This is a genomic window from Vibrio sp. HB236076, assembly GCF_040957575.1.
Taxonomy (GTDB): domain Bacteria; phylum Pseudomonadota; class Gammaproteobacteria; order Enterobacterales; family Vibrionaceae; genus Vibrio.
The window spans coordinates 634,089-749,431 of sequence record NZ_CP162602.1 but is presented as its reverse complement, the minus strand read 5'-3'; the positions used below and the strand labels follow the sequence as shown (position 1 = coordinate 749,431).

The window sequence follows — 115,343 nt, the reverse complement described above, 5'->3', positions numbered from 1 at the left end:
CCAGGCACGCTCGGCGCAGAATTGATGACCTACTTCACCGAAAACACGCACTTTGTTGGCCGTTTCGACAGTCAGTTCTCTGGTGATTGGGATCTCGCTGCCGGTATGGGTTTTCAGGGGCCGGTAGGTCAATTTGCCGATATTTACGGAGAATTTCTAGTTCACAATATCAAAACCGACTGGGAAGAAGTGGCCGGGGAAGATTTTGCCAGCGAATTTAATATCGGCACACGTTTGTGGATCACGCAAGTATTTGATGCCAATTTACGCTTGGGTAAGATATTTTATGACTCAGATGATGAGCGATCTATTTTTGCCCTAGATGGCCGTTTTCATTCCAGCGATCAACTAATTGTAGGCGCGGGATTTAGAGACTACGGCGTCTATGACAATCAATTCGTCATGTTTGTCAATTTCACCTTCTAATCCATAATTAGAACAGACCTGATTGATGGCTAATTTGACTCGATAAAAAGGACCGCGTGGGTCCTTTTTTGTTGTTTGAATTGGCAGGTCTTGTGAGCTCAATGCGGCATTAATTTTTCGCAAGTGACTCGACCCTAGGTTCGCCCTGGATGTAGGTTTTTGCAACATCAACCACCGCGACATCTTTAAAGAAACTGCGACCGAGTAGCAATGGGTAAGACAAATGATTGCGATCGGTAAGGGTAAACTGCGTCAACTGCGTCGTATCACCGATGGTAATTTCCATTTCGACAATAGGACGTCGGTCTGGCTTATCACTGCTTGCTTGACGAATTTTAACCCAGCGCTTCACTGGCATCTCAATCACTTTCGATGAAACATCGTCGTGATCAATTTGGAATTTCACCCAATCTTTACCATCTCGCTCAAAGTCTTGAATATTCACCGCACTGATTGACGACGTGGTCGCGCCAGTATCAACACGAGAATCGAGGGTTTGATCTATCTTAGTCACCCACACTTTTTCTTTTGAGCCTAGGATGAGCTTACCTGAAGAGGTTTTCTTTTCTTCTAAGGTGACTTCTTGACGGTCTTTTTCCGCGCTGGCTTGACTGGCCGGCTTAGCGGTATCTGAGCCCGGAGTAGCACAAGCAGCCAGTGCTGAAGTCATTAAAACAGTCAAAAACCATTTACCTTGAATCATCTATATCACCTAACAGTTGTTGAACATAATGCGTTATCTACTGCTTAATTTTGACAACTCCTGATGATAAATCAAATTTTTACGCCAGCTTTAACCAAGCTATTACACAAATAAGGGGTTTTTACGCCTGGCTGTCATTTTTTCTCCTCATTCACGCCACAGAATTGGCCAATCAGGCGGTAAGCATTGTTTTACAAACATTTTGTAACAGTTAGCGACCATTTTAAGCGCATTCAGCGCCGATATGATTTGGCCTTGTGGCCACCTCGGCACGCGCTGAATCTATGGATCACTTGATTGCTTGACCCTCGCCACTTCAGGTCAGGGTCGTAAAGGGCTTGCTCAAACTTGCCATCGATAAGCACATCCAAGTACTCAATGACCGCCTTTTGTTGCTCTGAAAGCGCATCAAGGACATACCCGGTCCACACCCAAATGTCTTTACCTGGGCACTCGGCCTTCACCCGCTTTACCAAGGCGAGTATCGTGTCGATATTACTCGGGTGAAGTGGATCGCCGCCAGACAGAGAAAGCCCTTTTCTTTTTACTCGTGTATCGTTTAAATCGGCAATGATCTGCTCTTCCAATGCAATTGTGTAGGGATAACCCGAGTCAAGGCGCCAAGTGGACTGGTTGTAACAGCCCTTACATCGGTGCTCGCACCCCGACACAAACAAGGTACAACGGGTCCCTTCACCGTTAACAACGTCGATGGAGTGGTAAGAGTGGTAATTCATAATTGTTAGGCGCTCCTTAATGCGTTACAGATGCTTCACTCGGCGGCTCACTTCTTCTTGTTTACCGGCGTTAAACGGCCTTGCATCCGGACTGCCAAGATAGCCGCAAACTCTTCGCGTCACCGACACCTTCTCGGTGTCGTGATTGCCACAGCAAGGACAAACAAAGCCTTTAGAAGTGCAATTGAACTCGCCTTCAAATCCACATTCATAGCACTCATCAATCGGGGTATTGGTACCATAATAATGCACTCTATGGTAGGCGTAATCCCACACGTCTTCTAGCGCTTCAAGGTTGTTCTTCATATTCGGGAATTCAGCGTACACAATCGCACCGCCGGAAGATATCTGAGCCATCTTCATCTCAAAATCGATTTTGTCGTATGGCGTCACTTTCTTTTGTACATCGAGATGAAAACTATTGGTGTAATACCCTTTGTCGGTGACCGACTCGATAACACCAAACTTCGCCAGGTCAAGTTGACAAAAACGATGACACAAGTTTTCACTAGGGGTTGCGTATAGGCTAAAACCCCAACCGGTTTCCTCTTTCCAACGCTCAACCGCCTGTCTCAGGTAATGAAGTATCGCGGCTTGCTTTTCACGCAGTTCAACGCTATCGAACACATGCACTTTTGTGCCATACAAAATACACATCGCCTCAAAAAGCCCAATATACCCGAGGCTAATGGAGGCTCTACCGTTTGCGAAAATCGATAACACTTCATCGTCTGCGTTAAGTCTAACCCCGCATGCGCCTTCCATATAGAGAATCGGCGCCACTCTCGCTTTAACCCCACGTAAGCGATCAATGCGTGTTTCTAACGCCCTACGCGCCAGACGCAAACGCCGCTCAAGCATGTTGTAGAACTTAGCTTCATTGCCCTTTGCCTCAATGGCAATTCGCGGGAGATTAAGAGACACGACCCCAAGGTTGTTTCGGCCATCGTGTATTAGCTCACCATTTTCCTCGTAAGGGGCTAAAAAGCTGCGACACCCCATGGGCGTTTTAAAGGAGCCGGTCACCTTAACAACCTGATCGTAATTGAGGATGTCGGGATACATACGTTTAGCTGCGCACTCTAGCGCTAACTGCTTGATGTCATAGTTAACATCACCCTGTTTGTGGTTGACCCCATCGCGGATCGCGAAGACCAGTTTCGGAAAGACGGCCGTTTTTTTATTCTTCCCTAAACCTGCCATGCGATTTTTTAAGATCGATTGCTGAATCAACCGGCTCTCCCACGACGTGCCAAGACCAAAACCGAAAGTCACAAAGGGAGTCTGTCCGTTGGCGGTGTGCAGGGTATTGACTTCGTACTCGAGCGACTGGAAGGCATCGTAACAGTCCTTTTCCGTCCGCTTTTTAGCAAAGGTTTCGCCGTTGGGGATTTGCCACTCTTTGGCAAGTTGTAAATTCTTGTTAAAACTCGCACGCACGTACGGCGCCAACACCTCGTCAATTCGATTAATGGTGGTCCCGCCATAGATATGTGAGGCAACCTGAGCAATAATTTGTGCGGTCACAGCGGTGGCAGTTTGAATCGACTTTGGCGTGTCAATTTCTGCGTTGCCCATCCTAAAGCCTTGGGTCAACATATTTTTCAAGTCAACCAGCATGCAATTGAACATGGGGAAAAAAGGCGCATAGTCGAGATCGTGGTAATGCAATTCTCCCGACTCATGGGCGTGTACAATGTCTTTGGGAAGCATATAAGAGCGCGCATAGTGCTTGGCGACAATACCAGCCAGTAAATCCCTCTGCGTCGGAATGACCTTACCATCTTTATTGGCGTTCTCATTGAGCAAATCGGCGTTACTCTGTTCGACTAAGCCGCGAATTTCGCTATTGAGGCGGCTTTTCTTTTCACGAGCAATATCGCGGTCATGACGGTATTCAATATACGCTTTCGCGACCTGACTGTTGCACTCCATCAAAGCCTGTTCAATGAATTCTTGGATAGTTGCAATGGAGACTTGCGTGTATTGATACAAATCCTGACATACGTGGCAAGTCACGTGTTCGGCAAGGCCTAGCTCTGGGTCACCGACTGCTTCTGAGGCTGCCAAGATCGCCTGAAAGATCCGCTCGCGTTTAAAAGAAGTGAGGGTGCCATCGCGCTTGATCACTTCAATGTGATGCATGGGCGGATGACGTGGGGAGGATTGAGAACTTAGCGAGCATACACGTTGTGACATAATTTTCTCTTGATCGACGTTGGCAGTAAAAAGCTGAACCTTAAATTCTAGATATAGTGTTAAACGACAAAAAAAACACTATATGAAGTATTTCACAGCCAAGAAGCAACGCCTTTGATCTTTATCAAGTCCGCAGATTAGCGCGGTTTATTTTTCACAAATAAAATCACCAAAATACGTTCAAGAACACGACGAAGACGTCAACAGCGATTCGACTTTACTGCTAAGGCCCATACCAAACGCCATCGACACGATAAAGACGACTATCGATGGCTCTAAACTTAGTGCCAAGGTTAATGCTGGGCCCGGACAAAGACCAATAAGCCCCCAACCGATGCCAAACACAGCAGATCCGAGCCATAATTTCCACTCTAGGCGACCTTGGGTATGGCAAGTCAAGGGTTCACCCAATACACTATGGCTTTGCGACTTAATCACCCCATGGTAGATCGGAATAAAAACCGCTAAAGCCCCGATAATGACCAAAGCTAAACGGGGATTCCAATCCCCTGTTATGTCTAAAAACCCCAATATTTTTAGAGGATTGATCATATCTGACACCACCAGCCCAGCTGCAAATAAAGCGCCACACATTGCCGCTATCAGTAAAAAGATGACTCGATTCATTGAGGCTTCCTTATTGCTCATGAGTTAGATGTTAGATTGATGATGTGTTCGTTGGCTAAAGTCTGATGTGTGACTGTATCCACACGGTGAGCGCCGCCGTGGTAATAAAAACCACCGTGGCGATGATTGAGCGCTTAGATAAACGCCCGACGCCACAAACCGCATGACCACTGGTGCATCCGTTGGCGAGCTTTGTCCCCATACCGACAAACAGTCCCGCCAGTGCCCAAAGCCAGATCGGTTTGCTTGGCAGGAATGGGTCCGATGAAGATTGGTCAAACAGAGGAACTTGCCACTGCCCCTCACTCATGGTCATTAATATTGCCCCTGTTATCATCATAGCGGCAACAAAAACCAAGCACCAGGTTTTCTCCTTACCCGTGTGGCTTGAACTCAGTACCCCCCGATAAAAAATGCCACTGATACCGGCTATTTTGCCATTAAACAGCAAAAGCACCGCCGCACTTAAGCCAATCAAGCCGCCCCCAATAAGTTCATCGATACCATACATGACGCTTTTCCCCTCTTCGCCAACCACTAAGCCCTAGCACTAAAAGCACGAACATCAACACCAACTAAATTAGAAGTTACTAATATAATGAGACCTATTGGTAAAAGCAAAAATTTTTATACGATATTGTATAAAAGAACAGCAATCAGTCTGTTAAGCCATTGACCTAAGTTAGAAAAAAAAGTAAATTACTTGCCATCGGACTGTAGCGCAGCTTGGTAGCGCACCGTCATGGGGTGTCGGGGGTCGGAGGTTCAAATCCTCTCAGTCCGACCATTACACCTAAAAAAACCAGCCTTCGGGCTGGTTTTTTGCTTTTTACGTCTCGATATTTCTTCAATCGGCACTTATACCAATCTAACTAATATCTGGTCACCCTAACGGGTTAAAAACTCGATAACACCGTTAAGCATCTAACCTGTAGAATGACGAATAAGATTGCGTTCTTGATAAGAAAAGGCTTACCTTGTTCTCAAGCTTGTTCCTTCGCCATCATTGCTCACAGACTTAACCAGATTGAGATTAATCCCCGTATTCACTGTTCACATACTGCTCTAGCTCGCCTTTAACCCTAAAATATTCCACTTCTGACAAGGTGGCTTGGAAGTCCCCTTCAAACGTTTGGTCTTCTCCCTTATAGAGCGTCAAGTAATGAAACTCGGGATGATTGAGATCTAAGCGCAAACTCTGTTCAAAAAACGTAATTCGGCTAATACTCTGTAAGCTAAGGTAAGTATTATTGTCCAATCTTAAAAATCGTTTCACGTTATCACTCCTGTTTACACTCTGTACGGCCTTTGTTGCAACGACTTGAGTATGGCAGATTGACACTGACAGACATTGATCCCAGTCTCAAACTCAGCAGCACAAAAAAGCCGAATGCACAACGCATTCGGCTTAGTGGGATTTCAATCAATTAAAATAGGTGTCTTAGGCGCTCAACGACGCCATATCGATGACAAATCGGTGCGCGTGATCGCCTGATTTTAATTGCTCAAACGCTTGGTTGATCTCATCCATCTTAATGATTTGACACTCTGGGTACACATCGTGCTCGGCACAAAACTCCAATAACTCTTGGGTTTCTTTAATACCACCGATCAAAGAGCCGGCCACACGGCGACGACCAAGAACCATAGGAACTGTCATCGGCTCTTCAAGAGGACCAATCTGACCGACAATGACCAAAGTACCGTCAACATCAAGCAGCGGCAAATAAGGGTTGATGTCGTGTTTGGTGGGTACGGTATCCAAAATCAAATCAAAGCCATTGTGAGCGGTGGCCAACGCCTCTTCGTCCGTACTGGCCAAAATGCCTTTCGCGCCCAGGGCCAGGGCTTGCTTCTCTTTTGACTTAGTACGACTGATCACTGTGACTTCAGCGCCCATTGCCACGGCAATTTTTACCGCCATATGCCCCAAACCACCAAGGCCAATGACGCCCACTCGAGAGCCTTTGGTGATATTCCATTGGCGCAGTGGTGAATAGGTCGTGATCCCCGCACACAAAATAGGGGCAGCGCGGCTCATGTCCATTGCGTCAGGAATGCGAACAACAAATTCCTCACGTACGACAATGTGCTTAGAATAGCCCCCTTGAGTGATGGTGCCATCTTGGCGATCCGGTGCACCGTAAGTCATGGTTGGACCTTGACGACAGTATTGCTCTTCGCCGTGATCACATTGATCACACTGCTGACAACTGTCCACCATACACCCAACGGCCACTTTATCGCCCACGCGATAGGTACTGACTTCAGAGCCGACAGCGGTCACCAAACCCACGATTTCATGACCTGGGATTAACGGGTAAGACTGGGGCCCCCAATCGCCATTAACCGTATGCAAATCACTGTGACAAACCCCACTGTAAGTAATTTCAATCGCCACATCATTGCTGCGCAATTCACGACGTTCGAAATGATAAGGGGCTAAAGCCTCGTTTTCACTGTGTGCTGCATAACCAACTGTTTTCATGAGTGTAATCCTCTTTTATGAAAGTACGTTACCAGTATACACACAATAACGAGATATAGATCACATAAAAATGTCATGTTTTAAAAAATACCGGTAATCACGCAATAGGACAGTCTATAACACCGCTTTCCAAGCCGATTCAGGCAATAAATAGGTGCCCGCAGGTGATTGCGCTCCCTCAGTGAAAATAAAGCCTAATCCCGCCACCATCACGGCGAGGGTGACATCAAAAGCATTCAAACTGTCGCCATATCCCGCGGTTAAATTGACCATAGACCCATCGGCAAGTAAGAAAATGCTTTTCTCGCCAAGCTGATAACAATCCACATAAGGCAGCGGCTGACTGTGCTTAGCCAAACGTTTTAAGAAGCTCACCTCAATCTCTTTGGCCACATGACCGACATTGAGGATAAACACCCCAGATTGAACCGCTTCAAGATGGCGAGCCTGAATCACACCTTCTGCGCCGGTCGCAGTGGCAATCACATCGACGTTACCCATCACCTCGTCTAATTCAACCACAGGCCAACCATCGTATTGCGCTTGTAATACTCGACCCGGGTCTTTTTCGGCAATCATCACTTGACCGCCATACGCCCTGGCCGACGCTGCCACGCCTTGCCCCACCAAGCCATAGCCGATAACCAAAACCTTTTTTTCGTGTAAGGTTAGATGCGTGGTTTGAAAAAAGGTATGCCAAGCGGTTAAGCCGACCATATGACGATTGTGCAGGCCTTCTTTCACCGGTAAATCATCCCAATTAAAGATGGGATAAGCCGGCACTTGCCCAGCCAAACGTGTCACCCCAGAACCGGTCGCTTCGAGCCCAGCGCGAATGTGATGTTGCCCCTTGGTTTGGTTTAAACGGGTGGTCAAATCGGCGCCCATCTCACACAAGTGGGTGGGTTGCCAGGCTAACGCGCGATCAAATGACTCTTGCCACTCTTGCTCAGACATATTTCGCCACGCGTGAGCCTTCGCGCCATGGGCCACCAAATACGCAACCACCTCATCTTGTACTGTGGTCGGATTACAGGTGGTTAAAAAAACCTCGGCGCCCTTGTCCATGATCCCTTTGACCAAGGGAGCCATTTTTAAATCAAGGTGCATATTACAAGCAAGTCGCACACCAGAGAGATCAGGCAAACTTGCCAATGCCGCTTGCATTTTAACCATGTGAAGCTTAGCCCACTCTAATTCGGCGTTGAACGCGTGACTCATTATTATTTCCTTATTTGTGACTGTCTTGTTTTCTCGGTCTTGTTTTCTCGCGCTTTTTGCGAGGGCCTTCCCTGTTAAGTGACCCTGTCACCAAAGCTAAGTAGTTTGTTTTTCTAGAGAATAAACTCACTCTACGTACAATAAAGGTTTTTTCGTTAAAAAAGAACCACCGCCAGGTAAAACGACAGCTCGCTTGAGAAGTGCGAAGCAACGAACGGGTGAAGCGAAATAATAAATGGTAAACCGAACTAATAAAAAAGCCGTGGAGAGTCTCTCTCACACGGCTTACTGAGGTCATTGGGGTTGAAACGGTGGCCATGTCGCTGGCTTTGATGACAGTCTCAGCGAGACTTGCGGTTAATTTCCCCTGGCCAGAACCTCAAAACCCTTATTGCGCTCTGAGTTTTTGCCAATACATTTCATAGATTGCCAAGGCATCAGGACCGACATCGTTGAGGAACTCACCGCGTTTCATGTCCTGCTGCGAAGGGTAGATCGTGGGGTTATTTTTCAACTCATCACTGAGTAACGCACGACCGCCTTTTGTGGCTGACGCATAACCTAAACTGGTGACGATCTCCGCTTGTTGCTTGGGCTCATACATAAAGTTGATAAATTGATGCGCCAACGCTTTGTGCTTACTGCCTGAAGGAATGGTAAAATTATCCATCCACAAACCAGCGCCTTCCATCGGCATCACAAAAGCGAGCTCTGGCATTTCTTGTTGACCTTGGTAGGCATTGCCATTCCACTGCATGCCAATCGTCACATCACCGGCCAAGTAAGGCATTTGCGGCGCATCGGAATTATACACCAACACATTGTCTTTTAGCGCCACGAGCGATTGATAGGCCTGCTCAATTTCTTTGCTATCACGAGAGTTCACACTGTGGCCGTTGAGCTTGAGCGCCATACCAAAGACATCGCGAATGTCATCAATCAACATCACTTGCTGCGCGTATTCTGGCTTCCACAATTCAGACCAATGGGTGACCGGCGTCTCTATGATACTGGCGTTATAGCTGATCCCGGTCGCGCCCCAAATATAAGGTAGCGAGTAATCGTTTTTGGGATCATGCGCTTGGCCAAGCAAACCGTCCATTGTGTCTTGCATATTGGGAATTTGGCTATGGTCTAACGTCGACAACAACCCTTCACGAGCCATTTTCTCAATAAAGTAAGCAGAGGCAAATACCACGTCATAGCCTGAGCCTTTGAGCAATTTTAGCTTGGTATACATGGACTCATTACTTTCGAATGTCGAGTAGTTAATGGTGACCCCATTTTGTTTTTCGAACGCTTTTAGAGAAGCCTCCGGCAAATACCCGCCCCAAGCATAAACGTTCAACACTTCATTTTTCGCCTGTGAGCCCGCTGAAAACACTAAGGAACTCGCCAATAAGCCTGTTACCCACACATTCATTAATTTATTGTCCATATAAGCCAGCACCGCGCTGGGTTCGAATGCATATTAGGGTAAACGTCAACTTTGAAAAGCAAAAAAAATTTGTCTTGACGATACGAAACGCTAATCAAAAAAGCCTTATTTTGTTACCGATAACGGCGCGTATTGGCTGAGAAACTGACCGACTTTGTCGATGTACTCATCGCTAACAAACGCCGGGTCGTGATGACCAGCCCCTTCGATATAGATGCTGCGATGAACAACGCCGTTTTTCGATAACAAGGCACTAAACAACTGGCTTTGGCTGACCGGCACCACTTGATCCTTGTCACCGTGTAAAATCATCATCGGCGGTGTGTGCCAATCGAGGTAATGCGTCACCGAAGCCTGCTTCGCTAATTCAGGATTGAGACGTGGCGATACCCCGAGTAATTGCGCCTGCTCTGAATTGGGCGCATCAAAGTCCACTTTTTCACTGCGACCTTTCAGCGACGGCAAATCCATCACCCCATAATAATCCACGGCCGCCACCACTTGATAACGCGGCGCTTTGCCTGCCAAAAAGAAACTCGCGTCCGGATCGTTATTGGCGGTGGTCAGCAAGGACGCCAAATACGCACCACTGCCAGCCCCCATCAAGACCACCTTTTCGCGGTCAATACCCAGAGTTTTCGCCTGCTTGAGCACATGGTTAATAGCATCATTGACATCGACAACAGGAATGGGAAATAAAGCATCATAACCATAGCGATAATCGACTTTGGCTATCGGATAACCTTGCTGAGTTAACGCGTCGAACAAAGGGGAAAAATCGAGCGCTTCACCGGTGGACTGCAAGTATTGAGACTCGTTGTTCACCCACACGACCAAAGGGCCTTGAGTCTGATGATTGACCGCAGGCAACAACTCAACTTCAAGGGCTTGGCCATCGGAGGTGGTTTTATATTCGATACTTTGTGGCTGTGACGACGAGCCTGTCAATGCACTACACCCGGCCAGCGCCGTGGCAAAGGTAACAAAGAAAGCGGTCAAAATAGGGTTTGGCATCATGGCATCCTGTTGGTAAAAATAGCTAGGGTAATTAACTCCGAAACACAAGTACAATTGAGTTTCACCGTCATCTAGAGTATTAAACCACAATCTAGTCAAACAGTTCCCTTCAAAGCCATTATCCGGTGACAATATGGAAACAGACTTGCCAATTACACACTGCTCAATACAATAGAAGCAAAGTAAATCAACTGATTGAGAAATTCATGAGCCAATTTATTAGCCGTTGCCCCCACTGCAAAGCCAACAACCGTTTACCGTTAGACAAAGTCTCTGAAAGCGCTAAGTGCGGAAAGTGCCAAGGCGCTTTACTCGATGGCGCTCCTATTGAGGGCACCGAGCAAAACCTCACCGCCTTGCTGGCATCGGATCGGCCGGTTGTGATCGATTTTTGGGCTCCTTGGTGTAACCCATGCGTCGGTTTTGCCCCTGTGTTTAGTGATGTGGCGAGTGAACGTGCCGGCCAGGTGCGATGTGTCAAAGTCGATACCGAGGCCCAGCAAGCGATTGCCGCCCAATATCGAATTCGCAGTATCCCGACAGTCATGGTTTTTAAAGCAGGGAAGATGGTCGACCAAATCAATGGCGCTCTGCCTAAGTCGCAATTTGACCAATGGTTAAATCAAGCGTTAAGCAAGTAACGTTTGTCGCCAGTACCGTTTAAGGCCAGTACCCATTTTAAAGCCACTGGCACGCCGGTACTGGCACACTGCCCTCTAGCCAATCTCGACCCTCTCGCTGATCACGACAACATCGCACACCTTGACCACAACCCGCTTTGTTAATGATCATGGTAAACGTATGCGTTACCGCGTCACTAAAATGACCAACAGACACAAGAACGATCAAAAAACGGGCGACGCCATCGGTCATTTGAATGACTGAACGGATGATTGGGCAGTTTATGGCGTCGAACGCTGTCGAGGGCAATCGGCACACAAGGGGTGATCGCCACACTGGTAAACCAAACAGCAACTGGTGCGGGTGTAATTGGCTTGCTCATCGATGACCGACAGTTGCGACAAAACCTGAGTGGGTAAATCGCAAGCCGTTAGCCACTGCGTTAACCAATGGCGCAATGGTTGTTGGGCGCGGTGAGGCTGTGCAGACCAAAGCTGTACACTGTATTGAACTAAGGTGTCGGCGAGCAGGTAGCGACAAAAGCCAGGACGGATCCTCAGATATGGGCTGAGCGCTTGCTGATAACGCACTGATAATTGTGCCAACTGCTGACCGGTTTGCGCTATCGCCTGTGACACCGTGTCAGTATCGACAACATCAATATCGCTAAAACCGGCAATGTAATCGCGCTGTACCCGCTGCCCAAAGCGCGCAAAATTTAGCCCTTTTCCACAACCGTGAACACTGAGCAAAGCCAAATAAACGGGTTGCCAACACAAAAGCCCCCACGTGCGCGTCAACCAATACGCCGCGCCGGCCTCGGGCTGTGAATCTTTGACCCGCTGATACAACAACGCGGCGGTTTCTCCATCCTCAGCACTGAGCCAGTCGCCATCGTCTTCCACGTTCGATGTGTCACGATCGAGTCGCTTGAGGTAAGGCGTGACACTGTCACACAAGGCATCCAGGTTTGCCAAGTGATCTTGATTGACCGTCATAGCACTAGCCTTGGTATTGCGCTTGCTGCTGAGCAGAGGTTAAAAACTTAATCCATTGCTCTGCTTGTTTCGACGCTTTGATGTCCATCGCTTGCTTGGCATGTAACAGCGCCTTGTCGAGATCGTTGAGTTTGTAATAGATCCCGGCTTTGAGCATCGCCTTATCAAACGCTTTGTCTTGACTGGTCACTTTGTCTAACGCGGCCAAAGCGCGCGTAAATTGCTGCTGCTGATTGAGTATACTTGCCAGGTTCCAATAGTAACGACCATCTTGCTGAGCGGCTAACGCCCAATAGTCACTGGCCTTGTCCCACTCTTTGGCTTGTTGCCAATAAGACGCTTGCTGTTTGAGTAAAGTCAACTCGGTTTGCGAACCCGAGACTTTAGCTAGGGTCAGTGCCGCTTTTTCGTAGATCCCTTGCGTGGCGTATAAATAGGCGAGGTTTTTGTATTCATTATCGCTAAAAGCAATGCCTTGCAGCTGCGCTAACGACAACACGTCTAGGGCTTGCTTGTTGTTGTCGATTTGCATCAAGGCATACACGCGTTGCATCCACCAAGACTTCTTATTTGGCTCAAGCGCGGTCAAACGCTTAGCCGTCCCCGCCATCGCAGACCAACGTTTCAGTTGATACTCGGCGGCCAATTGCAACGTCAGTACCGGCACCGAGGCTTTGCGGCTATAGCGATGACGCTGGGTTAACGCGCTTAAGGTCGAACGATATTGTTGATCTTGATAGTACGCCTGGGCCAAGTAATACCACACTTGGGCGCCGTCTTGTCCTTTGGGGATCGCTTGAGTCAGCGGTTTCAAATAACCTATCGCGGCCTTGGCTTGTTCCTCGCTCAATAGCATCGACGCCAAATTCCACTTCATCAACCAATCGTCATCCCCTTCAAACACCTTGGTATTGATGGCTTTGGTTAAACGGTCAATGGCTGAGCGACTCTGACCAATCGACCAGTAATAGATACTCAAGCGCCGCTCAATGGTGGCAACATCCTCTGGGCGTTTCACACTCAGTGAGTTGAGTAACTCAATCGCCTTACGGTATTGATCCTTGTCGGCCAGCGCTTGGGCGTTGTTGATTTGAGTAATGATATTAGGACTGACTTGCACCGACTTTGCCAGCGCCGATGGCACCCATAACACACTCAGTAGCACAAGAAAAAAACATCGCAGTGTGATCAAAATTACTTCTCCAACTTAAACTCAATTTTGGTCTGCAAACCGTGTTGTACCACGGTTTTACCGGCGATTTTTTTCGGTTGGTATTTCCAACGACTCAAAGCACGGCGCGCTTCACGCTCAAACACACGGGGCGGTTGGGCTTCTAGAACTTCGATATTCTCCGGACGGCCATCGGTATCAATGTCGTACTTGAGCAACACATACCCTTCAATACCACGACGCAGGGCACGAGTCGGGTATTTGGGGTTGACCCGTCGCGTTGGCATCACATCGTTATTGCCTTGGCCAACTTGAGCGGGGGCACTCGGCTGAACAGGCTCTGCTGGCGCAGCGATTTGCAAGGGTTGCATTGGGCTTATCGCCAAGCCATCGACCGATACATCAAGGCTGATCTCTGGTGTCGAGATACTTGGCGCGGCAGGGGATGGCGTCGGGGTCACGTTGGCAATCGACATGGTCGGCGCTTGTTGTGGCTCCGGTGGCGGCTCAGGCATGTCGCGTTGACGACGCGTGATCGCTTCATCTTCTGGCTCTTCCATCAAATTTAACGTCAGCGGCGTCGTCAAAAGCGGTTTGTCTAATTGAGGTTGGGTTACCATCCAAGCCATGATCTGAAAAAGTGACAGGGTCACCAAAATCGATAATGGCACGATCACCAGCCAGCGTTTCATCACTGTGTCTCCGTCGCCAAAGAAATGCGTTGGATACCCGCCCCTTTGGCCGCATCGATCACCTTAACAATGGTGCCATTTTGTGCCAATTCATCACCTTGGATCACCACCGCCGCGGTTTCTTTATCGGTGATCAATTGCTCAATCGACGCCTGTAAACGCTCGGGGTCAACTTCGCGCTTGTTGACATATATTTCATCATTGGCGGTCACCGCCACCATGATACTCGCCCCTTTTTGACTGGTGGCGTGCGACGCACTCGGACGGTTCACTTCAACTCCAGATTCATTGACAAACGAACTGGTGACGATAAAAAAGATCAACATGATAAAGACGATATCCAACATAGGTGTTAGATCAATGGTCGCCTCGTCGCTGGTGGAAGACTGTCTGCCCAACCTCATGATGAACGGCTCCTTAACAATTTTTCTAGATGATGGGTGCGTTTAACACACACCTTGTGCAATCTTGCATGAATAAACATACCGACTAATGCGGCCACCATACCGGCCATGGTTGGCAATGTCGCCAATGAAATCCCAGATGCCATTAATTTCGGATCGCTGCTGCCTTGCTCTGCCATCACATCAAACACCGAAATCATGCCCGTCACGGTACCGAGCAAGCCAAGCATAGGACAGATCGCGACCAAAACTTTAATAAAATCGAGGTATTTGAACAAGGATAAACGCGCTTGTGACAACCAGCGATCGCGAATGGCCAGCGCTGCCCATGAATGGTGATCGCGGCGCTGCTGCCAACACTCCACCCAATGCGCTTGTTGATTGGGGTAAGTGAGCCATAGATACGCGATCCGCTCGATCAGCAATAGCCAATAAACGATCACCACTAAGGCAAGCCACCAAAGTATGGGGCCGCCTTGCTGCATAAATTGCTGCAAGGCGCTCAGACTTTGAAAAGGCTGGGCTAACCTAGGCAGCATATCGCTGAACCACTCCATCATGCCGTTTTCATTCCCGCCATTTTGCTGTCGTTCGCTTCGGCTTGTTCGGCCACTAGACCAATCCCCTGTTTTTCTAATATGTGGCGCAACGCCTGTGCTTGTGAGCTAAGCAGGTTATGGGCCAAGAGCAAAGGAATCGCCGAAATCAAACCAAGTACTGTAGTGATCAGCGCCATCGAGATCCCGCCGGCCATGACTTTCGGATCGCCATTGCCAAATTGAGTGATCACTTGGAAGGTTTCAATCATACCGGTCACGGTGCCAAGTAAGCCCAGCATTGGCGCTAAGGCCGCGAGCAATTTGAGCATCGACAAGCCTTTTTCCAATTCTGCCTGTTCATCGACAATGGTTTCCAACATGCGAAGCTCCAAGGCTTCCACACTGCGTTGTTGCTCGGCTTGATAGACCGACAGCACGCGCCCTAACGGGTTATCTTGTGGGCTTTGCGGGTTTTTTAGCTGTTTGACAATCGACTGACGCGTCTTGAGTAACACAAAACCGCGATACAGGGCAATCACTAACCCCACCACCAAGAGCGCGAGAATGACTTTACCTACCCCGCCAGCGGCCACCAGGCGATCGGTCAGCGTCGGTTTGTTTTTTAGCTGTGCAAACAACTCGCCCTTGGTTGGGTCTAACAATGCCACTACCGGCGACTGACTGGGCTCGGTGAGCGTCTCTAACGTCAAACTGCGAGCGGGTAATTGCTCGTAAAGACGCGCTTGTTGGGTTTTCGCTTGCCACTCGGCCACCCCTTGAGGCGTGACCAGAGCAAAATTACCCACGGTCGCAGCGTTGACGGGCGCAATGTTTCCCTTGCCATCGACGAAATTAACCTCGGCAAAATGCACTTGACCGCTGCGCGTGATTTGCTCGCTGAGCACCTGCCAAAAGTCGGTCAGTTGCGTCATGGTCGGTAAGGTTTCTGCCGCAACAATGCGATCGATAACCTCGGTGCTGTGCTCAGTGTCAATGGTGGTCACCGCATCGGTGAGCGCGTTTTTCACTTCTTTGCCGTGTTGGCGTACCACCCCAAATAATTCCCCTAAACTGCCGCTGGCAAGATTGAGTTCTTGTTGCAATTGCGCCAGTTGTTTTTCATTGTCACCTAAGGTGTCACTCAGGGTATCAATGTTGCGCTGCAACTGGTCGCGTTGTTGTTGCAATTGCTTTTTTTGCGCCAGAAGGGCTTTTTCTGTCGCGGCAAAATTCTGTTCGCGTTCGCGGTTATGCGCTTGGGTTTGTTGCTGATTTTCCGTCGCTTTCGACACTAAATCTGCACTGCTGTTGGCACTGAGTAACAAAGCGCTCAACGCCAACATAGTCAACGATGCTTTTTTCATTATTTTTCTTCCTCGTTGAGTGACAATGAGAGTGGTAAGTCGAGCAAGGTCGGCGTGGTGTTTTTATCGGCCACGTCAAAGGCGCGATCGATCGCCTCAAAACCAGACTCCAGGGTTTGCCATTGTTGCTGACTTTGATCCCAGTACCAGTATGTTTGACGATCGAGAGCTCGCGCCAACAAAGACACCTTGCCAAGATACATCACGCTGACTTCGATTTGCTTGCCATCGTTAAGGGTAATTTGATCGTCATAGTGGCCCATTTTACTGCCATAGCTCAGCTCAATTTGATAGGCCTCGAGCAAGCGACGAAACTTTTCGGCGTCGCTAACATCAGCACGGGTCATAGTCGTGCGCAGTTTTTCTACCCGTTGTAGGCGACTCGCGCGCTGGATCGGCAGGCCTTGCTGAACTTGGTTTTCGAGCTCGTCGAGCATCTTGTACATCAAAGGCACAATCCCTTGACGAGTGGCTTGAATTTGGTCGATCTGCTCTTGAAGGCTGCTTTTCTCTTTGTCTTGGCTCTGCACCATTTTGTCCAAGTGAGATTGATACACCTTCAAATTGGTGATTTCTGCCTGCAACTGTTCGATATCTGCGCGGGTCTGGGCGCTGATTTCTGCACTGTTATCGATTCGTTTCTGGCTGGTCTGTGAGTCGGTATTGGTCTGGCTCTGCACTGATTCCGCTTTATCGTAACTAGCAGCATGGCCAATAGAGATGAAGCCGTAACACATCAGGACAACGCCTGCTTTAGCAAGTTTTTTCATTATTGTCAGTCGTTATACTCGGTGAATGTAATTGATAACGGATATCATTATCAGTTTGCACATTCTATAGAAAACATTTCGCAATACCAAGTCCTAAATCAACCGGCTTGTCATTATGCAATCAATTTAGTTTGTATGGGTGTTGTCCTGTGGCGAGTGAGTGCACTTTGTGCCTTTGGCTCAAGCTAGGCAGGCCAAGTAAAAAAGCTTGGGCAAACAGGGAGATAATGACGGGAATTTTTTATCGTCACCAATAAAATTTTTCGTTGTTCTTTTTTTGTAAAACACGGCATAGTCGCGCGGATTCCCTTCGATTTAAAGATTCGCATGCAACGTTTAACCATCCCTTTGATTACTTGGCCTTTAATGGCGCTTGGCATTTACGCTTTTGCCGCTGGGTACATCATGAGTGTGATCCCGCTTATCAGTGAGCGCTATGGCATTGAGCAAGATCTCATTCACTGGCTGACCAGTGCCTTTTACCTCGGTTTGTTACTCGGCTCGACCAAAGCAGAATGGATGATCAAACCTTGTGGTAATAAGCACAGCTTTATGATCAGCTTGCTTATTCTGGCCTTGTCGACCTTGTTCATGCCTTTTGTCACTCATCCGATGGCCTGGCTGGTGTTGCGTTTTTTGGCCGGTATCAGTGTGGCCGTTTTATTTGTTGCGGTTGAGTCTTGGCTCATGCAAAGCGATCCTCAGCAAAGAGCGAAGCGCTTGGGCTTTTACATGATCACCTTGTACGGCGGCGGCATGTGTGGGCAGCTGTTAATCGGTCAGATCCCATTGCACGCTCACCTGCCCTTTTATTTTTCTGCGCTGCTGATGGTGCTCGCGACCGCCGTTCTGCTCAAAGCCAAAGAGCCCCGCCTGGATGTCGAACTCGAGTCCAATGCGCTCTCGGTTACTGGCACCATGGGCAAATTAAATCACAGTGCCGTGATCGGCTCGGTGGTCTCTGGGTTGCTCCTGGCCACCATTTACGGCCTGATGCCGTTAGAATTGTCACTGCGTAGCATTGATTCTGAACGCATCGGTGCCTTAATGGCGTGTTTGATGTTGGGTGGTTTTTTGGTGCAGTTGTCCATTCCATGGCTCAGTCAGTTTGTGTCCAAAACTCTGTTAATGGCTGGCTTTAGCTTAATCGGGGCGATGGCGGGGGCGAGCATGGTGCTCAGTGATTCTATCATCACACTGGCGCTGGTCTTTTTCTGGCTGGGCGTGGCGGTGTTTGCGCTTTACCCCATTGCGATAAACTTGGCTTGTCAACACGCTCACTCATCACACATCGTTCACGTAACCCAATGGATGCTGTTGATGTACAGTGTGGGTTCCGTAATGGGGCCGATTCTGGCGGGTTGGTTGGCGCAGTGGCATTGGAGCCTGGAGTATTATTTGCTGCTCACCTTGCTCTCAACCTGTCTTTATATGTTGGTCGTGAGTTTAAAAACCAAGCCCGCTTATATGGCAAACGAATAATCGGGGTTGCTCTAGCAGGGTCGTTATCAGTGCGAGCTTATTGAACCTCTAGGGTGACGCGCTTTTAGCCCGTTTTGCAAGCCATCTAACGAGTCACCCATTCGCGATTCAAACGCCGTTATGACGACGGCGTTTCATTTGGCAATAGCGCTTCGAATCGTGGATTGCCGTGTAATGACTCAAAATCGAGCTCTTCAGTGATCAAGTCACGCACCGATGGACTGGCGTCGATGGCTTTTTCGAGATCTTCAATCGCTTGCTCTTCTGCGCCTAAACGAGAATAAGCACACGCCCGTTGATACAAAGCTGGGCCATTTGACTCATCAAGGTCGAGCACTCGGTTCGACAAGCTCAATGCCCAGTGATATTCCTTCATTTCCATCACAGCATCGGCTTTGTAGGTTAAGGCCTCAAGATCGCCAGGACGAAGTTTGAGAATTTCATCATACACTTCAACACGTTGCTCTGGGGTTTGCATACTTTGGGCACGCAACCACAAGTTGTGCAATTCGTTAATGATTTCGATTTCTTTGTTGTTGTCACTGATGGTGCGGGTTTTGCGTTTTAAATCGCGCTCAAGGGCAACGAACTTTTTCTCGTATTCTTTAGCAATCCGGTCCAGTCGTTGTTCGGCCATTTCACGCGTTCGCACTTTAATTTCTTTTAACGATTGCCATCCGATCAAAGCAATGAGCGAGGCAACCCCAGCGATGATGTAAAAGAAATACGTGACCGTGACATTAGCGTAATTGAGGGATTTATCGGCCACCTCTAATTCTCGATTGGTAAATTGCACAGTTAAGCGGCGCTCCAAATCTTGCTGATCGGTGCGCAAACTTTTTAACTCATCAATAATGTATCGCTCCATCAAAGGCTTATCGAGCATATCTTGAGATTTATACGGCGTGCTCTCCTGCGCTGATAACGACGCAGAAAAAGACAATAACAAGGTTATCGCCAAGAGAAATGGTTTCATGGTGGCCTCAATTCAATTGAATACTGAGCTAGAGTAGCAAAGAGTCAGACAAAAAATCAAAATTCAATTGCGTATTCATGGTGAAAAATAAAACAATTCAATGATTTGACACTCTCGTCACACAAGTGTGGTAGTTTATAGATTCGAGTCGAGTCCCGTGCGATGACGTGTGCGCTCAAGGCCCTGTCATTGTTTCATTAACGCCCCGTTGTCAAGGTTGCCCAGCAACGCACCATGCCCTCTGGATTCACGAGCCCGACTCTCGCGAGAAAATTTTGCACAAAGGATCACGATCACTATGGATACACTTTCACCCCGTTTGACACTCCGTCCAATTGAAGCGACGGATTATCCACAACTCGAAGCCCTAATGGATTTGGTTTTCCCCGATGTCGGCGGTGCTTGGCCGCGTATGACCATCATGGACTTAATTCACCAATTTCCTCAAGGCCAAATTTGTATCGAAGATGGCGGTAAGATTGTCGGCGCTGCTTTGACCATTAAAGTGGATTACAATCGTTTTTCACTGCCGCACGTCTACACCGACATCATCACCGAAAACAATGTGATTCAAAACCAATCCTCTGGCGATGCCATGTACGGACTCGATGTGTTTGTACACCCCGACTATCGCGGTTTACGCCTTGGCCGTCGTTTGTATGACGCACGCAAAGAATTGTGTATGAGTGAGAACTTTAAAGCGATTCTCGCCGGCGGCCGCATTCCCAATTACCACCTTCACGCCGAAGAATTGACCGTGATGGAATACATCAACAAAGTCAAACGCCACGAAATTCACGATCCGATTTTGTCTTTCCAGCTTTCTAATGATTTTGACGTCAAACGTTTGATGCGCAATTACTTGCCCGAAGACAGCAAGTCTCATGGTTACGCTACCTTACTAGAATGGGATAACTATTTTTACGAAGAAGAAAGTGATTATTCTCCCGGTGGTGATAAGAGCCTCGTTCGTATCGGGGTGGTGCAATGGCAAATGCGCGCGATTGAAAGTGTTGACGATCTGATTGATCAGGCAGAATTTTTCATCTCATCGCTGTCAAATTACAAAGCCGACTTTGCGTTGCTGCCAGAGTTTTTTAATGCGCCGCTGATGGGGCTGCACAATTCGGAGCGCTCGGTCGAAGCGATTCGCTCCCTCGCCCAATACAGCGAAGAAATCAAAAACCGCCTCTCGCAACTGGCTATTTCTTACAACATCAATATCATTGCCGGCAGTATGCCGGTGATTGACGATGAAAAACTCTACAACGTCGCTTACTTGTTGCAGCGCGATGGCGATATTCAGTCGCAAAGTAAAATCCACATTACCCCCCATGAGCAGAAAGACTGGGTGATCGATGGGGGTAATCAAGTCAAGGTGTTTGATACCGATGCGGGTAAGATTGGCATTTTGATTTGTTACGACAGTGAATTTCCCGAGCTTGGCCGCATGATGGCAGAGCAAGGCGTACAAATTATCTTTGTGCCGTTTTGGACCGACACCAAAAACGCCTATCAAAGGGTGCGTTTGTGCTCTCAAGCGCGAGCGATTGAAAACGAATGTTATGTGGCGATTGGCGGCAGTGTGGGCAACTTGCCAAGAGTGGATAACGTCGATATTCAATATGCCCAGTCGGCGGTCTTTTCCCCTTCGGACATTTTCTTCCCTCACGATTCGATCATTACCGAAGCCAGTGCTAATACCGAGATGATTATTTTCGCCGATGTCGATTTAACCAAGCTCAAACAGCTCAATACTGAAGGCTCGGTGACCAATTTAAGACACCGCCGCCCCGATGTGTATCGAATGGATGAGTGATTGATAAAAATTCTATAGCGTGACAAACAAAAGGCCCAAACCAGGGCCTTTTTCGTCTTTATTGAATCACAAATCACAGAATTAAGGGCTATGATCCGCCGACTGCTAACATGTTAACTTTGCTGATACTCACCTTACTGACGCTTACCTTGTTGACGTCGGCGCCAACCCAATAGCGCTAAGCCGCCGAACAAGGCGAATAGGTTAATACTGCCGCCGTCTGAGGAAGAAAACAGCGTGGTGGAGTTATCAGGGTCGGCAGAGAGGCGAGGATTAAACTCTGAGTCGGTCTCTTCAGTGAAATCGTAATCTTCACGGTCTTGGTCAGTCACTGACAGCTGAGGGGTTTCGTTGCCGTCGAGCACATCTTCAATCCAATCGGTATAATCGCTCACTTCGGTAAACACAGAGGTGACATCCAAATTGGGATTGCCGCACGTGGTGGGGCCAAAACTGGTTACCCCGACTTGCGTTTGGCTTGAGCCATCAATCCAATACACAGGGCCACCAGAATCACCGGAGCAGACGGCATTTTTTAATCCGGTCGCGCTGTTTAACTCACCATCAAAACAGATCTGCGCATCGGTTAATTCATCACCAAAGACATTTTCGCAGATACTGTTGGATACGTAAATCAGGTCGGTTTCTTGCAACACTGTCGTCTCGTCAGCGTTGGTCGAGGTGTAGCCATGGCCCACCGCGATAAAGGTGTTGTCTTCATCGCGATAACTTTCATCGTCGGTGTAGGCGACGTAATCGCTGCTACTGACGTTCATCGATTCTTCCAATTCGAGGATCGCGATGTCGTTGGGATACAAAAGATTGGCAGATTGCACGTAGTCATCGGGGTAGTAAAAGTTTTTCACTCGATAATACGTGCTATTGAGATAATCCTCTTCGTCTTCGAGTTGCGGCACCACAACGGCAAAATAATTGTCTCCGTCGGAGAGCGACACCACACAGTGCGCCGCGGTCATCACGTGGGTATCATCTAAGATGGTGGCGCCACAATACGGACCGGTCGAACGATCCTCAGGATTTCCCGTATATTCGCTCGCATCGTAATACAAACTCGCCATCGAGGGGTATTCGGTAACGGTCGTATCATTGCCGTTAACGATATATTGCGAGGTTTCCTCAGTCGCCATCCCTTGCCCGGCCAATGCCGATAAGATGAGACCAGACAAAATTGTACGTTTTTTCATCCGCTTTCCGTTCCGTATACTCATGATCTAAGTGTATGCCATACCGGCTTTTCGTAAACCGTTCATCATCATTCTGTGATATTAAGCCTGATTGGTGGACGTTATCTGCGCGGCCGAGCAATGCGCTCCATGCCTCGAGAAACCACTCAGAAACCTTGTCTTGGCTGCCATCGATGCAATGATGATAGGTTGCTCGCGGTCGTTTCCTTAGCCAATAACCCAATAACCCAATAACCCAATAAACAATGGCATTTAACGGAACCCAAGTCGCACCATCAGCCAATGAGCGTTCCGTTTTTATTCTACTCAGCATAAAGGGATTACCGATAAAAAGAAATATTCAACCAAGTGGTCATAACTCACAGATTGGAGGTTTATTATTCGCACAGCCCACTAAGCCTGTCTACACTCAGGAAAAATCACGGCTAATGAGTTGAATGTCAAAGAGACAATCGCGTTTGGCCATTACCAACATCTGGGCAAAACCGTTGCCGCACGTATTAGGGGAAGAGAGTATGGAGAGTCAATTGCGTTTTAGTGACAGTCATGAGTGGGTTCGCGATAACGGTGATGGCACCGCGACGTTGGGTATTTCTGAGCATGCGCAAAGTATGCTCGGTGATGTGGTTTTTATCGATTTACCTGAGATAGGCAACGAAGTGGAAGCGGGAGAAAATTTTTCTTTGGTTGAATCGGTGAAAGCGGCTTCGGATATTTACGCGCCGATCAGCGGCGAAATCATTGAGGTCAATGAAGATTTAGAATCCACCCCCGAACTTATCAATGACGATCCTTATGAAGCTGGCTGGATTGCGATTATTCGTATTGCTGACCCCGCTGAGCTTGACGATCTCAAAGACATTGAAAGCTATCAAGCCGCAGTGGAAGATGAGGAGTAGTTCGGCGATGACCCATTGAGCGCCGTTCGACCATGGATAAAACAAGCCCCTCATACCAGAGGGGCTTTTGCGTTGTGCTCTTTTTACAAAGCGGATTAGCCTCGGAACTCCTTAGCCTCGGAAGTAATTCGCTGGCACAAAAGGCATTTTACTGACTGTCATGGCAAGCTTTTTTCCTCTCACTTCGGCAAATACCACTTCGCCGAGCTTGGCGTATTGCGCGTCGATATAGCCCATGGAAATCGGCTTGCCGACCGTCGGGCCGCTGGTACCGCTGGTCACGTGACCAATCTGTTGGTCGTTTTGATCAAACAACAAACACCCTTCCCGCACGGGCGCTTTGGCTTCTCCAATCAAGCCGACTCTTTTTTGTTTTAAGGTATTTTGTTGGCTTTGCGCTAAGATCACATCAGCGCCGATAAAGCCACCGCTTTTACTGCCCCCAGTGCGTCTTGACGGGCTGATCGCCCAAGATAACGCCGCTTCAATCGGTGTGGTGTTAGCATTGATGTCGTGGCCGTATAAACACAACCCCGCCTCAAGACGCAGTGAATCGCGCGCCCCTAACCCAATCCATTGACACGCGTCAAAGCTGAGCAGTTGTTTGGCAAAGTCTGTCGCTTGAGTGGCGGGCAGTAAGATTTCATAGCCATCTTCACCGGTGTAACCGCTGCGGCTGATGACAAAAGATTCACCGCTATACTCTTGGGTAACCACGTCCATAAAACGCATGCTGGCAACCGCCGGAAAAATCGATGACAACACGTCAACCGCTTGCGGCCCTTGTAATGCCAGCAGCGCGCGATCGTCTAATGCCGTCACACTGATTTGGGAAAACGAGGCGCTGTGGGCAAGCAGGTGTTGGTAGTCAGCGGCTTTGGTTGCGGCGTTAACCACCAGTAAAAACTCGCTTTCGCCTAATCTTGCTACCATGAGATCATCGAGTATGCCGCCAGTGTCAGCGGTAAACAGGCCGTATTTTTGTTTGCCGACCGCAAGCGCTTCGACATCGATGGGGATCAAGGTCTCAAGCAGTGACACAGCGTCATCCCCTGACACCAAAATTTGGCCCATGTGTGAAACATCAAACAGGCCAGCGTGCTCTCGAGTGTGCAGGTGCTCTTTTTTTACTCCCAGTGGATACTGTACTGGCATGGCGTAACCCGCAAAGGGCACCATTTTCGCCCCCGCTTCTAGGTGCAGTGAGTGAAGTGGCGTTTGTAGTAACACATCGTCGGTCATGGGTGATCTCCCTATCAAAGCATAAGTTTCCTATAGGAAACAAATAAACCATGTTCTCTGCCGCTCGTCAAGCGAGCATGGTTAAAAAGCCGTCGCTTTAAACGCGACCTCACTCAATGAAGGCAAGCACGATCACGCTTGGTGCATGCCATATCGGTGTGACTTTAACCGTTTGAGGTTACCCAAAGAATCAAGGCGTCTTCTTGACTGGTGGAAATCAGCATGTGCCCCATGTTGGCGTCGTAGTAAACCGAATCGCCTTCGCACAGTGACAAGGGTTCATAAAACTCGGTAAACAGTGTTACCTCGCCTTCTAAAATGAGCAGAAATTCTTCACCATCATGGCGCACCCAATCGGGGAAATCATCAAAGTGTCTGGCTCGAATTCGGCTCTTAAATGGCATCATCTTTTTATTCGATAAATCCGTTGCCAACAATTCGTGTTCATAGGTTTGCGTCGGGTGTGGCTTACCTTCATTTACACGCGTGATGTCACGGCGGCCCATCGCTTGTCGCTTTTTCGGCGGCGCAAATAACTGCGGCATGCCAATCGATAACCCTTGCGCTAATTTCTGCATCGCTTGAAAGGTTGGAGAAATTTGCTCGTTCTCTATTTTACTCAGGGTTGAGCGCGCCAAACCGGTGCGTTGACTCACGTCTTCTAAGGTGTAATTGAGGGTTTGACGAATGTCTTTGATGCGCTCACCAAGTTTTAACGGCTCGACTGCGCTGTCTGATTGCTTTTCTAATTTTAATGACGGGTATTCATCTTGGATGTCATTCTCCATGGCGATTCTCATGTTTATTTGTCTTTTTCTTATCATACCGCATATTGCCATAAACGGTAGTTGGTTGGCTTTAAATTCACTAATGTTTCCTATAAGAAACTTTTTATTGAATTCATTGTGATTAATCGGTATGTTTATTGCTCGATCATTACTGCTATTGGCGTAATAATTGATTAAAAAATGGAGTGATCTCACAGGTCGTTTTCGGTTTGTCCGCAAGGATTCACTCGGTAAACCTATGTGATCCACTCATCCCACAATTCACACCACAATGACGGTGATACAAGGAGCATGTTGCAATGGAGACGACACTGAAATTTTCACAAAGCCACGAATGGGTGAGAGACAATGGCGATGGCACGGTCACGGTCGGCATTTCTGAACACGCACAATCCATGCTCGGTGATGTGGTGTTTGTTGAATTACCAGAGTTAGAGCAAGAGGTTGAGGCGGGCGATAATTTTTCGTTGGTCGAATCGGTAAAAGCCGCGTCCGATATTTATGCGCCAGTCTCTGGGGTGATCATTGAGGTGAACGAAGATTTAGAAGACAGCCCAGAGCTTATCAATGATTCGCCTTATGAAGACGGTTGGATTGCCAAAATTAAGCTTGCCGATCACAGTGAGTTAGACAATTTGCAAGCCGCAGATGTCTATTTAGCGACCATCGAAGAAGAATAACCCTCCCCTACGTTGACATTAATGGAATTAAGGCTGTCCCATGAGTGATTTACTGCAAACTTTGCACACTGACAATGAATTTATATCCCGCCATAACGGCCCTGACGCGTCACAGCAACAGCGGATGTTAGCGGCACTGCAACTCGAGTCTTTATCGGATTTGATCGCGCAAACGATACCGTCGAGTATTCGCGTCAGTGATCACCTCAATTTAGGGGCAGGGTTAAGCGAGCGCGGAGCCATCGAGGCGTTACAATCTTACGCTGATCTTAACACCCTAAATCGCAGTTTCATTGGCCAAGGGTATTACGACACCGTGACCCCCAATGTTATTTTGCGCAACGTGCTGGAAAACCCAGGTTGGTACACCGCTTACACGCCCTATCAACCCGAGATCTCTCAAGGCCGTTTAGAAGCCTTACTCAACTTTCAGCAAATGGTGATGGATCTCACCGCCATGGACATCGCCAATGCGTCTTTACTCGATGAAGCCACCGCCGCGGCCGAGGCAATGACGCTGTGTTTTCGTGCCAGTAAGAGTAAGAGCAAGTGCTTTTTTGTCGATGACCAAACGCACCCTCAGACCATTGAGGTATTAAAAACCCGCGCGTATTACCTCGATATTGAATTGGTGATTGGTGATGTGCAGCAACTCGAGAGCACTGAGTGTTACGGCGCGTTTTTACAATACCCAGGTACGTTAGGCGAGGTTCGCGATTTAACCGATGTGATTGCACAGTGTCATCAACACAAAGCCTTGGTGACTGTGTCTTGCGATCTGCTGGCTTGCACTTTATTGACCCCGCCTGGTGAGATGGGCGCCGATGTGGTCGTCGGCTCGAGTCAGCGTTTTGGTGTGCCTATGGGTTATGGCGGCCCTCATGCTGCCTTTATGTCGACCCGAGATAAATTTAAGCGCAGTATGCCTGGGCGTATCATTGGTGTGTCCGTGGATCGCCATGGTGAACCTGCCCTTCGCATGGCCATGCAAACCCGTGAGCAGCACATTCGCCGTGAAAAAGCGATGTCGAACATTTGTACCGCGCAAGCCTTGTTAGCCAATATGGCAGCATTTTACGCCGTCTACCACGGACCACAAGGGCTGAAGAAGATTGCTCGTCGTACCCATCATATGGCCGCTATCCTTGCTAAGGCATTAACAGAAAATGGGTTTTCTTTGGCGAATGCCCATTTCTTTGACACCATTACGGTCAATACTGGCGCGCAAACCGAGGCCATTTATCAGGCGGCGTTAGCCAAAGGGTTAAACTTGCGCACCTTGCCAAACCAGCTTGGCATCAGTTGTGATGAGACTACCTCAATTGACGATATCGAGCAGTTGCTTGCCGCCTTTGGTGTTGAGGCAGACGTGAACCTATTATCGGCTCACATTGGCCAAGATGAGTTTGCTGCCATCCCGAGCTCTTGTCGCCGCGACAGTGACTATTTGACTCATCCGGTCTTTAATCGTTATCACAACGAAACCGCGATGATGCGCTATTTGAAAAAATTGGAGAATAAGGATTTCTCTCTCACTCACGGTATGATCCCGCTCGGCAGTTGTACCATGAAGCTCAATGCGGCAACGGAAATGTTGGCCGTTACTTGGCCTGAGTTTGCCAATTTGCACCCGTTTGCCCCTAAAGACCAAGCCAAAGGTTATCATGCGTTAACCCAAGATTTGGTCGATAAGCTGTGTCAGATCACCGGCTACGACAGTTTTTCCTTACAACCGAACTCCGGCGCCAGTGGTGAATATGCTGGGCTGATTGCCATTCAGCGCTATCACGCCAGCCGTGGTGAGGCCCATCGCAATGTGTGTTTGATCCCAAGCTCAGCGCACGGCACCAACCCGGCTACCGCCTCGATGTTGTCGATGAAAGTGGTGGTGGTCAAGTGCGATCAAGATGGCAATATTGACCTTGATGATCTCAACGCCAAAATTGAGCAGCATCACGAGAATCTCGCCGCGATTATGATCACTTACCCGTCAACCCACGGCGTGTTTGAAGATCGCGTTGCCGAAGTGTGTGAGCGCGTTCACCAAGCCGGTGGTCAGGTGTATCTCGACGGCGCAAACATGAATGCCCAAGTAGGGCTCACGTCTCCAGGCTTTATTGGCTCGGATGTGTCGCACCTTAATTTGCACAAGACGTTTTGTATCCCGCATGGCGGCGGCGGCCCAGGTATGGGGCCAATTGGGGTAAAATCTCATCTTGCGCCTTTTTTACCAGGCCACATTGAAGGCGGTGAAAACGGTCAAGCGTTTGCGGTGGCGGCGGCCGATTTTGGCTCAGCGTCGATTTTGCCTATTTCGTGGGCCTACATTGCCATGATGGGTGATAAAGGGTTAACTCAAGCGACCGAATTGGCCATTTTAAGTGCCAACTACATTGCCGAGCGTTTAGCCCCCCACTACCCGATTTTGTATCGCGGTCAGCAAGGCCGAGTGGCTCATGAGTGTATTATTGATATTCGTCCGCTCAAGGCGCAATCCGGTGTCTCTGAAGAAGACATTGCCAAGCGTTTGATGGACTATGGTTTTCATGCCCCGACCATGTCGTTCCCGGTCGCTGGCACCTTGATGATTGAGCCGACCGAATCCGAGGATTTGTTCGAGTTGGATCGTTTTTGTGATGCCATGATTGCCATTCGCCAAGAGATTGAGCACGTTGAGCAAGGCGTGTGGCCAGCCGATAACAATCCGCTCTGTAATGCGCCCCACACCCAAGCTGATTTGGTGCTGGCGCAGTGGCCGTATCCGTATTCGCAAGCCATTGCGTGTTTTCCTGCCGACGGTTTGAAGGGCAATAAGTATTGGCCAACGGTGAACCGTGTCGATAATGTCTATGGCGATCGCAATTTGGTGTGTTCTTGCCCGAGTATTGAAGAGTATCAATGATGGGGTTGGTGTGCTGAGGATAACTAATTAAGTTGGTTAACGATTTAATGAAGATGGTTATCTTAATGGAGTTGGTTAATTCCTAATAATTCAAAAGCGAACCCTTACAAGGTTCGCTTTTTTCTTTGTGGACTAAGCTAACTAGCGTTAATCAAATTAGAGGCTCATTTGTAGTAACTTGTCTGGTATAAAAAAAGTGATGTTTCGCTATGCACTCCGTCATTTGATGAACTGGAATGTGAATAAGATTCGAACAAACGGAATTTAAATAAAATCTGTCTTAAATGGACAATAGCGTGCGCTTTAATTACCGCGATTTAGTTCAAGTCCAGCATTAGAGGTTCAAAATATGTCATTCAATAAGTATAGATGTAGTACATCGAGCCTCAATTCTGAGTTTTGAACAAACTGATTTCATAGTTTAGCATGCCTATGACAATTTGAACTTCCACGAATGTATCAGTAAATCTTGACTGACTGTAGTTGCGACTGGAATACCATTATTGAAGCCAGTCCTTTAATGAACCCCACCTAAATGTTTGCTTTTTTTAGGAATCGTAGAGATAACCTTTTCGCTAGCATTTAATTTTTCTACAATGCCACACTCTTCCAGCGAACGCCTAGAATCACATTCATTTCTCAGTTTTTTCAACTCGCCCTCTAAAAGTTTCAATTCTTTGATTCGATCTTGTACATGCTCAAGATGCTGACTAATAACCGTATCAATGGGAGAGCAGGATACACTATCAGAGTTCATCGCTTCCAACAGTGCTCGTATTTCATCATGGGCCATATCCAAAGCTCTGCAACGGCGGATAAACAAGAGCCTTTCTAAGTGGGTGGCATCATAACGACGGTAATTATTCTCCATTTCTCTTTGAGGTTTAGGCAGTAACCCTTGCTTTTCATAGTATCGAACGGTCTCTACTGGACAGTCTGCCTGTCTAGCGAGTTCTCCAATTTTCATTTATGCCCCTTTTAGTTCTTGACTCTGTAGTTGGATCAGGCTTTTTAATGATAATAATAGTACATGATAGAGATGATGAAAATGAGTGATTGTACGGATAAACATCTTAGTGAGAACACAAGTACATGCTGTAGTTCAACACATAACCATTCGCATATAACAAAAGAGAACAAGGATGATCATCAACATACTGAAACTGTTCTCCAGCATGATCAAAATGGCTGTGGTTCATGTTCTACGCCTACTCCGAGCGAACTTAAGAGCTTATCTGGTTCTAAAAAGGTAGGAAATGATGTCCGTACTGAAATTCGTATTATGCAAATGGACTGTCCCGTTGAGGAGCAGTTAATTCAAAAGAAGCTTGGCGGGATGAATCAGGTAAAGAGCCTTGAATTCAATTTGATGCAAAGGGTACTAACAGTCACTCATACAACAGATTCCTTGGATATAATATTAGTTGCTATCCGTTCACTTGGGTTTGAGCCAGATGTATCTGATAAAAGTCAGGTTCACAAAGTTCCTCATGAAAAGGAGAAACCATTGTGGCCATTGGCTTTGGCTGGTATCTCAGCGATAGGGTCGGAAGTAGTACATTGGATGGGGATGTCGGAGTGGATTCAAGCCACATTAGCATTAATTGCTGTACTTTCTTGTGGGTTAACAACTTATAAAAAAGGCTGGATATCTATACGCAATACTAATCTCAACATGAATGCATTGATGAGTATTGCGGTTACTGGTGCATTTATTATTGGTCAATGGCCAGAAGCGGCCATGGTAATGGTATTGTTTACTATTGCTGAACTAATTGAAGCAAAATCACTCGACCGAGCTAGAAACGCTATCGGCTCATTAATGAGTTTAACACCGGATACGGTGATAGTTCAGCAATCAGACAACTCTTGGAAAGAAGTTGATGCTCAAACCGTGCAACTTGGTGCCACTGTCAGAGTCAAACCTGGGGAACGTATTGGTCTCGATGGCAATATCATTAAAGGGCAGACCACCATTAACCAAGCCCCTATTACTGGTGAAAGTATGCCAGTCGATAAGATTGAAGGTGACTCAATTTTTGCAGGAACGATCAATCAAGCTGGATCTTTTGAGTATAGAGTGACCGCAACAGCTCACAATACGACTTTGGCACGCATTATTCATGCAGTGGAAGAAGCTCAAGGTGCTAAAGCTCCGACTCAACGTTTTGTTGATCGTTTTTCTCAAATCTACACACCCGCTGTCATTGCGATTGCATTCGCAGTTGCTGTGCTACCACCCATTTTGGGGTATGGCGAATGGTTAGATTGGATTTACAAAGCGCTTGTTATGTTAGTGATTGCTTGTCCTTGTGCACTTGTTATCTCTACGCCTGTCACTATTGTTAGCGGCCTGACAGCGGCAGCACGTAAAGGCATCTTGATTAAAGGAGGTGTGTATCTTGAGCAGGGGAGAAAACTAGAAGCACTAGCTTTAGATAAAACTGGGACGATTACCTACGGGAAACCAAAGTTGATTGACGTTATAACTTTCAACGAATGGACAGAAGATTCTGTTTGCTCATTAGGGTTTAATCTTACAAATCTATCTGACCACCCAGTCTCTACCGCTATTGCCACAGCGCTATCTACTCAAAAAAGCATTGATGTAGGCGATTTTAAAGCCATTGCAGGCGAAGGCGTATCTGGAACAATCGCCAAACAAAAATATTATTTGGGCAATCAGAACCTTGTAGAGAGACACTTTACTGTACCTGCGGACATTAAAAACCAAATTTCTAAGTTAGAAAAACAAGGTAAGACCGTGTCATTGCTTCATAACGGTATCCAAGTTCTGGGACTATTTTCAGTGGCAGATGCTGTAAAAGAAAGTAGTCGTGTCGCAGTTCAACAGCTCCATGATTTGGGCATTAAAACGATCATGCTGTCTGGAGACAACTCTCATACCGCATCAGCAGTTGCGTCTCAAGTCGGTATTGACGAAGCTCATGGCAATCAGCTTCCTAAAGATAAGTATCGTACTATTGAAACTTACTCAAGTAACGGTGTTATAGGTATGGTGGGAGATGGCATTAATGATGCGCCTGCGCTGGCGGCTGCAAATATTGGATTCTCTATGGGTGCTATGGGAACTGATACCGCCATTGAAACATCTGATGTCGCATTGATGGATGATGATCTACGAAAAATCCCGACATTTGTCAGCTTGTCTAAACGTACCTACCAAATACTGATACAGAATATTAGCTTTGCTCTTGCTATAAAAGCCCTGTTTCTAGTCCTAACTTTTGCTGGCGTGGGTACTATGTGGATGGCAGTTTTTGCTGATGTTGGCGCAAGCTTACTTGTTGTAGCCAATGGGTTGAGGCTGCTGAAGAAGTAATGGCCTAAACTACTCATTGTGGTAAATATCATCATAGGTTTGGCTTAACCATAATAGAGACTGATATACATTTTTATTGATATGGAGTTACTTTGAAAACATTAACTACCTCGACACTTGTTGGGATATTCTGTATCCGCCCCATCAACCCACGGGGCTATATAGCTAATGTTTGAAGTTCAAAGGTAGGAGTGCATCGATATCTAGCTCAGCTTTCGCCAGCTCTTTCATGCACTTGACCATGTAATCGTAGAGGATGAGGCCGTTGGCTTTAGCCGTCTTGTAACCTTCCCTGTTTTAGTGACACTGCAAATGAAAGTTATTCCTGCTTTCATGCCTTGCTAAATACTCTCAGGGAGTTAAATCATCGAGTGACTCATGAGCGCGTTCTATCGTGGTCGATAAAGACAAACTACATAAATTCATTATTCTCAACATTTAGGTTTGCCTTGATAAAGGCGATAAATGATGAGATCCGCAAAGAAGTTGCCGAGTTTTTATAGTAAATAGCATGAATGGGTTGCTCTATTTTGAGCGAGGACTCTTGGAACAGTTCCACCAAGCGGCCATTTTGCCTGTCACTGAATGTCATAAAATCAGATAAGCATGCGATACCTGCCCCACTTAGTGCTAAATGTCGGAGCACCTCACCGTTATCGGCTTGCAAGTCACTCATTGCTCTAAAAATCTTATCGTTTTCATCTTTGAGCGGCCAGTTTTTCAGAATCTCAGGCCGACTAAACCCTAATAACCTATGGTTAGACAGTTCATCGATGCCACTCGGTGCACCAAATTCCTTTAAGTAATCAGGGCTAGCGACAATGCGTATTCTGCTGCTACCGATAAATACGGCTCTTAATGAAGAGTCTTTGAGCTGACCAATGCGGATAGCAATATCGGTGTGTTTACCGACTAAATCAATGTTTTCTTCGTCTGTCGTCAACTCTATTTGAACATCAGGGTAAAGGGATTGATAGCGCGAAATGCACGGAGCAAGCCCATGAATCGCGAACGGCGTGGCCGCATTGATGCGCAAAAAGCCTGAGGGCGTATCTTTCTGGCGTCTGAGTTGTCCTTCGGCTAATTCAACTTCTTCGAGCACTTTGCGAACTCTTTTCAAATAAAGGCCACCTTCTGAAGTCACACTCAATTTACGTGTAGTCCGATTGAGTAAGGTGGTGTCTAGTTTCGCTTCGAGCCTAGAGATCGTTCTACTCACTGCGGCTGGCGTTATAGAAAGCATCTCCGAGGCCCCTCTTATACTTCCTGTATCTGCAACAGCGATCAGCGCTTTCATTTCATCCAAGGTCGATTTCATTCGTTACCTTTTGTAAATTTATAATTAACTAATGTTTACTTTATGGAATAGGTTTGAGTAAGTAAAGTGACGGTCAACAACAAGTTCAACAAAAATATTAAGGAAATAACATGACAGTCCCTTCATTTGGTGTCGGCACTTTTCGTTTAGAAGGTGAAGTGGTGAAAGATTCCGTTCGCAATGCATTGGAAGTTGGATACCGTGTGATTGATACCGCTCAAATCTATGGTAACGAAGCGAGTATTGGCGAAGTACTGGCAGAATCTAAATTGCCCCGTGAAGAGTTATTCCTCACAACAAAAATCTGGGTAGACCATATGTCTGAGGACAAACTCATTCCAAGCCTCAAGGAAAGCCTAGAAAAACTAAACACTGACTATGTTGACCTAACATTGATTCATTGGCCAGGTACAAACGAAAATGTCGAAGAGTACATGCAAGCCCTGCTTGAGGCAAAATCGTTAGGGTTAACGAGAAAAATTGGTGTATCAAATTTCAATATCGAGTTGTTAAACAAAGCCTTTGATGCGGTTGGCCAAGACAATATTGCAACCAATCAAATTGAGCTAAGTCCATTTGTACAAAACCGTAAACTGGTGTCATTTATGCAAGAAAACGGCATACAAGTGACGTCTTATATGACGCTGGGGTATGGCCAGGTTTTAAACGATCCTCTGATTAATGATATCGCAAGCAAGTATCAGTCGACTCCTGCGCAAATTGTACTGGCCTGGGCATTGGCAAAGGGGTTTGCCGTTATTCCGTCTTCAACCAAACGTAACAATCTAATCAACAATCTTCAATCTCAGCAGATCCAACTATTGAGTGAGGACATTGAATTGATCGATAGCCTTGAGCGTAACGGGCGTCAAGTTAGCCCTGATGGTCTTGCTCCAAAATGGGACGATTAATATGAGTAATGTATTGATTATTAATGGCGGTAAAAAGTTTGCTCACTCCCAAGGGGCACTTAATAGTAGCTTAGTAGAATTAGCTGTAAATTATTTGGCTGAATTAAACCATGTCGTAAAGGTTACTGAAGTTGATAGCGGCTACGACATAGAGACTGAAATAGAAAAGTGGTTGTGGGCCGATGTTGTGATCCACCAAAATCCAGCATGGTGGATGGGAGCGCCCTGGATCGTAAAAAAATATATCGATGATGTCTTTACTATTGGTCACGGTCGTTTGTATCAAAGCGATGGCCGGACAAGAAGTGATAGAAACTCCAAATATGGTTCCGGTGGGTTGATTCAAGGGAAAAAGTATATGCTTTCGGTGACATGGAATGCCCCACAAGACGCTTTTACTGATCCTTCTCAGTTCTTTGAAGGCGTGGGGGTGGACGGTGTATACCTACCATTTCATAAAGCTCATCAGTTCTTGGGAATGACGCCTCTGAGCACATTTATGTGTAATGATGTCATAAAAAATCCCCAAATAGAAAACGACTTTGAGAGGTATAAACTGCATTTAAAGACTGTGTTTTCCAGTTAATCTAGAGCCGATATCACCACGTTTTGATCGGACCTAGTGGTCACTGAATTATTTTCTACCCACCTCCTTATTTAGAGAGGTGAGTAGTCGAGTATCTTCATTGACGATTCGTTGTCAACGACAACTCTTGAGGGCATTTGCCCCTTAAGGCGATTCGGTCAAAATCAGGAGAGCATTGAGTTATTGCCACAGCCCTCCTCTACCGATAAGCGGCCCAGTAAATCACTCTGTGCCGCTTATTCAACCTACTCTACTCAATAAACTCGTGAATCACGGTATTGGCATCGTCTTGTGCTGACGTATTACCAATGATTTCAGGCCAATGAGCGACTTGATCGGCCAGCTTTCCAGTCATGCCTTTCTCGCTGCCCCACCAAATGCCAGAGGTAAAGGTTTGTTCATCGAGCAGGACATCCAGATAACGTTTTGCCCCAACCTCCACGGTATGCGCCTTACCCATGACTTGCATCGTATCCGCCCCATCAACCCACGGGGCGATATAGCTGATGAGCTTCTGGATTTTGGCCTGCGCTTTATCTGCTTTGCCTGACTTACCTTTCCCTTGAAGCTTCTTCGCATCCATGAACTTACACCGTGCATGGGCCAAGAAGGCAACAGGGCATGCCCTCGCACGACTGTTTTGATTGAGGTATAAGGCGATTAAATTCAGTGCCCCACTCCTTACCGACATAGCCGGTTGGCTCGTGGAATTCTTTGTGAAATCACAATTCCATATCATAGCCAGTTTTTGTACGGGTGGCTTCCTACCAATTATGTGGTCGAAAAATTTGACCGCAACCGGTTACACCAAGCTCATCAACACCTTAGTGACTTCAAAATAATTCGCTTGAGCCTTTAGTATGGGAAAAAACGATTAATGTCAGAATCCAATAATCGTTGGATCTGATTCAAACCATCTCTCAATCGAGCCTCATTCCCGATTGACATCAAAGACAACCTGACATGTGGTGTACTTTCATTATTTGCGCAGAAGTAACTACCACTGGTAACTATTATACCTCGATTTTTTGCTTCCATCGCAAATCGATCTGGCTGCCAATGAGCAGCTAATGGTAGCCAAATATGGTATCCAGAAGCTGCGAACTCTGTAGATGTAAAAATCTCCCTTACCATTTTCTGCCTGTCATTCGCCAATTCCCTTTGCTGGTCCGCTAACCGAAAAGCATCACCAGATTCAATTAACAATGTTGCTGCAATAAAATTAATGGGAGAGGCAAGCCAAATATTCGTTCGAATATTTGCGTTGAGAGCCGTTATCTGATTTTCCGGGACTTTTAAGTAGCCACAACGCATTGCAGGACTAATTGCCTTAGATAACGCAGAAATGTGGAACGTATAATCTGGAGCAAAGTTAGCAATTGGAGGCACTGGTTCATCATCTAAAAAACAATAAATATCATCTTCAACCAGCCAGACTTTCTTATCGTTGATAACTCCTGCTATTTCCTTTTTTCGGGATTCCGGCATTGAGATACCTGTTGGGTTTTGATGACTGGGAATCGCTATCACCATTACAGCTTGATGTACATCAATTGCACTCGCCAAAGCTTCTGGGCATAAACCATACTCATCAAGATCTACACCAATTACATGACGGTCAGACATATTTAAAATCGCCAAAATACCTGGGTAGGTAAGTCGTTCGACTAGAATAGTGTCACCTGGTTTAGTCAAAGTATCAACGAGTAAAGACAAAGCGTGCTGCGCCCCATTTGTCAGTAACATATTATCGCTGTTTGCCCCCTCTAAGCCGTACTTTTTCGCCCATTTAACTCCAGCAGCTCTATGGACCTCATGACCAGAATGCTCAACATACCCAGTCACAGAAGGGGTCAGTAACTCCGCAGATTGTCGGTAGACATTCTTCAATACAGGTACATTTTTCTCCAGGTAAGGTTGAAGGATAGAGAAGTTAAAGTTTGTTTCTTCATCGGCAGCTTGGATGGCTTTGTCAAGTTCCGAGTTTGCTCTAACAAACGTACCACGACCAATAAATGACTCTAAACACCCTCTGTCATTAAGCAACTTATAAGCTTTTGCAACGGTTGCAGGTGTCGTTCCAAGCTCCTTCGCGAGTAAACGATGAGTGGGTAGTTTTGAACCTGGCGGGAACTCACCTGTTTCAATTTTCTGCTCTATAACTTCTGCTATACGGATGAACTTACTATTACTCACAAGGAGACTCCTGGGACGATCCTAATTCTCAATAAATTATAACATATGTCTTTTGGGTTTTTACTATTTCAAATAAATACACACAACCACAATTGACATAGTTCAATTTGAGGCGTAACTTATAAAAAAAGACATTGAACCAACTCAATGTAGCCTGTGACAATATCAAATCAGGCTTAAAAAACGCTAAAAGAAATGGTAGAGACACTTAAAACGCAAAGTGTACAAGAAGTACATGTATCATATGATGCGGCAAATAAGCTAAAACGTGCCTTCTGTGACTTACGGTTTAGAGAGGACAATGAGTGGCTTAACATAAGAGAATGGCTTGGGAATGTAGTCAACGACAGCCTTAATGATGAGGCAATCAACACTACTCAGGATTTTAAGTCAGATGATGATCAATGCGCCCTGATTATCCGCGGTTTACCTGTTGATAGTAATTTATGTTCGACACCTTACAACGGTTATGTTCCACCATCAAAATTGCCTTTAACTAGCGCCATTCACATTGGCATATATCAATTAGCCCAAATTGGGCTTATATCATACCAAAATGAAAATAAAGGATTCTTATTTAGGCATGTGGTACCTGCATTCAATGCTCTCAACGAAAAGTCATCTCATGGCTCCACGTTTACTTTTGGTCATCATGTTGATAACCCAGATTTACCATTAGCATGTGAGCCCGTGACAGAACGAATTATCTGTTCAGTATTACCGTTATCAAGTGCGTCAAATTATTAAAAAACAAGGAAGATAAAATGAAATCAAACAACGTCGCTTTTATTGGCTTAGGTGTAATGGGTTTTCCAATGGCGGGTCATCTTGCCAAAGCAGGGTACAAGACCAAAGTGTTTAATCGTACAGAAAGCAAAGCCAAACGATGGGCTCAAGAGTTTTATGGTGAATACCAGCCGACCCCTAGGTTAGCTGCGACAAACTGTGACATTGTGTTTTTATGTGTGGGGAATGATGACGATGTAAGAAGTGTTGTCTATGGCGATGACGGAGTACTCGCCAGTATGCTCCCGGGATCTGTTTTGGTTGACCACACGACAACATCTGCAGAGCTTGCAGAGGAATTAGCTAGAGTTTGTGTGGAAAAGAACATTTCGTTTATAGATGCTCCAGTATCAGGCGGTCAGGCTGGAGCTGAAAATGCCGCTCTCACCATTATGTGTGGTGGTGAACAAACGGTTTTTGATCGCGTAGAGCCCGTGATGAAAAGTTATGGTAAGCAATCGACTTTAATGGGCAAAAATGGTCAGGGACAGCGTAGTAAGATGGTCAATCAAATCTGTATTGCAGGTGTATTGAAAGGGCTAAGCGAAGGTCTCCTGCTGGCAAAAAAAGCAGGTCTGAATATAAACCAGTTAGTTGATGTGTTGAAGCATGGTGCGGCGGGTTCATGGCAAATGGAGAACAGAGCCGTAACCATGTCACAAGATAAGTTCGATTTTGGTTTTGCAATTGACTGGATGCACAAAGATCTCAGCATTTGCCTAAATGAAGCCAATAAGATGGGTGTTGAGCTTCCGTTAACAGAAAAAGTGGACAGTGAATATCAGTCCCTACAGCAACAAGGGTTTGGTCGTATGGATACTTCTGTGCTTTTCAAAATCTACGAACGATAACGTCGACAGGAACTTTTAGTATGGAACTCTTCGGTAACGACATTACACTTTTAATACTAATAGCATTAATGGTATCGGCCTTTGCGGCCGGTTTCATTGACTCAGTAGCAGGCGGTGGAGGGTTAATCTTAGTCCCCTCTTTTATCCTTGCTGGATTGCCTCCTCAATTAGCGCTTGGACAAGAAAAAATTGTCAGCACATTAGGTACTATCGCAGCAATACGTAATTTTATACGAAATAAAAAAGTTATTTGGACTGCCGTGGCAACAGGTATCCCAGCAGGCCTGATCGGTGCGTACGCCGGTGCACAAGCTATTCTCTACTTTGATCCCGATACTATCGGTAAAATCATTCTCTTTATGCTCCCTTTCGGAATAATGTTATCGTTCATTCCGAAGAAGAATCGCAATGAAGATAACTCAGCTCCAATTAACAAAACAGCCATTTTATTTGGCGTTCCAACTGCTGTATTTGTCATTGGTTTCTATGATGGATTCTTTGGCCCGGGTACAGGCAGTTTTCTCATTCTGGCGTTACACTACTTACTTAGGTTCGATTTAGTTTCAGCATCAGCGACGTCAAAGTTGTTTAACTTTTCCTCTAACATCGGCGCGTTATTCGCTTTTATGATAGCAGGAAACGTCTTATATATGCTGGCAATGCCTTTGGTCGCGATGAACTTACTTGGCAACCATGTTGGTAGCGCATCAGCAATGAAGTATGGCGCCAAATTGATTCAACGAACCATTTCAGTATCACTCAGTTTACTAATGATTTCACTGGGTTATAAATTCCTGTTCTAAAAACTAGAACTAAATTTATACGATAGAACGCTCATCCAGTGCAGATAAGCGTTCTAGTATTGAGCTACGATTATAGGTAAGTAAAAATCGAATTTTCCTATCCTCCCCCCTACTCAATAAACTCGTGAATCACGGTATTGGCATCGTCTTGTGCTGAGGTATTACCAATGATTTCAGGCCAATGAGCGACTTGATCGGCCAGCTCTCCAGTCATGCCTTTCTCGCTGCCCCACCAAATGCCAGAGGTAAAGGTTTGTTCATCGAGCAGGACATCCAGATAACGTTTTGCCCCAACCTCCACGGTATGCGCCTTACCCATGACTTGCATCACCCACATCGCGAAACTCATCGTCCAACGTTGATGCCAAGGCAGAGAAGCCGCCCCAGCCGTGCCTCGCGCCATGCCTGGGTCAACCGTAAGAAAACGCATCTGCGGGTATTTTCTCGCCATGCTCATGGTCCACATTGCGCCCATCAGCTTTGTCGCGCCGTAGATGTCGGTGTAGGTTTTGTTGTTGATAAATTTATCGCCATTGACCACCGAACGCCACTCGGCCATCGAGCCTTCACTGATCGGCGGTTTCGCCGCCCCGACCTCAGACGCGCCTCTGGCTGCAAAGCTCGCCACATACATGACCGAGCCTTTAGCGGACAGCTTACCGTTTTGCATCAGCAGGTCCGTAAAGTGAACATGCCCCAGCACGTTGGCAGAAAAGATGAACGTCGAGCCTTCTTTGGTGCGTTTCAGCGGTTCTTTTCCGCCGCCGCCACCCGCGTTTAAAATCATGCCATCAATGTTCGTGTTTAAACGCTCTGCCGCCGCCCGACAAGACTCTAAATCACTGACATCGACAATCAAGATTTCAAAAATTCGTTTTTCGGTAAGCGTTTCTAACCTTTGCAAGGCGTCTTGTGCTCGGGTTTCATTGCGACAGGCTAAAATGATTTTAGACACCCCGTCCTGATGAGCGAGCTGCCTTGCTGCTTCGAAGCCCAGCCCAGAATTTGCCCCGGTGATGAGGATTGATGAATGCGTCATATGACCTACCTATAGTTTGAGAAGATAAAGCGACTCACACCGATAGAGTCGCTCGTCGATGTGATCAAAAAGATTGGGTTAACGCTTCACACAGCGAACGCTGAACAGGTACTCTTTCGAGCTCGTCGAACGACGAATTTCACCTTTGTGCGCATTCCACCACGAATAAGCGAGGGTACGAATACGGCCTTTGCTCTCCGATGCACTACTGGCGGTCCAAAACTCAGTGTAAGCCCCTTGTGTGATGTACCACCCATGCCACTTAACGCCTGCCGGTCTTGCAGAGAAGTGATGCTTATTGAGAAGTGATTGATCGATTTTTTTAAATGGGCCATCGGCCTGCGCTTCTTTCAGTTGTAAGCCAAGATCTTGCTCACCCCCGCGCCAACCCTCTTGGTCGAGCTCCTCGTCAGACATACCCAAGGTACGCTCCAGCGTCTTCCAATCATCATCGGTCGCTACTCTCCAACCTTCTGGGCACAAGTTTCTTTCATCCGCGACGTCGTGCCAGTTGTAAAGCCGGCCATATTTCAATAAGTTTGCGGGATCGTCTTTCACAATGGCACCGGTTCTCACCGCACTACCATCTTGAAATGTCGTGCTTCTTAGATTTTCGGCTAACCAAACTTGATCGCCGATTGTCACCGTTCGATAGACATTGCCCTCCACGTCCTGCACGCTATCTTGCAACGCATTTCGTGTGTTGTGGATGTCGTTAGCAAACGCTGATACAGAAAGAACCATAGTCACCCCAGTCGAAAGTAAGAGCTTATTCATGAATAACCCTTTAGTTAACCTGATGCGAGCACTATAGCTATCAACTTGATGTCAAACTAGGCGAAATACTCTCTAAAAATTGCCCATTTGTATCATCTTTGTATTTTAAGATCAGAAAAGACAAAGCGTGTACGCGTTACGCAATGCGTTCAACTTCGCCCTTTGATTGACTCCATTGTTTCGGCGATTGGCCATACATGCGTTTAAACTCACGACTAAACTGAGAAGAACTGAGGTATCCGACCGCCATTGCCGCTTGGTTAACCGTCATCCCGGAGGCGATCTTCATCGCGGCTTGGTTTAAGCGCATCGACTTCATAAACTGAATCGGCGACATTCGAGTCGCTTGTTTGAACTTACGATGAAACACCGCACGGCTCATGCCTACCAAAGACGCAAGATCATCGATCGTGACATGGTTGTTTAGGTTAAGTGATAGATATTCAATTGACTTAGCAATTTCATTACCAATGCCAAATGCCCTTCTTGCACTCATTCCGGCATCGCCTTTTAATATCGCGTAATAGAATTCACGCAAGCGGCTTTTGCCCAGAATTGCAGCATCGGCAGGCATCTCACACAATTGAAGTAGCCTTAATAGCGCATCGGAAAACGTGTCGTCCCAGTTCGCCAATGCCATGCCTGGCGGCTGGGAACCGCTTTTCGGTCGTTTCAGCGCACCAGCCGTACTTTCCATCTCAATCGCCAGTTCGGTCATCACTTGGGTATCTAAAGAAATATACACGCCGAGCAAAGGATCGTCTGGTGAGGCTTGCGGCGTCCCTGCTTCAACCGGAAGCGATATCGTGCAACACATATACTGACGGTTGTCGTAAAGGTAGTGTTCCCCATCGAGAATCGCTTCCTTCTTGCCATTTAATATCACCACCACAGCGGGTTCATAGACCGCAGGTGCACAGGGTATTGCGTGGGTCACCCTAAACAAACTGACGCCTTTGATGCCGGTTTCAAACATACCGTCATCAGTGATTAGGCGCTCTACGAGGTGTTTTATTCTCTTTTTCATTGGCATACTCAAATGATACAAACAATACAAATAGGCAATTTTTAGAGACTAATTGGTCTTCTTATACCAACTAATGACATCTATAGTAAATTTCTTTCCACCATACTCTCACTCAGTGTCGCGTGCAAATCCCATGATACACGAGCAATGCGCTCAACAAGTACGCGAAGATTACGGTGAGGATACTGTGACTATGAGGATGTGGTTACGATGAAGATAAAAGCGCTTGGTAAAATAACAGCATTAAAGTCCTCGCTCATTTTTTTGGGGTTGGGATTCCTAGTGGCCTGCTCGTCACCCAATCGATATAACGAGCTCAATACCACCCCAACGCCAATGCGCAGCGACCATGAACTGGGCTTGGCCTTTGGCGGCGGCGGTGTCCGAGGATTCATGCATTTAGGTGTGCTCAAAGCCCTTGAAGAGCAGGGTATAAAGCCAGATGTGGTCAGCGGCACTTCCGCAGGTTCGATCGCCGCCATTCTCTACGCCTCCGGTATGAGCCTCAATAGCATGGAAAAGGTCATTGATGACATCGGCGTGTCTGATATTGCCGATTTTGTGGTGTCTTCAAAAGGGCTAATCAACGGTAAGCGGTTATCTGAGTGGATTAACTCTCAAGTTGACTATCAAGACCTCAATGCCATGCCCATTCCGGTGGCCGTCACCGCGACCAATTTAACCACCCAAACGACCATGATGATTCGCTCTGGTAACCCAGGTCACGCGGTACAAACATCATCAACCATCCCAGGCGCCTTTGTTCCTGTGCAACACCAAGGTGATCTTCTCGTCGATGGCGGTATATTCAGTGTCGTGCCAGTGTACAGTGCAAGAGCCTTAGGGGCTAAAAAAGTCATTGCCGTTGATATTTACTGTCACAACCAACCCACACCAGAAATCAGCGCCAGCAAAATCACCCTTGCCGTTTTTAGAATGCAAAGTTGTCGTTTGTCTCAAGCAGAGTTAAACAGTGCCGATGTGGTGATCGCTCCTCGTTTTGAACCCAGCAGCAGTGGCGCATTTGATGAGAAACGGCGCGCGATTGAAGCGGGATACCAAGCGACTCAAGCGGCCATGCCGACGATCAAAGCCTTGTTGGCGCCATAGTCTCTTATTGATTTGCGCTCGGCGCTCACGGGCAAAAAGCGTCTTTAGCACATTGGAAATAAAGGCGCCGACTCGTTTGCTAAGCTAAGGCAAACTTTCACCATCATTTAGCCATTTATAGCGAATTGCTAACGATTAGCCATAAATGGCTAAATTTGATTGACATGAAAGAAGGAGTTTTAATGTGGGACCAACCTCTAAACCGATTGCCGTGATCAGCGGTGATATTGTCAACTCAACCAAACTAACAGCTGAATAGTTTGAACAACTTCTTAAACGAATCAAAGATATTCAGAAACTGATCACCAAAGGAAACTCAGAAAATGCGCACAGTATTGAGCGTGGTGATGAATTTCAGACTGTGGTGCACGAAATAGCTTCCCCCTACTCGCCATACTGTGAGCCAATGCATTCCCGTCGCCTATCAACACATTAATGGTTGTTGGCTAAACGCGGCCACACCTGCCAATTAAGCGCTTCACTCGCCGTGGGCGCCTCAAAATACTGAGTGACATGATGAAATACTTCTACTGTGTCAAATGCAGCTCGCTCTGGCTCTTCCACGCGACGTTTTGCCAACTGAGATAGGCATTGCTCATCGGTTAAGTCGAGATGCCAAAGCAGATGTTCACAGCGGATCTCGCGGCACAACGCGATAAACCAGGCTCTTTGCTTGGTCGTATTTGCGGGAAAGTCCATCACCACGTCCACACCAAGATTGAGTAAGTTTTGTACATGGCTTTTAACAAAAGGCTTAATGAGATTTGAATAGCGAATGTAATCGTCAAACGTGTTGATTTGAGATGGATAATGAGCGGACAACCAATCGTCTTCAGAAATTAACACGGCCTTCTTTTCTGCCGCAACCACCTTGGAATGCGTCGATTTACCGGCTCCCATCTTGCCGCAGAAAAAGAACAAGGTTCCCTGATTTTTCATCTTGCCTCCGTGTATGGCCTTCCATAGCATTTTATTGCCGTCAGCGTTTTTTCGCCGCGCGCTTTGTCACTTCACACAATTTAGCATCGATAGATATCGATGCATAACCTAAAACGCAACACTAGGCACAGTTCGAAAGTCAAGCAACGGACATGGTGTCACCGGCCCGACCACGCGATGAGTGTTTACCTTCAAATGGCCATCGAATAGAAAACGAACGGGATCAAGGTATTTAAAGATACTCATTTATACTTAACACTTATCAACAGCGGCTATTGCCCAAATGCGTTTTTCCGACTAGCTTTAAACAAAAACAATATTTAAATAAAAATAATAAGGAATAACGATGAAATATTCAGAGAATCACATTGCCGAGCTCAACCTACTACTCCAATTCAATTTAAGCAGTACCGCCACCGGTGTCAAAGTCCACAAAGACGCGTCACCGCAAATGCAAGACGCCGCGGCCCGTTTGTATGAGAAGAAATTGTGCACTCAGCCCGACGGTGGTTACTTGACGGATGAAGGGATTGAAATGGCTGAGTACGCCGAAAAGATCTTAGATGTGTTGCAGGCTTGATCACCATCATCGCCATAAAAATAACCTTGTCTTCTTCGCCCTCTAGAAGACAAGGTTTGATTAGGTTGACACCCCCGCAAACGCTGTATTCTCACCGCGTATTTTTGTGAAGGGTGAGACATCACCTAACGCTTGATCTCCGCCACCGATTCAATGCTAATGGCATCATTTCGCCAATACTCTATGTCGCAGTCAATCAACTCACCTCGTTGGTCGTAGTTAATGCGCTCAACCACGATGGCCGGTGTTCCGGATGTCGCACGCAGTGCCTGTGCCCGTTCACCTAACAAGATGTTGTTTGAAATCCGATAGTGAATTTTTTGATAGCAAACCCCATAGTGCTCGCGATAGATATCCGTCAGTGAGTTCGATAAATCGTGTTCAAGCAGATTGGCAAATAGCTCCGGCCGGATAAAGTTGGTCACGTATACCACCGGACGACCATCGAGATAGCGCACTCTATCAACTTGATACACATTTGAGAAAGGCTGTAACTTCAATAAATTGGCAGCTTGTTTATTGGCTAACACCCCTTTTGCCGCCACCACCTCCGTGTTGGGCACACGATTTTGCGCTTTGGCCATATTGGAAAAGTTGAGCGTTTGGGTTGGGTCGTAACGCAAAGGCTCAGGAGAGATAAACCAACCTCGGCGATCTTCGCGATAAATCCGACCTTCCGCTTCTAACAATGACAAAGCTTCACGCAAAGTAACGCGGGTAGTATCAAACGACTCTGCCAACTTGCGCTCTGCGGGTAATTTTTTACGCGGCGTCAACATGCCCGCTTCAATTTGTTCAACAATCGAATCTTTAATTTTTACGTATTGCAACTGCGTGTCCTTATCTTTTACGCCAAGCTTGTGTGCGATTTTCTAACCATTGCCCTAATATCATTTGAGCGACTTTCGACATGGCAGCTGCGAACATAATCATCACCGCCATTGCCGCTGCCGCCCCGGTTTGGCCAGCATCGTCCATATTTAAAATGGACACCGACGCCAGAATCGTATCGGTTGAGTAAAGAAATACTACCGCAGAAGTGGTGGTTAATGCATTAACAAACAAATAGGTCGCCATGTCCAATATGGCCGGTAAACACACGGGTAAAGTCACTTTAAAAAACAATTTATACTGCGGCATTTTCACCGATGCCGCAGTGGCTTCGATCTCGGCGGGCAGTTGCTTAAGCACCGTCAAAGCGGTCATGTGACCGACGGTGTAATAATGCACTATGGTATTAATCACCAAAAATGCCATGGTGCCATAGAGCAGATTCAAAGGATTATTGACATCGTTAAAGTAAAAAATATACCCCAAACCTAATACCATGCCAGGCACCGCCATAGGGACAACACTTAAGATTTGCAACGCGTGGCGAATCACCGCAAACGACCGGCCTTTCTCGATACAATAAGCGCCAACGAAGATCACCGCCGTACCGATCACCGCCGTCCACCCCGCCAAGGTGAGGGAGTTAAAAAAGGGGCTCCAGCCATAGGTACTCATTTCAGAAAAGCGATAGTTATTAAGTGTCAGCGCTTGATTCCATGGCCAAAACGTCACGAGCGAGCCATATACCGCCATACTCAGCACCACAACAATGGCAACGGAAATTAGCGTGCAATAGAGAAAACAAATCCCATCACGGGCTTTATTTGGCTCAGGCTGATACGGTACCGAACGACTATCAAATAAGCTCTTTTGTTTTTTCTGCACCCAGCGATCGGCCCCAAATGCCAACACCGCAGGAAACAAAAGCATGATACTGGCCACGGCGCCCATGGCAAAGTTTTGTTGGCCAACCACTTGCTTAAAAATATCAGTCGCCAGGACATTGTAACTGCCACCGATCACTTTCGGCACACCAAAATCGGTGATCACCAACGTAAACACAACGATCAGCGTACTGATCAAGCCGTATTTCGCTGCAGGTAGGGTGACCATAAAGAAGGTTTTTAGGGGTGAGGTTTTCAAAGCACGTGCCGCTTCGTATAAACGCGCATCCGAGGTGCGCAGCGAGGTCGTCAAAATCATCAAGGCATGAGGAAAAGTCCAAAAGATCAACCCCATTGAGATTCCAATCACACCATAAACCGACTTTCCAAGTAACATCTCCTTAGCAATACCTTGATTACCAAAGAGAAAAATAAGACTGATCGCCGGTAACAAAGAGGGAGCGAGGATCGGGGCTGTACCCAAAATTTGAAAAACACCTTTAAACGGCATACAGGAACGGGTAAGTGCATACGCATAACCAAACGCCATCACGCCCACTATCGCAGTCACCATCCCGCCGAGAATAAAGGTATTGCCTACCGACGCCCACAAACTCGACGACGACAAATACGCCGCAAAGTTGGCCAAACCGACGAACTCACCTTGGCTATTTTCAACGCTCTTCGCCAGCATCGCCCAAAGTGGCATGACAATAAATACCATCATCATTGCCGACAAGGCGGTCAGTAACCCCAACAACACCAGTTTGTCACGGCTCATTGGCCCAATCCAGGCTTTGCCTTTGGTCTGTTGACGATTTATCTTCAATGTCATTGAATCCATATCTACCTCTACGCCGCCAGGCCTTTGTCAGCCGAAGACAAGGTGTAACCATATAACCCTTCTTGACAAAATTGCAGGAAACGAGTGTCACCCTGTTTAATATTGAGTTTGTCGACGCTTTTAGCCGGTACATTGACCGCAATGGTTCGCGCTACACTGTCGTTTTTCAATACGCAATCAACGCGATAAAAGGCCCCCTGAAACTCCAAGGCCCTTACGGTGACTGGCAAGGCGTATTCGGTTTTATCTACGAATTGAAACTGTTCAGGACGCACGGCAAGGTCGAAGCAATCACCTCGTTGAATCTCACGATTAACCAGTGTTGGCGCTGGCAGTAAAGTGTCGGCGATGCGCACTTGAGTATCGGTGATGACCGAGGTCTCTATAAAATTCATGTTGCCAACAAACTCGGCGACAAACCGCGTCTTGGGTTGTTGATAGATGGCTTGTGGCGTGCCAACTTGCTCGATAACACCATGATTCATGACAACAATTCGGTCTGCCATCGACAAGGCTTCATCCTGATCATGAGTCACCATGATGGTGGTGATACCAAGCTTGCGTTGCAGTTTACAAATCTCATCACGCAAGTGAACGCGAACTTTTGCGTCTAAGGCTGACAAAGGCTCATCAAGGAGTAATAGACCCGGTGACAGTGCCAAAGCTCGTGCAAGTGCCACCCGCTGTTGTTGGCCACCAGACAGTTGATTGGGAAATTTTTCTCCAGAGGTTGGTAGGCCGATGGTTTCTAACCAGAGTGCCACTTTGTCGAATGCCTCTTTGTTTGACATGCCTTGGTTTTGCAGACCAACCGCAATGTTCTCTTGTACCGTCAAGTTAGGAAACAACGCATAAGATTGAAAAACAATCCCGAAATCGCGTTTTTCTGGTGGCAGATAAGTCGTTTCGAATCCACTTTGAAAAATCGCACCCGACGTCGGTAAATCCAACCCGGCAATGGCACGTAGCAATGTAGTTTTACCGCAGCCAGAAGGGCCAAGAAAACAAATAAATTCACCCTTTTCAATTGCTAACGATATCTTATTTAACGCCGTGAATGAGCCAAATTTCTTAACAACGTTGTCGACTAATAAGTAATCTTGATTGGTTGACATAACACACACTCCAAATGGTATATTCCAGATTTTAACTTTCCCTCATTACAGACCAATGACAAACGAAGTAACATCGCTTTTTCACCTTGTCACAATCAATAAAAGTGATAGTAAAAACCTGGGCAGCACGTCGTGGTTTTCAATAAAGACATTGTTTAGATCGCACTGCCAGGTCGGGTTCAAACGTCGTCTCTGGTGTATTACCCGTTAGAAAGACGACGTCGCACTATGGCTATTAACAAGGTCTGATACCGGCCAACAACGCCCGCCTTTGGGCAAAGCGCCACCGATAACAGAACCAAGTGTTAACGGATTTTATCGGCCTTCCCCGCTGGGCCAGCGAGTTTGGCTAACTGCTTATCAAGCCAAAGTGGCGCTTTTTCGCGATCTTCTGCCGCTTCTTTTCGGCGCACGGCGTTGCGCACCAGCATCGCGCCCAGCCAACGAAATGGCTCTGGTGGAAAGTACCCCAACGGACCGCTGGTCATCCCGCAGCGTGACCACGGATTATCTAAGCCCAAAACCATTGAGGAGAGAATTTTGCCACCGATGCGTGTTTGGGCTACCCCATTACCGGAATACCCCAAACCATAAAAGACGTTACTCTGGTTATTGAGGCGACCGAAAAAAGGCAAACCGGTCACCGATCTGTCAGAGCCACCTGTCCAATGATAATCAAAAGAGGATTGCTGCAATCCCGGAAACAAGGTTTGGAATGACTGATTGAGCAGGGAAATATAACGGCTCGGCTTGTGAAACATGGCATCGACTTTGTTGCCAAAGGAGAACTGGTTACCGCCTTTGCCTAACATCAAGCGTCCATCTCGCGTGTCTCGGTAGTAGTGTACAAACAGGCGAGAATCCACCACTGCCGCGCCTTTTTTGGGCCCGAACTTTTCCAGGTGTGATGGGATAGGCTTGGTGATCGCCATATCAGAAGACACCACAACGATGCTGCGTTTGAAAGCCTTAAAGTGTTCCACCATCCACGCATTAAGCGCAATCACAACCTGATCGGCAACCAACTTGCCTTTGTCAGTGGTTATCGTCGCCGGTTGACCGTAATCAAGCTTGTGCATCGGGCTGTGTTCATAAATGTCCACTCCCATTTTTATCGCCACTCGGCGTAGTCCCCGCGCTAACAACGCCGGTTGAAGACTGCCGCCAGCTGGCGAGTAATGCCCCTCTAGGTGACACGTTGAGCCAGATTGTTTGGTAAGCGCTTCACCACATTTCTGCCAACGATTAATACCCAGCTTGCAAAGTTCATTCACAATCGGCTCCATTCCCCCTTTTTGGGACGAGTTGGTCGCCGTGTAGTAAGCCCCACTTCGGTACAAATGGGCATCTATCCCCTGCTCCTCACAAAAGGCTTCAATCTCATAAATGACCTGCTCTGATTGTTCGACCAACCATTTCGCTTGTTGTTGACCATACAATTTTTTTAAAGTGGGATACTTAGTCGACCAGGTCAACATACAGCCGCCATTAGCACCAGAGGCGCCACTGCCGCACAGCGATTTTTCAATCAGGGTGATTTTTTTATCGGGCTGTTGTTGTTTTAATAATATTGCCGTCCATAACCCAGTATACCCGCCGCCGACAATCGCGATATCGCAGCGTTTTTCGCCGGTAAGTTGGCTATAAGTGACTTGTTCAAAAGAGCCAAATTCTTGTTCGATGGCTTGTTTAAACCAAAACGAGTGGTGTGGTTTCATGTTTTCGTGACCGGATAAAGCGTGAATCAAAAATGTCTGGTATACCAATCGCGTTGAGTGTTACCCATCCAAGAGTCGGGACAACACGTGATTGGTATTCACATCAACCAAGGTGGCATGTGTCCACCTTGGTTGATATTGGCGTAGGGAATTAAGACTTAGGCTCAGATTTTGCGTCAAACTTTTCAGACCATGTCGCTAGGATCTGCGCGCGTTGGCTTCCCATTTGTGCAAAGTTCATGCTCGCCATATTCGCTTGAACATTCGGAAAGTTGGAGACGTCGGCTTTAACGTCTTTATGCGCAACCACAGGGTACATTTCGATATACAATTCGTTCGCTTTTTTAGAAATTGACCAATCTACGACGCGTTTTGCTGCGTCAGAGACTTCAACCAAGCCAACGGCTTCCGACTCCCAACCAATCCCTTTGGGCGTAATTACCTCAATCGGCGCACCTTGTGTTTTCAACTTGGCACCGCGACTGGCCATAGAAATACCGATCGCCACTTCACCCATGCCGGCTTGGACACAAGGCTTGGAACCAGAATGCGTGTAATGGGCGATGTTTTTGTCTAAATCGCTCATGTAATTCCACGCCTTGTCTTCTCCCATACTTTGTAGCCAAGCAGAAACCTGCATGTAGCCCGTCCCTGATGAGGCTGGATTTGGCATTGCAATATGGCCTTGATAGACAGGTTTGGTTAAATCTTGCCAAGAGGTGGGCATAGGTAAGTTGAGTTGTTCGGCCACCACCTGATTAAAACAAATGGCATTAAAAAAGGCATCGTTACCAAACCAAGCTTGATTCGATTGAGGATCGTTTAGGTTAGCGTTGAGTGCTTGTACCCCTTTTGGAGAATAGGGTTTAAGGATCCCTTCCTCTTTCAACAGCGCCATCGACGAACCCGCCAGTCCCCAAACGACCTGGGCATGGGGGTTGTTTTTTTCTGCCAATAATTTTGCCGTCATAATACCCGTAGAGTCACGCACCCATTTGATATTGATATCAGGGTTTTCTTTTTCAAACGCGGACTTGTATTTGGCAAGAATGTCGGTTTCAAAAGCGGTATAAACCGTGACTTCCTGCGCTGAAAATGCGTTTGGTGCCAACACAGTGACCAGTGCAGCAAGCGATCCTTTCATTAAACGGTTTTTCATCATGTTCTCCAATAAAGTAAGCCAAGTTCATTTGGTATGTACCAATTTCAATTCTCACCCTACTGATCGATTGTGACGAAACTATGGCCATAAAATGGCAGATTGACGAAATAAGATGAAAAAAGCGCGTAATAAAGCGACAAGACCGCCACTATTAAGCTTTTATTAAATTCATAACGGGCCTATTTACGATTTCATTTTTCCTATATAGAGTAAAAACACCAAACTGGTTTATACCAATTAGAAGTGTAAATGGAAATCGCCATGAAAAATGAATACCTACTCCTGACCCCAGGGCCTTTATCGACATCTGAAACCGTTCGACAAGCGATGCTCAAAGACTGGTGTACTTGGGATGATGACTATAACAAAGACATTGTTGAAGTGATTCGCAACAAACTCGTCGCGTTGGCGACAGACCAAACCGGCTACACCAGTGTATTAATGCAAGGCAGTGGCACCTCGTCAGTAGAAGCAACCATTGGCAGTGCGATAGGCAAAGAAGGAAAGTTGTTGGTGATCGACAATGGCGCATACGGCGCGCGTATTGCTCAAATTGCCCAGTATCTCAATATTGCGTGCCAGATTATTTCACCTGGAGAAACCTCACCGCCCCAACTCGACCAAGTCGAAGCCGCTTTAACATCAGATCCTCAGATCACTCACGTTGCCATCGTTCACTGTGAGACAACAACCGGTATGCTCAACCCGATTGAAGCGTTAACCGCGGTTGCCAAAGCCCACGGCAAAGTTGTGATCCTCGATGCCATGTCGAGCTTTGGCGGGATCCCGATGGATATTGCCAAGCTCAAGGTCGACTTTATGATCAGCTCCGCCAACAAATGCATTCAAGGGGTACCAGGATTTGGCTTTGTGATAGCCAAACAAACGGAACTTGAAAAATGCAAAGGACAAGCACGCTCTTTGAGCCTTGACCTTTATGACCAATGGCATTGCATGGAAACCAACCACGGAAAATGGCGTTTTACATCACCCACACATACGGTTCGCGCTTTCTATCAAGCCTTAATTGAGCTAGAGCAAGAAGGAGGAATAACCGCTCGTCATCAACGTTACCAAGCCAACCAAACCACCTTGGTCAATGGGATGCGCTCTCTTGGTTTTGAGCCTCTTTTGAATACAGAGCTTCACTCACCGATTATTACTTCGTTCTACTCGCCCGATCACCCAGATTATCAATTCAAAACGTTTTACACCCGATTGAAAGAGCAAGGCTTTGTCATTTATCCCGGTAAGGTATCAAACGCAGATTGCTTTCGAATTGGCAATATTGGCGACGTTTACCCCGACGATATCGAACGCCTGCTCGGTGCGATTGACAACGCCATGTACTGGACCGGTCAAAACGACAACGAACAACAATAACTCATTGATGTACATAAATAGAGTACCAGAAGCACTATGAATCAGAATTTAAAACCGACTCATTGGCGCAGTGAAGGTGACATCAATACCACCCCAGCTCGTCAAACCTGGCATGAAACCATCCACAACGAGCGCACAAAAGCCTGGTTAAAACGAGACGCTGACGCTTTCGTGCACCAAGCGATGTCGACGCCTTGCTTAGACGTCTTGGAAACAGCAAAAGGAATCTATATTCAAGATCTGACAGGCAAAAAGTACATGGACTTTCATGGTAATAACGTCCATCAGCTCGGTTACGGCCATCCTCATGTCATCAAGCGCGTGCAGGAGCAAATGACCCAATTGCCCTTTTCTCCGCGCCGTTTTACCAATGCGACCGCTATTGAATGCGCCGAAAAAATCGCACAAATCTGTGGCGGTGATTTAAATCGCGTACTCTTCGCCCCAGGCGGTACGTCCGCCGTTGGCATGGCTTTGAAATTGGCACGTCACATCACCGGCAATTACAAAGTCGTGTCGTTGTGGGACTCGTTTCACGGCGCGTCATTAGACGCGATTTCGGTGGGTGGTGAAGCTTGTTTTCGGCAGGGTATGGGGCCGTTAATGGCAGGCGTTGAACGCATCCCTCCTCCTGTGTCCTATCGCGGCGCTTTTCCCTCTTGTCACGATAGTGATGTGCACTACGCCGATTACCTAGAGTACGTCATCGAAAAAGAAGGCGGCGTGGGTGCATTCATTGCTGAAGCCGTTCGCAACACCGATGTGCAAGTGCCCAGTCAAGCCTACTGGAAACGCATTCGCGACATCTGTGACAAGCACAATGTCATGCTGATCATTGACGACATTCCCAACGGGATGGGCAGAACTGGTGAATGGTTTACCTACCAAGCCTACGATATCGAACCAGACATACTCTGTATTGGCAAGGGGTTAGGTGGCGGCTTAGTACCGATGGCCGCCATGGTCACCAAAGACAAGTACAACACCGCCGCACACATCTCGATGGGCCATTATACCCATGAAAAAAGCCCTATCGGTTGCGCGGCTGCACTGGCGACCATTGAAGCCATTGAGCAAGAAAATTTACTCGATAAAGCGAAAGCCGATGGCCAATTTATGCGCCAAAGACTGCTGGAGATGAAAGCCAAATACCCGCTGATTGGCGATGTACGCGGTATCGGTATGCTGTGGGGGGTTGAGTTGGTAACCAATCAGGGCACCAAAGAACGCGCCTACGACGAAGCCGAATCGGTGTTGTATCACTGCCTAAACAATGGCGTCAGTTTCAAACTATCGCAAGGCAATGTCATTCAACTGAGTCCGCCGCTGATCATTTCTCGTGAACAATTAACAGAAGCCTTAACCCTATTAGAGCAAGCGATCGCCAACGTATGTCAAGAGGGTTAACCGGCCAGAGTCACTCGCTGTTGAGTTAACTTGGTTTATCCATACGAAGACAACAGCCGGTGACCAATACTCACTGCCCTCCTCACAGAGGTCGGCATCACTTTAAAAGTAAAAAAGGAACCCTAATGAGTCACTCACCAATACAAGCCGTCATTTTTGATTGGGCAGGCACTATCGTCGATTTCGGCTCTTTTGCCCCAACCAGTATTTTTGTCGAAGCCTTTAAGCAGGGGTTTGATTTTGATATTAATCTCGCAGAAGCACGCGAGCCAATGGGACTGGGCAAATGGGATCACATCCAGGCTGTTGGCCGTCTTCCTTCAGTGGAAAAGCGTTGGAAAGCCCAATTTGGTCGCGCCATGACTCATCAAGACATTGACGCCATTTATAGCGCCTTTATGCCACTGCAAAAAGCGAAAGTCGCCGATCACGCCGCGCCAATTCTCAATGCCATTGATGTTGTTAACGGCCTAAAAGACCAAGGGATTAAAATTGGCTCTTGCTCTGGTTACCCTCGAGAGGTGATGGACATACTAATTGACGCCGCTTCACATCACGGTTACCACCCGGATTGTGTCGTTGCAACGGATGATCTTCCACAAGGCGGACGCCCCGCCCCGTTTATGGCTCTGAAAAACGTGATCGAGTTGGCGGTAACGGACGTTAAAGCATGCGTGAAAGTCGACGATTCCGCACCGGGTATCGACGAAGGCCACAATGCGGGCATGTGGACTGTTGGCCTGCTGCTATCGGGTAACGAAGCCGGCTTAACTTTTGAACAATACCAAACCGCAGATCAAGAAACCCTCAATGCCGCACGTGACCAAGCACGTCAGAAACTGCTCAAAAGCGCGCCCCACTATTTAATTGACACGATTGCTGATCTTCCACAAGTAATAAGCGATATTGAAACCAAGTTAAAGGCTGGTGAACGCCCATAAATCATTATATTTTGGAATTTTAATGGCGTCTTCGGCGTAGAAAGTTGAGATAATGAGCGTGAAGACGCCGAACACAAACGCAATACCAACGAGAATATTTTGCTTTTTTTACCAACTTCTGCTTGACTCTGTACCTAGGTACAGAGTGTAGAGTAGGTGATGTCGATGAACGAGAACAACCCCATAACCATTGGCGTATTGGCAAAAGCCGCCAACGTCGGCGTAGAAACGATTCGCTTTTACGAGCGCAAAGGCATTATTGAGCAGCCACCTAAAATCGGTGGTTTTCGTCACTATCGCGATGAAGACATTCGGGTGGTCCGCTTGGTAAAAAAACTGCAGGCGGTGGGGTTTTCTTTAGACGAAATTAAAGATTTTCTCGTTTTCGACCATTGTTGCAGTCAATCGCGATCCGTGGTTAAGCACAAATCGTTAGCCAAAATTGAGGAAATAAAAACACAAATTTCCGAATTAGAGACAACGATAAAAGCCCTCGAGATGTTTTCTAACGCTTGTGGCTCGAGTAAAAGTGCTGAAATTGGTTGCCATTTACTGGATTGTTTTGAAAACCATTGGCAGTGCTGTAATGACGACAGCACCCCTAACCTAGCTGGAGAATAATGATGAGTGAAGCGTGTAAATGTTGTGAAGAGCAAGAATCAGCCCAATGCTGCTGTAACACAGAAAACTGTCAGTGTGCTGACGGTTGTGTGTGTGGGGATTGCTGTAAAGATGGCGATTGCTGCTAACTGTGATTGCGACTAAATATTAGGCGTTAAAGCGAATCACTGCCTCTCCTTCGTGACAGCAAAGTCAACGGTGATGGGCAGTGATATTTTCTACGTTATTGACGGTTATTTTCACGGATAATACGACGGCAACGCATCAATAAATCGTCATAATTGTCCATTTTTTCATAATCGACTTTTAACTTGCCGTGAAACATCAAGGTAACGGTCACATCACGATAACTGAGCCAACAAGTATAGCCATCAAAATCTTGCCAAGCGGACAGCTCACCAAGTTGATGCTTATCTCCTTTGTTTTCGCCCTTTGACACAATATGTTCAAACACTCTGAGAAAATCTTTTGTTGTCAGCTGAATATCCATACCTTTCTCCTGTGATTGCTCACTGGTCACTCTACCGAAAAAACCACGCTCAACGCAATGCTCAGTCTTGTTACGCAATGAATGCCCAGTCGATCTCCGTCAACAACAAAAAGTACGATCACTTGCTCGAAGAAAACCCCGATCTTTTTTGATAAATTTGTGACCTGTGCGTGCAACAAATAGGCGAAAGTCCCCGTGATCCTCATCAAATGCTCAAGCTCGACTATACTTCTAATGTGAATAGAATATAGGTGTAGCTATGACCGCCCAAAACAAACCCAAACCAAGTGAGCTAGCCAGTCACCTCATCGCCGAACGTCGATTTATAGAACTCCTCGACGCCTTGCCAAAAGTCTCGGTTCAAGGATACGACAAACACCGCCGCGTCATTCACTGGAATCGCTCAAGTGAAGAGATCTATGGTTATCGCCGCGAAGACGCGCTTGGCCAAAAACTTGAAGACTTAATTATCCCAGAAGGCATGCGCCCTACGGTCATCGCTTTACATCAACAATGGATAGACAAAGGCATTGCCATCCCCTCTGCAGAATTGATTTTACAGCGCAAAGATGGCTCTTATGTACCGGTGTTTTCCTCTCATATCATGCTCAAACAAGACACCGACGAGCCAGAAATGTTTTGCGTCGATGTCGACCTTAGTGAGCAATACCAAGCGCAGCAGGAGTTGCGCCAACGCGCAATCACCGACCAATTGACTGGCCTGCCCAATCGCCGTCATTTAGACGAGCGGCTCAAGCAACACATAGAAGAGCAAGGGGAAAACTGTCAATTGGCGCTTTTCTTCATCGACTTAGACGTCTTTAAAGAAGTCAATGACACGCTGGGTCATCATTGGGGCGATGATCTTCTTAAGGCCGTTGCCCAGCGCCTGAGCAACATCACCAGCGAGGGCGAATTATTGGCGCGTTTTGGTGGCGATGAGTTTGTGTTGTTGATGCCCTTTCAACACACCGTTGAGGTACAAGTGCGTCTTCAGCAAATCCAGGCGGCCTTCTCATCTCCTTTTCAGATCGGTCGTGAAAACCTGTTATCCAGTGCCAGTATCGGTATTAGCCACTACCCACAAGACAGCCACAGCGCTGAAGCCCTGTTAAAAAACGCCGATCTCGCCATGTATCACGCCAAGGAACAAGGACACGGACGCCACCAGGTTTTCACACCCAAAATGGCCGATGACATGCTCTTACAACACGCACTATCCAAAGCGTTGCACGCAGCGATCGACAACGATGAACTGACTCTTTATTACCAACCCATTTACGATTTAAGTAACCATCAGATCGTCGCCTGTGAAGCGCTGCTGCGTTGGTTCCCACAAGACGAACGACTGCCAAACTCCCCAGCGGTATTCGTACCGATTGCTGAGCGCTCTGATTTGATCCTACACCTTGGTGATTGGGTCTTAAAACAAGCCTGTCAGCAAGCTCAATCCTGGCAAGCGCAAGGTCATCACCTTCGCATAGACATCAATGTGTCCGGCAAACAAGTGATCCAAAGCGACTTTTTTGAACAATTTTCTCAGCTCAAACAAGAACATCAACTCACCGCTGAGCAGATTGGCATTGAGCTCACTGAGCATACGCTTATTCAGTCCAACCATCATTTACTCGAGCAACTCCAAGCCCTAAAAGACAGTGGCGTCGAGATTGCCATTGATGACTTTGGCACAGGCTATTCCTCATTAAACTACTTAAAAACCTTGCCAGTCACGCATCTAAAAATCGACCGCAGTTTTATTCAAAACATCCCCGAAAGCCATATCGAGACCGCTTTACTGGCGGCGGTGGTGAGTATCGGCCATCAGCTGAATCTAGACATTATCGTCGAGGGGATAGAAACCGAGCAACAGGCCGAGTATTGCAAGTCGATTGGCATTGATTTCGCCCAAGGCTTCTTGTTTTGTCGCCCTGCAAGCCCGGACGTGATCAGCGAGCAACTGGCGCAAAACAATCAAGACTAAAACAAATACCGCAGTGCCTCTCGCGATGAGTTCACCATTTTGATGCCCACCACCTCAATTTGTCACGTCTAGGGCTAAGCTTTTCTTGCTGTTGGCACTCAGCGAGCTTGGACATCAGTCGCGCAAGAAGTCGTGCTCATTTTGCTTATTCCGCTCATTCAGTTCATTCAGTTCATTCAGTTCATTCAGTTCATTCAGTTCATTCAAAAAGAAAGTCTACCCTTCACAGATGTTTCCTGTTACTCTTTTAACCAAATAGTCGGGGGGCCACGCAATAGGTGTTGGCTGAGATCGAGATTCGAGACCCGTTGAACCTGATTCAGTTAATACTGACGTAGGGAACTATGCACCTTTTGCCTCAGCACCACTGCCATTTGCGATCGTCCATCGCAAAACCGATCGGCGATGACGTACGGCATAAGTCAGTTCCTATACGTTTTGATATAGGAGCGATACATGACGCAGCCGTCACAACCCAGTTTTTCTTCACCCACCACACCCATTGTGTTGACCATTGCCGGGTCTGACAGCGGTGGCGGCGCCGGTATTCAAGCCGATATTAAAGCCATCTCTGCCACGGGTGGATTCGCTTGCTCTGTGATTACCGCCATCACCTCGCAAAACACCCAAGGCGTTAGTGCCGTCTTCCCCATTCCCATCGCGCATGTCGAAAGCCAACTCGATGCCGTGTTCAGCGATCTAAACATCGTCGCGGTTAAAATCGGTATGCTCGCCGACGCCAATATCATCAAGGCGGTAGCGAACAAACTCACCCAATACCAGCCGCGACACTTGGTGCTTGATCCTGTCATGGTTGCCACCAGCGGGGATGTATTACTCGACACGGACGCCATCGACACCTTAAAAGAGACACTCATCCCACTGGCGGATATTATCACCCCTAATTTACCAGAAGGCGCGGCATTAACAGGCCGTACAGTGCCTCAATGCGAAGCGCAAATGAACGCTATGATCGGCGATCTGCGCGCTATGGGAGCAAAGGCCATTTTGCTCAAAGGGGGCCACCTAGAAGAAGAGCAAAACAGCAATGATCTCCTGATTACTCCCCATTCGGCCACTCCAATTCGCGCCAAGCGTTTCCCGACCAACAATACCCATGGCACAGGGTGTACCCTTTCTGCCGCGATCGCCTCCTACCTCGGGCAAGGCAACTCACTCGACAAGGCCGTCGCTTTAGCCAAGCGGTATATCTCTCATGCGATTGCCCATGCCGATGAGTTACACGTCGGTCGTGGTCACGGCCCGGTTCATCACTTTTTTGCCGGGCACAACCATGTTAGATAATCAACACCGCGCCCGCGAAATAAACCGCCGCGAACAATCCACGAGTAAACAATCCACTAGTAAACAATGCTCGAATAAACAAAGCGCAGATAAACAAGGCGCGACTAAACCATACCAAAGTGAAGCATGTGTTCGTGACCAACGCGCTGAAGGCGCCTATGACAACAAGGAAAAACCGGTTGGCATTCAACTGACTGACGCAAGTTTGCAATACCACGACAGCGACACCGCCACCCTGGCGAGGTTAAACATCACCTTCCCCGCTGGGCAGTGGACTGTTTTACTCGGGCGAAGTGGTGGGGGGAAAACCACGCTCTTGCGCTATCTGGCCGGTTTATTACCGACGCAGGTCAGATGGCAAGGCACACTCACCACCAGCGATGGCGGAGAGATACATTCGCGTATCGCCTACATGGCGCAGCAAGATTTATTACTACCTTGGCTCAATGTGTTAGAAAACGTCTGCCTAAGCTCGCGCTTTTCACACACCAACGCCGCGGCCAAAGACAAAGCAAAAGCCCTTCATTTACTTGAAAAAGTGGGCCTAGCCGCGCATGCCAATGCCAAACCCGCACAACTGTCAGGCGGGATGCGCCAACGCGTAGCCCTCGCGCGGACCTTAATGCAAGACAAGCCAATTGTGTTAATGGACGAGCCCTTTTCGGCGCTCGATGCGGTCACTCGTCATAAATTGCAAACCCTATCCGCCACCATGCTACAAGATAAAACCGTGGTGTTGATCACTCACGAACCACAAGAGGCCCTGCGCCTCGCTCACCAATTGTATGTATTGCAAGGCAACCCCGCCCAGGCCAAACCGCTGCCCGTGCCTCGCGCCTTACCACCTCGCCTTTTCGATAGCGACAGCGCGGCCTTACAACAGCAGATTTTACAACAATTGGAGCAAGATGATGCGTGAGAACACTCAATACAAGCCGGTATCCGCTCACAACCGTCAAACAGATCGCGTTACTCACCCGGCTCTGTACCTAACCGTCAGCACCTTGGTTATATTGGCGCTTTGGCAAGTGATTGTGGTGGTGTGCAAGCTGCCCAGTTTCATTTTGCCAACTCCAGTTGAAGTTCTGACTCGACTGTATTTTCGCTTTGATGTGTTGCTCGCACACACCTGGGTCACCGCCCAGGAGATCTTACTTGGACTCACGCTTGGTTTAGTGATGGGTTTGGTGTTTGCCCTACAAATGTTGTTGTTTGAGCCACTAAAACGTTGGTTGTTACCGATGCTGATTGCCAGTCAAGCGATCCCGGTATTTGCCATTGCGCCAATTTTAATGTTGTGGCTCGGTTACGGCATGGCGTCCAAGGTCGTCATGGCGGCCATCATTATTTTTTTCCCGGTGACAACCTGTTGTTACGACGGCTTAAGCAATACCCCCACCGGCTATCTCGATTTGGCCATCACCATGGGAGCGTCAAAATGGCAACGATTGCGCCATATTCAATTTCCCGCGGCGCTGCCGGCATTGGCCTCTGGTATTCGCGTTGCCGTGGTGGTCGCGCCGATTGGGGCCGTGGTCGGCGAATGGGTCGGCTCGAGTGAAGGGTTGGGCTATCTGATGTTGCAAGCCAATGCGCGCATGATCATTGACGAGATGTTTGCTGCCCTGTTTCTGCTCGCCTTACTGTCGATCGGACTTTACTTCACCACTGATACCTTGCTGAAAAAAGCCATTCCCTGGGAAAACACATCAACTCATTAACTTATTAACTTATTAACTTATTAACTTATTAACTTATTAACTTATTAACTTATTAACTTATTAACTTATTAACTTATTAAACAAAACTGGATAAAAGGAAGATACCCCGTGCACAAAAACAAACGGATAAATATCGCCGCACTACTCACTTCACTCCTTTCAACCCACGTCATGGCGGCCGACCAGGAGCTGACCTTGATGTTAGATTGGTTCGTCAATCCCAATCACGGCCCGATCATTATTGCCAAAGAGCGCGGCTACTTTAAACAGCAAGGTTTGCACGTCAAGCTTCAAGAGCCGGCCGACCCGAGCACGCCGCCCAAATTGGTCGCCGCGGGGAAAGTGGATATGGCCATTTCCTATCAGCCTAGCCTGACCATGGACGTCGCCGCCGGTCTGCCACTGATCCGCACCGCTACGCTGATTGCAACGCCACTCAATACCTTGATGGTATTAGACAATAGTAAGATTGACCGCCTTGCCGATCTCAAAGGCAAAAAAATCGGCATTTCGATTGCGGGCAATGAAGAAGCCACCATCGGCACTATGCTAGCCCAGGAGCAGGTCAACTATTCTGATGTCGAAATCATCAACGTCGGCTGGGCGCTGTCGTCCTCTTTGGCTTCTGGTAAAGTCGATGCCATTTGGGGCGGACTGCGCAACTTCGAGACCAATCAACTGGCCTTAGAGGGCTATCAAGCACACGCTTTCTTTCCCGAAGAGCACGGGGTGCCCACTTATGACGAACTGGTGTTTGTCGCCAATGCCAACACTTACGATAAAAAAGCCATCCAAGCCTTCAACAAAGCGTTAGAACAAGCCACCACTTACATCGTTAATCACCCCAAGGCCGCTTGGCAAGAGTTTGTCGCTTACTCGCCCGATACCCTCAACAACGAACTCAATCAGCGCGCCTGGAATGACACCTTAACCCGTTTCGCCCTGCGCCCTTCAGCCGCGGATCTCAAACGCTACGACGATTATGCCGAGTTTATGTACGCTCAACACATCATTACCACGCTGCCAAAAGCAAAAGATTACGTGGCTCGCTTTGACGACGAGGCGAATTCATTATGACATACCAAGATTTGATCCAAGCTTGTCATCAAGACTGGCAAGCCTACACTCAACATGATTTTGTTGAGCAGTTAGCCAAGGGCACTCTCCCTCAGCCTTGTTTTCTCCATTACCTAAAACAAGACTTTTTATTTCTCAAACAATACGCACGTGCTTATGCCTTAGCCATTTATAAAGCGCGCACTTTATATGATATGCGCCGCGCGCTACCGAGTGTTCATGCTTTGTTGGACTCAGAAATCGCGCATCACGTGACGTATTGTCAGCAATGGGGATTAACGGAAGCAGACTTAGAGCGCGAAGCGGAAGATGTCGGCACTGTGGCTTACACACGCTACGTGCTGGACGCAGGGATGACGGGCGATTTAGTGGATTTGTATGCCGCATTAGCGCCGTGTTCTATTGGCTATGCCAGTATTGGCCAGCGGTTGATCACAGATCAAAACACAGTCCTCGAGGGTAACCCATACGCCAGTTGGATTCACCTTTATGGCGGTCAAGAATTTCAGTCTGCCGTTGCCAATGGCGCGGAGCACTTTAATGAGCTGTTGGCTGAGATCGATCTCAATAGTCTGCGCGGTCAAAACCTTATCCACGTCTTTAAAACTGCCACACGTATGGAAATCGCGTTTTGGCAGCAAGGGCTCAATGCGCAACCAGGCCACCATAAACAGCAAGGTTGATCGTAGCAAACGATGGAACGGAGAAACAAGATGCTAACAAAACAGATCACACAAGCACTTAGCGACGTGCGTGAACAAAAACCCTTGGTAGTAAACATCACCAATTACGTGGTGATGAACAATACTGCTAACGCTTTGCTCGCAATAGGCGCCTCGCCCATCATGGCGCATTCTAAGCAAGAAATGGCAGAAATGATGGCTTATGCCGGCGCGCTGGTGATCAACATTGGTACACTAGACAGTACCTGGACACCTCGTATGCTCTTTGCCGTTGAGCAAGCAAATGCCAAAGGTAAAATCGTGGTTCTCGACCCGGTGGGGTGCGGGGCGAGTCATTTAAGAACCGAAACCTCACGACAAATTGCCCAGCTCGCGAACAAACTGATCATTCGCGGTAATGGTTCGGAAATCATTGCTCTGGCGGGCGAGCAAGCGCAAAGTAAAGGCGTTGATGCTTTAGACCGCAGTGATAGCGCCCTTGCCGCGGCTCGATGTTTGGTTGCACAGTATGGCGCGAACGTTGTGGTGTCTGGTGAAACCGATTATATCGTGACAAACGATCGCATCGTCGCTCTTCACAATGGGGATGCAATGATGCCATACGTAACGGGTATGGGTTGTACCCTTACGGCGCTCACGGCGGCCTTCGCGGCCGTGGGGGATGACACCGGTTTGAGCGCGGCGGCGATACTGGGCGTCGCCGGTGAAATCGCCGCTGAACAAAGTCGCGGGCCAGGCAGTTTACAAGTGACATTGCTTGACGAGTTATACCAACTTGATGAGGACACATTAACCAAGCGACTGGCACTGAAGGTCACCGAATATTGAGCTCTGAGTACTGAAAACACAACAGACAATACAAACGCCTGCTGCGCCCTTATGCGCGGTAGGCTAAGAGAAAAACAATGAACCCATATCGACTCTATTTCGTCACCGATGATAAACAAGATTTAGCCACTCTAAAACGCGTGGTTCGCAGTGCGGTTGAAGGGGGCGTCACTATGGTGCAAGTTCGTGAAAAACATGGTGATGTACGCACTTTCATCGAACGCGCACAAGCGGTAAAGGACATTCTACAAGGGACGAATGTTCCCTTAATCATTAACGATCGCATTGACGTTGCCCTTGCCGTCGACGCCGATGGTGTGCACCTTGGGCAATCGGACATGCCTGTGGCTATCGCCCGTAAACTGATTGGCCCAGATAAGATCCTCGGGTTATCGATAGAAAATGAACAGCAGCTCAAAGCCGCCCATTCGCTGCCGATTGATTATCTTGGCTTAAGTGCCATCTATCCGACACCAACCAAAACCGATACTCAGAAATACTGGGGCATTGATGGTTTGAAAATGGCGCTCAGTCAAACCACACTACCCATCGTTGCGATTGGCGGTATAAACGAAAACAATGTCGCGGCCCTTAGCAAAACCGGCGTACACGGTTTGGCATTGGTCTCAACCATCTGTTATGCCGATGATCCCAAAACCAGGTGCCAATACCTTCTTAGCTTAATGGCGTAATTTGAGAGAGACATTGTCCCTTCAGTGCCTCATAAAAGGCCGCCTCATGAGATTGCCTTAATAAGAGGTCATCTCATGAAGCGGCGTAGTGATGAACGATAACGCCAAGATGGATCAAAACCCTGTGCAGCAGGTGGCAACACAAAAGTGCTGCCCCTCTATTCCCCAGCCAGACAAGTGAGGAGATTCGCTGACTCAATCAAGCGTATTATTGCTTGATCCCTTCAAACACAATATCCAAATCGACATAAGTGGTGGCCCCGACGGGCTTAATGCCGTAGTCATCGAGTTGAAGTCGCGTCTTAGCTTCAAAGCCTGCTCGCTCCCCGCCCCACGGGTCTTTACCCGCGCCAACTAAATTCGCTTCTAAAGTTTCTGAACGTGTCACGCCATGCAAGGTCATGTCACCGGTGATCAACAATTTACCATCGCCTTTGTCTTCGACACTTTTACTGACAAAGGTCGCCGTTGAGTATTTGGACGCATCAATAAATTTACTGCCGCGCAAGTGCTTATCGCGCTCTGAGTGATTGGAATCGAGACTGGTGGTATCCACCGTTACAGACACACTGGAACTTTCAATCGCTTCAGGATCATAGCTAAAGGTGCCAGAAAACTGATTGAAACGTCCGATGATGTAACTGTAGCCCAAGTGACTGACTTTAAAATTCACGGACGCATGCGCTCCACTAGTATCAATCACATAGTCAGCGGAAAAAGCCGACAATGGCATCAAACAAAGCGCAGATAATGCCACGCGTTTTAACAATGTTTTCATTTAGAGACTCCTGTCATCTTTTTCAAGGTATCATCGTGATCGTAAAAGTGATGTTTTAAAGCGGCTAAAGCGTGAAAGCCCGCCAGCACAATCAAACACCAAGCCGCGTAATAATGGACATTACCTGCGATATCAGCCTGATGCTCAAACCACTGCCCCGTCGAAGGTACTTCAAACCAATTAAACACGGCAATGGGTCTTCCGTCGGCGGTTGAAATCAAATACCCCGACACAAACATGGTTAACAACAAAAGGTATAAAATCCCATGCGCGCTATGAGCAAGACGCCGCTCAAGCGCCGTGCCTTGTATTGTCGGTGAGCGCATCGCCACTTTGGCCCCCATGCGCACCAAGGTCAGCAGGGCGAGTAAAATACCAATTGAGCGATGCCAATTCGGTGCGGTTTGATACCAAGCGCTATAATAGGTTAAATCCACCATCCACAGGCCAACGGCAAACATCGCAATCACCACTAAGGCCGATACCCAGTGAACGATGCGAATAAGCTTTGGGTAGGTCGATACCGTTTCATCCATGACGTTTCCTTTTTATTCATCCCTATGCTTAATCATAGTGATGAATGATAAGAGTTTCAAAGATTTGATTAATGATTCTTTGAAAGGTTTGATTGAGGATAGCGACAAAGGTTCATTCCCGTTTTCAATAAATTATCAAATCTGAAATACAAAGACCGTTTGCTATCCACAAGGTTTAGGTAATGACAGAGATTACGATGAACAGCGATATAACGATCTTTGCTTAACCGCCGTCAGTAGAGAAATTGTTAGGCACTTCAAGAAGCGCGACGCTAAGGCTAGTCAGTCGCCCCTGGCCAGTGGTAAGCTGTTTTGATTGCTAAGTCACGGAACTACTGGCCTTGTTACTCGATTTTGTTACTCAAAGCGTACGAGATTTTCAGCGTGATTGCCTGGTGATCTGTCAAAACCATTATCCTGCGGTACACAATAAGGGCATCAACCAACATCACTTGGCGAAAGCCTTTAGCCGCAGAATGAAGCACACACTGGACAACTTTCAACTGCCTTGCCAGATAGCGCCGCTAGAGACGAGCCACAACAGTGATACACCGCACCAATATCGAGTGACGTGCTCGCTTGGCACCGTGTGGATCATTGCGCATCACATGGTCAGTGGCGGCGGCCACTATCGAGAGAAGCTCATTGGTGAAATCCACCAGTGGCAGGCCCAATATCAATACGCCATCCAGCCCAATGATTTGCTGTTTTTGATAAGCGATCACTGGATCAATCGCGGCCGGACCAGCCGTGAAATGATCCATTGGTGGTTAAACCGCTTACCAGACAACCTGAGTGACTACCAGCAGCAAGGCGTACACTTGATTGAGTCATCCACGGGCTTCGATTGGCAACTCAACACGCGCTTTGGCATTTCCCCTTGTTACGTCAAAATTGGCCACCCGCTGCAATCGAAACAAAAACAACAGCCCGTGTATAAATACTTACAGATGTATAAAGTCCTACAATGGGCTCAATAACTCATGGTCGATGACGCGCTGTTGACCGTGTCGTTATCGTTTCTTGGCTTGCTTTAACAAACGGGCTTTTAAGCGCCGTTTTTCCTCTGCGCGAGTCAGCGGCTTCACGCGCGGCTGATGGCGGCGCGATTCGCTGTCATCCACCGGCTCAGGCTTGACTTGACCCGGCTCAAAACCGCTCACCCACTCCACCGGCAACTTGCTATCGAGTAAGGTTTCGATTTCAAATAAGCGCACCTCCTCATCTTGGGCGACCAATGACAAGGCAATACCACTTTCCCCCGCGCGCCCCGTTCGGCCAATGCGATGAATATAATCTTCCGGTTTAAAAGGCAATTCAAAGTTAATCACCGCGTCGAGTTTAGGAATATCAATCCCCCTTGCGGCGACATCGGTGGCGATCAGAGCACGCACTTTGCCTTGTTTAAAATCGTCTAACGCTTTAATACGTGCCCCTTGGCTTTTATCGCCATTGATGAAGGTCGCTTTAATGCCATCGAGTTTCAGCGATTTCACTAGCGCCTCACACGCTTGTTTGGTTTTGGTAAACACCAATACTTGCTGCCAGCGCGAGCGGCCAATCAAATACGCGAGCAACGCCGGTTTGTTGGTCTTGTCGACTTGAATGACTTTTTGCGTCACGGTTTGCGCTGAGGTATTGGCCGGGGTCACTTCAATCCGCACGCCATTTTTGACCCACTGTTCGGTCACACGGGTGAGTTTTTCATCAAAGGTGGCGGAAAACAAACACGTCTGATCGCGGTTTGGCATCTTATTAATGATGCGCTGAATGTCAGGTAAAAAGCCTAAGTCCAATAAGCGATCCCCTTCATCGAGTATCAACGCACAAGTGTGAGAAAGGCTGACATTGCCCTGATGCAAGTGATCCAGCAAACGCCCAGGTGTGGCCACCAAGATATCTAACTGATTGAGTTGATGCTTGGTTTGCATGTGATAACTGGTGCCACCATAAATCACGCCTAAGCGCAGATCTTGGTCACCAATGTAGGATTGGATATCATCGTGAACCTGCTGCGCAAGCTCTCGGGTAGGGACGACAACCAAAGCAAACGGCCCGGGCTGCGGCTCGTCAAGGCGCATACTCAAACGATGAAGGAGTGGCAGCGCATAGGCAGCCGTTTTCCCCGTTCCTGTCTGCGCCACCGCAACCATGTTGTTTAACGCCAATGCCACTGGAATTGCATTGGCTTGTATTTCAGTCGGTTGATGAAAACCAATGGTGGACAATTGCTGACATAATTGCGGGGTTAAGCCCAAATCGAGAAATGAATGTGACATAGGTGCGCTCCAGTTAGTAGGCCGCGGATCATATCACTGCTTGATTGATTGAGTAAAATATTGTGACGAAGCGGCAAGCACTTGGGGATAAAAGTCGTTAAACACGTGCTCAAGGTGTTGTTGATGGGCGCTGAGAATCTCACTGGTCTCGGCCAAAGGGGCTAAGCGAGGACGGCGGCGCACAATAGACAACAAGGCCCGATCAACGCTGTCTGGATCGCGATACTGCAACAGCCATTGCTGAGACCACATCTTGTGGTGAACTTGAGAAAAAGAACTCGGAACATCCGCATACCAACTGTGTTCAATCTCTTGCTTGGCCTGCTGTGAAAACGCCTCTAAACTGTAGGGGTAACGTTGAGACCAAGACTGAGCCAAACAATGATCCCAATACACATCAAGGGCAATGGGCGCATAACGGCGTAACGATGAGGGAAATAAGGTTTTAAGCGCAAGAACTTGCGAGTGTTGATCGGTATATCGGTCAACAAAACGATGCAATAAGACGCCTTGTTTAACCACTGTTGGCAAGCGCAGTGAATCAGGGTGACCTTTAACAAAGTCACCCAACAAATTACCAAGCTTGTCGCTTTGACAGTAGTGAGCGATGTCAAGGTGAGCCAAATAATTCATGGTTTGTTATTTTGCTCACCAAGTTACTGTTGCCATGCAGATGATAACGTTTGTCGGCTACTCAGCCAGACTGCCGGCAACGCCTGTCTGTTGTCATGCCATTGGGTGGACAGCGCGATGTTACTCAGCCTCGCCTTCCATGTCTTGGTGAAAGTCACCAAGAAACGACATGCCAATTTCCAACGCATCGAGCATCTCTAGCTCATCATTAAATTGATCTTCTTGAATCATCATTGTTCTCCTTGAACAGCGATATACCCTTCTGACCCAATAGCGAGCCACCCTAGCGGATTAAAAACACTTGATAACCAAGTCGGGACATCAACGGTAAAATAACCACTCCGCTGCCTCTCTTGTCTTATTTTCAAGTTATTTTCCTGCGCTACATCGAGTGCATACGCTCATCAGATTGGTATGATCCATATAGGGAAATAATGTCTTATCGACAACCTATATAGTTACTACGATGGCGCTAACAATACAAGCGCTAGATGACAATTTTGCGACAATTTGAACGTATTCTTACTTTTGTGCTAAGGGGCGCTTTAGGGTTACCCTCGCGCTAGTCACCTAACCTTGCGACGCATGACTTTTTCGCCCCCTCAACACGCCGCCACCGAATGTCACCTCAACAAGTTGACCGCCCCCTCAGCGTAACGGCGACGTAAGTCTTCCCTGGTGTTAATGAATATTGTGTGGCAATTCGACATACAGTTGCTCGGCGCTCTCGCCGTGCTCAACCAGATGGTGGTACAACGCGTAGGCAATGTCCAACCCGGTCAAACCGCCTTTTGCCGATACGGTGTCTGAAATCAGCCAGGCGTCTTGTTCTTGTGTGACAATGGCCGCGCAGATGGCCTCTTGCTGACGAAAGCCCACGTACAATGACACTTCGCCATCCAAAATAATTTGCGATAAAAACTCAAGGACCATGGCTTGATCGCGCTCTTGCGGCCAATGCTGAGATTGCAACAGCGAGAAAATAATCGTCAAACGGTGAAAATCGACCAAATAAAACTCTTCGACCAAAGGCGAAGCTGGCATCAAGTTATCTAAGCTCAATTGAACCGTTTCTTGCGTCTTGGTGTAATTAAAATACAAATCGCGACCAATTAAACTTTCCTTGGTGGGGTAATCAACCTCAACTTGGCTGAGAAGCCATTGGTTTTTGCGTTGGATCAGTTTTTTGTCCGCACTTTGCTTTGCCATATCATCCTCAATTAGGCTGTTCCCACTTAACGGGTTTTACGCCCCATCATCAATCATTTATCCAGCAAGAGCAACCTTTGTCAGCATCGACTGCTAGTTACGCTGCCAAGTCACTGTGCTATTATCTTCACTATCGATGACAAACAATGAAGTGACGATGAAAACAGTAACGATGAAAAAACTGGGATTCTCCGTGTTACTCGCGGCCGCGTTAACCGCGTGCAGTGATGATGAAGTGGGCGATGTTTCTTTGGGGTTATTTACCACCAAAGACATTAAAATCAACTCACTGGTCGATCCCTTGATCCCCGGTGTCACCTGCCACATCGCCAGTATTGAAGCGGATTTAAGCCTGGCCGACCCGAGTGATAGCGCCATCGCTTGTCGTCAAACCGGCGCCATTACCAAGGATATGATTGCCAAAATCGACAAATCCAGCTCAGGGGAAGTGGTGTTTAAAAAATCGAAAAGCATTTTCTTTAAGTCAATGAAAATTCGCCGTATTTTTGATAAAGAGCATCAAACTCTAATGTATGTGTCCTACTCGACCAAAGAGACCTCTGGCAGCTTCAAACACAGTTTGTCGACGGTGCCGCTATGGGGCACACCCGCATACGTTGAGCCAAGTACCCCCAACAAATCTTAAGGGTCGCGTCGGTAAGATGCTCTGGCTGAGCAACGACTGGCTCGCTTAGCGCAAAAAATAAGCCACCGACTCTGGTGGCTTATTGATGTGGACCTTGTAACGCGCAACCGCGACGCTGACAACCTGCGATACTATGACAAGGTCACTTGTTTGTGACAACGTGACGATTTAAGCGCCGCATCGGCAATTTCTAATGCTCTGAGGCCATCGTGGGCTCCGCACAAGGCCGGCTTGCCTTCGAGCACTTCAACAAAATGTTGCCATTCTTGCTGGTAGGCCTCTTGATAACGCTCTAAAAAGAAAGCTTTGGGCACCGCACTGTGTTGCCCCTTCGCTTGACTCAAGGTCAGTAAATTTTCCGTCATGTTCGCCACTTGCAGCATGCCTTTTTCGCCGTGAACTTCAATGCGCTGATCATAGCCATAGCCGGACTGACGACTGTTGTGAATGGTGGCCGTTGCGCCCGATGGAAAAGAGAGCACGGCAACACTGGTATCGATGTCCCCAGCGTCGCCAATCCGCTCATCGACCATGCAGGTACCATGCGCAAAAATCTCGCACGGTGATTCCCCTAACAGATAACAGGCCATATCAAAATCGTGGATCGCCATGTCTCGATATAGGCCGCCAGACGATTGAATGTATTGCTGCGGTGGCGCAGCCGGATCCCGTGAGGTAATCACCACCGAGGCCGCTTTGCCGATGGCGCCGCCCGCCATTTTCTCTTTTAACAAGCGAAATTGCGGATCAAAACGGCGGTTAAAACCGAGTAAAAATGGCACCTGAGTGCGTTCAACCGTCGCCAAACAATCGCGTACTCGGGCAATATCGAGGTCAATCGGCTTTTCACAAAAAATGGCTTTTTGATGCTTAGCCGCCAGTTCAATGTAATCGGCGTGAGTATCCGTCGCCGAGCAGATCACAATCGCATCAACTGCGGGGTCGTTTAACGCTTCGTCGACCGTCTGCCTTTTTACCTCTGGATACTGAGCCATAAACGCGTTGGCAAAAGTATCAAAGGGCTCAACAAGTGAATACAAACGCGATTGTGGGTGGGCATCGATATTCACCGCGTGCACTTGGCCAATGCGACCTGCGCCAAATAAAGCAATATTAAACATAAAGCCCCCGTTTACGCTGTTGTGCTGAGTGAAACGTCCTCAATGGACTTGGGTTGTGGAAAAAGGCGTTGCATGCCGGCCAACATCGCCGTGGCAATGTCGACGTAGTCCCCTTCCCACATCTGCCCATTGAGGTACTCACCAGAATAAAAGCCGTCGTAACCGGTTTGCTGTATCGCATCCACCCACTCTTGCAGTGGGATCTGCCCTTCGCCAATCAAACAGCCCCGTAATTCACGCTCGTCTGGCCAGGCTTGGCCAACGTCAGGGCGCAGACCATCTGAAATATGCACATTGTAAATTAGGCTTGGGTCAATCGCGGCAATCTGCTCGAGCGTCGCCCCTCGGCAAGCCCATAAATGCCAAGTGTCGAGTACGAAACCAAAGTTGTCTCGGCCTACCGCATCGTGAAGGCGATAGTAATCTTCGAGCTTGGCGATCGGAGTCCACGCTGCCCCTTCGTATTGAAAGCGAATGTCGTATTCTTTGCCAATATCGGCAATTTGGCGAATGTTTTGCGCCGTCAGATCGATATTTTGCTGGCTGGTTAAGCCATTGAGCCCCTCAAACGCATTGAGTTGGATGGTTGGCGCGCCAATCGCTTGAGCGAACTGGCACAGGGTTTCGGTTTCTTGAAACAATTTGGCCTGTAGCGCTTTGTCGGTCACTTCTACTTGGCCAATGATGTCAATCGCCGTCGGCAGCACGCCAAAGTGGTCGAGTCTTTGTTTAAACTGCTGAGCGCTTAACCCAGCTTGAATATACCGCCACAACTTTTCAGTGTGAATTTCAAGGCCTTGATAACCTGTTTCTTTGGCTAGGCGAATGTCAGATTGAATATTTGAATACAGCGAACACATACCATGTAGAGCAAAACGCATGGCACTCTCCTTATTTTCAGATCCCTTCTGTCTTTTTAGACATTGGATAGACGTTATTGGCGCCGCAACCTTGGAGGTTGGGCAGTCGTTGTTATGGTTATTGTTACGTTTTGGGTGCTATTTGACTTGATGGCAGGTCAAACTGATCGCAATGGCCTGAGCTAAGTACATCGAGGCACTCAAGGAGCGAAAGCCCATCAGCTCTCCCTCTTCGACTTCAAAACACACCGTCATTTTACTGCCGTGCGAGGTGACCTGATTATCGGTAATGCACACGATTGGCACTTGCTTGTCGACCGCCCCGTCGATCAAAGAGGACGTTTCTTGGGCATACGGATTAAACGTGATGGCAAAAAGCACATCCTTGCTGGTCATTTGCTGCGAACGCGGGCCTAACATGCCACCGTGATCATCGAGTAACACCACGTTTTTGTCCGACTTCATCAAGGCATAATACAAGTAAAACGCCACCGGGTAAGCACGGCGAGTACCTTGTATGTAAATGGTTTGCGCTTGATCTAACACCTGCACCGCTCGGTCGAGTTTGGCGGGCGACACCGAATGCTGTAAATGCTCCATCGCTTCAAGGTTGGCCGTGCCAAAATCTTGAAAGATCGCTTGGGGTGAATCGTGGGCGATCTCCTCCATCTCCCGTGCTTTTAACACTCTTTGCTTATAATCACGGGGGCGATTGAGGTATTGCTCTTTAAACAGGGCCTGCATCGACGAAAAGCCATCAAAGCCCATTGCATTGGCAAAGCGGCTTAACGTCGAAAGAGGCACATTGGCTTGATGGGCAATGGTGGCCATTGTTTCTACCGCAACAAGCATGGGGTGCTCACTGACAAAATTAGCCACTTGCTGTAGACGAACGCTGAGTTCGTTATAGCGCTTGGCAATGATCTCTTTTAAGCTGTCGAGATCTTGTGGCATGGCAATATTTTGATCTGTCATGGTTACCCCTTTTGGTTAACGTGTCTTGTTGCAGGTCGTAGCACTCAGGCTTAAAACAACAATTCAAAGTTGCGCTTAGCCTCTTGTTGCACGTGAGGCATGGCTTTTTGCATAAAGTAAATGCGGTCAAACTTAGCGACTTCTTCATTCATGTATTGACGCAAATTGTGGCCAAGGGCTTGTCGTAAACAAGTGCCAATATTAAATTTCGCCACGCGACTTTGTTTGAGTTTGACAATGTCTTCGTCGCGAATACCACTGGTCCCATGGATCACTAATGGTACCTCGACCAGGCCAGCAATGCGATCTAAGCGGCCAAAATCTATCGTGCTGGTCGGCTCGGTCAAACGGTGAATGTTGCCAATCGAAATCGCCACACAATCGACCCCGGTTTCATTGACAAAACGCTGGGCATCTTCAGGCTCGGTGTAAATGGTTTTGATGTGATCGCGCCCTTCATCATAAGGTACCGACCCCACTTCTCCCTCAACCGATGCACCGAGGGCGTGAGCCACTTCAACGACTTTTTTCGTGCGAGTAATGTTTTCTTCCAATGGCAATTGAGATCCATCGAACATCACCGAACTAAAGCCGGCTTTTAACGCGCGAAATACGATGTCTTCTTGATACGTGTGATCAAGGTGCAAGCACACGGGGACACTGGCCTGATGAGCCAAGTTTAAAAACATCGCCGCCGCGGTTTCAACGCCATAAAAGTCCGCCACGTCTTTATTGCAGGCGATGATCACCGGATGGCCGGTCTCTTCTGCCGCTTGCACCACGGCTTTTGCGTCTTCATAGCCAAACACGTTAAAACAAGGCACAGAATAATTGCTACTGGCCGCCTCTGGTAATAATTCTTTTAACGATACCAACATAGTGTTTCCTTACTTGAATTTGGCAATCATATCTTTGATACCGGGAATGGTTTCAACTTGATATTCGTGATTAGGGTCAAAGTGTTGCATCAGTGATTTATCGGTCGCACCGACAATGATGGTGAAGTAGTACATCTCATAGCCCGGTGCCGCAACGCTTGGGTGGTAGCCTTTATCGATGGCAATCACAGAGCCCGTGCGGACGTGATACACTGGGCCATAGTCGTCTTCGTGTTCGTAAAGAAATTGCGCGCCAAAGCCAAAGTCTGGATTGAAGCGAAATTGATACACTTCGTCGTACTTGGTTTCGCGACTGCCATCGGGCTTAACGCGATCGACGTCGTGTTTATGCGGCGGAAAGCCTGACCAGCCACCTGCGCCGACGGTAAAGAGCTCACTGACCAACAAGCGCCCTCTTTGCTCAGAGTTTGACTGGCCGAGAACGTGTTTAATTTTGCGATGGGTTTTGGTGTCATCGGAGCCATATTGAACAATGTCGACCTCGTCTTGGCGCACGCAAAATGGCGTGAGTGACGCCTCAAATTTGCCACCGGCAATCATGATGTCGGCTTGCTCACTAACGCAGGTGATTTGAGCGCGATACCCCACCGGCACATAAACCGATTCGGGGTTGCCTTCCCAGACGGATTTACGCTGGCCAATGTTATCGTAAGTGACAACGTCACTGCCATTACTCACCTGGATGGAACAGGTCCCACCCGCTAACACGATCACGCTCTCATACCCTTCGACAAGATGGTCAAATTGCTCGCTTTGTTTGAGATACACTTGATTGAAATAACACAGCGGCGTCACGTCATCGTTAATATCAATAATTGGCTGGTTTTGGTTATCAAAAGGGGGAATATGCTTACCCATGGTATTGTCCTTCTCGTTTGACGGTATCCATTGACTCGAGCGTTGTGCTTCACTTGCTAAGCCAATGGCGACCGTTGTGTCTTCATAATAAGAGTGATTATTAGCCGCGGTGCTTTTCAGTGTGGTTGGCAATAAACTCAAACAGCGCGTCTTTGCTCGGCATGGCCTCAGTGCAACTGTCGCCACTGACATTGATGGCCGCGGCCGCAGAGCCATTGCGAACGCCTTCTTCTAAGCTGCCACCGTGTGTCAACGTCCAAATCAGACCGGCAGCGAACGCATCACCCGAGCCAAACGGCTTATTGGCTGTGACTTTGAAAATGCCCTGGGCAAACTTTTCTTGATCCCGCGAGTAGACTTTTGAGCCCAGCTCACCAGCTTTGATCACCACCACCTGAGTGTGCTTTCTCAGAAAGCGAGCGGCGGTCTGGTCATCATCACCGTTGCCTGGCGCTTCAATGGTTTCCATCATGTCAAACTCTTCGCGGTTGCCAATCACGATATCGGCCAACCCCGCGGCAACATCGTAGTACAGGGCCGCATCGACATCGCTGCGCCAAGAGTAAGGACGGTAATCGACATCCAAGACCACTTTGGTGTTCACTTTGCGCGCACACTCCATCGCCAGCAAGGTTGCCTCACGGCTCGGGCTTTGTGCTAACGCGGTGCCTGTCACCACCAAGACTTTCGCTGTTGCTAGGTAGTTTTGATCAATGTCTTCTGGCGCCAGTGTCAAATCTGAGGCGTTGTTGCGATAAATCAGGACCGTACAGTCTTTGGGCTTCATTTCGGTAAAGGCCACGGAGGTACGCGAGCCACTGGCATCGCTTTTCATGCCGGTTAGATCAATGTTTTGCTGACTCATATAGCGTTTTACGTAGTCGCCAAAGGCATCTTGTGCCACGCAGCTAATAAAGCCAACGCGCCCGCCTAATTTACTGATGCCAACCGCTATATTGGCCGCCGAGCCGCCGACAAACATATTAAATCCCGAGATATCGGCCATGTCGGTATTGGCTTCACGCGCGTACAAATCGACGCCAGCTCGGCCAAGGACAATGGCGTCCAATGGGCGTTGTTCTTCAAATGTAAAACTTGTCATTGTTCACCTCAACGTTATTGCATGTCGACCCAGATGGCACCGGCATCGGCCGATTCGACACATTTTTCACACAAGCGCACCCCATTGATCCCCGCATCGATATCGGGAAACCACGCGTTTGATAGTGCTTGTTGGTCATCTCGATTCGCCGCATCAAACGCAAATGCGTAACGGCGATATAAGTTGGCCCATGAGTCGAAGTAGCCTTCACTGTGACCACCGCCGACGCGATTGGTATTGACGCCCTCGTTCTCTTTGTGCAGGTAATCCATCCCTCGCTCTAAGATCTGCACCGGTTTGCCTTGTTGCTCAAAACGCAGTTGGTTTGGGTATTCATCCCACCATTCCAGTGAGGCCTTTGCGCCGACAATGCGGATCTTCTGTTGATGCATCGAGCCTGCATTGACCGATGACGCCCACAAGGTACCGACAGCACCATTGTCAAATTGCATCATCACATGGGCGTTGTCTTCGAGTGGCGCTCTTGAAGCAATGAAGCTTTGGCGCATACAGGCTAGGCGCTCTAACTTGAGCCCAGTGATAAATTCAGCCAAAAAGAAGGCGTGTGTGCCGACGTCAGCCAAGACAAACGTAGGGCCCGAGGTTTCAGGTTGAACTCGCCATTTTAGGCCTGGGTCGTTTTTTTCGTACTCTTCGTTATTAAAGCCATGAGCAAACTGAGTGTTGACGATGCGAATGTCGCCAAGCTCACCGCGAGCTACCATTTCTTTGGCCTGGTGCACCATAGGAAATCCGCTGTAACCGTACATCACCGCGAGCAAACACTGGTTGCGCTGTGCAATGGCTTTGAGCTCGAGTGCTTGCTCAGTCGAAAACGTAATGGGTTTTTCGCACACCACGTGTAACTTGGCCTCAAGCGCGGCTTTGCAAATCTCATAGTGAGTAAAGTTTGGCGTGGCAACCGACACCACTTGAATGCCGTCTTCTCTTTGCGATTCTTGCTCAAATAGGGTTTGGTAATCGGCGTAACAACGCTCTGGGTCTAGCCCTAGATTGACGCCAAATTCACGGCCGCGCTCAGCATTGATATCAAATGCCCCGGCCACCAATTGAAATAAGCCATCTCGTGTGGCGGCGTTGCGATGTGAGTAGCCGATTTGACTGCCGCGGCCACCGCCCACCATCGCCCAGCGCAGCGGTGCGTCCAATTTGATTTCTTCATTAAACATGTCTGTCTCCTTATCGACGCTTTGAAGCCCGATATTCACTCGCCGGTTAAACGCCGCGGCGCTGATTCACTCGGCCTTCTTGCCAGTCGGCCACTTTTTTCTCTGTCTCTGGGTTATCGGTCACTTCAGGTAGGCCAACTTCCCACCAACAATCGCATTTCGACCACGCCGCAGGCGAAACCGGATCGATATCGACCACGATGACATAAGTGCGGTCGGCGGCTTTGGCTCTGGCAAAAGCGGCATCAAATTCTTCCACCGAGGTTAATTTTTCACTGATCGCCCCTTGGGCACGAGCGTGCATCGCAAAGTCGACTCGCGCGGTTTCCCCATCTGGGCGGCGACAATCGTCGAGTAGGTTGTTAAACGACGCATTACCCGTGTTGTTTTGCAATTTGTTGATCACCGCAAAACCGCCGTTATCACACACGACCACAATCATTTTATGACCGGTTAACACCGATGAATAAATGTCTGAGTTTTGAATCAAATAAGAGCCATCACCGACTAACACCACCACATCGTTATCTGGGTTGGCAATTTTAGCCCCCCAACCGCCGGCGATTTCATACCCCATGCAAGAGAAGCCAAATTCGATATCAAACTTGCCAATTTGGTAGTTTTGCCAGTTCATGGACAGCTCTGCCGGCAAGCCACCCGCGGCGGTCAATACCGTATCCCCTGGCTCCATGGCACGATTGACTTTGCCGATGACTTGCGCATACGACCCCAGCCCTGGCAGCAACTCGCCCTCTTTGGGGTGAGTGCGTTGATGCACCTGTGCTTTCCATTGCTCGGCTTGGGTTTTCGCTTCTTTGGCCCAAGCTTGGTCTGCTTGAAAGTCACCTAATTGCTCTGACAAGCCGATCAAACCGCGCTGCGCATCGGCACGAATGGTCAATGCGCCGTGTTTAATCGCATCAAAGCGCGCCACATTGAGTGTGATAAGGCGCATCTTCTCGTTGCGAAATACCGTCCATGAGCCGGTGGTAAAGTCTTGTAGACGGGTACCGATCGCCAAGACAACATCGGCTTTGGCCGCCATGTGGTTGGCCGAATCTGAGCCCGTGACCCCAATCGGCCCGGCATTGAGCGGGTTGTCTTGCAACAAGCAGGCGCGGCCGGCAATGGTTTCGACCACTGGGATATTGTGTTGGCTGGCAAATTCAGCCAGGGTTTGAGTGGCCAAGGAGTAATGCACGCCGCCGCCGGCAATAATCAAAGGATTCTTGGCCTGTTTTAAGACTTCGGCCGCTTGTTCAAGCTCGACTCGCTCGGCTTCTGGGCGGCGAATTCGGTGAATTTTTTCGGCAAAGAAAGCCACTGGGAAATCATAAGCAACCCCTTGAATGTCTTGTGGCAGACCGATAAACGCCGGGCCGCAGGTTTCGGGATCTAACATGGTGTCAATCGCTTGAGGCAGCGAGTGCATTAATTGGGTCGGCGAAATAATGCGGTCCCAGTAACGGGTTAACGGCTTAAAGGTATCGCTACAGGTCACAGACGGATCATTAAAGTTTTCTGGCTGTTGCAAGACCGGATCCGGCAAACGGCTGACGTAGGCGTCACCGGAGATGAGCAGCACGGGTAAACGGTTGGTATGTGCGATACCGGCTGCGGTCACCATATTGGTTGAGCCTGGGCCAATTGAGCTGGTGGCAATACCAATACGCTGTCTGCGATTGGCTTTGGCGTAGGCAATGGCTGCCGTCGCCATCGATTGTTCGTTTTGACCGCGCCAGGTCGGTATTTGGTCTTCAATATTTTTTAACTGCTGGCCAAAGCAAGTTACATTACCATGGCCAAAGATGGCGAAAGCAGCACCAAACAATTGCTCTACCTGACCATCGATAAGAATTTTTTGTGCCGCTAGGTATTTTGCTAGCGCCTCTGCTACTGTTAATCGCAACGTTTCCATTGAGTCACTCCAACTTTGTGTTGACTGAGTTCGTGCCAGTTCTGTTCAGTGAGATGCGACAGAGTGAATGAGAGTCACCCTGTCTCATCTGGGTGTTTAAAGTCCGTATTTTTGCGCGTAACCGGTGATGTTTTGGTAGCCGGTCTTAGCGTAAGTCAATGGATGCGCTTTAGCCGGGTCTTGTTCGGCTTCCACCAGTAGCCAACCGGAATAATCGCGCGCTTTTAAAGCAGCAAACACGTCGTCGTAATCCACATCGCCGGTACCCGGTACGGTAAAGACACCATCGAGTACCGCATCTAAAAACGATTTATCCGCGTTACGGGCTTTTTCCATCACCGCGAGGCGCAGATCTTTAAAATGCATATGCCCAATGCGATGTCCCCAACGTTCAATCATCTTGACGGGGTTACCACCACCATAGGTAATGTGGCCAGTATCTAGGGTTAAAAAGACCGACTCACCGGTGCACTCCATCAACATATTGATGTCGTCTTCGCTTTCACAAATGGTGCCGACATGGTGATGAAAAGAGAGCTTGATATCGTGTTCATTGAGCAGGTAATCGCCAACTTTGGTGATTTTGTCGCCGTATTCTTGCCATTGTGCTGGGGTCAGGATCACGCGTTTTGAGAGTGGAATACGAATATCACCGTGGACGCTGTTGCTCACTTCACCGTAAACCATGGCTTTACAACCTGCTGCTTTTAACAAAGCGATGTGAGATTGCATGGCGTCAATTTCTTGTTCAGGGGTGTTGATCATTAAATTGCCGCTAAACCAGCCCGACGCCAGTTCTAATCCGTGCTTGTTGAGTAAAGGCACGAGAACCTCAGGATCTCTTGGGTATTTTGTGCCCATTTCGGTGCCAGTAAATCCAGATTGCGCAATTTCACTTAAGCAGGTTTCCAATGGGATCTCTCCGCCAAGCTCTGGCATGTCGTCATTGGTCCATGTTAAAGGGCTAATTCCATACTTCACGTTGCTCATTTTTTTTCTCCAACGATTTTTTTATCAATGTGTTTAAGCCAGGAATCAAACAAAACGAGTGTTGTAGGGCACGTGTTCAAAGTTTGCTTCACTGCCAATAACCCTACCTGAAAAAATTAGAAAATGAAAAATATTTTTCAATTAACAATAACAAAAATAACCACAGTAAAAAAATGAAACAAAGCCATGTGCAACAAGGGTTTTTATTGATTTTTACCTGGGATCACGTTTTTACAAAAACAAATAAAAACAATAACTTAATCAAAATCGTTGCGATGAAAAATATTTACTAAAACTTGATCCAATTAACGTTTTTAACAAAATTTAACATTTAGCCTTGGTTTTAAAGCTCGCGATTCCTTATGATTGAAAAACCAGCAATGAAAAATAATTTTCAAACACAAACTCATTGCTTTGGTCATACCAGTCTAATGAAAGTGTGCGGTCGATTAACCTAGTGGTAATAAGCCGCGATTGAATGACACTGGTATAGCGCCCAAACTCGTACCCTACATCGAGTGGGACATGGCTTTCCTCCACCGTTCATCGGTCTCGAGGTTAAGTAACTCCACAAAAGGAAACAAAACATGGAAACGACAACTCAGACAAAGAAGTACAAACACAACTTTGCCTATATCATTAGGATATGCTCCATCGCCGCGCTCGGCGGGATCTTACTTGGCTATGATACTGGGGTAATTTCAGGGGCGATTGGCCCTATTCGCGAATACTTTTCACTGTCTTCGATTGAAACCGGCTGGGCAGTCTCAAGTGTGGTATTGGGGTGTATCGTTGGTGCGGTCAGCGCCGGTTGGTGTGCCTTGCGTTACGGACGACGAAAAACCCTTTTCATCGCCTCCATTTTATTTATCGTTTCGGCCGTAGGCTCAGCGGTTGCCCCCAATTTTAGCTTTTATATCTGGCTGCGTATTATAGGCGGTGTCGCCGTCGGCCTCGCGTGTGTGGTCTCGCCGATGTACATGTCTGAAGTGGCGCCGAAGGATTTTCGCGGCCGCGCGGTCAGCATGTTTCAGCAATCTGCTGTGGTGGGTCAAACCGGGGTTTTTTATGTTAACTACTTAATCTCAAAAGGGATGTCTGAAGCTTGGCTGACGGATTTAGGCTGGCGCTGGATGCTGGCATCAGAAGTGGTCCCGGCTGTCTTGTTCGCCTGTTTGCTGTTTTTGATCCCTGAATCACCGCGTTGGTTGGTGCTACAAAATCGTCTGGCTGATGCTAAGAAAACCCTATCTCGAATTTCCAATCCAGAGCATGCCGATCGCCTCATCAAAGAGATCCAGCAATCGTTGCTCAGCGCTAACTCTGCAGATGGCAAACAAGTGAGCCTGCGCTCGCCGATTTTATTCGCCATTTTAATCATTGGTACCTTTATTGCGGCGGCGCAACAATTAACCGGCATTAATGTGATTTTGTACTACAGCCCAGAGATCCTCAAACCCATTACTGGATCAACCGAAAGCGCCTTATTCCAAACCACGTTTATCGGGGTGGTGTTCATCGCGGGTAATGCGTTGGGTATGTATTTAATTGACCGTGTCGGCCGCCTACCTCTAATGAAGTACGGCACCATTGGCTGTGCCATCGGCATGCTGATTGTGGCTCAAGTCCTATACAGCAATACCACAGGCTACGCGGCGCTCTTTGCTTTGTGTCTTTACGTAGTGTCTTATGCGTTGTCGTGGGGCTGCGCGTGTTGGACCATTATCTCAGAGATCTTCCCGAACAGCATTCGCACACGGGCCATGTCGATTGCGGTAGGCGCACAGTGGTTTACTGGCTTCGTCGTCACCCAAACCTTCCCGATGCTCAATGACAATGCGTATTTGCAAAGTGAATTTAACGGCGCGTTCTCATTCTGGCTTTTCGCTGGCCTGTCGATTCTGTGTATGTTGGTGGTGGTTAAGTATGTACCTGAAACCAAAGGCATTAGCTTAGAGAAAATGGAAGACACCATGGCAAAAAAATTGGGCAAGGAGTCAAAAGCCGCATCGGCTGAGGTTCAAGTCTGATCCGCATTCATCACTCAAGCTTAAAAACAGAGTCATTGACTCTGTTTTTTTGTTGCCCGATTAAGTAACACCGCCCTTAATGACGAGGGATTTTTTGCTACACTATAATCAAACACCCGCTCAAGGAGCCCTTTTGTCTCAACCGACACTCACCATCGCCAGTGCCAATCTGCTTAATTTTTTAGCACCGCCGAACGCTTATTATCAATTCGACAATATTTACGAGCGCGAGCAGTGGCAAGAAAAATGCCGCTGGACTCAAGCCCAGTTGCGCGAGCTAGACGCCGATATGATCGGTTTTCAAGAAGTGTTCAGTGCCGATGAGTGTCAGCGTTTATGCCAAGCCATTGGCTACCCTTTTTTCGCCACCGTCGATACCCCACACGTCGAAAGTGATTATATTTATTCTCAACCTGTGGTGGCTCTAGCAAGCCGTTATCCAATAACGCAAGTATCCGGGCTAGAGAGCCAACGTCTTGATGCACTGCCCGCTTCATTTACCCCGTTTAGCCGAACGCCTTTGTTTGCAACGGTCGACGTGCCTCTGTTTGGAAACGTGGCGGTTTACGTCTGCCATTTAAAATCACAACGGCCAATGGATGATCAAGACGACCCGATAATGGCACGCTGGCTCTCTCACCAGCAGCGCGGGCAAGAAGCGGTCATGTTGCGTCTATTGGCCAACCGTCAATACCAAAAAGAGCCAATGCCCACCCTCTTAGTCGGTGACTTTAATCAATCTTTAGACAGTAGTATCACTCAAGCCTTAGTCGATAACCCTTCAACTGAGCTCGACGCTTTAGCACTCAAGGATTGTTGGCAGCAACGCCTTCAAGCCCCCTCTGAGCGCCGCGCCACTCACTATCATTTTGCCAAAGGGAATGTGTTGGATTATATTCTTTGTTCACAAGAGTTTGACCCCGCCCACCCTCGCTCAGTCGCCACGTTGATCGATTACCGGGTCTGCGACCAGCATTTGGTAAACCCCATTTACGAGCGTGACCGCCAAGCCAGCGATCACGCCTTTATTGCCGCCACTTTTGCCATGGCTTTGTAACACTTATCGTTTATGCCGCTTAGCCACTAAAGTAAATTTATAATCGGTGGTTTTAAAATAGTTGCGACTGTATTCAAACACCACATCGCCATTTAAAAAACCGCGGTTGCGCTTTTCAATAATGGGTTGCCCAGGATCGATGTGTAATAAATCGGCGATGTCTGCAGGCGGCAAGACAGGAATGATTTCTTGTTCACTTCTATCAATCGTTAACCCTTTCGTCTTCTCTATGTAATGATATTTAGAGCCTTGCATCACTTGATAGGTTAAGTCGGGAAACAACGATGTCGGTAACCAGGTTTCCTCCACAGTAATGGGTTTTTTGTCTAAGTAACGAACCCGGATCACATGATACAAGACCTCATTTTCCTGCACATTCAACAGCTCCGCTAAACTCAATGTGGCTTTCACCACTTCGAAGGTGAGCACATCACTGTGAATATCAGCGTTAAGGTGAGCCCATTTCTCGGCAAAACTACTTTGTTGGTAGATGTCATAATTAACTTTTTGCTCTTTGACGTAAGTGCCGCTGCCTTGCACACTCTCTAATTCGCCATTTTCAATCAAAAGCTTTAAGGCTTGCCTTACTGTCACTCGACTGCAAGCAAAATCTTCACGCAATTGAGCTTCTGTCGGTAAGGCCGTCCCGACCTCATAAATACCATCACTGATCCGTTCTCTTATCGCATCTGCAATCTGTCGATACATTGGCAGTCTTGCCATGATTACCTCAATCTTCTCAACTCTTTATTAGGGTCTATTCTATAAAGGTAAGCCACTAACATTCAATCGTTAGATGATAAATGTTTTACCCGTATACCAATACCAATAACAGTCAAATAACCCAAAACTCAGATCATTGACAAAAACAATAAATACCTATTTAATACAAATAAGATCAAGATCACAGAAAACTTGACTTAGATTGGTATTATTATCGCGAAACAAAACAATACAAGATTGGGACAACAAGAATGAAATTATCATCTATTACCCACCCATCGCTGATCACCCTACAAACGACATTTACCAGTCGTGAAGACGCGATAAACCATCTTGCTGAGCAGTTGGATCAGCAAGGAAAATTACACGACAAAGCGGCTTTTTTAGACGCCGTTTTTACCCGTGAGGAAGAAGGCCCGACCGCACTAGGTGAAGGCTTAGCTGTCCCTCACGGTAAAACCGATGCGGTTAAGGAAGCGGCTTTCGCCGTTGCAACACTAAGAGAAGACGTGAAATGGCAAGGTCTCGATGAAGAAGAAGATGTCAATCTTATCTTCTTAATCGCGATTCCCAATGCCGAAGCTGGATCAACCCACATGCAACTTTTGACCAGCCTAACCACCACACTTGTCGACGATGATATTAGAGACGCCGTGCTCAAGGCCACCAGCGCAGAAGAGATCCTCTCACTGCTCGATTCACAAGATGATGAACAGATAAAAGAATACAAATCAAATACAAATAACCCAACCGTTGTCTGTGTCACCGCTTGCCCAGCCGGAATTGCCCACACGTATATGGCCGCTGAGTATTTGGAAAAAACCGGTGCCAAACTCGGTATTAACGTACACGTTGAAAAACAAGGCGCCAATGGTATTGAAGACCGCTTAACCGCCGCACAGCTCAATGAAGCGACGGCAGTGGTCTTCGCGGCCGAAGTGGCCATCAAAGAAATTGAGCGCTTCGAAGGCATCCCTCGAGTTGAAGTGCCGGTAGCTGAACCGATTCGACACGCTGAGCGCATTTTAAATGAGGCACTCGACGCGGGTAACCGTGATACAGGCACTCGTAAAACCCACAGCGAAACACAAACGCCGAAAAAACTCGGTCTCAAAACCGAGCTTAAGCAAGCACTGCTGTCCGGTATTTCTTACGCTGTGCCCTTAATTGTCGCCGGCGGCACCGTGTTGGCCGTTGCCGTGTTACTCGCACAAATGTTTGACCTACAAGATTTGTACGCCGAAGAAGGCTCTTGGCTATGGATGTATCGCAAACTCGGTGGTGGCTTGCTTGGCACCTTAATGGTACCGGTACTGGCCGCTTATACGGCTTATTCTTTAGCGGATAAACCCGCTCTTGGGCCAGGCTTTGCCGCCGGTATCGCAGCCAACCTGATTGGCTCTGGCTTTTTAGGCGGTGTTGTCGGCGGAATACTGGCCGGTTACGTCATGCGTTGGGTAAAACAAAACGTGCGTCTGACCCCAGCGTTTAATGGCTTCTTAACCTTCTACCTCTATCCGGTTATCGGCACCTTAGTCGCTGGCTCATTGATGCTGTTTGTCATCGGTAAACCGGTCGCTTGGTTAAACCAAGGCTTAACCGATTGGCTGAATGGCATGTCGGGGACCAATGCGATTTTACTCGGTGCTGTGATTGGCTTCTTTGTTTCCTTTGACCTTGGTGGCCCGGTCAATAAAGCCGCTTATGCTTTTTGTCTTGGCGCTATGGCCAATGGTGTCTACGGCCCATACGCCATCTTTGGCGCGGTGAAAATGGTCTCGGCCTTTACCGTGACCGCCTCAACACTAATGGCACCGCGTTTATTTAAAGATTTTGAAATTGAAACCGGTAAGTCCACTTGGTTACTTGGTCTGGCTGGGATCACCGAAGGGGCCATTCCAATGGCGATTGAAGATCCGATTCGTGTGATTGGTTCGTTCTTACTCGGCTCCGTGGTCACAGGCGCAATGGTTGGCGCAGCCGGTTTAGGTTTGTCAACACCTGGGGCTGGGATCTTCTCTATCTTCTTGCTTCACGACGCTGGCGTTGGGGCTTTCTTAGCCGCTGCTATCTGGTTTGGCGCAGCCGTCATCGGCGCGATTATCTCGACGCTCACATTGATCACTTGGCGTGCCCATGCGGTGAAAAACGGTAAATTTTCTGCTCAATCAACAGCGCAGTAACACCCTGTCTCAGAGTTCTGACTGTCAACTCTGAGACAACTCCTTAGCCTGTGATGGCCGATGCTTTTCACAATGGTTATCGATACAAGATTCATCTCTCGATGAGAATTTGATTTACAAACAAACAGGCACACGTGGCCTAATGGTAAAAGACTATGACTGATACTCGCGTTCATATTACTCCACACATGCACTGGGACCGTGAATGGTATTTCACCACGGAAGAGTCTCGCATTCTCCTTGTCAACAACATGGAAGAGATCATGACCCGTTTGGAGAATGATCCCGATTACAAATATTACGTTCTCGATGGCCAAACGGCAGTCATTGAAGACTACTTTGCCATCAAACCGGAAAACAAAGAGCGCGTTCGCAAGCTGGTACAAGCCGGAAAATTAATCATCGGCCCTTGGTACTCTCAAACGGACACCATGCAAGTTTCAGGTGAATCGATCGTGCGCAACATGATGTACGGCCTTCGTGACTGTCTTGAACTTGGCGAACCGATGAAAATTGGCTATTTGCCAGATTCATTTTCGATGAGCTCACAACTGCCCGCCATTTATCAAGGCTTTGGTATTCGTCATGCTATGTTCTGGCGCGGCTGCTCTGAGCGTCACGGCACTGACAAAACCGAGTTCGTTTGGCAATCCAACGACGGCAGTGAAGTCATTGCTCAAGTACTGCCTTTGGGTTATGCGATTGGTAAATACTTGCCACAAGACGAAGCCGGCCTGCGTGCCCGCCTAGATAAATACTTCCCGGTATTAGAAAAACCATCTGTCACTAAAAATATCTTATTGCCAAACGGCCATGACCAAATGCCGATTCAGCAAGATATTTTTGAGGTCATGGACAAACTCAGAGAGATTTACCCAGACAAATCGTTCCACATGAGTCGCTATGAAGACATCTTTGCCCTTCTAGAAGAGCAAAGAGAGAAATTGGATACCATCAAAGGCGAGTTCAACGATGGTAAATACATGCGTGTTCACCGCACCATTTCTTCAACTCGTATGGATATCAAACTCATCCACGCTGAAGTGGAAAACAAAATTGTTAATATTCTAGAGCCGCTTGCGTCTATCGCTTGGAAACTGGGTTTTGAATATCACCACGGCCTGATTGAAAAAATGTGGAAAGAGAGCATGAAAAACCACGCTCACGACTCGATTGGCTGTTGCTGCTCAGACAAGGTTCATGCCGAGATCTTAAACCGTTACATCTTAGCCGACGACATGGCCACCAACTTGATTAACTTCTACAAACGTAAAATTGTTGATCATATGCCAGCCAAAGAAGGTTGTGACAAACTGGCCCTGTTCAACCTTATGCCTTATGAGCGCGAAGAAATCATTAACACCACAATTACGATTCGCGCTCAGTCTTTTGATCTCTTTGATGAAGATGGCAACCAGGTTGAATACTTTATCCAAGATCAGCGCGAAATTGACCCAGGTAAAATTGACCGTCAAATCGTTCACTATGGTAACTACGACCCATTTGTTGAATACGACATTCAATTTAAATACACCGTACCTGCGATGGGCTTTACCACTTTACACATCAAAGGCAATGAGCGCGGCCTGCTCAAATCGGCCGAGTCAGGCGACAATGTATTAGAGAACGAGTTTTACCGCATTAATGTCAATACCAACGGCACGTTAACCATTCTCGATAAAGCCTCAGATCATGTTTATGAGCAAGCACTCAAAATCGAAGATGGCTCTGATGATGGCGATGAATATGACTACTCTCCTTCTCGTCGTGAGTGGCTTCTGTATTCCGATGAATGTCAACACACCATCGAGATTGATCACCAAGGCTTCCAGTCGGTGGCGTCAATTCAAGCTCGTATGCCTGTCCCTGCGGATTTAGCGGAGCGTGAAGCGGGAGAAGAGAAAAATGGTTATGTCGACATCGATTGCCAAGTGACGCTAAAACAAGGTTCACGTCGCATTGAAGTGCGTATGGAGCTCGACAACCAAGCCGATGACCACCGTGTGCGCGTGTTAGTGCCAACGCCATTTGTTTCGAAAACCGTGGTCGCTGATAACCAATTTGGCTTGATCACTCGCCCAACTGACGATGCCGAAATGGCGAACTGGGAAAAAGACGGTTGGAAAGAAGCCCCTGTGCCGGTTTATCAGTTGATGAACTTCGCCGCAGTCGAAAACAAACAAGGCGGTATCGCTGTTATGACCAATGGTCTGAGAGAGTTTGAAATCATCTCCAGCCAAGGCAACCAAGAGCGTGACACCTTTGCCTTGACACTGTTTAGAGGGGTTGGTGTCCTTGGCAAAGAGAATCTTCTGCTTCGCCCTGGACGCCCGTCTGGTATTAAGATCCCAGCGCCAGACTCGCAAGTACGCGGCAAAATCGTGTGCGAATTTGCGTTATTTGGCTTTAAAGGCGATCACCTCTCTGCCAATGTCATGGCAGCGGCACGTGAGAACGTCACCCCAATTCAGTGCTACAACAAGATTCCGTACAACGCGATGAAGCTCAACGTCGGTGAGCAAAACTTACCACTGTCCTACAGCTTACTGAATAAGTCGATTGACGGTGCGGTACTGAGCGTATTGAAGAAAGCCGAAGACCGTGAAGCCCTGATCTTACGTGTCTATAACCCATCAGAAACAGATACGATTGCCGATAGCGTCGCTTTCACTAGCCCAGTGACACAATGGCAAGAAACGCAACTGGATGAAGCTCTGCTCGAAACTGCCGTCGACAGTCAATCGTTTGGCGAATTAAAACCGTGCCAAGTGAAATCGTTCCAAGTTAAATTTTAACCCAAACTGGCACCGCACTACTGCGGTGCCAAGGTAAGTCAAATGAAGATTGTAATCGCACCTGACTCCTTTAAAGAATCGCTCAGTGCCAAGCAGGTTTGTGTCGCAGTGGAGCAAGGCTTCAAAGCCATTTACCCAGAGGCTGACTACCTTCACCTGCCCTTGGCCGATGGCGGTGAAGGGACGGTCGAAGTACTGATGGCACAACTCGGTGGTGAGTGGCAAACCAGTTGCGTTGAAGGCCCGAATGGCGAACTTGTGTCTGCGCAATGGGCATTGCTGGATAAAGGCAAAACCGCTTTGATTGAAATAGCGGCCGCCTCGGGGCTTGATTTACTGCCCATCAGTGAGCGTAACCCTATGATCACCTCGACCTATGGAACCGGCCAAATTATCCGCCAAGCCCTTTCCCTTGGCGTGGATAAAATTGTCCTCGGCTTAGGAGGCAGTGCCACCAATGATGGCGGTGCCGGCATTATCGAAGCACTTGGTGGACGGTTACTCGATGCCCAAGGTCAAACGTTACCCAGAGGCGGTGCAGCCTTGTCGAATCTGGCCGAAATCGATGTCACCGATCTCGATCCTCGCTGCCAACACGTCGAGTTGATTGTGGCGTGTGATGTCGATAACCCGTTGTACGGTCAACATGGCGCCAGTGTGGTGTTTGGCCCACAAAAAGGGGCGACGGCTGAGATGGTCGATGCTCTCGACATCGCCTTAGCCGACTTTGCCAGTGTGGCACAACTGCATACGTCTTTTGACCCCCATACCACTAAAGGGTTTGGCGCTGCAGGCGGCACACCACTGGGGCTTTCTGTCGCGTTTGATTTACAAATGGTGGCCGGTATAGACATGGTGCTTAGCATGCTCAATGCCAAAGACGTCATCGCCGGCAGCGATTTACTCATCACCGGTGAAGGGCAGATGGATCACCAAACCGTACAAGGCAAAACCCCCTGGGGCATCGCCTCACTGGCCGCAGAACTCGCCATCCCCGTGATTGCGATTGCCGGTTCCAATGGACGAGATCTGACGCCTTTGTATTCGAAAATAACCGCTGTCTTTGACAGTGTTCGCTCACCACAAGCATTACCCCAAGTTTTGGCCGAAGCTGAAGCCAATGTTATCCGCACTTCGCGCAACATTGCTGCCACACTTCGCCTTGGCCAGCAGTTGTCGTAGAGGCTCATTATGTCTGATTTATTATTTAAGCTCGATAACCCCATTCAACACTATTCGTGGGGCAGCCAAACGTCGATTGAAGAATTGTTTGGCATTGCCAACCCAAGCGGTGAACCCCAAGCGGAAATGTGGATGGGGGCTCACCCCAATGGCTGCTCAAAAATCGCCGGAACCGATGCGCTGATCTCAGAGATCATCAATCAAGATAAAGCGGCGGTTTTAGGCACTTATACGTCAAGCCGTTTTGGCGAGTTGCCTTTTCTGTTTAAGGTATTGGCCGCTAAAACCCCACTTTCGATTCAGGTACACCCCAACAAAGCCAATGCCGAAATAGGCTTTGAGCGAGAGAACCAACAAGGGATCCCTTTAAACGCTGCCCATCGCAATTACAAGGATCCAAACCACAAGCCTGAACTGGTTTACGCGCTAACCTTTTATAAAGCTATGAATGGCTTTAGACCTATCAAAGATATTATTAGCCTATTCGAACAAGCCAAGATAGACAGCCTGCAAAGCAACATCGAAGCCTTAAAAGCGGCGCCGGGTAAGCAGCAGTTACAGAGTTTCTTTTCGGCGTTAATGACCTTGGAAGGCGAACGTAAAAGCGTGGCGTTAGAAGAATTAAACCGCGCTATCGACAGTAAGGTGACTTCGTTTATGGCGCGAGAAGCCTTGCAATACGCGCGCTCATTTCGCGAGCACTACCCAGGGGATATTGGTTTATTTGCGCCTTTATTTCTCAACACCATTGAACTGGCACCAGGTGAAGCGATGTTTTTACACGCAGAAACCCCACATGCGTATGTCGAAGGGACTGCTTTGGAAATCATGGCCAATTCAGACAATGTGCTTCGAGCTGGTTTAACTCCTAAGTACATTGATGTGCCAGAGCTGATCGCCAATACAAAATTTGTCAGTATTGAACCTCAGGACTTAAAATTAGCTCCTGTAAATAAACAAGGTCGCTTGAGTTACCCGATTCCGGTTGATGATTTTGCCTTTGAAATCGTGACCGTAGAGCCGATGGAAAACACCTTGTTTGTGCGCAGCGCCGAGATTCTCTTTTGTATTGAAGGGGAAATTACCGTCGATCACCCAACCAAAACCATCACCTTAAAAGCGGGTGAATCGATATTGATTAACCACCTTGCAGAGCAGTATCAATACCATGGCCAAGGGCGCTTAGCACGAGCGTTTAATTAGCCATTAGCACTGAACTTTACTCTGGTTAGCGATCGGCCAGAGTAAAGACCATTTTGAGAAGCAAATAACAACCTGTTCATGGTTTCAGTTCAAATGTCGATCCGTCATTTGGTTATTGGTTACTGAAATGATGTAAAAAAACCTCTGCGACGCAGGGAAAAATAAAAGGTCTACCCTACCTGGTTATTTGCTTCTCACCCTTTGTGAACAAAAATTCCCTTTCCAATTTGATTCAATCGTGGCCTTCGCGGCATATCACATCAATTAAACATTGGCGACATACCAAAACCGCCTTGATTAAATAAAATCACCGCCACCAGCATTAACAACAGCCCTGCCGCCATACGCAGCCAAGGCCATATGTTAATGCGCGTCACACTTGAGTCTTTTAAATAGAAGCGGACAAATTTACGTCCCGATACAGTCATCAGCGCAATGCTTGAGGTCGTGATGGCCGTGCCGACGGCCATTAAAAAACTGCTGACCACGCCCAACCAATAGACATCGGCCAAATTGGCAAAAAACAACACCAAGACTGCGCCGGTACACGGCCGCAAGCCAATACTGATCACCATGGCGGCGTACTCTTTAAGTGTGGTGGCCTGATTGAGCTCGTCGGCGGAGGCTAAGTGTTTGTGACCACAGCCGCAGTCTGCACTGTGGTGGTGGTCATGTTCACCGTGATGGTGGTTGTGAGCATGATGGATTTCGTCGTGACTATGCTCTCCGTGATGGTGATGGTGATGGTGATGGTGATGGTCGTGAGTATGATCTGAAGCGCGGCCGCGGCGCCATTGCTTTATCCCCTGCCATACAATGTAACCACCGAGCAAAAACACCCCGGCATAACTGGCGTGGAAGAACTGATTAACCACGCCATTTAAGTGGCGCATCGACGCTTCAAGCACCAATAAGACGCCTGTCACTAACACAATCGCCGTCACCGCTTGCACCAACGCCGAGATGATGGTGATATAAAGTCCGATTTTGATTTTGGTATTGTGGGTGGCCAAATAGGTACTCACCACCACTTTGCCGTGACCAGGCCCCAATGAGTGGAACATGCCATATAAAAAGCTAATTTGCGCCAATTGCCACATGGATTCGCGGTTTTGATGGGTGAGATAGAGCAACTCACTCATTTGATTGACCAGTTGTTTTTGCCATTGGAGCGAGGTAAGCAAAATCGTTGGCCATTGCCACCATATGCCATAACCGGCCGCAACAAGGGCGATTAAGGCCACACTTTGCCATATCACCTTAAAAGCTCGTTTGGTTTGAGCAGGGGCTATCGGCGCCGCTGAGTCGGCCTCTTGGTGGGGAGATTCAGATTTAGAATGAGAAACGGACGACATAACAGATTCCTTTGCCAGCCTTAAGATGGCTCACAGGTGATTTTGGCAGTTTGAGTGAAGAGTTGCCCCAGCGCGTCGTCAGGGTCGGCGTCGGCGGGAATCGACATCGCATAACTGACTTGTTTGGGCGTTGGATTGGGCTCAATAATTTGGGCCTGGCAGTGAGAGCGCAACGTGTCTGATAATTGCAATGGGTGCTTATCGTCCCACGACATGTCAACGTAATACGTTGGATCAAAGATTTTGAGGGTGAGCGAGTTGCCATTAAAGGGATACGGCTTGACCAAGGGCAAATCAAAGCGCAATGTCGCTTTGCCTTTGTCCATGGTGAGAGTGGCGGTGTCGACTTGTTGATAGCGGATCGGCGTTTTGCCATCAGGCTCAAAAAAGTAGGTAAAGTAGTGGCTCGACAGCATATTATTGATCACAGATAAGGCCACCTTGTGCAGGGTTTGCTCGCGCTGACTGGCAGACATGTCTTCACCATCAAGCATGTAGGCCGTGGTCATTGGATCAAAAGTCCACGCCATATGAAACCCCGTAATCGATTGGCCATCTCCTTCAATCGTAGTGGTGGTGTCAATCCAAGAGTGTGGATGAGCCCAAGCCGTGGTTGTCTTCATCACTAACACCATGAGGGCGCCGCAAACGCTGCCCTTTTTAAACCAATACCCCAAACTCATATTCACCACATTAAAAAATAAAACTAAACGTTAGGTATTTTTCGACACCTCTCGAGCGATTTTGTTCCTTTTGAGCCATACCAACTCACGTTAAAATGGGTTGGGTTTCCATCTTGTTCCCCAACCCGTTATTGGCTTACTTTTTCATGCTGGTTACCATGACTTCCACGTTGTGTTTAAACGCATCGGCATAAGTATCGGCCTCTTCTCCTGATTGAGATAAAGCCTCTGGGAATAACTCACCGCCGTGTTATGCGCCGCTGGCTTTGGCAATTTGCTCAACTAATCGCGGGTCGGTTTGATTTTCAATAAAGTAAGCCGAAATATGCTCTGACTTGAGTTGATCGATGAGCTCAGCCACGCCTTTTGCACTGGCCTGGGCTTCTGTTGATACACCAACGGGTGAGAGAAAACTCACGCCATAAGCCTCGCCAAAATATCCGAAGGCATCGTGACTGGTGAGGACTTTGCGTTTCTCTACTGGAATCTCAGCAAATTCGCTTTTCGCCCACTGGTCGAGTTTTTCTAACTGCTCGATATAAGCCTGCCCTTTAGCTTTGTAATAGTCCGCGTCTTCTGGGTCAGCTTTGATGAGCGCATTCATGACATTGCGGGCATAAATCGCACCATTTTTCGCACTGTTCCACGCGTGTGGGTCGATAAGATGCTCACCGTCTTCTTCCATGGTTAGCGTCGTGACACCATTGGACATTGTGACAACGTCACCTTGATAACCCGACGCAGTCACCAAGCGATCCATCCAACCTTCAAGACCCAGTCCGTTGATAAACACCACATCGGCTTGTTTGAGTGTGACGCTGTCTTTGGCCGCCGGCTCAAAAGTATGCGGGTCGCCATCAGGCCCAACGAGCGTGGTGACGTGAACATGCTCACCGCCCACTTGCTTAACAATATCGGCCATCACAGAAAAGCTGACCACGGTATCGAGGTCTTTCGCCATCACTGCGGGAGTTAACGCCGCGCTCGCCGACAGCGCCAAGATTGATTTTTGCCAAACCTTCATTCTTTATTCCTTTATCATTTTATGTAAAAAACCGCTTTTTCCTAAGGGAAAAACACCTTTGTGCGTGCCAAACAGCACCGAGATTAAAAAGGCGATAGTCGCCACTAATACAATCGCGGGACCGGCTGGAATCGATTGATACCAAGACCATGTCAAACCAATACAAGCACTAAAAAAGCCCACCAACATCGCCACTATCAACATCACAGGTAAGTGATTTGACCAACAACGCGCGGCAATGGCCGGTAACATCATCAGTCCGACGGTCATCAAGGTACCCAAAACCTGAAATCCGGCGACCAGATTCATCACCACCACCGCCATAAACACCGCTTGTATCACGGTAGGTAAACGCCGTGCCCGCAAGGTGAGAAAAGCGGCATCAAACGACTCAAAGACAAGAGAACGATAAAAAATGGCCAATAAAATCACCGTAAATGTGCTGATAAGGCCAATAAACATCAAGGATTCGTTGCTCACCGCCAGGAGCGAACCAAACAGTAAATGCAGTAAATCGATACCGGTACTGCGCAGAGAAACCAACGTTACCCCAAGGGCCAATGAGCCAAGGTACAATCCGGCAAACGCGGCTTCTTCGTGTAATTTTATTGCTCGGCTGATAACGCTAGAGAGCAATGCCACCAAAAGCCCCGCGATAAAACCGCCCAGTCCCATGGCCAATAACGACATACCAGAAAGCAAATAGCCGATCGCCACGCCCGGTAAGACCGCATGAGAAAGCGCATCACCGACTAGGCTCATTCTTCTGAGCAATAAAAAGACCCCCAGTGGCGTCAGGCTGACAGAGAGTGCCAGGCAAGCAATTAACGAACGGCGCATAAAGCCAAATTCGATAAAGGCATCAAGGACGTGCAAGTTCAAGCTTTTGCTCTCCTGGGTTAACTAATGGTGACGGTGTACCCATTGTGCTGGTGTGGCCATAATGCGGCAGCAAGGTAGCGGTTTTTCCCCATTGCACCAAGTCTTGCTTTAGCATCAGTAAGTTGGGGAAAAACGCCTCGACCATCTCCATATCGTGCAATACGACGATTAAGGTTTTTCCACCTTGATTCAGTTGTTCGATTAACGTCATCAAGGCTTGGCGAGTTTGGCAGTCGATGCCAACAAAGGGCTCATCCATGATCATCACTGGGGCATCTTGTACCAGTAAGCGAGCAAACAGCATGCGTTGAAATTGCCCGCCCGACAAAGTATCGATGGTGTTGTTGGCTAAGCGCTCGATACCCGTTTTGACCAGCGCTTGGTGTACGCGTGCAGACTGCACTCCTTTTAACGCGCGAAACAACCCGGTTTGTGGCCAACAGCCCATCGCCACAACATCAAAGACACGGATTGGAAAACTGCGGTCGAGGTGCGCGTGCTGTGGTAGGCAAGCCATTAGGTTTTCTCTGGCTTTGGCGTAGTGGATTTGGCCAGAAAGTTGCGTATTACCTTGTGTCAGTGCTTGAATAAGCGTTGATTTTCCGACGCCATTTTCCCCGACAATCGCGGTGAGGCTACCAGGTTCAAAGCGCCCTGAAATAGGCGGGGTCAACGGCGTGTTTTGATAGCCGAGTACCACCTTGTCCAGTTGTATCATGGCAGCAATACCGCCCAGTATATGGCTAACCATAAAATGGCGACCACTGGGGTGATCAAAGCGATACGCCCCAAGGCAGAGTGAGATAAGGGTCTGAATATCAATGGAAAATGAAAAGATGTGGCGACTTTATTCATTGGTTTTATCAAGTCTCTCAAATAACAATTAGTATGTTATAACATAACAATAGCGCCAGAACAAATCGCAATTTTATATAAAAATGATCGCTTATATTAGCTTGCTATTGATCTTGATGAGTGCCGTGCAGTTGTTGCGTGACAAAATCCAAAAAGACCTTAACGCGCTTGGGTTGATAACTGCCGCCTCGGTAAAGTGCGTTGAGCGGATAGTCTAGGGTTTTAAAGCCGATATCCAGTTTTTGTAAGACGCCTTGTTTGACATAGGGTGCCACGACAATATCGGGTTGATAACTGGCGCCAACACCGGAGAGAGTCAACTGCCGAATCAGTCTCGGACTGTTGCTTTTTAACACTGTACGTACGGCGATGCGGTTTGAACTATGACTTAAGGCGTTGGTTAGAGGCCATCGAGCATGTGGGTGTAGGTTGCTATCGATAAGACAGGGTAATGGGGCGTTATTTGCTCGATGATCTTGGGCTAATTGCGGCGTAGCATACACTGAGCTGTGTAGCGACAGGATCTTTCGATAGCGAAAATTGGAGTCGGCCAATTCACTGGCACGAAACGCGATATCGATCCCCTGCTCGACTAAGTCGAGTTTTTGGTTGGTGACGATAATGTCAATCTCAATGTCTGGATAGCGAGCGTGAAACTCGGGCAGCATTGGGCTGAGCAGTTCTTCAGCAAACCCTTGGGAGGCAGTGATGCGCAAAGGGCCAGCAGCCTTAGTATGGTCGACGTTGAGTTGATGGTAGAGCTGATCAAACTCAGACAAGACCTGTAGCGCTTGGTGATAGTAGGCTTGGCCTGATGGGTTGACCGACAGTTTTCGCGTGGTGCGATGAAACAATTGCACGCCCAGTTGCTCTTCAACCCGATTCACGTATTTGGAGGTCAAAGATTTAGACATACCTAAACGCTCTGCCGCTGCCGTGAATGATCCTGTCTCAATCACGGCCACCACTGTTCTCATTCCATCAATAGTATCCATAAATTATCAACATATTGGAAATTATCATTCCATGTTAGCGGGGTTTTTCTTGTTGGCAAGTTGTTCTTAAATATCGCACAGACCCTTGTTGAGGAAAAAACCATGATGACACTTTACTGGCACCCTTTTTCAGGGCATGCCCACCGCGCGCACCTGCTCTTGACGATGCTTGAATTGGAGTTTGAGCTCGTGACGGTTGATTTGCCTGCTGGCGAGCATCAACAACCGGCCTTTTTGGCGTTGAATCCGTTTGGTCAAGTTCCGGTGTTGGTCGATGGTGACCAGGTTATCGCCGATTCCAATGCGATTTTGGTGTATCTGGCCAGCCAATATGACACCAAGCAGCAATGGTTACCGAGTTCGCCAACCGTTCGCGCCCATATCGAGCAATTTTTGTCACTCGCCGCTCACCGTTTAGCGGGCTCAATCGCGAAACTGCGTGCGGCGAATTTGTTCGCTCGCGATATAGACAAAGCCCCTCTCACCCACGATGCCAACAAACTGTTAAGCCAACTGGAACATTACCAAAATGATCGCCACTGGTTGGTAGGGAGCATCCCGACGATTGCCGATTTGGCTTTGTACGCGTACATCAAGTTGGCGCCGGAGGGGGGTGTGACTTTGGCCCACTACCCCAACCTGCGAGCTTGGCTGACTCGCGTAGAACACTTACCCGGCTTTGTGCCGATGGCGCAATCAAACGTCGGGTTGTGTGAGGGAGTATGACGTCTCTTTAGCCACCGAACTTTGTGGTGGCTAAAGCGAATAATACTCTTACGTCAGACATTGGTACTCAGATTCAGTAAAACGCTTCGCAGCATTAGGCACACATAGGCTCTGCGCGAATTTATAATGAAGGAGGGATCGCTCCATGCGCTTTTGAATGTTTTAGAATCACCGAGGTTCTGAAATATTTCACACTGTCATCTTTGTGTAAGACTCGGTGAGTGAAGTCATCAAAAGCCTCGGTATCGGTAGATAAGACATGTAACACAACATCGTGATCACCCGTCACAACCCAAGAGTTCAGCACTTCCGGTTGCTTATTCACTCTGGTCAAAAATTGATTGACGATAGCATTGTGATCTCTCTCGAAGGTGACCATGACGAGCATGCTCAATGGCCATCCCATATTTTTAGGGTTAACGATAGCCACTTCACGTTCAATCACGCCACTGTTTCTCAATTGCCTCACTCGACGGTAGCAAGCTGGCTCTGATAGACCGACTTTTTCTGCGACCACACTCATTGGTGCTTTTGCATCGTTCTGAAGTTGCTGCAAAATTTTCATGTCTAACGCGTCCATATCGTCAAGTCCTTTATTTCCACAATATCGATAAATATTATCAATTTACCAGCTAGATTAACGAGATTTAACCAGCAATACTGATAAATTTTATCTCAGTTTACGATTACTTTGACGAGATAAACTTATGCGCTTTTCATCAACCCAGTTCGATACCACCACAGCCGTGATCGCGGTGGTTATTGCTATGCTCTCCATTACTGCAGGGGCTTCTATTGCGAAATCCATGTTCTCGACTCTAAGTCCTGAGAATGTAACGGTGCTTCGTCTGAGCATCTCCGCCATCATTTTGTTTTTTGGTCTGAAAGCTTGGCAAGTTCGCTTGAAAAGACAAGAGATACTTATCGTGTTTATTTACGGTGTCGCGATAGCAGGGATGAATCTCTTTTTCTATCTGGCCATTAAAACCGTTCCCGTTGCCATTGCACTTGCCGTTGAGCTAACCGGCCCTTTATGTGTGGCGGTTATCTTCTCTCAGAATCGCTCTGACTACCTGTGGGTACTCTTCGCTGCCATAGGTATTTATCTGCTCATACCATCGTCATCATCGCACAGTGAGTTAGAACTGACAGGGTTATTTTATGCCCTCGTCGCGGCATTTTTCTGGGGAATGTACATTCTGGTGGGTAAAGAAGTGGGCCAATGTTATGGCAGTAAAGCGCCTGCTCTGGGTTTGATCTTTGCTTCTTTATTGGTCATTCCCTTTGGAGATAGCCTGCCGTTTGCTTTGATGAATACAGAGGTCGCCTTGTTAGCCTTGGTTATTGCTCTCCTATCCAGTGCCGTTCCTTTGATGTTGGAGATGTTTGCTCTGCGTAAGTTGCCGACCAATAGCTACGGAGTGTTGACCAGCGGGGAGCCGGTAGTTGGAACCATAGTGAGCTTTTTCATTCTGGGAGAGCAGTTAACGATTATGCAGTGCTTTGGTATCGGAATCATTGTTTTAGCCTCGATGGGGACACTGCTTTCCCCATCTTCGAGTCGTAAAACGGTAAAAGCAAGACAGTAGGCCTAACATTTTAGTGGTATGGTGAATTAGGTAACCTGATTAAAGGTGGTTAAGGTCCTCCCATAACATGACAGAAGCGATTAACAGGACACTCACTGATTTCAACCGCTCAAAGCCTTTCATGCCCCGCTGCTCTTTAACTGTCACACCTGTTCCAGCCTGCTCACACAGCCTTTGACTTACTTGCACACTGTGTTGAACGGTTCTGGGTTTACTCCTCTCACCACGTTATTTTAATTGGGTAATGAGATCCGCCAATTTACTCAATTGCTGACCCGACTCATCAAAATTGCCTGCAGCAAGCCAAGCTTGATAGGCAGACTTTAACGCCGCATATTCACTGTCGAGAAGCGAGTACCAAGCCGTATCTCGATTACGCCCTTGAGTCACTTGCAACTGGCGGAACACACCTTCAAATGTAAAACCAAAACGTTGCGCAGCGGCTCGAGATGGCTTGTTGAGTGAATCGCACTTCCACTCTAATCGCCGATACCCAAGTTCTTCAAACACATAAGCCTGTAACAGTGCCATGACTTCGGTTGACATGGGTGTCCGCTGCATTCTTGGCGAATAAACCACATGGCCAATTTCTATTACGCCATTCGCGCTGTCAATGCGCATCAAAGCAACTGTCCCCACCGGTTTATCGGTGGCATTATCGATGACCGTGTAATGGAATGGATCGCTTTGCTCTTGCATACCCATTAAGAATTCACGATATTCCTCACAAGATCCAAATGGCCCGTATGGCAGATAAGTCCAATGTCGAGCATCGGGGCTATCTTGAAACGCGTCATAGAGCGCTTCAACATGACGAGCGGTATCAAGGCGCTCTAAACGGCAAAATTGTCCTGTCAGTGTTGTTTTCTCAGGCAGTTTTGCTGCTACCCATCCCGTCAAGTCTCTACCAATAGGCTGCTCAAATTCATTTAATCGCACAGACACTTCCCTATCCTGTGGTTTGTTTTTTTAATGTAGTGATACCAACTTAACGCTATTTAATGAATATTGACAGAACAACCAGGGATTTTTTCTCATCGATTTCCATGCTGCCATTCACTTTTCTTTGGCCATATTCAGCCTGAATAATTGAGCGGCCTAACGCATTAAATGTGTCGGCTAGGTATGCTTGTAGTTACACCGTGATGTACATGATCCTTCACTGTCGATTCATCGCTAATTCCAACGCTCGCCTGCAGAGGGCAAATTGTTCCAGGTTCACTTGCGCTCTTAGCTCACTAAAGGGTTGGTCATCAAACACCGGGGGCGCTTGTAGGGTGGCAAGATTTGCCGACAGAGTTTTTTTATTTCTTTTTAAAAGATTATGTCGGCAACTGGTGCCGCCCGCGTAGTCGGCAACCCTTGCCGCCTCCCCCCGGCAATCGGTTCCTGCTTTTACTGACTCAGTATCATATGAGGTGTGGCAAACCGTGCCGCTGCTTACTCGCTCAGTTTCATTGACATACCGGTAACCGGTGCCACCGCCTTGTGGATAAGTCGACGTTTGTCGGTTTGAGACTTGCTGAGATTGACTGGGATTTGAAGCGGTTTTAAGGCCATTGTCAGAGCGCTCTGCCCCAGTCCATTGAGCAGATTGTGCATCAACACTTTGACGTGATTTGGCTGGTAAATCGAGGCTTTTCTTGCTCGGTAAATCAAGGCTTTTAACAACGCTGTTGGCCTGGCTGGGTTCATCACTTTGATGCATTTGTTCGAGATAGGCCTGCTCGATTTTCTGCTCGTTCAAAAAGTAAAAATTGCTGCGCTGACCACCTTTGCCATTGGTGCGGTTTTGAATTTCTATCCAACCATGCTTAACAAGATAAGTTAGCTGATTGCGCACCGAGCGCTCTGAGATTTCGCACTTAGCCGCTAAGTAACGATGAGAGGGAAAGCACACGCCGTTGCCATTGGCGTTATCGGCCAGTTTCAGCATTACGAGCTTACTCATACCCGTGCCAATTTCGATGCAAAACACTTTTCTTAACAGTGGATTAGACATTGTTTTACCTCACTATTTGGGGGACTTGATAAGTGTTGTTCAAGGTGGGCAATTTGTCGCGATGGCTTTTGAGTGGTTTGACGAGATTTGGACGGTGAGTCAAACAAATCTCGTTCGAGTGAAAAATTGGTGTGATAAGCATCAACATTTTCGTTCACAAAATGTGATGTTACTCGCTGGTGATAAAGACTTCTATTGCTGTTTTTTTTGTTGCTTAGTTGATTTTTCACCAAGAGCTCCACTGACGGCGAGACTCATGAGACGACGAAATCTCGGGCACTCCAAATGACTCGGAGCCTGGCAAGCGGCGGCGTGCTTTAAGCCATCTCGCATGGCGGTTAACTGTTGAATGGTATGATCGAGCTCATTGGCTTTTTGCAGCAAGAGCGTGCGTTCAATGCGAGGCTTATCTTGCGTGCCTAAAATGCCGGCGATTTCGTCTAACGAGAACCCGGCAACACGCCCCAATGAGATCAATTCCAGGCGCTCTATAATATTGTCGGCAAACACTCTGCGGATCCCTTGCCGACCAACAGAGCGGATCAAGCCTTTTTCTTCATAAAAGCGCAACGTCGATGCAGGAATACCCGATTTTTTGGCGACTTTAGAAATGTCCATACAACCCTTGACTTAAAGTGAACTTGAAGTTGTAAGCTAGCACAACGATAAAATCAACACCAGCTAGGGAACCACTATGGGACATCTGTTTTTTGTCATTTTGATCGGGATCGGCGCCACGGCCGTTATGGATTTGTGGGGGGCAATCAGAAAGCGTTTACTCAATATTGCGCCAACCAATTGGGCCATGGTTGGACGTTGGGTCGGCCACCTGGGGCAGGGTCAATTTCGCCATACTGCTATTGCACAATCACCGCCCATTCGTTTTGAGCGATTCATTGGGTGGACGGCGCATTATGTGACTGGGGTTGCCTACGCCGCACTCTTAGTGATGATCTGCGGATCAACGTGGATTACAGCGCCATCAATTGGCCCTGCACTTGCCTTCGGTATTGCCACCGTTGTCGCGCCCTTTTTTCTCTTACAGCCCGGTATGGGCGCCGGTGTGGCAGGCTCTCGAACGCCCAACCCTAACGCGATTCGATTGCACAGCGTAATTAATCATGCTGTGTTTGGCTGCGGGCTGTTTCTCTCGGCACTGGCGCTGCAATGGGTACCTGTTTAGTCGATGTTAAGCATATTAAAAAACGCCGCTCTGGTGAGCGGCGTCATTATTACACCAAAACAAACCCCAATACCGAGGCGTGAGCTAAGCCACGGCACTGGTGTCCTCATGACGGTCTAACGTGCTCGGCGCGATAGACGATACCACCCCATCGCCTTGAAAATACAAACGCTTATCACAATAGCGCTCAAGCTCTAACTGACTGTGACTGACCAAGATCAACGCACAGCCAATCTCTTGAACGCACTCCATCAACAGCGCCATGGTCTCATGGGCGATGTGCGGGTCTAAGCGCGTGGTCGGCTCATCGGCGATCAACAGCTTAGGCTTTAACAGCAGCGCGCGTAAAATCGCCACCCGCTGCAACTCACCGCCCGACACTTCACTGGGCAATCGCGACAACACATCGGCTTTGATCTGCAATCGCTCGCGATAATCCTCAATGGTTTGAGGGTCGATATGGTGTAGCTGACACACGTCGTCAAGTTGACGCTGTAACGTAAATTGCGCCGAAAACGACTGCGGCGGATCTTGATACAATTTGAGTTTCTGACCCAGACCAAAAGTGACGTGATTGTCTATCGAACCAGATAACGGCGCTTTTAACCCCAACAGCAAATCGCACAAGGTGGATTTGCCACAGCCACTGGCGCCCGATAAGCCCAAGACTTCCCCTTGCTTTAGCTCAAACGAAAGATCAGTAAACAGCGTCGACTGGCCGTAGCCCATCTCGAGTTGATTGGCGGTGATCACCACCTCACCGAGCGGCTTTTTCACCTTCTGATTGAGGCCAACTCGCGGATTGAACAGCATCGCGGTGTAATCGTCCGTCGGCTGGTTTTTTAGCTCATCAAACGTTTTACCTTCTGCGACCCACTTGCCTTGCAGCAAAACATAGATTTTTCCGCCAAGGGCTTTCGCCACGTCTAAATCATGAGTGATGGTGATCAAGCTGCCCTGTTGTTTGTGCGCCAAAAGTTGCTCTATCACCTGCTGCTTACTCTTGTCATCCAAACCTTTGGTCGGCTCGTCGGCAATCAACAACTTGGCCCCTGCCGCCGTCGCTGCCAAAAAGGCGCTGCGCTGAGCCATACCGCCAGAGAGTTCAACCGGGTATTTCTCGGTATGCTGCGCTAAACTCAAAGTGTCAAACGCCTGCTCAGCCAAAGTATTGCTGGGCGATTTTTTGCGGCCCAATACCCACTGGTGAACCTCAGAGACTTGTTGCTTGACCTTCATTAACGGGCTAAGCGCTAAACGCGGCTCTTGGGGTAACACCGCCATCTCTTTGCCCCACAAGGCTTCACGCTCTTTTTGAGGCAAAGACAACAACGCCTGACCATTGAGTACGATATCCCCTTTGGCGTAAAACCCCTTGGGTAAATCCCCCAAAATGGCTTTGCTAAAGAGACTTTTACCCGAGCCGGTTTCGCCTAAAATGGTAATGGCTTCACCGCGGGCAAGCATCATAGAAATCGGCTCAACGAAGGTTTTCTCACCTTGATGTACCGACACAGACGTTAGGGTTAATTCACTCATTGCTCACGCCCTTTCGATAAAAAGTAAAAGCCAAAAATCAACAGCATCAGCGCAACGATGGGCTGAACCAATACCCAAGGTGCGACCTGATAATAGCGAAAGAGCTCCACCATCATCATGCCAAGCTCAGCATGAGGCGGACGCATGCCCACATACAAAAAGCCAAGCGCGGCTAACGCTAAAACCGCATTGGCGGCCCCAAAACAAGCCAGCGTGAAAATATCGCGCTTTAAGTAAGGCCAAACGTGCATGCGAAAGCGATACCAACGACCAAACCCCAATAAGGTAGCATTTTCAAACTCATCGGCGCGGGTTAAGCGCTGAGATTTGTTTCTCATCACGCGGAAAAAATCCGCCCACATGGTCAAGGCAATACCACAAAATAAGAAGGTCACGGAGCCAGGAATAAGCGCGGCAAACAGCAAGACTAACACCAAACCAGGCATCGCCATCACCATATTCATCAACACCAAGCTCACGCGATCGACCCAGCCGCCATACCAGCCCGATAACACGCCAAGCACCACACCAAAGACACCGGCGAGCGACACACTGGCCGCCGCCAGCAGTAACGAGTTGGCGATGGCATCGGCTAAGCGGGCCAAATTACTGCGACCAAAGTGATCGGTGCCCAGAGGCTCACTACTGCTTGGCGCCATAAAGGCATTATTTAGATCTTGAGTGGCGATATCAGAACCCGATAAAAACTTACCGTATAGCGTAAACACCACCAATAAGCACAAGAGTGCCAAGGCTGCAATTTGCTTGTTAGTGAGTCTCATGATGCTGACTTCTCCTGTCTTACCCGAGGATCTAAAACGTATTGACACACATCAATCAAGGTATTGATCGCCACAAACAACAAGCCCATCACCAACGCCGAGGCTTGGATGACAGGAATATCACGAGAAAAAATCGCGTGTGATAAAGCATGGCCAATACCCGGCCAAGCAAATAAGGATTCGATCATCACGATCCCTTCAATCAAACTGATCGCTTGTACGCCCAAAAAAGTAATGATCGGCAGGGTGACGTTCGGGGATAAATGATGCTGCTCGGCTTGCTTGTCACTCAGACCTTTATAACGGGCAAAACGCATGAAAGTCGCGCCAAACACTGCGTGTGCTTCGTTGCGGATCATCTGATTCGACAAGGCCGCCAACGTTAATGCTAGGGCAATACTGGGCAAAATAATGTGCTGTGGCTCGCCAAACCCGGTGACCGGAAGCCAGCCCAATTGATAGCCAAACACGATCATTAAGATCAAACCCACCAAAAACACCGGCATGGAGCGAAACAGCACCGAAAAGCCTACCGCCAATTTATCGACCCATTGGTAAGGGTATTTTCCCGCATGCAGACCCAAAGGGAATGCGACCAATAAAGAAAGCACAATCGCCGTCGCCGCCAACATAAAGGTGTACGACAAGTGATGACCGACGACCGACGATACCGCTTCCCCACTGACTAATGAATGACCCAGATTAAACTGCACCAAATCCACCAGCCAAGACCAGTATTGCTCGAAACCGCTGCGTTCTAGACCTAACTCAGCCCGCACCGCTTCTGCCGCCTCTTGGTTAACGTAATCATAGCCATAGCGCTCGGCGGCAATTTTATATGCCATGTCGCCAGGTAAAAAACGCATCATTAAAAATGTCAGTGTGCCGACCGCCCAAGCGACAAAGCCGGCTTGAGCGAATCGGTTAAGTAACAACTTAATCATTAAACTGCACGGCCTCGAGACGGTAGTTTAGCTCAAAAGGATCCAAGACTAATCCCGATAGATTGCGATTTACCGCGTTGTGCTGAGTACTGTACGCCACGGGGATCACCGGTAAATTGTCCGCCAAAATTCGAGCGACATCTTGCTGGTATTGATTGCTGTCTTGTTTTGGCGAGCTGATCAGGCTTTCAAGATGGTCACTCAAGGTGGCATTACTCCAATTCATGTGTCCCCAGTCACTGCCTTGCGGTTGACTAAAGTCACTGTACAACAAAGGCAAAGGCGTACCGGCCATGCCAAAGTTACGCGCGATCACCGCCAGCTCTAACGAACCATCATGGTGGCCAGAAGGAATGGCACTGGAGTTTTCAATCGACACATTGACTTCAATACCCACCTTGGCCAACTGGTTTTGCAACGCGGTGGCAATCAGAGGAAGCTCAGGGCGATTGGCATAGGTGATCAGGTTTAAACGAAAAGTTTCACCGTCTTTTTCCAACACGCCAGCCTCGTTTAACTGCCAACCTAATTGCGATAACAAGGCTTTGGCTTTCGCAATATCTTGCTGCTCGGCGATATCGTCTAAATGCCATGCCGCTTGGTTGGTATTAAACAGCTGATAGGCTTCACTGCCTGGGGCAAACAGCACAGAGTTAGCCATACCTGAGCGATCTAAGGCAAAACTGATCGCTTGACGGGCACGAACGTCCGCCAACAATGGGTGCGTATTGTTGACTTTGACTAAAATAGTACGCGGTAAATTGACACTCTCCACCACCGTGTTGTCATCCTCAGCTAAAGACTGCTTACTGATGGCATCAATGGAATAGGCAATATCGGCTTGGCCACTTTGTACTTGCAAGGCTCGGCTTTCTGAGCGATGACCGGCTTGATATTCGACGCGCTCAATACTCGCCACTTGCCCCCAATAGTCGGCAAACTTAGTCAAAGTCAGCTTATGGGGCGCCACCATAGAGGCAATGCTAAAAGGCCCCGTGCCATTAAGTGTAGTGATGTTACCGGCTTGATCGAAAGCGTCCGCCGACACCACGCCTAGAGTGAAGTGCGCCAAGGTGCTCAGCAAAGGCTGATAAGGCGATTCAAGCTCGATAATCACCTGATTGTCTTGTGCGCGAATGGCAGTGATCGGCGCATTTTTAATGATGCCGGGCTTGGCCTTAGCGTGGTTAAGAGACACCACAACATCATTGGCGGTTAACGGTTTACCATCGTGAAAACGCACCCCATCGCGAAGGGTAAATGTCCATTGGGTGCCCGTATCATTTTGGCTCCAACGGCTCGCTAAGACTGGCTCGATGGAACCGTCTGGGCGCAAGCCGGTTAACGATTGAGTGACGCCTAATCGGCTAAAGACACTGCCGTCTTTAGAAAGATCGACACCGTGAAATTCAAACGGGCCAGAAACCACTAAAGTCTTGGGGTTTTCATCACCAGAAAGCGATGTCCAGACAAAAAAGCCGCCCAACGCGGCGACCAACAAGAGAAGTATTTTTTTCATGACTAATGAAACAGTGAAAGATAGATTGGATTGATATGTTATATTATAACAAAGGTATAAATCAATCTTTTCATCGCGCCAATTCCTTTGCCATTTAGCCAAATTGCGACTCGAACTGCCATTAGACTAAATAACTATGCCTAAAAAATTAAGCAACAATAAAAACAATATAAAATATTGAATTTAAAATGCTTTATATCTGCATGTCCCCGCCAATTACCTGCCCTTTATCGCCCTGTTCGACTTTTTGCTTACTTCATTCACTCTTCAATTCACATAGGATAAAGGCCTTCGCTGCCTCAGCGTGACCAACCCATTTCAGGAGACACAATGACAATAAAAACAACCGACGTCCCCAATGACAGCTATCAAGATTCGCACCGTCCTGCTTCTGAGTTCGACAACCGCGAGCAGTATTTGGATCATGAACTGCAAATCATGCGACCTAAACGTTGGCGCCCTAACCTTCCCTTTCGCGATTACCGGTTTGAATTTGAAGACATGATCCCAGCCATGGCCGGCACCATTGGCAAAATTGTCATGGTAGGCGCCATTGCCGCCACTTTTGCCGCCCCATTGGGATTAGAAGCTGGGTTTATCTTAGAGAACGTACGCTACGAACTGATCATTGTTGCCCTGTTCATTTTGCTGTTTTCTGGCTTTATCTTGCCAAGCGCCAACCTGCCCGGTACCCATGGGCCTTTGATCCCACTCATTCCCATTGTCGTCGCCGCCGGTGGCCATCCGATGGCCTTTGGTTTGTTGATTGGGATCTTTGGTTTATTGTTGGCCATTTCTAAGGGCGGCAGTTTACTGGCTCGCTTGACTAGCCCAGGCGTATGCGGCGGTTTATTGCTTTATTTGGGCTTTGTCGGCACCATTTCACAAGTCAAAAAACTGTTTACCTGGGCGGACAGCATTCACATGAGCCACATCGCCTTTATTGTTATTTTGGCCACCATCGTGCTGTACGCCTTGCTTGAGCACTTTAAAAAACGTTGGTTAGCGGTGCCTTTTAGCTGCTTGCTCGGCGGTGGGTTAGCCTTCTTGCTCGGCGCGCCCTTCGAATTTAAAACCGCACCGGGATTACCCAACATGAACCCCGCTTATTGGTGGGGAGAGAACAGTGGATGGATGCTCGGCTTACCAACCTTTGAGAGTTTTATTGTGGTATTGCCCTTTGCTGTTTTGGCCGTGGCGATGTGGTCACCAGACTTTTTGGGGCATCAAGTGTTCCAAAAGATCAGTTACCCAGAAAAAACAGAAAAAGTGCAGATGAACATTGATGACACTATGTTCAGCGCGGCGATCAGACAAACCTTTGGCTCGCTGATGGGCGGCGCCAATTTCACCTCTTCATGGGGGACTTACATCGTGCCCGCAGCCATCGCCAAACGCCCCATTCCTGCTGGCGCTATTCTAACCGCGTTGTTTTGTGTGATTGCCAGTGTTTGGGGTTATCCGATGGACTTGGCCATTTGGCAACCCGTCTTGTGCGTGGCCTTGATCGTGGGGGTTTTTCTGCCTCTGTTAGAAGCGGGAATGGCCATGACTCGCGAGGGAAAAACCACCCAATCGGCGGCCATTGTGGTCTTTTCATCGGCACTGGTGAACCCGGCTTTTGGCTGGTCATTAACCATGCTGCTCGACAATTTAGGCTTAATTGGCTGTAAAGAGCGCAGTGCTGATCTCAATGCATTAAGCCGATGGATTATTCCATTGATCATGTTTATTGCTTTAACCGGCGTGATGGCACTGGTGGGGTTATTACCGGGGATCCCGGCAATAATGACCAGTTTTAGAGTCTAGCTCAAAGCAAGCCTTAAAACGTTAGGCGCAACACCGATACACGAGGAAACCACAAAACAAAAAAGCCAGTCACGTTATTGTGACTGGCTAATGCATTAGGTTAGCAATGATAACCGCTCGTCGTTAATTGGCTAATAACCTAGCCAACGTGGCAGTACCAAGGCAATTTCTGGAATATAAGCAATGATGATCACCGCCACTGTTGACATGATGGCAAAAGGCAAGGTCTTCGCCGTCACTTCTTCAAGCGGGGTATCGGAAATGCCTGAAGCCACAAAGAGGTTTTCACCCAATGGCGGCGTCGAGAAGCCAATCGATAAGCTACACACCATCACAATGCCAAAGTGCACCGGATCAATCCCCAGTGAATACGCCACGGGTAAAAGCACCGGCGTTAAAATCATAATCGCCGCCAGCGTTTCCATAAACATGCCGACAAACAACAAAAAGGCAATGATCAACAACCAGATAAGGTATATGTTTTCCGTAATGCCAAGCATTGACTCCGCGACAATCGCAGGGATTTGATTCTCAACCAAAATACGACCAAATGCCGTTGCGGTGAATAAGATCAACAACACGCGACCCGATAACCAGGTGGTGGTTTCAAGTGATTGAACAAATTCTGCCATTTTCAATTCTTTGTGGACAAAAATACCGATGAACAAGGTATAGAAAATAGCCACAATCGCCGACTCTGTCGGGGTAAATAAGCCAGAATAAATGCCACCTAAGATAACCAGTGGCGCCAAAATAGACCACACACCGGATTTTGCAGCCGCCGAGATTTTCTCTTTTGACCAACCTTCATCAGTCCCTTTATAACCAAGACGACGACAGCGGATGTAGTTTAATGTCAACAAACACGTTGCCATAACCAGGCCCGGGAAGAAACCAGCGATAAACATTTTCGGGATAGAAATACTTTGGAATTCACCAAATTTTTGGATCGCTTCTGGCGGTACAGCCAAACCCAGTGCCGATATGCCAAAAATGACCATTGGAATTGAAGGCGGGATGACAATGCCAAGGCCACCGGATGAAGCGGTAACCGCAGACGCATAGCCCTTATCATAACCGCGTTTCACCATGGCAGGGATCATCAACATGCCCACGGCGGCTGTGGTCGCCGGGCCCGAACCTGAAATCGCACCAAAGAACATACACGCTAGGACTGCCGCGGCAGACATACCACCGGTTACCGGCCCGGCAAAGCTTTCGGCTAAGTTGACCAAACGCTTTGAGATCCCGGAGGCTTCCATTAATGCCCCCGCCAATATAAAGGCAGGCAATGCCATCAGAGGGAACGAGCCAACAGAGTTAAACGCAATCTGGACGAATTTAATCGGGTTTTCATCCAAATAAAAGAACGAGGCTAACGCGGCAATACCCAGTGAAACCATGACCGGCGCGCCAAGGATCAATAAGGCGAGAAACGAGCCAAATAAAACCATAACTATGGATGCTTCACTCATCGTTTGTTCTCCATATTACCAGTTTGAGTTTTAGGCTCAGTGTGAACAGATTCTTCAGCGTGTTCAGTATTCATTAATTCATTCATTTCTTGTGACTCAGGATCAATCACATCGACCCCTTTAACTAACTTGAGATAATTAACTTGAATGATGCGAATGGTCATCAAAGTGAAAGCCAGTGGCAAGATGAAATAGATATACTTCATCGGGATACCCAAGGTTTGTGATTTCCAAAACAGGTTCATTTTATTGAAGACAAAATCACCGCTTAGGTAGATAAAGTAGCCGTTAAAACCGACCCACAACGCATCGGCAAGCAGTTCGCAAAAAGTGCTGACTTTTTTAGGTAACCACTTGTAGTGAAAGGTAACGCGGTTATGAGCTGACAATCTCGCCGCATAACTTGCACCAAAGAAGACAAACCATACAAATAGGTAAACGGAGAGTTCTTCACTCCACGTGATTGAAAAACCGAAAATCTCGCGCGTTAAAATTTGAACAAACAGCAAAGTAACGAAGGTTACCAACAACGCTCTGCAAATATAGCTCTCTATATTGTCCATTATCTTTAAAATTATTTTCATAATTTTTGTCGTACTCCCTTTATAGAGATCAGCCCTTTTTTATTTGAAATGGTCATTCTTTCTTTGATCCAGGATCAAAAAAGCAGAGTGTGTCCACTCTGCTTTTATTGGTTTTAGATTTCTTCTCTGCCTAAAGTACGCAGCAGTTCATTGATTTTGTCTTTACCGCCAACCTGCTCGTAGAACTCAGGCCATACGCCTTTTTGCGCTCTTTTCACCCACTCAGCTTCGTCTTCTAGCTGGTCGATTTCAAGGCCGTACTTCGCCACAAGCTCTTCTTTGATGCTGGCTTCTTGCGATTTGATCCAAGCAAGGCTGTGCTCTGTTGCTGCTTCACCGGCTTCTAGGATGGCTTTTTGAACGTCTTCAGACTGATCTTGGAAAACCGACTCAGACATAATCAGAGGCTCAAGCTGAAACAAGTAATGAGTTTCAGTCAGGTATTTTTGAATTTCAGCGAACTTCATCGAGTGAATAGCGGCATACGGCGTTTCTTGTCCATCAACGACTTTTTGCTGTAGGGCCGTAAAGGTTTCAGACCAAGCAACTGGCGTTGGGTTAATGCCTAGTGATTGGTAAGTCTTAATGATCAAATCACTTTTTGGTACACGGATAAAGAGACCTTGAAGATCATCGAGGTTTTTCACCGGGCGTTTTGAGTTAGTCAGCATTCTAAAGCCTGAGTAGCTCCATGCAATGATGCGAACGTTCGCTTCTTTTAACACGGTTTCAGCTAGAGATTTCTCAATATCGCTATTGATGATCGTTTCCGCTTGGTCAATATTTTCGAAAATGTAAGGAAGTGACAAAATGCCAATCGATGGGCTGAACGGAGCCAGGTTGTTACTGCCAAGAATCGACATGTCCAGAATGCCAAGTGACACATCGTTAACCGTCGCTTGCTCAGAGCCGAGCTGGCCATTGACAAAAATTTCGGTTTTGAATTTGTTATCGGTTTTTTCAGCTAGCACTTCAGAGAACTTTTTGCCCAGTTCTTCTTGCGCACTGCCACCACCGTCGCCTACTGCAATCTTCCATGTTGCAGAAAAGGCACTTGCCGACATCATCAAGCACGTCGCCAGTGAAATCGCCTTAAAAAATTTCTTCTTTTGCATATCCATTCCCTCATTAGCAATCGCAATTCACTTTACGATTATAGTCAAATTTGATTCCTTTCCGGAAAAGTGCTCTGTGTGTTACAGACCATTGTCGTCATTTTCAGAGAACCCATTGCTCGCATACAATCGATTCTATCTGCGGTCTTTCCTGTCTCAATCTCACCCTGACTACCGATAATCAACAGCGTGGGAGAACATTGGGTAACAAAGCCAAACCGTTCAATAACAAAATGGACCTAAGTATCTATTTAAATTAGCTATTTTTCAATCTTGTTCGCGTGTTTCTCACCCGGTCATTGAGCGGGTGTTGAAGAAATCATCGTAATAACAACATTAATAATAGAACACTCAACCTGCATTCAGGCTACTTATGACCATCGTCATAGTATAGAGCCAACTTTTTTAATTTTTGGTCCAGTCTCACAAGCATTGTACAGAAGGTATGATTTTTGCATTAATTTGGTGCATGGATAAACGGCCTCCCCGCGTTTTTACTGCTTTAACATCCCGACTACGACAAAGGCGCAAAGAATACGTTCATGAATGATTTTCTATTTAATATTGAGTTGCACGACAAAAGTACTTACCAGCAACAAATTCGTGAGAAATTGGTTGAGTTAATCAACCAAGATACCTTTGGTGACAGGGCGTTACCGTCAAGCCGTAAAATGGCGCAGTTAATTGGCGTCTCGAGAAATACCATCGTACTCGTCTGCGATAGCCTAATTGAAGAGGGTTACTTAATTGCCCGTAAGCGCTGCGGCTTATTTGTCAACCCTGAACTGCTGATCGAACCCAAACTCAAGCCATCGACTTCTCACCAAAATGATGCAGAAAACGCACCAAAATGGGGAGAGTTAATTAAAAAGCGCCCGAGTGAATTTAACGCTTTAAATAAAGACCGCAACTGGCGACGTTACCCCTACCCATTTATTTACGGCCACATCAATGTTGAAGAGTTCCCACTTTATCAATGGCGCGAGTGTTCGCGCATTGCAGAAAGCCGCGGAAAATTGCATGAATGGGTAGAAGGTTACATCGATATGGATGATGCTGAATTGGTGACTCAGGTCCGTCATCACATTTTGACCAAACGCAGTATCATTGCTCAAGAAGATGAAATTCTCATCACTCTCGGGACACAAAACTCGCTGTTTCTACTGAGCAGTTTGTTGGGGAGTGAATCGGTTACCTTTGGGGTAGAAAACCCCGGCTATGTGGAAATGCACCATATTGTTTCGCTGAGCAACAGCAAGTTAAAAGCGCTCGATATTGATGACCAGGGTTTACAAGTGGGCGAGCAACTCAAAGGGTGTGACTACGTCTTCACCACCCCAAGCCATCAGTACCCCACGACCGTCACCATGCCCGTTGAACGGCGCAAAGCCTTACTGGAGCAAGCCTGTAAAGACAACTTTGTCATCATTGAAGACGATTATGAAAGTGAAGTCAGTTTTATTGAGTCCCCTCTGCCCGCGTTAAAAAGTTATGATCGCAACGACCGTGTCATTTATACCGGTAGTTTGTCAAAATCGCTGACTCCCGGCACTCGCATTGGCTACCTAGTGGCCAATAAAACCTTAGTCAGAGAGTTGCGTAAGCTGCGCCATTATCACTACCGCCACCCGCCGTCGAACAATCAGCGAATTACCGCGCTATTCATCAGCCAAGGGTATTACGACAGTCACGTTCGCCGTATGCGCCGTGTCTACGCAGAGAAATGGCAGTTGATGGAACAAGGGATCAGCCGTTATC

At 47.8% G+C, this 115,343-nt stretch carries 107 protein-coding genes, 1 tRNA gene, 2 pseudogenes and 1 riboswitch (2 of these 111 cut by a window edge); of the genes and pseudogenes, 41 read left to right on the top strand and 69 right to left on the bottom strand.

All coding sequences use genetic code 11. The features are described from left to right. Positions 1-426 carry the 3' portion of a hypothetical protein gene (locus AB0763_RS16690; protein ID WP_306099580.1) on the top strand. Its footprint begins 114 nt before the window's first position, so 426 of the gene's 540 nt are visible here — the last part of the coding sequence; the start codon falls outside the window, past its left edge; it ends in the stop codon at positions 424-426. A gap of 109 nt (positions 427-535) precedes the next feature. Here AB0763_RS16690 and AB0763_RS16685 read toward each other — a convergent pair whose 3' ends face one another. The 5 genes from AB0763_RS16685 to AB0763_RS16665 form a co-directional block, all read right to left on the bottom strand. After that, complete coding sequence (locus tag AB0763_RS16685; protein WP_306099579.1) at positions 536-1,129, bottom strand: ATP-dependent zinc protease; 594 nt, start codon at positions 1,127-1,129, stop codon at positions 536-538. 233 nt (positions 1,130-1,362) lie between these two features. Beyond that, the gene (nrdG, locus tag AB0763_RS16680) at positions 1,363-1,866 is read right to left on the bottom strand and encodes an anaerobic ribonucleoside-triphosphate reductase-activating protein (RefSeq protein WP_306099578.1); all 504 of its coding nucleotides are present in this window, start codon (positions 1,864-1,866) and stop codon (positions 1,363-1,365) included. Between the two features lie 24 nt (positions 1,867-1,890). After that, the gene (gene nrdD / locus AB0763_RS16675) at positions 1,891-4,011 is read right to left on the bottom strand and encodes an anaerobic ribonucleoside-triphosphate reductase (RefSeq protein ID WP_306099904.1); all 2,121 of its coding nucleotides are present in this window, start codon (positions 4,009-4,011) and stop codon (positions 1,891-1,893) included. A gap of 234 nt (positions 4,012-4,245) precedes the next feature. Next, positions 4,246-4,692 (bottom strand): DUF6691 family protein, encoded by a 447-nt coding sequence (locus AB0763_RS16670; protein ID WP_306099577.1) that lies wholly within the window; start codon positions 4,690-4,692, stop codon positions 4,246-4,248. A gap of 55 nt (positions 4,693-4,747) precedes the next feature. After that, the gene (locus AB0763_RS16665; RefSeq protein ID WP_306099576.1) at positions 4,748-5,203 is read right to left on the bottom strand and encodes a YeeE/YedE family protein; all 456 of its coding nucleotides are present in this window, start codon (positions 5,201-5,203) and stop codon (positions 4,748-4,750) included. A 199-nt stretch (positions 5,204-5,402) separates the two neighbouring features. On the opposite strand from AB0763_RS16665, the gene AB0763_RS16660 reads away from it, so the two are divergent. After that, a tRNA-Pro gene (locus AB0763_RS16660) sits at positions 5,403-5,479 on the top strand. 246 nt (positions 5,480-5,725) lie between these two features. On the opposite strand, the gene AB0763_RS16655 is transcribed toward AB0763_RS16660, so the two are convergent. The 5 genes from AB0763_RS16655 to AB0763_RS16635 form a co-directional block, all read right to left on the bottom strand. Beyond that, entirely contained in the window at positions 5,726-5,968 is a 243-nt protein-coding gene (locus AB0763_RS16655) for a hypothetical protein (RefSeq protein ID WP_306099575.1), read from the bottom strand. Between the two features lie 165 nt (positions 5,969-6,133). Then, complete coding sequence (locus AB0763_RS16650) at positions 6,134-7,180, bottom strand: NAD(P)-dependent alcohol dehydrogenase (RefSeq protein ID WP_306099574.1); 1,047 nt, start codon at positions 7,178-7,180, stop codon at positions 6,134-6,136. Positions 7,181-7,294: 114 nt separating this feature from the next. Further along, positions 7,295-8,356: an adenosylhomocysteinase gene (locus AB0763_RS16645; protein ID WP_368644293.1), complete on the bottom strand. Its 1,062-nt coding sequence runs from the start codon at positions 8,354-8,356 to the stop codon at positions 7,295-7,297. Positions 8,357-8,789: 433 nt separating this feature from the next. Beyond that, positions 8,790-9,824 (bottom strand): PotD/PotF family extracellular solute-binding protein, encoded by a 1,035-nt coding sequence (locus tag AB0763_RS16640; protein WP_306099903.1) that lies wholly within the window; start codon positions 9,822-9,824, stop codon positions 8,790-8,792. Between the two features lie 120 nt (positions 9,825-9,944). Then, on the bottom strand, positions 9,945-10,955 hold the full coding sequence (locus AB0763_RS16635; protein WP_306099572.1) for a prolyl oligopeptidase family serine peptidase: 1,011 nt from the start codon (positions 10,953-10,955) through the stop codon (positions 9,945-9,947). Between the two features lie 107 nt (positions 10,956-11,062). Here AB0763_RS16635 and trxC point away from each other — a divergent pair, with 107 nt between their 5' ends. After that, complete coding sequence (gene trxC / locus AB0763_RS16630; protein ID WP_306099571.1) at positions 11,063-11,497, top strand: thioredoxin TrxC; 435 nt, start codon at positions 11,063-11,065, stop codon at positions 11,495-11,497. A gap of 37 nt (positions 11,498-11,534) precedes the next feature. Here trxC and AB0763_RS16625 read toward each other — a convergent pair whose 3' ends face one another. From AB0763_RS16625 to AB0763_RS16590, 8 genes are read right to left on the bottom strand one after another with little or no spacing between them, the layout of a single operon-like run. Then, positions 11,535-11,729 (bottom strand): hypothetical protein, encoded by a 195-nt coding sequence (locus AB0763_RS16625; RefSeq protein WP_306099570.1) that lies wholly within the window; start codon positions 11,727-11,729, stop codon positions 11,535-11,537. Between the two features lie 29 nt (positions 11,730-11,758). Further along, on the bottom strand, positions 11,759-12,475 hold the full coding sequence (locus AB0763_RS16620) for a siderophore ferric iron reductase (RefSeq protein WP_306099569.1): 717 nt from the start codon (positions 12,473-12,475) through the stop codon (positions 11,759-11,761). Positions 12,476-12,479: 4 nt separating this feature from the next. After that, a complete protein-coding gene (locus tag AB0763_RS16615) occupies positions 12,480-13,640 on the bottom strand; it encodes a lipopolysaccharide assembly protein LapB (protein WP_306099568.1) in 1,161 nt (386 codons plus the stop codon). Positions 13,641-13,669: 29 nt separating this feature from the next. After that, a complete protein-coding gene (locus AB0763_RS16610) occupies positions 13,670-14,338 on the bottom strand; it encodes an energy transducer TonB (protein ID WP_306099567.1) in 669 nt (222 codons plus the stop codon). Then, positions 14,338-14,742 (bottom strand): biopolymer transporter ExbD, encoded by a 405-nt coding sequence (locus tag AB0763_RS16605; protein ID WP_306099566.1) that lies wholly within the window; start codon positions 14,740-14,742, stop codon positions 14,338-14,340. The genes AB0763_RS16610 and AB0763_RS16605 overlap by 1 nt, the downstream gene beginning before the upstream one ends. Further along, the gene (locus AB0763_RS16600; protein WP_306099902.1) at positions 14,739-15,281 is read right to left on the bottom strand and encodes a MotA/TolQ/ExbB proton channel family protein; all 543 of its coding nucleotides are present in this window, start codon (positions 15,279-15,281) and stop codon (positions 14,739-14,741) included. The genes AB0763_RS16605 and AB0763_RS16600 overlap by 4 nt, the downstream gene beginning before the upstream one ends. 17 nt (positions 15,282-15,298) lie before the next feature. Then, the gene (locus tag AB0763_RS16595; RefSeq protein ID WP_306099565.1) at positions 15,299-16,645 is read right to left on the bottom strand and encodes a MotA/TolQ/ExbB proton channel family protein; all 1,347 of its coding nucleotides are present in this window, start codon (positions 16,643-16,645) and stop codon (positions 15,299-15,301) included. Further along, positions 16,645-17,415 (bottom strand): DUF3450 domain-containing protein, encoded by a 771-nt coding sequence (locus AB0763_RS16590; RefSeq protein ID WP_306099564.1) that lies wholly within the window; start codon positions 17,413-17,415, stop codon positions 16,645-16,647. The genes AB0763_RS16595 and AB0763_RS16590 overlap by 1 nt, the downstream gene beginning before the upstream one ends. Positions 17,416-17,742: 327 nt before the next feature. Between AB0763_RS16590 and AB0763_RS16585 the strand changes: the two genes are divergently transcribed. Further along, positions 17,743-18,897: an MFS transporter gene (locus AB0763_RS16585; RefSeq protein WP_306099563.1), complete on the top strand. Its 1,155-nt coding sequence runs from the start codon at positions 17,743-17,745 to the stop codon at positions 18,895-18,897. A gap of 118 nt (positions 18,898-19,015) precedes the next feature. On the opposite strand, the gene AB0763_RS16580 is transcribed toward AB0763_RS16585, so the two are convergent. Then, a complete protein-coding gene (locus tag AB0763_RS16580; RefSeq protein ID WP_306099562.1) occupies positions 19,016-19,873 on the bottom strand; it encodes a tetratricopeptide repeat protein in 858 nt (285 codons plus the stop codon). 298 nt (positions 19,874-20,171) lie between these two features. Here AB0763_RS16580 and AB0763_RS16575 point away from each other — a divergent pair, with 298 nt between their 5' ends. Then, positions 20,172-21,692 (top strand): bifunctional GNAT family N-acetyltransferase/carbon-nitrogen hydrolase family protein, encoded by a 1,521-nt coding sequence (locus AB0763_RS16575; protein WP_306099561.1) that lies wholly within the window; start codon positions 20,172-20,174, stop codon positions 21,690-21,692. A gap of 134 nt (positions 21,693-21,826) precedes the next feature. Here AB0763_RS16575 and AB0763_RS16570 read toward each other — a convergent pair whose 3' ends face one another. After that, the gene (locus AB0763_RS16570) at positions 21,827-22,897 is read right to left on the bottom strand and encodes a trypsin-like serine protease (RefSeq protein ID WP_306099560.1); all 1,071 of its coding nucleotides are present in this window, start codon (positions 22,895-22,897) and stop codon (positions 21,827-21,829) included. Continuing rightward, positions 22,830-23,210, bottom strand: a complete 381-nt coding sequence (locus AB0763_RS16565; RefSeq protein ID WP_306099559.1) for a hypothetical protein — start codon at positions 23,208-23,210, stop codon at positions 22,830-22,832. Before AB0763_RS16565 ends, AB0763_RS16570 begins: the two co-directional genes overlap by 68 nt. A 202-nt stretch (positions 23,211-23,412) precedes the next feature. Here AB0763_RS16565 and gcvH (AB0763_RS16560) point away from each other — a divergent pair, with 202 nt between their 5' ends. Next, a complete protein-coding gene (gene gcvH / locus AB0763_RS16560) occupies positions 23,413-23,796 on the top strand; it encodes a glycine cleavage system protein GcvH (protein ID WP_306099901.1) in 384 nt (127 codons plus the stop codon). A gap of 111 nt (positions 23,797-23,907) precedes the next feature. On the opposite strand, the gene gcvT is transcribed toward gcvH (AB0763_RS16560), so the two are convergent. Further along, positions 23,908-25,038, bottom strand: coding sequence for a glycine cleavage system aminomethyltransferase GcvT (gcvT, locus tag AB0763_RS16555; protein ID WP_306099558.1), 1,131 nt, complete (start codon positions 25,036-25,038; stop codon positions 23,908-23,910). Positions 25,039-25,202: 164 nt separating this feature from the next. Next, positions 25,203-25,826, bottom strand: a complete 624-nt coding sequence (locus AB0763_RS16550; protein ID WP_306099557.1) for a helix-turn-helix domain-containing protein — start codon at positions 25,824-25,826, stop codon at positions 25,203-25,205. A gap of 299 nt (positions 25,827-26,125) precedes the next feature. Here AB0763_RS16550 and gcvH (AB0763_RS16545) point away from each other — a divergent pair, with 299 nt between their 5' ends. Then, positions 26,126-26,506 carry a glycine cleavage system protein GcvH gene (gcvH, locus tag AB0763_RS16545; RefSeq protein ID WP_306099556.1) on the top strand — a complete coding sequence of 127 codons (381 nt, stop codon included), beginning with the start codon at positions 26,126-26,128 and terminating at the stop codon, positions 26,504-26,506. A 40-nt stretch (positions 26,507-26,546) separates the two neighbouring features. Then, positions 26,547-29,408 (top strand): aminomethyl-transferring glycine dehydrogenase, encoded by a 2,862-nt coding sequence (gene gcvP, locus AB0763_RS16540; RefSeq protein WP_306099555.1) that lies wholly within the window; start codon positions 26,547-26,549, stop codon positions 29,406-29,408. Positions 29,409-29,925: 517 nt separating this feature from the next. On the opposite strand, the gene cadR is transcribed toward gcvP, so the two are convergent. After that, positions 29,926-30,375 carry a Cd(II)/Pb(II)-responsive transcriptional regulator gene (gene cadR / locus AB0763_RS16535; RefSeq protein WP_306099554.1) on the bottom strand — a complete coding sequence of 150 codons (450 nt, stop codon included), beginning with the start codon at positions 30,373-30,375 and terminating at the stop codon, positions 29,926-29,928. A 315-nt stretch (positions 30,376-30,690) separates the two neighbouring features. On the opposite strand from cadR, the gene AB0763_RS16530 reads away from it, so the two are divergent. Continuing rightward, positions 30,691-32,751, top strand: coding sequence for a heavy metal translocating P-type ATPase (locus AB0763_RS16530; protein ID WP_368644289.1), 2,061 nt, complete (start codon positions 30,691-30,693; stop codon positions 32,749-32,751). A 412-nt stretch (positions 32,752-33,163) separates the two neighbouring features. Here AB0763_RS16530 and AB0763_RS16525 read toward each other — a convergent pair whose 3' ends face one another. Next, positions 33,164-34,069: a LysR substrate-binding domain-containing protein gene (locus AB0763_RS16525; protein ID WP_368644149.1), complete on the bottom strand. Its 906-nt coding sequence runs from the start codon at positions 34,067-34,069 to the stop codon at positions 33,164-33,166. A 110-nt stretch (positions 34,070-34,179) separates the two neighbouring features. On the opposite strand from AB0763_RS16525, the gene dkgB reads away from it, so the two are divergent. Together dkgB and AB0763_RS16515 are read left to right on the top strand one after the other, a co-directional pair. Then, positions 34,180-34,980: a 2,5-didehydrogluconate reductase DkgB gene (dkgB, locus tag AB0763_RS16520; protein WP_306099552.1), complete on the top strand. Its 801-nt coding sequence runs from the start codon at positions 34,180-34,182 to the stop codon at positions 34,978-34,980. Position 34,981: 1 nt separating this feature from the next. After that, the gene (locus tag AB0763_RS16515; protein WP_306099551.1) at positions 34,982-35,566 is read left to right on the top strand and encodes an NAD(P)H-dependent oxidoreductase; all 585 of its coding nucleotides are present in this window, start codon (positions 34,982-34,984) and stop codon (positions 35,564-35,566) included. A gap of 508 nt (positions 35,567-36,074) precedes the next feature. Here AB0763_RS16515 and AB0763_RS16510 read toward each other — a convergent pair. Continuing rightward, positions 36,075-36,227, bottom strand: a pseudogene (locus tag AB0763_RS16510) (IS66 family transposase); the annotation flags it as partial. A 194-nt stretch (positions 36,228-36,421) separates the two neighbouring features. Then, positions 36,422-37,762, bottom strand: coding sequence for a PLP-dependent aminotransferase family protein (locus AB0763_RS16505; RefSeq protein ID WP_306099550.1), 1,341 nt, complete (start codon positions 37,760-37,762; stop codon positions 36,422-36,424). 195 nt (positions 37,763-37,957) lie between these two features. Between AB0763_RS16505 and AB0763_RS16500 the strand changes: the two genes are divergently transcribed. Genes AB0763_RS16500 through AB0763_RS16490 form a run of 3 tightly spaced genes read left to right on the top strand, consistent with a single transcriptional unit; the run spans position 37,958 to position 40,202 of the window. Then, positions 37,958-38,509, top strand: a complete 552-nt coding sequence (locus tag AB0763_RS16500) for a hypothetical protein (RefSeq protein WP_306099549.1) — start codon at positions 37,958-37,960, stop codon at positions 38,507-38,509. A gap of 17 nt (positions 38,510-38,526) precedes the next feature. Further along, the gene (locus AB0763_RS16495; RefSeq protein ID WP_306099548.1) at positions 38,527-39,399 is read left to right on the top strand and encodes an NAD(P)-dependent oxidoreductase; all 873 of its coding nucleotides are present in this window, start codon (positions 38,527-38,529) and stop codon (positions 39,397-39,399) included. Between the two features lie 20 nt (positions 39,400-39,419). Then, positions 39,420-40,202 (top strand): TSUP family transporter, encoded by a 783-nt coding sequence (locus AB0763_RS16490; RefSeq protein ID WP_306099547.1) that lies wholly within the window; start codon positions 39,420-39,422, stop codon positions 40,200-40,202. Between the two features lie 109 nt (positions 40,203-40,311). Here the strand turns inward: AB0763_RS16490 and AB0763_RS16485 are convergent, their stop codons facing one another. The 3 genes from AB0763_RS16485 to AB0763_RS16475 all read right to left on the bottom strand — a co-directional run bounded on the left by AB0763_RS16485 (position 40,312) and on the right by AB0763_RS16475 (position 43,045). Next, a complete protein-coding gene (locus AB0763_RS16485; RefSeq protein WP_368644148.1) occupies positions 40,312-41,241 on the bottom strand; it encodes an SDR family NAD(P)-dependent oxidoreductase in 930 nt (309 codons plus the stop codon). Between the two features lie 78 nt (positions 41,242-41,319). Next, the gene (locus tag AB0763_RS16480) at positions 41,320-42,018 is read right to left on the bottom strand and encodes a fibrobacter succinogenes major paralogous domain-containing protein (RefSeq protein ID WP_306099540.1); all 699 of its coding nucleotides are present in this window, start codon (positions 42,016-42,018) and stop codon (positions 41,320-41,322) included. Between the two features lie 136 nt (positions 42,019-42,154). Further along, the gene (locus AB0763_RS16475) at positions 42,155-43,045 is read right to left on the bottom strand and encodes an AraC family transcriptional regulator (RefSeq protein WP_306099539.1); all 891 of its coding nucleotides are present in this window, start codon (positions 43,043-43,045) and stop codon (positions 42,155-42,157) included. A 210-nt stretch (positions 43,046-43,255) separates the two neighbouring features. On the opposite strand from AB0763_RS16475, the gene AB0763_RS16470 reads away from it, so the two are divergent. Continuing rightward, entirely contained in the window at positions 43,256-44,155 is a 900-nt protein-coding gene (locus tag AB0763_RS16470; protein ID WP_306099538.1) for a patatin-like phospholipase family protein, read from the top strand. 432 nt (positions 44,156-44,587) lie between these two features. On the opposite strand, the gene AB0763_RS16465 is transcribed toward AB0763_RS16470, so the two are convergent. Beyond that, positions 44,588-45,094, bottom strand: coding sequence for an ATP-binding protein (locus AB0763_RS16465; RefSeq protein WP_306099537.1), 507 nt, complete (start codon positions 45,092-45,094; stop codon positions 44,588-44,590). Positions 45,095-45,440: 346 nt separating this feature from the next. Here AB0763_RS16465 and AB0763_RS16460 point away from each other — a divergent pair, with 346 nt between their 5' ends. Beyond that, a complete protein-coding gene (locus AB0763_RS16460; protein WP_306099536.1) occupies positions 45,441-45,674 on the top strand; it encodes a TIGR02647 family protein in 234 nt (77 codons plus the stop codon). Between the two features lie 125 nt (positions 45,675-45,799). Here the strand turns inward: AB0763_RS16460 and phnR are convergent, their stop codons facing one another. From phnR to AB0763_RS16435, 5 genes are all read right to left on the bottom strand, one after another. Beyond that, a complete protein-coding gene (phnR, locus tag AB0763_RS16455; RefSeq protein WP_306099535.1) occupies positions 45,800-46,504 on the bottom strand; it encodes a phosphonate utilization transcriptional regulator PhnR in 705 nt (234 codons plus the stop codon). A 10-nt stretch (positions 46,505-46,514) separates the two neighbouring features. Further along, entirely contained in the window at positions 46,515-48,233 is a 1,719-nt protein-coding gene (locus AB0763_RS16450) for a putative 2-aminoethylphosphonate ABC transporter permease subunit (protein ID WP_306099534.1), read from the bottom strand. Positions 48,234-48,241: 8 nt separating this feature from the next. After that, complete coding sequence (locus AB0763_RS16445; RefSeq protein WP_306099533.1) at positions 48,242-49,348, bottom strand: putative 2-aminoethylphosphonate ABC transporter ATP-binding protein; 1,107 nt, start codon at positions 49,346-49,348, stop codon at positions 48,242-48,244. Positions 49,349-49,653: 305 nt separating this feature from the next. Continuing rightward, a complete protein-coding gene (locus AB0763_RS16440) occupies positions 49,654-51,066 on the bottom strand; it encodes an FAD-dependent oxidoreductase (RefSeq protein ID WP_306099532.1) in 1,413 nt (470 codons plus the stop codon). A gap of 151 nt (positions 51,067-51,217) precedes the next feature. Next, positions 51,218-52,228, bottom strand: coding sequence for a putative 2-aminoethylphosphonate ABC transporter substrate-binding protein (locus AB0763_RS16435; RefSeq protein WP_306099531.1), 1,011 nt, complete (start codon positions 52,226-52,228; stop codon positions 51,218-51,220). Positions 52,229-52,489: 261 nt separating this feature from the next. On the opposite strand from AB0763_RS16435, the gene phnW reads away from it, so the two are divergent. The 4 genes from phnW to AB0763_RS16415 all read left to right on the top strand — a co-directional run bounded on the left by phnW (position 52,490) and on the right by AB0763_RS16415 (position 56,580). Continuing rightward, a complete protein-coding gene (gene phnW / locus AB0763_RS16430; RefSeq protein WP_306099530.1) occupies positions 52,490-53,611 on the top strand; it encodes a 2-aminoethylphosphonate--pyruvate transaminase in 1,122 nt (373 codons plus the stop codon). A 36-nt stretch (positions 53,612-53,647) separates the two neighbouring features. Further along, on the top strand, positions 53,648-55,018 hold the full coding sequence (locus AB0763_RS16425) for an aspartate aminotransferase family protein (RefSeq protein WP_306099529.1): 1,371 nt from the start codon (positions 53,648-53,650) through the stop codon (positions 55,016-55,018). Positions 55,019-55,143: 125 nt separating this feature from the next. Continuing rightward, entirely contained in the window at positions 55,144-55,959 is an 816-nt protein-coding gene (phnX, locus tag AB0763_RS16420) for a phosphonoacetaldehyde hydrolase (RefSeq protein ID WP_306099528.1), read from the top strand. Positions 55,960-56,124: 165 nt separating this feature from the next. Continuing rightward, the gene (locus tag AB0763_RS16415; protein ID WP_306099527.1) at positions 56,125-56,580 is read left to right on the top strand and encodes a MerR family transcriptional regulator; all 456 of its coding nucleotides are present in this window, start codon (positions 56,125-56,127) and stop codon (positions 56,578-56,580) included. A 223-nt stretch (positions 56,581-56,803) separates the two neighbouring features. On the opposite strand, the gene AB0763_RS16410 is transcribed toward AB0763_RS16415, so the two are convergent. Further along, complete coding sequence (locus tag AB0763_RS16410) at positions 56,804-57,070, bottom strand: DUF3081 family protein (protein ID WP_306099526.1); 267 nt, start codon at positions 57,068-57,070, stop codon at positions 56,804-56,806. A gap of 259 nt (positions 57,071-57,329) precedes the next feature. On the opposite strand from AB0763_RS16410, the gene AB0763_RS16405 reads away from it, so the two are divergent. The 8 genes from AB0763_RS16405 (at position 57,330) to thiE (ending at position 65,357) form a co-directional block, all read left to right on the top strand. Continuing rightward, the gene (locus AB0763_RS16405; protein ID WP_306099525.1) at positions 57,330-59,051 is read left to right on the top strand and encodes a bifunctional diguanylate cyclase/phosphodiesterase; all 1,722 of its coding nucleotides are present in this window, start codon (positions 57,330-57,332) and stop codon (positions 59,049-59,051) included. A gap of 250 nt (positions 59,052-59,301) precedes the next feature. Then, positions 59,302-59,409: riboswitch (TPP riboswitch) on the top strand. Positions 59,410-59,507: 98 nt separating this feature from the next. Continuing rightward, positions 59,508-60,356 carry a bifunctional hydroxymethylpyrimidine kinase/phosphomethylpyrimidine kinase gene (gene thiD, locus AB0763_RS16400; protein ID WP_306099524.1) on the top strand — a complete coding sequence of 283 codons (849 nt, stop codon included), beginning with the start codon at positions 59,508-59,510 and terminating at the stop codon, positions 60,354-60,356. Then, positions 60,346-61,275, top strand: a complete 930-nt coding sequence (locus tag AB0763_RS16395; protein WP_306099523.1) for an ABC transporter ATP-binding protein — start codon at positions 60,346-60,348, stop codon at positions 61,273-61,275. The genes thiD and AB0763_RS16395 overlap by 11 nt, the downstream gene beginning before the upstream one ends. After that, a complete protein-coding gene (locus tag AB0763_RS16390; RefSeq protein ID WP_306099546.1) occupies positions 61,268-62,077 on the top strand; it encodes an ABC transporter permease in 810 nt (269 codons plus the stop codon). The genes AB0763_RS16395 and AB0763_RS16390 overlap by 8 nt, the downstream gene beginning before the upstream one ends. A 108-nt stretch (positions 62,078-62,185) precedes the next feature. Continuing rightward, on the top strand, positions 62,186-63,154 hold the full coding sequence (locus AB0763_RS16385; RefSeq protein ID WP_306099522.1) for an ABC transporter substrate-binding protein: 969 nt from the start codon (positions 62,186-62,188) through the stop codon (positions 63,152-63,154). Further along, complete coding sequence (tenA, locus tag AB0763_RS16380; protein WP_306099521.1) at positions 63,151-63,837, top strand: thiaminase II; 687 nt, start codon at positions 63,151-63,153, stop codon at positions 63,835-63,837. Before AB0763_RS16385 ends, tenA begins: the two co-directional genes overlap by 4 nt. Before the next feature lie 30 nt (positions 63,838-63,867). Beyond that, positions 63,868-64,665, top strand: coding sequence for a hydroxyethylthiazole kinase (gene thiM, locus AB0763_RS16375; RefSeq protein WP_306099520.1), 798 nt, complete (start codon positions 63,868-63,870; stop codon positions 64,663-64,665). Between the two features lie 77 nt (positions 64,666-64,742). Beyond that, entirely contained in the window at positions 64,743-65,357 is a 615-nt protein-coding gene (thiE, locus tag AB0763_RS16370) for a thiamine phosphate synthase (protein WP_306099519.1), read from the top strand. Positions 65,358-65,565: 208 nt separating this feature from the next. Here the strand turns inward: thiE and AB0763_RS16365 are convergent, their stop codons facing one another. Together AB0763_RS16365 and AB0763_RS16360 are read right to left on the bottom strand one after the other, a co-directional pair. Continuing rightward, positions 65,566-66,135: a YceI family protein gene (locus tag AB0763_RS16365; RefSeq protein WP_306099518.1), complete on the bottom strand. Its 570-nt coding sequence runs from the start codon at positions 66,133-66,135 to the stop codon at positions 65,566-65,568. Continuing rightward, complete coding sequence (locus AB0763_RS16360; RefSeq protein ID WP_306099517.1) at positions 66,132-66,671, bottom strand: cytochrome b; 540 nt, start codon at positions 66,669-66,671, stop codon at positions 66,132-66,134. The genes AB0763_RS16365 and AB0763_RS16360 overlap by 4 nt, the downstream gene beginning before the upstream one ends. A 341-nt stretch (positions 66,672-67,012) precedes the next feature. On the opposite strand from AB0763_RS16360, the gene AB0763_RS16355 reads away from it, so the two are divergent. Beyond that, entirely contained in the window at positions 67,013-67,651 is a 639-nt protein-coding gene (locus AB0763_RS16355; protein ID WP_306099516.1) for a hypothetical protein, read from the top strand. Positions 67,652-67,684: 33 nt separating this feature from the next. On the opposite strand, the gene AB0763_RS16350 is transcribed toward AB0763_RS16355, so the two are convergent. The 3 genes from AB0763_RS16350 to AB0763_RS16340 all read right to left on the bottom strand — a co-directional run bounded on the left by AB0763_RS16350 (position 67,685) and on the right by AB0763_RS16340 (position 70,792). After that, a complete protein-coding gene (locus AB0763_RS16350) occupies positions 67,685-68,950 on the bottom strand; it encodes a DEAD/DEAH box helicase (protein WP_306099515.1) in 1,266 nt (421 codons plus the stop codon). A gap of 33 nt (positions 68,951-68,983) precedes the next feature. Continuing rightward, positions 68,984-69,583: an ACP phosphodiesterase gene (locus tag AB0763_RS16345; protein WP_306099514.1), complete on the bottom strand. Its 600-nt coding sequence runs from the start codon at positions 69,581-69,583 to the stop codon at positions 68,984-68,986. A gap of 681 nt (positions 69,584-70,264) precedes the next feature. After that, complete coding sequence (locus tag AB0763_RS16340; protein ID WP_306099513.1) at positions 70,265-70,792, bottom strand: flavodoxin; 528 nt, start codon at positions 70,790-70,792, stop codon at positions 70,265-70,267. A 172-nt stretch (positions 70,793-70,964) separates the two neighbouring features. On the opposite strand from AB0763_RS16340, the gene AB0763_RS16335 reads away from it, so the two are divergent. Then, on the top strand, positions 70,965-71,438 hold the full coding sequence (locus AB0763_RS16335; RefSeq protein ID WP_306099545.1) for a CreA family protein: 474 nt from the start codon (positions 70,965-70,967) through the stop codon (positions 71,436-71,438). 131 nt (positions 71,439-71,569) lie between these two features. On the opposite strand, the gene iolG is transcribed toward AB0763_RS16335, so the two are convergent. The 9 genes from iolG to iolE form a co-directional block, all read right to left on the bottom strand. Then, complete coding sequence (gene iolG / locus AB0763_RS16330; RefSeq protein ID WP_306099512.1) at positions 71,570-72,559, bottom strand: inositol 2-dehydrogenase; 990 nt, start codon at positions 72,557-72,559, stop codon at positions 71,570-71,572. A gap of 11 nt (positions 72,560-72,570) precedes the next feature. Continuing rightward, complete coding sequence (locus tag AB0763_RS16325; protein ID WP_306099511.1) at positions 72,571-73,440, bottom strand: sugar phosphate isomerase/epimerase; 870 nt, start codon at positions 73,438-73,440, stop codon at positions 72,571-72,573. Between the two features lie 117 nt (positions 73,441-73,557). After that, positions 73,558-74,394, bottom strand: coding sequence for a MurR/RpiR family transcriptional regulator (locus AB0763_RS16320; RefSeq protein WP_306099510.1), 837 nt, complete (start codon positions 74,392-74,394; stop codon positions 73,558-73,560). Between the two features lie 50 nt (positions 74,395-74,444). After that, positions 74,445-75,272 (bottom strand): class II fructose-bisphosphate aldolase, encoded by an 828-nt coding sequence (locus AB0763_RS16315; RefSeq protein WP_306099509.1) that lies wholly within the window; start codon positions 75,270-75,272, stop codon positions 74,445-74,447. A gap of 9 nt (positions 75,273-75,281) precedes the next feature. Further along, positions 75,282-76,151, bottom strand: a complete 870-nt coding sequence (locus tag AB0763_RS16310) for a 5-deoxy-glucuronate isomerase (RefSeq protein WP_306099544.1) — start codon at positions 76,149-76,151, stop codon at positions 75,282-75,284. A 100-nt stretch (positions 76,152-76,251) separates the two neighbouring features. Then, on the bottom strand, positions 76,252-77,253 hold the full coding sequence (gene iolC, locus AB0763_RS16305; protein WP_306099508.1) for a 5-dehydro-2-deoxygluconokinase: 1,002 nt from the start codon (positions 77,251-77,253) through the stop codon (positions 76,252-76,254). A 14-nt stretch (positions 77,254-77,267) separates the two neighbouring features. Continuing rightward, the gene (locus AB0763_RS16300; RefSeq protein WP_306099507.1) at positions 77,268-78,443 is read right to left on the bottom strand and encodes a Gfo/Idh/MocA family protein; all 1,176 of its coding nucleotides are present in this window, start codon (positions 78,441-78,443) and stop codon (positions 77,268-77,270) included. 46 nt (positions 78,444-78,489) lie between these two features. Then, on the bottom strand, positions 78,490-80,361 hold the full coding sequence (gene iolD / locus AB0763_RS16295) for a 3D-(3,5/4)-trihydroxycyclohexane-1,2-dione acylhydrolase (decyclizing) (RefSeq protein ID WP_306099506.1): 1,872 nt from the start codon (positions 80,359-80,361) through the stop codon (positions 78,490-78,492). A 96-nt stretch (positions 80,362-80,457) separates the two neighbouring features. Next, complete coding sequence (gene iolE / locus AB0763_RS16290; protein ID WP_306099505.1) at positions 80,458-81,351, bottom strand: myo-inosose-2 dehydratase; 894 nt, start codon at positions 81,349-81,351, stop codon at positions 80,458-80,460. Between the two features lie 587 nt (positions 81,352-81,938). Between iolE and AB0763_RS16285 the strand changes: the two genes are divergently transcribed. Both AB0763_RS16285 and AB0763_RS16280 read left to right on the top strand, forming a co-directional pair. After that, a complete protein-coding gene (locus AB0763_RS16285) occupies positions 81,939-83,381 on the top strand; it encodes a sugar porter family MFS transporter (protein WP_306099504.1) in 1,443 nt (480 codons plus the stop codon). A gap of 133 nt (positions 83,382-83,514) precedes the next feature. Continuing rightward, positions 83,515-84,438 (top strand): endonuclease/exonuclease/phosphatase family protein, encoded by a 924-nt coding sequence (locus tag AB0763_RS16280; RefSeq protein WP_306099503.1) that lies wholly within the window; start codon positions 83,515-83,517, stop codon positions 84,436-84,438. A 3-nt stretch (positions 84,439-84,441) separates the two neighbouring features. On the opposite strand, the gene AB0763_RS16275 is transcribed toward AB0763_RS16280, so the two are convergent. Further along, on the bottom strand, positions 84,442-85,161 hold the full coding sequence (locus AB0763_RS16275; RefSeq protein ID WP_306099502.1) for a GntR family transcriptional regulator: 720 nt from the start codon (positions 85,159-85,161) through the stop codon (positions 84,442-84,444). A 251-nt stretch (positions 85,162-85,412) separates the two neighbouring features. On the opposite strand from AB0763_RS16275, the gene mngA reads away from it, so the two are divergent. The 4 genes from mngA (at position 85,413) to manA (ending at position 92,524) form a co-directional block, all read left to right on the top strand. Continuing rightward, positions 85,413-87,344, top strand: coding sequence for a PTS 2-O-a-mannosyl-D-glycerate transporter subunit IIABC (mngA, locus tag AB0763_RS16270; RefSeq protein WP_306099501.1), 1,932 nt, complete (start codon positions 85,413-85,415; stop codon positions 87,342-87,344). 155 nt (positions 87,345-87,499) lie between these two features. Then, positions 87,500-90,139, top strand: a complete 2,640-nt coding sequence (gene mngB / locus AB0763_RS16265; protein ID WP_306099500.1) for a mannosylglycerate hydrolase — start codon at positions 87,500-87,502, stop codon at positions 90,137-90,139. Between the two features lie 42 nt (positions 90,140-90,181). Beyond that, the gene (locus AB0763_RS16260) at positions 90,182-91,321 is read left to right on the top strand and encodes a glycerate kinase (protein ID WP_306099499.1); all 1,140 of its coding nucleotides are present in this window, start codon (positions 90,182-90,184) and stop codon (positions 91,319-91,321) included. 9 nt (positions 91,322-91,330) lie between these two features. Continuing rightward, entirely contained in the window at positions 91,331-92,524 is a 1,194-nt protein-coding gene (gene manA, locus AB0763_RS16255) for a mannose-6-phosphate isomerase, class I (RefSeq protein WP_306099498.1), read from the top strand. A 260-nt stretch (positions 92,525-92,784) separates the two neighbouring features. Here the strand turns inward: manA and AB0763_RS16250 are convergent, their stop codons facing one another. The 6 genes and pseudogenes from AB0763_RS16250 to AB0763_RS16225 form a co-directional block, all read right to left on the bottom strand. Further along, positions 92,785-93,879 (bottom strand): nickel/cobalt transporter, encoded by a 1,095-nt coding sequence (locus AB0763_RS16250; protein WP_306099497.1) that lies wholly within the window; start codon positions 93,877-93,879, stop codon positions 92,785-92,787. Between the two features lie 20 nt (positions 93,880-93,899). Further along, the gene (locus AB0763_RS16245; protein WP_306099543.1) at positions 93,900-94,514 is read right to left on the bottom strand and encodes a DUF1007 family protein; all 615 of its coding nucleotides are present in this window, start codon (positions 94,512-94,514) and stop codon (positions 93,900-93,902) included. A gap of 184 nt (positions 94,515-94,698) precedes the next feature. Beyond that, a pseudogene (locus tag AB0763_RS16240) lies at positions 94,699-95,586 on the bottom strand (metal ABC transporter substrate-binding protein). A 3-nt stretch (positions 95,587-95,589) separates the two neighbouring features. Then, the gene (locus tag AB0763_RS16235) at positions 95,590-96,426 is read right to left on the bottom strand and encodes a metal ABC transporter permease (RefSeq protein ID WP_368644285.1); all 837 of its coding nucleotides are present in this window, start codon (positions 96,424-96,426) and stop codon (positions 95,590-95,592) included. A gap of 22 nt (positions 96,427-96,448) precedes the next feature. After that, complete coding sequence (locus AB0763_RS16230) at positions 96,449-97,219, bottom strand: metal ABC transporter ATP-binding protein (RefSeq protein ID WP_306099494.1); 771 nt, start codon at positions 97,217-97,219, stop codon at positions 96,449-96,451. 208 nt (positions 97,220-97,427) lie between these two features. After that, positions 97,428-98,318: a LysR family transcriptional regulator gene (locus tag AB0763_RS16225; protein ID WP_306099493.1), complete on the bottom strand. Its 891-nt coding sequence runs from the start codon at positions 98,316-98,318 to the stop codon at positions 97,428-97,430. A 102-nt stretch (positions 98,319-98,420) separates the two neighbouring features. Between AB0763_RS16225 and AB0763_RS16220 the strand changes: the two genes are divergently transcribed. Beyond that, positions 98,421-99,044: a glutathione S-transferase family protein gene (locus AB0763_RS16220; RefSeq protein ID WP_306099492.1), complete on the top strand. Its 624-nt coding sequence runs from the start codon at positions 98,421-98,423 to the stop codon at positions 99,042-99,044. A gap of 121 nt (positions 99,045-99,165) precedes the next feature. Here the strand turns inward: AB0763_RS16220 and AB0763_RS16215 are convergent, their stop codons facing one another. Next, entirely contained in the window at positions 99,166-99,624 is a 459-nt protein-coding gene (locus AB0763_RS16215; protein WP_306099491.1) for an Lrp/AsnC family transcriptional regulator, read from the bottom strand. Positions 99,625-99,751: 127 nt separating this feature from the next. On the opposite strand from AB0763_RS16215, the gene AB0763_RS16210 reads away from it, so the two are divergent. Then, complete coding sequence (locus AB0763_RS16210; protein ID WP_306099490.1) at positions 99,752-100,633, top strand: DMT family transporter; 882 nt, start codon at positions 99,752-99,754, stop codon at positions 100,631-100,633. A 228-nt stretch (positions 100,634-100,861) separates the two neighbouring features. On the opposite strand, the gene AB0763_RS16205 is transcribed toward AB0763_RS16210, so the two are convergent. The 3 genes from AB0763_RS16205 to AB0763_RS16195 form a co-directional block, all read right to left on the bottom strand. Next, positions 100,862-101,578: a GNAT family N-acetyltransferase gene (locus tag AB0763_RS16205; RefSeq protein ID WP_368644147.1), complete on the bottom strand. Its 717-nt coding sequence runs from the start codon at positions 101,576-101,578 to the stop codon at positions 100,862-100,864. A 214-nt stretch (positions 101,579-101,792) separates the two neighbouring features. Continuing rightward, the gene (locus tag AB0763_RS16200; RefSeq protein ID WP_306099488.1) at positions 101,793-102,635 is read right to left on the bottom strand and encodes a helix-turn-helix domain-containing protein; all 843 of its coding nucleotides are present in this window, start codon (positions 102,633-102,635) and stop codon (positions 101,793-101,795) included. Positions 102,636-102,827: 192 nt separating this feature from the next. Beyond that, on the bottom strand, positions 102,828-103,253 hold the full coding sequence (locus AB0763_RS16195; protein WP_306099487.1) for a helix-turn-helix domain-containing protein: 426 nt from the start codon (positions 103,251-103,253) through the stop codon (positions 102,828-102,830). A gap of 76 nt (positions 103,254-103,329) precedes the next feature. Here AB0763_RS16195 and AB0763_RS16190 point away from each other — a divergent pair, with 76 nt between their 5' ends. Continuing rightward, complete coding sequence (locus AB0763_RS16190; protein ID WP_306099486.1) at positions 103,330-103,818, top strand: DUF2938 domain-containing protein; 489 nt, start codon at positions 103,330-103,332, stop codon at positions 103,816-103,818. 84 nt (positions 103,819-103,902) lie between these two features. Here AB0763_RS16190 and AB0763_RS16185 read toward each other — a convergent pair whose 3' ends face one another. From AB0763_RS16185 to AB0763_RS16170, 4 genes are read right to left on the bottom strand one after another with little or no spacing between them, the layout of a single operon-like run. Further along, a complete protein-coding gene (locus tag AB0763_RS16185; RefSeq protein WP_306099485.1) occupies positions 103,903-105,357 on the bottom strand; it encodes an ABC transporter ATP-binding protein in 1,455 nt (484 codons plus the stop codon). Next, on the bottom strand, positions 105,354-106,139 hold the full coding sequence (locus tag AB0763_RS16180) for an ABC transporter permease (RefSeq protein WP_306099484.1): 786 nt from the start codon (positions 106,137-106,139) through the stop codon (positions 105,354-105,356). Before AB0763_RS16180 ends, AB0763_RS16185 begins: the two co-directional genes overlap by 4 nt. Then, a complete protein-coding gene (locus AB0763_RS16175; RefSeq protein WP_306099483.1) occupies positions 106,136-107,083 on the bottom strand; it encodes an ABC transporter permease in 948 nt (315 codons plus the stop codon). The genes AB0763_RS16180 and AB0763_RS16175 overlap by 4 nt, the downstream gene beginning before the upstream one ends. Then, the gene (locus AB0763_RS16170; protein WP_306099482.1) at positions 107,076-108,602 is read right to left on the bottom strand and encodes an ABC transporter substrate-binding protein; all 1,527 of its coding nucleotides are present in this window, start codon (positions 108,600-108,602) and stop codon (positions 107,076-107,078) included. The genes AB0763_RS16175 and AB0763_RS16170 overlap by 8 nt, the downstream gene beginning before the upstream one ends. Positions 108,603-108,932: 330 nt before the next feature. Between AB0763_RS16170 and AB0763_RS16165 the strand changes: the two genes are divergently transcribed. Continuing rightward, positions 108,933-110,411, top strand: coding sequence for a DUF3360 family protein (locus AB0763_RS16165; protein ID WP_306099481.1), 1,479 nt, complete (start codon positions 108,933-108,935; stop codon positions 110,409-110,411). A gap of 131 nt (positions 110,412-110,542) precedes the next feature. Here the strand turns inward: AB0763_RS16165 and AB0763_RS16160 are convergent, their stop codons facing one another. From AB0763_RS16160 to AB0763_RS16150, 3 genes are all read right to left on the bottom strand, one after another. Further along, on the bottom strand, positions 110,543-111,886 hold the full coding sequence (locus tag AB0763_RS16160) for a TRAP transporter large permease (protein ID WP_306099480.1): 1,344 nt from the start codon (positions 111,884-111,886) through the stop codon (positions 110,543-110,545). After that, entirely contained in the window at positions 111,883-112,470 is a 588-nt protein-coding gene (locus AB0763_RS16155; RefSeq protein WP_306099479.1) for a TRAP transporter small permease, read from the bottom strand. The genes AB0763_RS16160 and AB0763_RS16155 overlap by 4 nt, the downstream gene beginning before the upstream one ends. 113 nt (positions 112,471-112,583) lie before the next feature. Beyond that, positions 112,584-113,585 carry a TRAP transporter substrate-binding protein gene (locus AB0763_RS16150; RefSeq protein WP_306099478.1) on the bottom strand — a complete coding sequence of 334 codons (1,002 nt, stop codon included), beginning with the start codon at positions 113,583-113,585 and terminating at the stop codon, positions 112,584-112,586. Positions 113,586-114,127: 542 nt separating this feature from the next. Here AB0763_RS16150 and AB0763_RS16145 point away from each other — a divergent pair. Then, positions 114,128-115,343: the 5' portion of a PLP-dependent aminotransferase family protein gene (locus AB0763_RS16145; protein WP_306099477.1), read on the top strand. The gene runs 269 nt beyond the window's last position; only the first 1,216 of its 1,485 coding nucleotides appear in the window; the start codon lies at positions 114,128-114,130; its stop codon lies off the right edge, out of view.

Bases quoted from the DNA above. Each gene is read 5' to 3' on its own strand.
- AB0763_RS16250 (WP_306099497.1), bottom strand. From the start codon at position 93,879: ATGTCGTCCGTTTCTCATTCTAAATCTGAATCTCCCCACCAAGAGGCC.
- AB0763_RS16525 (WP_368644149.1), bottom strand. From the start codon at position 34,069: ATGAAATCGACCTTGGATGAAATGAAAGCGCTGATCGCTGTTGCAGAT.
- AB0763_RS16180 (WP_306099484.1), bottom strand. From the start codon at position 106,139: ATGAGACTCACTAACAAGCAAATTGCAGCCTTGGCACTCTTGTGCTTA.
- AB0763_RS16150 (WP_306099478.1), bottom strand. From the start codon at position 113,585: ATGCAAAAGAAGAAATTTTTTAAGGCGATTTCACTGGCGACGTGCTTG.
- AB0763_RS16310 (WP_306099544.1), bottom strand. From the start codon at position 76,151: ATGGGTAAGCATATTCCCCCTTTTGATAACCAAAACCAGCCAATTATT.
- AB0763_RS16195 (WP_306099487.1), bottom strand. From the start codon at position 103,253: ATGGACATTTCTAAAGTCGCCAAAAAATCGGGTATTCCTGCATCGACG.
- manA (WP_306099498.1), top strand. From the start codon at position 91,331: ATGTCTGATTTATTATTTAAGCTCGATAACCCCATTCAACACTATTCG.
- trxC (WP_306099571.1), top strand. From the start codon at position 11,063: ATGAGCCAATTTATTAGCCGTTGCCCCCACTGCAAAGCCAACAACCGT.
- AB0763_RS16465 (WP_306099537.1), bottom strand. From the start codon at position 45,094: ATGAAAAATCAGGGAACCTTGTTCTTTTTCTGCGGCAAGATGGGAGCC.
- AB0763_RS16600 (WP_306099902.1), bottom strand. From the start codon at position 15,281: ATGCTGCCTAGGTTAGCCCAGCCTTTTCAAAGTCTGAGCGCCTTGCAG.
- mngA (WP_306099501.1), top strand. From the start codon at position 85,413: ATGAAATTATCATCTATTACCCACCCATCGCTGATCACCCTACAAACG.
- AB0763_RS16390 (WP_306099546.1), top strand. From the start codon at position 61,268: ATGCGTGAGAACACTCAATACAAGCCGGTATCCGCTCACAACCGTCAA.
- AB0763_RS16495 (WP_306099548.1), top strand. From the start codon at position 38,527: ATGAAATCAAACAACGTCGCTTTTATTGGCTTAGGTGTAATGGGTTTT.
- AB0763_RS16165 (WP_306099481.1), top strand. From the start codon at position 108,933: ATGACAATAAAAACAACCGACGTCCCCAATGACAGCTATCAAGATTCG.
- AB0763_RS16415 (WP_306099527.1), top strand. From the start codon at position 56,125: ATGAACGAGAACAACCCCATAACCATTGGCGTATTGGCAAAAGCCGCC.
- AB0763_RS16320 (WP_306099510.1), bottom strand. From the start codon at position 74,394: ATGACAGATCAAAATATTGCCATGCCACAAGATCTCGACAGCTTAAAA.
- nrdG (WP_306099578.1), bottom strand. From the start codon at position 1,866: ATGAATTACCACTCTTACCACTCCATCGACGTTGTTAACGGTGAAGGG.
- AB0763_RS16275 (WP_306099502.1), bottom strand. From the start codon at position 85,161: ATGGCAAGACTGCCAATGTATCGACAGATTGCAGATGCGATAAGAGAA.
- AB0763_RS16590 (WP_306099564.1), bottom strand. From the start codon at position 17,415: ATGAAAAAACTTGCTAAAGCAGGCGTTGTCCTGATGTGTTACGGCTTC.
- AB0763_RS16175 (WP_306099483.1), bottom strand. From the start codon at position 107,083: ATGATTAAGTTGTTACTTAACCGATTCGCTCAAGCCGGCTTTGTCGCT.
- AB0763_RS16435 (WP_306099531.1), bottom strand. From the start codon at position 52,228: ATGATGAAAAACCGTTTAATGAAAGGATCGCTTGCTGCACTGGTCACT.
- AB0763_RS16500 (WP_306099549.1), top strand. From the start codon at position 37,958: ATGGTAGAGACACTTAAAACGCAAAGTGTACAAGAAGTACATGTATCA.
- AB0763_RS16315 (WP_306099509.1), bottom strand. From the start codon at position 75,272: ATGTTGGTATCGTTAAAAGAATTATTACCAGAGGCGGCCAGTAGCAAT.
- AB0763_RS16605 (WP_306099566.1), bottom strand. From the start codon at position 14,742: ATGAGGTTGGGCAGACAGTCTTCCACCAGCGACGAGGCGACCATTGAT.
- tenA (WP_306099521.1), top strand. From the start codon at position 63,151: ATGACATACCAAGATTTGATCCAAGCTTGTCATCAAGACTGGCAAGCC.
- AB0763_RS16410 (WP_306099526.1), bottom strand. From the start codon at position 57,070: ATGGATATTCAGCTGACAACAAAAGATTTTCTCAGAGTGTTTGAACAT.
- AB0763_RS16645 (WP_368644293.1), bottom strand. From the start codon at position 8,356: ATGGTTAAAATGCAAGCGGCATTGGCAAGTTTGCCTGATCTCTCTGGT.
- AB0763_RS16170 (WP_306099482.1), bottom strand. From the start codon at position 108,602: ATGAAAAAAATACTTCTCTTGTTGGTCGCCGCGTTGGGCGGCTTTTTT.
- AB0763_RS16440 (WP_306099532.1), bottom strand. From the start codon at position 51,066: ATGAAACCACACCACTCGTTTTGGTTTAAACAAGCCATCGAACAAGAA.
- AB0763_RS16405 (WP_306099525.1), top strand. From the start codon at position 57,330: ATGACCGCCCAAAACAAACCCAAACCAAGTGAGCTAGCCAGTCACCTC.
- gcvH (WP_306099556.1), top strand. From the start codon at position 26,126: ATGGAGACGACACTGAAATTTTCACAAAGCCACGAATGGGTGAGAGAC.
- AB0763_RS16425 (WP_306099529.1), top strand. From the start codon at position 53,648: ATGAATCAGAATTTAAAACCGACTCATTGGCGCAGTGAAGGTGACATC.
- AB0763_RS16160 (WP_306099480.1), bottom strand. From the start codon at position 111,886: ATGAGTGAAGCATCCATAGTTATGGTTTTATTTGGCTCGTTTCTCGCC.
- AB0763_RS16685 (WP_306099579.1), bottom strand. From the start codon at position 1,129: ATGATTCAAGGTAAATGGTTTTTGACTGTTTTAATGACTTCAGCACTG.
- AB0763_RS16470 (WP_306099538.1), top strand. From the start codon at position 43,256: ATGAAGATAAAAGCGCTTGGTAAAATAACAGCATTAAAGTCCTCGCTC.
- AB0763_RS16340 (WP_306099513.1), bottom strand. From the start codon at position 70,792: ATGGCAAAGCAAAGTGCGGACAAAAAACTGATCCAACGCAAAAACCAA.
- iolG (WP_306099512.1), bottom strand. From the start codon at position 72,559: ATGTTTAATATTGCTTTATTTGGCGCAGGTCGCATTGGCCAAGTGCAC.
- AB0763_RS16190 (WP_306099486.1), top strand. From the start codon at position 103,330: ATGGGACATCTGTTTTTTGTCATTTTGATCGGGATCGGCGCCACGGCC.
- AB0763_RS16350 (WP_306099515.1), bottom strand. From the start codon at position 68,950: ATGTCACATTCATTTCTCGATTTGGGCTTAACCCCGCAATTATGTCAG.
- thiD (WP_306099524.1), top strand. From the start codon at position 59,508: ATGACGCAGCCGTCACAACCCAGTTTTTCTTCACCCACCACACCCATT.
- gcvH (WP_306099901.1), top strand. From the start codon at position 23,413: ATGGAGAGTCAATTGCGTTTTAGTGACAGTCATGAGTGGGTTCGCGAT.
- AB0763_RS16595 (WP_306099565.1), bottom strand. From the start codon at position 16,645: ATGAAAAAAGCATCGTTGACTATGTTGGCGTTGAGCGCTTTGTTACTC.
- AB0763_RS16395 (WP_306099523.1), top strand. From the start codon at position 60,346: ATGTTAGATAATCAACACCGCGCCCGCGAAATAAACCGCCGCGAACAA.
- AB0763_RS16245 (WP_306099543.1), bottom strand. From the start codon at position 94,514: ATGGTGTTAGTGATGAAGACAACCACGGCTTGGGCTCATCCACACTCT.
- AB0763_RS16575 (WP_306099561.1), top strand. From the start codon at position 20,172: ATGGATACACTTTCACCCCGTTTGACACTCCGTCCAATTGAAGCGACG.
- AB0763_RS16625 (WP_306099570.1), bottom strand. From the start codon at position 11,729: ATGACCGATGGCGTCGCCCGTTTTTTGATCGTTCTTGTGTCTGTTGGT.
- AB0763_RS16235 (WP_368644285.1), bottom strand. From the start codon at position 96,426: ATGCGCCGTTCGTTAATTGCTTGCCTGGCACTCTCTGTCAGCCTGACG.
- AB0763_RS16230 (WP_306099494.1), bottom strand. From the start codon at position 97,219: ATGGTTAGCCATATACTGGGCGGTATTGCTGCCATGATACAACTGGAC.
- cadR (WP_306099554.1), bottom strand. From the start codon at position 30,375: ATGAAAATTGGAGAACTCGCTAGACAGGCAGACTGTCCAGTAGAGACC.
- AB0763_RS16530 (WP_368644289.1), top strand. From the start codon at position 30,691: ATGCAAATGGACTGTCCCGTTGAGGAGCAGTTAATTCAAAAGAAGCTT.
- thiE (WP_306099519.1), top strand. From the start codon at position 64,743: ATGAACCCATATCGACTCTATTTCGTCACCGATGATAAACAAGATTTA.
- iolC (WP_306099508.1), bottom strand. From the start codon at position 77,253: ATGACAAGTTTTACATTTGAAGAACAACGCCCATTGGACGCCATTGTC.
- AB0763_RS16200 (WP_306099488.1), bottom strand. From the start codon at position 102,635: ATGTCTAATCCACTGTTAAGAAAAGTGTTTTGCATCGAAATTGGCACG.
- AB0763_RS16565 (WP_306099559.1), bottom strand. From the start codon at position 23,210: ATGCTGAGTAGAATAAAAACGGAACGCTCATTGGCTGATGGTGCGACT.
- AB0763_RS16650 (WP_306099574.1), bottom strand. From the start codon at position 7,180: ATGAAAACAGTTGGTTATGCAGCACACAGTGAAAACGAGGCTTTAGCC.
- AB0763_RS16620 (WP_306099569.1), bottom strand. From the start codon at position 12,475: ATGACGGTCAATCAAGATCACTTGGCAAACCTGGATGCCTTGTGTGAC.
- AB0763_RS16300 (WP_306099507.1), bottom strand. From the start codon at position 78,443: ATGTTTAATGAAGAAATCAAATTGGACGCACCGCTGCGCTGGGCGATG.
- AB0763_RS16570 (WP_306099560.1), bottom strand. From the start codon at position 22,897: ATGAAAAAACGTACAATTTTGTCTGGTCTCATCTTATCGGCATTGGCC.
- thiM (WP_306099520.1), top strand. From the start codon at position 63,868: ATGCTAACAAAACAGATCACACAAGCACTTAGCGACGTGCGTGAACAA.
- iolE (WP_306099505.1), bottom strand. From the start codon at position 81,351: ATGAGCAACGTGAAGTATGGAATTAGCCCTTTAACATGGACCAATGAC.
- AB0763_RS16580 (WP_306099562.1), bottom strand. From the start codon at position 19,873: ATGAAACCATTTCTCTTGGCGATAACCTTGTTATTGTCTTTTTCTGCG.
- AB0763_RS16475 (WP_306099539.1), bottom strand. From the start codon at position 43,045: ATGAAAAAGAGAATAAAACACCTCGTAGAGCGCCTAATCACTGATGAC.
- AB0763_RS16670 (WP_306099577.1), bottom strand. From the start codon at position 4,692: ATGAATCGAGTCATCTTTTTACTGATAGCGGCAATGTGTGGCGCTTTA.
- AB0763_RS16480 (WP_306099540.1), bottom strand. From the start codon at position 42,018: ATGAATAAGCTCTTACTTTCGACTGGGGTGACTATGGTTCTTTCTGTA.
- AB0763_RS16225 (WP_306099493.1), bottom strand. From the start codon at position 98,318: ATGGATACTATTGATGGAATGAGAACAGTGGTGGCCGTGATTGAGACA.
- AB0763_RS16185 (WP_306099485.1), bottom strand. From the start codon at position 105,357: ATGAGTGAATTAACCCTAACGTCTGTGTCGGTACATCAAGGTGAGAAA.
- AB0763_RS16345 (WP_306099514.1), bottom strand. From the start codon at position 69,583: ATGAATTATTTGGCTCACCTTGACATCGCTCACTACTGTCAAAGCGAC.
- iolD (WP_306099506.1), bottom strand. From the start codon at position 80,361: ATGGAAACGTTGCGATTAACAGTAGCAGAGGCGCTAGCAAAATACCTA.
- AB0763_RS16490 (WP_306099547.1), top strand. From the start codon at position 39,420: ATGGAACTCTTCGGTAACGACATTACACTTTTAATACTAATAGCATTA.
- AB0763_RS16485 (WP_368644148.1), bottom strand. From the start codon at position 41,241: ATGACGCATTCATCAATCCTCATCACCGGGGCAAATTCTGGGCTGGGC.
- AB0763_RS16285 (WP_306099504.1), top strand. From the start codon at position 81,939: ATGGAAACGACAACTCAGACAAAGAAGTACAAACACAACTTTGCCTAT.
- AB0763_RS16640 (WP_306099903.1), bottom strand. From the start codon at position 9,824: ATGAATGTGTGGGTAACAGGCTTATTGGCGAGTTCCTTAGTGTTTTCA.
- AB0763_RS16210 (WP_306099490.1), top strand. From the start codon at position 99,752: ATGCGCTTTTCATCAACCCAGTTCGATACCACCACAGCCGTGATCGCG.
- AB0763_RS16460 (WP_306099536.1), top strand. From the start codon at position 45,441: ATGAAATATTCAGAGAATCACATTGCCGAGCTCAACCTACTACTCCAA.
- dkgB (WP_306099552.1), top strand. From the start codon at position 34,180: ATGACAGTCCCTTCATTTGGTGTCGGCACTTTTCGTTTAGAAGGTGAA.
- AB0763_RS16220 (WP_306099492.1), top strand. From the start codon at position 98,421: ATGATGACACTTTACTGGCACCCTTTTTCAGGGCATGCCCACCGCGCG.
- AB0763_RS16335 (WP_306099545.1), top strand. From the start codon at position 70,965: ATGAAAAAACTGGGATTCTCCGTGTTACTCGCGGCCGCGTTAACCGCG.
- AB0763_RS16665 (WP_306099576.1), bottom strand. From the start codon at position 5,203: ATGTATGGTATCGATGAACTTATTGGGGGCGGCTTGATTGGCTTAAGT.
- phnW (WP_306099530.1), top strand. From the start codon at position 52,490: ATGAAAAATGAATACCTACTCCTGACCCCAGGGCCTTTATCGACATCT.
- nrdD (WP_306099904.1), bottom strand. From the start codon at position 4,011: ATGCATCACATTGAAGTGATCAAGCGCGATGGCACCCTCACTTCTTTT.
- AB0763_RS16155 (WP_306099479.1), bottom strand. From the start codon at position 112,470: ATGAAAATAATTTTAAAGATAATGGACAATATAGAGAGCTATATTTGC.
- AB0763_RS16610 (WP_306099567.1), bottom strand. From the start codon at position 14,338: ATGAAACGCTGGCTGGTGATCGTGCCATTATCGATTTTGGTGACCCTG.
- AB0763_RS16550 (WP_306099557.1), bottom strand. From the start codon at position 25,826: ATGGAGAATGACATCCAAGATGAATACCCGTCATTAAAATTAGAAAAG.
- AB0763_RS16445 (WP_306099533.1), bottom strand. From the start codon at position 49,348: ATGTCAACCAATCAAGATTACTTATTAGTCGACAACGTTGTTAAGAAA.
- AB0763_RS16360 (WP_306099517.1), bottom strand. From the start codon at position 66,671: ATGGATGAAACGGTATCGACCTACCCAAAGCTTATTCGCATCGTTCAC.
- AB0763_RS16325 (WP_306099511.1), bottom strand. From the start codon at position 73,440: ATGCGTTTTGCTCTACATGGTATGTGTTCGCTGTATTCAAATATTCAA.
- phnX (WP_306099528.1), top strand. From the start codon at position 55,144: ATGAGTCACTCACCAATACAAGCCGTCATTTTTGATTGGGCAGGCACT.
- gcvT (WP_306099558.1), bottom strand. From the start codon at position 25,038: ATGACCGACGATGTGTTACTACAAACGCCACTTCACTCACTGCACCTA.
- AB0763_RS16515 (WP_306099551.1), top strand. From the start codon at position 34,982: ATGAGTAATGTATTGATTATTAATGGCGGTAAAAAGTTTGCTCACTCC.
- mngB (WP_306099500.1), top strand. From the start codon at position 87,500: ATGACTGATACTCGCGTTCATATTACTCCACACATGCACTGGGACCGT.
- AB0763_RS16260 (WP_306099499.1), top strand. From the start codon at position 90,182: ATGAAGATTGTAATCGCACCTGACTCCTTTAAAGAATCGCTCAGTGCC.
- AB0763_RS16215 (WP_306099491.1), bottom strand. From the start codon at position 99,624: ATGGACGCGTTAGACATGAAAATTTTGCAGCAACTTCAGAACGATGCA.
- AB0763_RS16450 (WP_306099534.1), bottom strand. From the start codon at position 48,233: ATGGATTCAATGACATTGAAGATAAATCGTCAACAGACCAAAGGCAAA.
- AB0763_RS16585 (WP_306099563.1), top strand. From the start codon at position 17,743: ATGCAACGTTTAACCATCCCTTTGATTACTTGGCCTTTAATGGCGCTT.
- gcvP (WP_306099555.1), top strand. From the start codon at position 26,547: ATGAGTGATTTACTGCAAACTTTGCACACTGACAATGAATTTATATCC.
- AB0763_RS16365 (WP_306099518.1), bottom strand. From the start codon at position 66,135: ATGAAAACATTGTTAAAACGCGTGGCATTATCTGCGCTTTGTTTGATG.